Source organism: Nonomuraea guangzhouensis, from assembly GCF_019396345.1.
GTDB lineage: Bacteria > Actinomycetota > Actinomycetes > Streptosporangiales > Streptosporangiaceae > Nonomuraea > Nonomuraea guangzhouensis.
This window is the reverse complement of the sequence record NZ_JAHKRM010000004.1, coordinates 393,378-507,549: the sequence shown is the minus strand read 5'-3', so window position 1 is coordinate 507,549 and position 114,172 is coordinate 393,378. Positions and strand designations below refer to the sequence as shown.

General features: G+C 70.6%; 110 protein-coding genes and 1 pseudogene. 83 read left to right on the top strand and 28 right to left on the bottom strand.

Features of this window, described 5'->3' with window-relative positions; translation table 11 throughout:
- Window positions 1-202 precede the first annotated feature (202 nt).
- On the bottom strand, window positions 203-550 hold the full coding sequence (locus tag KME78_RS10620) for an SCP2 sterol-binding domain-containing protein (RefSeq protein ID WP_219528607.1): 348 nt from the start codon (window positions 548-550) through the stop codon (window positions 203-205).
- A gap of 124 nt (window positions 551-674) precedes the next feature.
- On the opposite strand from KME78_RS10620, the gene KME78_RS10615 reads away from it, so the two are divergent.
- The 13 genes from KME78_RS10615 (at window position 675) to KME78_RS10550 (ending at window position 13,435) form a co-directional block, all read left to right on the top strand.
- Window positions 675-845 (top strand): hypothetical protein, encoded by a 171-nt coding sequence (locus KME78_RS10615; RefSeq protein WP_219528606.1) that lies wholly within the window; start codon window positions 675-677, stop codon window positions 843-845.
- Window positions 842-1,654: a TlyA family RNA methyltransferase gene (locus KME78_RS10610; RefSeq protein WP_219528605.1), complete on the top strand. Its 813-nt coding sequence runs from the start codon at window positions 842-844 to the stop codon at window positions 1,652-1,654. Before KME78_RS10615 ends, KME78_RS10610 begins: the two co-directional genes overlap by 4 nt.
- Window positions 1,651-2,550 (top strand): NAD kinase, encoded by a 900-nt coding sequence (locus tag KME78_RS10605; protein WP_219528604.1) that lies wholly within the window; start codon window positions 1,651-1,653, stop codon window positions 2,548-2,550. The genes KME78_RS10610 and KME78_RS10605 overlap by 4 nt, the downstream gene beginning before the upstream one ends.
- A gap of 64 nt (window positions 2,551-2,614) precedes the next feature.
- On the top strand, window positions 2,615-4,324 hold the full coding sequence (gene recN, locus KME78_RS10600; RefSeq protein ID WP_219528603.1) for a DNA repair protein RecN: 1,710 nt from the start codon (window positions 2,615-2,617) through the stop codon (window positions 4,322-4,324).
- A 73-nt stretch (window positions 4,325-4,397) separates the two neighbouring features.
- Window positions 4,398-5,594, top strand: coding sequence for a putative cytokinetic ring protein SteA (steA, locus tag KME78_RS10595; protein WP_219528602.1), 1,197 nt, complete (start codon window positions 4,398-4,400; stop codon window positions 5,592-5,594).
- A complete protein-coding gene (locus KME78_RS10590) occupies window positions 5,591-6,565 on the top strand; it encodes a copper transporter (protein WP_219528601.1) in 975 nt (324 codons plus the stop codon). The genes steA and KME78_RS10590 overlap by 4 nt, the downstream gene beginning before the upstream one ends.
- Window position 6,566: 1 nt before the next feature.
- Complete coding sequence (locus KME78_RS10585; RefSeq protein WP_219528600.1) at window positions 6,567-7,430, top strand: hypothetical protein; 864 nt, start codon at window positions 6,567-6,569, stop codon at window positions 7,428-7,430.
- A gap of 80 nt (window positions 7,431-7,510) precedes the next feature.
- Window positions 7,511-9,271 (top strand): murein biosynthesis integral membrane protein MurJ, encoded by a 1,761-nt coding sequence (gene murJ / locus KME78_RS10575; RefSeq protein ID WP_372454895.1) that lies wholly within the window; start codon window positions 7,511-7,513, stop codon window positions 9,269-9,271.
- A 9-nt stretch (window positions 9,272-9,280) separates the two neighbouring features.
- Entirely contained in the window at window positions 9,281-10,396 is a 1,116-nt protein-coding gene (locus KME78_RS10570; protein WP_219528599.1) for a glycosyltransferase family 4 protein, read from the top strand.
- A gap of 194 nt (window positions 10,397-10,590) precedes the next feature.
- A complete protein-coding gene (locus tag KME78_RS10565) occupies window positions 10,591-11,571 on the top strand; it encodes a TerC family protein (RefSeq protein WP_219528598.1) in 981 nt (326 codons plus the stop codon).
- A gap of 104 nt (window positions 11,572-11,675) precedes the next feature.
- Window positions 11,676-12,317 carry a phosphatidylserine decarboxylase gene (locus KME78_RS10560; protein WP_219528597.1) on the top strand — a complete coding sequence of 214 codons (642 nt, stop codon included), beginning with the start codon at window positions 11,676-11,678 and terminating at the stop codon, window positions 12,315-12,317.
- The gene (pssA, locus tag KME78_RS10555) at window positions 12,304-13,125 is read left to right on the top strand and encodes a CDP-diacylglycerol--serine O-phosphatidyltransferase (RefSeq protein ID WP_219528596.1); all 822 of its coding nucleotides are present in this window, start codon (window positions 12,304-12,306) and stop codon (window positions 13,123-13,125) included. Before KME78_RS10560 ends, pssA begins: the two co-directional genes overlap by 14 nt.
- A gap of 37 nt (window positions 13,126-13,162) precedes the next feature.
- Window positions 13,163-13,435, top strand: a complete 273-nt coding sequence (locus tag KME78_RS10550; RefSeq protein ID WP_219528595.1) for a hypothetical protein — start codon at window positions 13,163-13,165, stop codon at window positions 13,433-13,435.
- Window positions 13,436-13,455: 20 nt separating this feature from the next.
- On the opposite strand, the gene KME78_RS10545 is transcribed toward KME78_RS10550, so the two are convergent.
- Window positions 13,456-14,112, bottom strand: coding sequence for an MBL fold metallo-hydrolase (locus KME78_RS10545; RefSeq protein ID WP_219528594.1), 657 nt, complete (start codon window positions 14,110-14,112; stop codon window positions 13,456-13,458).
- Window positions 14,109-14,876 (bottom strand): maleylpyruvate isomerase family mycothiol-dependent enzyme, encoded by a 768-nt coding sequence (locus KME78_RS10540; protein ID WP_219528593.1) that lies wholly within the window; start codon window positions 14,874-14,876, stop codon window positions 14,109-14,111. The genes KME78_RS10545 and KME78_RS10540 overlap by 4 nt, the downstream gene beginning before the upstream one ends.
- A gap of 217 nt (window positions 14,877-15,093) precedes the next feature.
- Between KME78_RS10540 and uvrA the strand changes: the two genes are divergently transcribed.
- The 8 genes from uvrA (at window position 15,094) to whiA (ending at window position 24,845) form a co-directional block, all read left to right on the top strand.
- Window positions 15,094-17,934, top strand: a complete 2,841-nt coding sequence (uvrA, locus tag KME78_RS10535) for an excinuclease ABC subunit UvrA (RefSeq protein WP_219528592.1) — start codon at window positions 15,094-15,096, stop codon at window positions 17,932-17,934.
- A 460-nt stretch (window positions 17,935-18,394) separates the two neighbouring features.
- Window positions 18,395-18,823, top strand: coding sequence for a Rieske (2Fe-2S) protein (locus KME78_RS10530; protein ID WP_219528591.1), 429 nt, complete (start codon window positions 18,395-18,397; stop codon window positions 18,821-18,823).
- 104 nt (window positions 18,824-18,927) lie between these two features.
- The gene (locus KME78_RS10525; protein WP_219528590.1) at window positions 18,928-19,383 is read left to right on the top strand and encodes a Rieske (2Fe-2S) protein; all 456 of its coding nucleotides are present in this window, start codon (window positions 18,928-18,930) and stop codon (window positions 19,381-19,383) included.
- A 45-nt stretch (window positions 19,384-19,428) separates the two neighbouring features.
- The gene (locus KME78_RS10520; RefSeq protein WP_219528589.1) at window positions 19,429-19,869 is read left to right on the top strand and encodes a Rieske (2Fe-2S) protein; all 441 of its coding nucleotides are present in this window, start codon (window positions 19,429-19,431) and stop codon (window positions 19,867-19,869) included.
- Window positions 19,870-19,965: 96 nt separating this feature from the next.
- Window positions 19,966-21,876: an excinuclease ABC subunit UvrC gene (gene uvrC, locus KME78_RS10515; protein WP_246650896.1), complete on the top strand. Its 1,911-nt coding sequence runs from the start codon at window positions 19,966-19,968 to the stop codon at window positions 21,874-21,876.
- Between the two features lie 22 nt (window positions 21,877-21,898).
- On the top strand, window positions 21,899-22,765 hold the full coding sequence (rapZ, locus tag KME78_RS10510; RefSeq protein ID WP_219528587.1) for an RNase adapter RapZ: 867 nt from the start codon (window positions 21,899-21,901) through the stop codon (window positions 22,763-22,765).
- 110 nt (window positions 22,766-22,875) lie between these two features.
- Complete coding sequence (locus KME78_RS10505) at window positions 22,876-23,793, top strand: gluconeogenesis factor YvcK family protein (RefSeq protein ID WP_219528670.1); 918 nt, start codon at window positions 22,876-22,878, stop codon at window positions 23,791-23,793.
- Window positions 23,794-23,864: 71 nt separating this feature from the next.
- Entirely contained in the window at window positions 23,865-24,845 is a 981-nt protein-coding gene (gene whiA, locus KME78_RS10500; RefSeq protein WP_219528586.1) for a DNA-binding protein WhiA, read from the top strand.
- A gap of 492 nt (window positions 24,846-25,337) precedes the next feature.
- On the opposite strand, the gene KME78_RS10495 is transcribed toward whiA, so the two are convergent.
- A complete protein-coding gene (locus tag KME78_RS10495) occupies window positions 25,338-25,949 on the bottom strand; it encodes a hypothetical protein (RefSeq protein ID WP_219528585.1) in 612 nt (203 codons plus the stop codon).
- Window positions 25,950-26,135: 186 nt separating this feature from the next.
- Between KME78_RS10495 and gap the strand changes: the two genes are divergently transcribed.
- The 5 genes from gap (at window position 26,136) to KME78_RS10470 (ending at window position 29,849) form a co-directional block, all read left to right on the top strand.
- Window positions 26,136-27,140, top strand: a complete 1,005-nt coding sequence (gene gap / locus KME78_RS10490) for a type I glyceraldehyde-3-phosphate dehydrogenase (protein ID WP_219528584.1) — start codon at window positions 26,136-26,138, stop codon at window positions 27,138-27,140.
- Complete coding sequence (locus KME78_RS10485; protein WP_219528583.1) at window positions 27,140-28,327, top strand: phosphoglycerate kinase; 1,188 nt, start codon at window positions 27,140-27,142, stop codon at window positions 28,325-28,327. Before gap ends, KME78_RS10485 begins: the two co-directional genes overlap by 1 nt.
- Window positions 28,324-29,106 carry a triose-phosphate isomerase gene (tpiA, locus tag KME78_RS10480; RefSeq protein WP_246650894.1) on the top strand — a complete coding sequence of 261 codons (783 nt, stop codon included), beginning with the start codon at window positions 28,324-28,326 and terminating at the stop codon, window positions 29,104-29,106. The genes KME78_RS10485 and tpiA overlap by 4 nt, the downstream gene beginning before the upstream one ends.
- Before the next feature lie 99 nt (window positions 29,107-29,205).
- Complete coding sequence (secG, locus tag KME78_RS10475) at window positions 29,206-29,436, top strand: preprotein translocase subunit SecG (protein WP_214636246.1); 231 nt, start codon at window positions 29,206-29,208, stop codon at window positions 29,434-29,436.
- A 68-nt stretch (window positions 29,437-29,504) separates the two neighbouring features.
- On the top strand, window positions 29,505-29,849 hold the full coding sequence (locus tag KME78_RS10470) for an RNA polymerase-binding protein RbpA (RefSeq protein ID WP_214636247.1): 345 nt from the start codon (window positions 29,505-29,507) through the stop codon (window positions 29,847-29,849).
- A 76-nt stretch (window positions 29,850-29,925) separates the two neighbouring features.
- Here the strand turns inward: KME78_RS10470 and KME78_RS10465 are convergent, their stop codons facing one another.
- The 5 genes from KME78_RS10465 to KME78_RS10445 all read right to left on the bottom strand — a co-directional run bounded on the left by KME78_RS10465 (window position 29,926) and on the right by KME78_RS10445 (window position 35,969).
- On the bottom strand, window positions 29,926-31,629 hold the full coding sequence (locus KME78_RS10465) for a hypothetical protein (protein ID WP_219528582.1): 1,704 nt from the start codon (window positions 31,627-31,629) through the stop codon (window positions 29,926-29,928).
- Window positions 31,622-32,392 carry a hypothetical protein gene (locus KME78_RS10460; protein WP_219528581.1) on the bottom strand — a complete coding sequence of 257 codons (771 nt, stop codon included), beginning with the start codon at window positions 32,390-32,392 and terminating at the stop codon, window positions 31,622-31,624. The genes KME78_RS10465 and KME78_RS10460 overlap by 8 nt, the downstream gene beginning before the upstream one ends.
- Before the next feature lie 27 nt (window positions 32,393-32,419).
- Window positions 32,420-32,875 (bottom strand): hypothetical protein, encoded by a 456-nt coding sequence (locus tag KME78_RS10455; protein ID WP_219528580.1) that lies wholly within the window; start codon window positions 32,873-32,875, stop codon window positions 32,420-32,422.
- A gap of 72 nt (window positions 32,876-32,947) precedes the next feature.
- On the bottom strand, window positions 32,948-34,552 hold the full coding sequence (locus tag KME78_RS10450; protein WP_219528579.1) for an amidohydrolase: 1,605 nt from the start codon (window positions 34,550-34,552) through the stop codon (window positions 32,948-32,950).
- 25 nt (window positions 34,553-34,577) lie between these two features.
- Window positions 34,578-35,969, bottom strand: coding sequence for an NAD(P)/FAD-dependent oxidoreductase (locus KME78_RS10445; RefSeq protein ID WP_219528578.1), 1,392 nt, complete (start codon window positions 35,967-35,969; stop codon window positions 34,578-34,580).
- Between the two features lie 96 nt (window positions 35,970-36,065).
- Here KME78_RS10445 and KME78_RS10440 point away from each other — a divergent pair, with 96 nt between their 5' ends.
- Window positions 36,066-37,088, top strand: coding sequence for a GNAT family N-acetyltransferase (locus KME78_RS10440; RefSeq protein ID WP_219528577.1), 1,023 nt, complete (start codon window positions 36,066-36,068; stop codon window positions 37,086-37,088).
- A 117-nt stretch (window positions 37,089-37,205) separates the two neighbouring features.
- Here KME78_RS10440 and KME78_RS64090 read toward each other — a convergent pair.
- A pseudogene (locus KME78_RS64090) lies at window positions 37,206-37,706 on the bottom strand (Clp protease N-terminal domain-containing protein); the annotation flags it as partial.
- A gap of 73 nt (window positions 37,707-37,779) precedes the next feature.
- Between KME78_RS64090 and KME78_RS10430 the strand changes: the two are divergent.
- The 4 genes from KME78_RS10430 (at window position 37,780) to add (ending at window position 41,118) form a co-directional block, all read left to right on the top strand.
- Window positions 37,780-38,532: a hypothetical protein gene (locus KME78_RS10430; RefSeq protein ID WP_219528575.1), complete on the top strand. Its 753-nt coding sequence runs from the start codon at window positions 37,780-37,782 to the stop codon at window positions 38,530-38,532.
- Between the two features lie 35 nt (window positions 38,533-38,567).
- Window positions 38,568-39,434 carry an oxidoreductase gene (locus tag KME78_RS10425; RefSeq protein WP_219528574.1) on the top strand — a complete coding sequence of 289 codons (867 nt, stop codon included), beginning with the start codon at window positions 38,568-38,570 and terminating at the stop codon, window positions 39,432-39,434.
- An 11-nt stretch (window positions 39,435-39,445) separates the two neighbouring features.
- Window positions 39,446-40,018 (top strand): TetR/AcrR family transcriptional regulator, encoded by a 573-nt coding sequence (locus KME78_RS10420; protein WP_219528573.1) that lies wholly within the window; start codon window positions 39,446-39,448, stop codon window positions 40,016-40,018.
- Between the two features lie 80 nt (window positions 40,019-40,098).
- Entirely contained in the window at window positions 40,099-41,118 is a 1,020-nt protein-coding gene (gene add / locus KME78_RS10415; protein ID WP_219528572.1) for an adenosine deaminase, read from the top strand.
- Between the two features lie 6 nt (window positions 41,119-41,124).
- On the opposite strand, the gene pgl is transcribed toward add, so the two are convergent.
- From pgl to tkt, 6 genes are all read right to left on the bottom strand, one after another.
- On the bottom strand, window positions 41,125-41,898 hold the full coding sequence (gene pgl, locus KME78_RS10410; protein WP_219528571.1) for a 6-phosphogluconolactonase: 774 nt from the start codon (window positions 41,896-41,898) through the stop codon (window positions 41,125-41,127).
- An 81-nt stretch (window positions 41,899-41,979) separates the two neighbouring features.
- A complete protein-coding gene (locus KME78_RS10405) occupies window positions 41,980-42,894 on the bottom strand; it encodes a glucose-6-phosphate dehydrogenase assembly protein OpcA (RefSeq protein WP_219528570.1) in 915 nt (304 codons plus the stop codon).
- Window positions 42,894-44,516 (bottom strand): glucose-6-phosphate dehydrogenase, encoded by a 1,623-nt coding sequence (gene zwf, locus KME78_RS10400; RefSeq protein WP_246650778.1) that lies wholly within the window; start codon window positions 44,514-44,516, stop codon window positions 42,894-42,896. Before zwf ends, KME78_RS10405 begins: the two co-directional genes overlap by 1 nt.
- Before the next feature lies 1 nt (window position 44,517).
- Window positions 44,518-46,131: a phosphoglucose isomerase-related protein gene (locus KME78_RS10395; RefSeq protein ID WP_219528569.1), complete on the bottom strand. Its 1,614-nt coding sequence runs from the start codon at window positions 46,129-46,131 to the stop codon at window positions 44,518-44,520.
- The gene (gene tal, locus KME78_RS10390) at window positions 46,131-47,222 is read right to left on the bottom strand and encodes a transaldolase (protein WP_219528568.1); all 1,092 of its coding nucleotides are present in this window, start codon (window positions 47,220-47,222) and stop codon (window positions 46,131-46,133) included. Before tal ends, KME78_RS10395 begins: the two co-directional genes overlap by 1 nt.
- A gap of 6 nt (window positions 47,223-47,228) precedes the next feature.
- On the bottom strand, window positions 47,229-49,259 hold the full coding sequence (tkt, locus tag KME78_RS10385) for a transketolase (RefSeq protein WP_246650777.1): 2,031 nt from the start codon (window positions 49,257-49,259) through the stop codon (window positions 47,229-47,231).
- A gap of 332 nt (window positions 49,260-49,591) precedes the next feature.
- On the opposite strand from tkt, the gene KME78_RS10380 reads away from it, so the two are divergent.
- Both KME78_RS10380 and KME78_RS10375 read left to right on the top strand, forming a co-directional pair.
- Complete coding sequence (locus KME78_RS10380; protein ID WP_246650776.1) at window positions 49,592-50,536, top strand: heme o synthase; 945 nt, start codon at window positions 49,592-49,594, stop codon at window positions 50,534-50,536.
- Between the two features lie 55 nt (window positions 50,537-50,591).
- Window positions 50,592-51,785, top strand: a complete 1,194-nt coding sequence (locus tag KME78_RS10375) for a PrsW family intramembrane metalloprotease (RefSeq protein ID WP_219528565.1) — start codon at window positions 50,592-50,594, stop codon at window positions 51,783-51,785.
- On the opposite strand, the gene KME78_RS10370 is transcribed toward KME78_RS10375, so the two are convergent.
- Together KME78_RS10370 and KME78_RS10365 are read right to left on the bottom strand one after the other, a co-directional pair.
- Complete coding sequence (locus KME78_RS10370; protein WP_308126884.1) at window positions 51,761-52,465, bottom strand: SanA/YdcF family protein; 705 nt, start codon at window positions 52,463-52,465, stop codon at window positions 51,761-51,763. The two genes, KME78_RS10375 and KME78_RS10370, sit on opposite strands and share 25 nt — an antisense overlap.
- 40 nt (window positions 52,466-52,505) lie before the next feature.
- Window positions 52,506-53,507, bottom strand: coding sequence for a COX15/CtaA family protein (locus tag KME78_RS10365; RefSeq protein WP_308126883.1), 1,002 nt, complete (start codon window positions 53,505-53,507; stop codon window positions 52,506-52,508).
- A gap of 97 nt (window positions 53,508-53,604) precedes the next feature.
- On the opposite strand from KME78_RS10365, the gene KME78_RS10360 reads away from it, so the two are divergent.
- From KME78_RS10360 to KME78_RS10325, 8 genes are read left to right on the top strand one after another with little or no spacing between them, the layout of a single operon-like run.
- A complete protein-coding gene (locus tag KME78_RS10360; protein WP_219528563.1) occupies window positions 53,605-54,762 on the top strand; it encodes an NAD(P)/FAD-dependent oxidoreductase in 1,158 nt (385 codons plus the stop codon).
- The gene (locus KME78_RS10355; RefSeq protein ID WP_214636266.1) at window positions 54,759-55,001 is read left to right on the top strand and encodes a (2Fe-2S)-binding protein; all 243 of its coding nucleotides are present in this window, start codon (window positions 54,759-54,761) and stop codon (window positions 54,999-55,001) included. Before KME78_RS10360 ends, KME78_RS10355 begins: the two co-directional genes overlap by 4 nt.
- Complete coding sequence (locus KME78_RS10350) at window positions 54,998-56,344, top strand: FAD/NAD(P)-dependent oxidoreductase (protein ID WP_308126882.1); 1,347 nt, start codon at window positions 54,998-55,000, stop codon at window positions 56,342-56,344. Before KME78_RS10355 ends, KME78_RS10350 begins: the two co-directional genes overlap by 4 nt.
- A gap of 17 nt (window positions 56,345-56,361) precedes the next feature.
- Window positions 56,362-57,255, top strand: a complete 894-nt coding sequence (locus KME78_RS10345; protein ID WP_219528562.1) for a dihydrodipicolinate synthase family protein — start codon at window positions 56,362-56,364, stop codon at window positions 57,253-57,255.
- On the top strand, window positions 57,252-58,262 hold the full coding sequence (locus tag KME78_RS10340) for a proline racemase family protein (RefSeq protein WP_219528561.1): 1,011 nt from the start codon (window positions 57,252-57,254) through the stop codon (window positions 58,260-58,262). The genes KME78_RS10345 and KME78_RS10340 overlap by 4 nt, the downstream gene beginning before the upstream one ends.
- Window positions 58,259-59,224, top strand: coding sequence for a proline racemase family protein (locus KME78_RS10335; protein ID WP_219528560.1), 966 nt, complete (start codon window positions 58,259-58,261; stop codon window positions 59,222-59,224). The genes KME78_RS10340 and KME78_RS10335 overlap by 4 nt, the downstream gene beginning before the upstream one ends.
- A complete protein-coding gene (locus KME78_RS10330; RefSeq protein WP_219528559.1) occupies window positions 59,221-60,159 on the top strand; it encodes an ornithine cyclodeaminase family protein in 939 nt (312 codons plus the stop codon). The genes KME78_RS10335 and KME78_RS10330 overlap by 4 nt, the downstream gene beginning before the upstream one ends.
- 47 nt (window positions 60,160-60,206) lie before the next feature.
- Window positions 60,207-60,878 carry a GntR family transcriptional regulator gene (locus KME78_RS10325; RefSeq protein WP_219528558.1) on the top strand — a complete coding sequence of 224 codons (672 nt, stop codon included), beginning with the start codon at window positions 60,207-60,209 and terminating at the stop codon, window positions 60,876-60,878.
- Window positions 60,879-60,903: 25 nt separating this feature from the next.
- Here the strand turns inward: KME78_RS10325 and KME78_RS10320 are convergent, their stop codons facing one another.
- Window positions 60,904-61,815 (bottom strand): EamA family transporter, encoded by a 912-nt coding sequence (locus KME78_RS10320; RefSeq protein WP_219528557.1) that lies wholly within the window; start codon window positions 61,813-61,815, stop codon window positions 60,904-60,906.
- A gap of 119 nt (window positions 61,816-61,934) precedes the next feature.
- Here KME78_RS10320 and KME78_RS10315 point away from each other — a divergent pair, with 119 nt between their 5' ends.
- Window positions 61,935-63,104 (top strand): MFS transporter, encoded by a 1,170-nt coding sequence (locus tag KME78_RS10315; protein ID WP_219528556.1) that lies wholly within the window; start codon window positions 61,935-61,937, stop codon window positions 63,102-63,104.
- 13 nt (window positions 63,105-63,117) lie between these two features.
- Here the strand turns inward: KME78_RS10315 and KME78_RS10310 are convergent, their stop codons facing one another.
- Both KME78_RS10310 and KME78_RS10305 read right to left on the bottom strand, forming a co-directional pair.
- Window positions 63,118-63,885 (bottom strand): ABC transporter permease, encoded by a 768-nt coding sequence (locus KME78_RS10310; RefSeq protein WP_219528555.1) that lies wholly within the window; start codon window positions 63,883-63,885, stop codon window positions 63,118-63,120.
- Window positions 63,882-64,790 carry an ABC transporter ATP-binding protein gene (locus KME78_RS10305; RefSeq protein ID WP_219528554.1) on the bottom strand — a complete coding sequence of 303 codons (909 nt, stop codon included), beginning with the start codon at window positions 64,788-64,790 and terminating at the stop codon, window positions 63,882-63,884. Before KME78_RS10305 ends, KME78_RS10310 begins: the two co-directional genes overlap by 4 nt.
- 168 nt (window positions 64,791-64,958) lie before the next feature.
- Between KME78_RS10305 and KME78_RS10300 the strand changes: the two genes are divergently transcribed.
- The 18 genes from KME78_RS10300 to KME78_RS10215 all read left to right on the top strand — a co-directional run bounded on the left by KME78_RS10300 (window position 64,959) and on the right by KME78_RS10215 (window position 81,223).
- Complete coding sequence (locus KME78_RS10300; protein WP_219528553.1) at window positions 64,959-65,735, top strand: VOC family protein; 777 nt, start codon at window positions 64,959-64,961, stop codon at window positions 65,733-65,735.
- A gap of 92 nt (window positions 65,736-65,827) precedes the next feature.
- Window positions 65,828-67,051: a multidrug effflux MFS transporter gene (locus tag KME78_RS10295; RefSeq protein ID WP_219528552.1), complete on the top strand. Its 1,224-nt coding sequence runs from the start codon at window positions 65,828-65,830 to the stop codon at window positions 67,049-67,051.
- A gap of 91 nt (window positions 67,052-67,142) precedes the next feature.
- Complete coding sequence (locus tag KME78_RS10290) at window positions 67,143-67,856, top strand: helix-turn-helix transcriptional regulator (RefSeq protein WP_219528665.1); 714 nt, start codon at window positions 67,143-67,145, stop codon at window positions 67,854-67,856.
- Window positions 67,853-69,265 (top strand): Fe-S cluster assembly protein SufB, encoded by a 1,413-nt coding sequence (gene sufB / locus KME78_RS10285; protein ID WP_219528551.1) that lies wholly within the window; start codon window positions 67,853-67,855, stop codon window positions 69,263-69,265. The genes KME78_RS10290 and sufB overlap by 4 nt, the downstream gene beginning before the upstream one ends.
- Complete coding sequence (gene sufD / locus KME78_RS10280) at window positions 69,265-70,389, top strand: Fe-S cluster assembly protein SufD (RefSeq protein WP_219528550.1); 1,125 nt, start codon at window positions 69,265-69,267, stop codon at window positions 70,387-70,389. Before sufB ends, sufD begins: the two co-directional genes overlap by 1 nt.
- Window positions 70,386-70,703: a non-heme iron oxygenase ferredoxin subunit gene (locus KME78_RS10275; protein WP_214636280.1), complete on the top strand. Its 318-nt coding sequence runs from the start codon at window positions 70,386-70,388 to the stop codon at window positions 70,701-70,703. Before sufD ends, KME78_RS10275 begins: the two co-directional genes overlap by 4 nt.
- 5 nt (window positions 70,704-70,708) lie before the next feature.
- The gene (gene sufC, locus KME78_RS10270) at window positions 70,709-71,455 is read left to right on the top strand and encodes a Fe-S cluster assembly ATPase SufC (RefSeq protein ID WP_219528549.1); all 747 of its coding nucleotides are present in this window, start codon (window positions 70,709-70,711) and stop codon (window positions 71,453-71,455) included.
- A complete protein-coding gene (locus tag KME78_RS10265) occupies window positions 71,452-72,714 on the top strand; it encodes a cysteine desulfurase (protein WP_281428662.1) in 1,263 nt (420 codons plus the stop codon). The genes sufC and KME78_RS10265 overlap by 4 nt, the downstream gene beginning before the upstream one ends.
- A gap of 2 nt (window positions 72,715-72,716) precedes the next feature.
- Window positions 72,717-73,157 (top strand): Fe-S cluster assembly sulfur transfer protein SufU, encoded by a 441-nt coding sequence (gene sufU, locus KME78_RS10260; RefSeq protein WP_219528548.1) that lies wholly within the window; start codon window positions 72,717-72,719, stop codon window positions 73,155-73,157.
- Entirely contained in the window at window positions 73,154-73,513 is a 360-nt protein-coding gene (locus KME78_RS10255) for a metal-sulfur cluster assembly factor (RefSeq protein WP_214636283.1), read from the top strand. Before sufU ends, KME78_RS10255 begins: the two co-directional genes overlap by 4 nt.
- Before the next feature lie 315 nt (window positions 73,514-73,828).
- A complete protein-coding gene (locus KME78_RS10250) occupies window positions 73,829-75,715 on the top strand; it encodes a DEAD/DEAH box helicase (protein ID WP_219528547.1) in 1,887 nt (628 codons plus the stop codon).
- Window positions 75,716-75,976: 261 nt separating this feature from the next.
- A complete protein-coding gene (locus KME78_RS10245) occupies window positions 75,977-76,240 on the top strand; it encodes a phosphoribosyl-ATP diphosphatase (protein WP_214636287.1) in 264 nt (87 codons plus the stop codon).
- A 62-nt stretch (window positions 76,241-76,302) separates the two neighbouring features.
- Window positions 76,303-77,154: an ATP phosphoribosyltransferase gene (hisG, locus tag KME78_RS10240; protein ID WP_219528546.1), complete on the top strand. Its 852-nt coding sequence runs from the start codon at window positions 76,303-76,305 to the stop codon at window positions 77,152-77,154.
- A 103-nt stretch (window positions 77,155-77,257) separates the two neighbouring features.
- Window positions 77,258-77,803 (top strand): carbonic anhydrase, encoded by a 546-nt coding sequence (locus KME78_RS10235; RefSeq protein ID WP_219528545.1) that lies wholly within the window; start codon window positions 77,258-77,260, stop codon window positions 77,801-77,803.
- Between the two features lie 69 nt (window positions 77,804-77,872).
- On the top strand, window positions 77,873-78,757 hold the full coding sequence (locus tag KME78_RS10230; RefSeq protein ID WP_219528544.1) for an ABC transporter ATP-binding protein: 885 nt from the start codon (window positions 77,873-77,875) through the stop codon (window positions 78,755-78,757).
- Window positions 78,757-79,491 carry an ABC transporter permease gene (locus tag KME78_RS10225; RefSeq protein ID WP_219528543.1) on the top strand — a complete coding sequence of 245 codons (735 nt, stop codon included), beginning with the start codon at window positions 78,757-78,759 and terminating at the stop codon, window positions 79,489-79,491. Before KME78_RS10230 ends, KME78_RS10225 begins: the two co-directional genes overlap by 1 nt.
- Window positions 79,488-80,621 carry a sensor histidine kinase gene (locus KME78_RS10220; protein WP_219528542.1) on the top strand — a complete coding sequence of 378 codons (1,134 nt, stop codon included), beginning with the start codon at window positions 79,488-79,490 and terminating at the stop codon, window positions 80,619-80,621. Before KME78_RS10225 ends, KME78_RS10220 begins: the two co-directional genes overlap by 4 nt.
- Complete coding sequence (locus KME78_RS10215; protein ID WP_219528541.1) at window positions 80,618-81,223, top strand: response regulator transcription factor; 606 nt, start codon at window positions 80,618-80,620, stop codon at window positions 81,221-81,223. Before KME78_RS10220 ends, KME78_RS10215 begins: the two co-directional genes overlap by 4 nt.
- A gap of 16 nt (window positions 81,224-81,239) precedes the next feature.
- Here the strand turns inward: KME78_RS10215 and KME78_RS10210 are convergent, their stop codons facing one another.
- Window positions 81,240-82,262: an EAL domain-containing protein gene (locus tag KME78_RS10210; protein ID WP_308126881.1), complete on the bottom strand. Its 1,023-nt coding sequence runs from the start codon at window positions 82,260-82,262 to the stop codon at window positions 81,240-81,242.
- Between the two features lie 107 nt (window positions 82,263-82,369).
- Here KME78_RS10210 and KME78_RS10205 point away from each other — a divergent pair, with 107 nt between their 5' ends.
- From KME78_RS10205 to KME78_RS10120, 17 genes are all read left to right on the top strand, one after another.
- The gene (locus KME78_RS10205; RefSeq protein WP_219528540.1) at window positions 82,370-83,041 is read left to right on the top strand and encodes an acVLRF1 family peptidyl-tRNA hydrolase; all 672 of its coding nucleotides are present in this window, start codon (window positions 82,370-82,372) and stop codon (window positions 83,039-83,041) included.
- A gap of 82 nt (window positions 83,042-83,123) precedes the next feature.
- Window positions 83,124-84,041, top strand: a complete 918-nt coding sequence (locus KME78_RS10200) for an ABC transporter ATP-binding protein (RefSeq protein WP_219528539.1) — start codon at window positions 83,124-83,126, stop codon at window positions 84,039-84,041.
- Window positions 84,038-84,808, top strand: coding sequence for a hypothetical protein (locus tag KME78_RS10195; RefSeq protein WP_219528538.1), 771 nt, complete (start codon window positions 84,038-84,040; stop codon window positions 84,806-84,808). The genes KME78_RS10200 and KME78_RS10195 overlap by 4 nt, the downstream gene beginning before the upstream one ends.
- Window positions 84,805-87,051, top strand: a complete 2,247-nt coding sequence (locus KME78_RS67095) for a histidine kinase (protein ID WP_443687371.1) — start codon at window positions 84,805-84,807, stop codon at window positions 87,049-87,051. Before KME78_RS10195 ends, KME78_RS67095 begins: the two co-directional genes overlap by 4 nt.
- Complete coding sequence (locus tag KME78_RS10180; protein ID WP_219528537.1) at window positions 87,048-87,722, top strand: response regulator; 675 nt, start codon at window positions 87,048-87,050, stop codon at window positions 87,720-87,722. The genes KME78_RS67095 and KME78_RS10180 overlap by 4 nt, the downstream gene beginning before the upstream one ends.
- 133 nt (window positions 87,723-87,855) lie before the next feature.
- The gene (locus tag KME78_RS10175; protein WP_219528536.1) at window positions 87,856-88,929 is read left to right on the top strand and encodes a LacI family DNA-binding transcriptional regulator; all 1,074 of its coding nucleotides are present in this window, start codon (window positions 87,856-87,858) and stop codon (window positions 88,927-88,929) included.
- Window positions 88,926-89,582 (top strand): DUF1961 family protein, encoded by a 657-nt coding sequence (locus KME78_RS10170; RefSeq protein ID WP_219528535.1) that lies wholly within the window; start codon window positions 88,926-88,928, stop codon window positions 89,580-89,582. Before KME78_RS10175 ends, KME78_RS10170 begins: the two co-directional genes overlap by 4 nt.
- A 123-nt stretch (window positions 89,583-89,705) precedes the next feature.
- Window positions 89,706-90,335 (top strand): YesL family protein, encoded by a 630-nt coding sequence (locus KME78_RS10165; RefSeq protein WP_246650775.1) that lies wholly within the window; start codon window positions 89,706-89,708, stop codon window positions 90,333-90,335.
- A gap of 116 nt (window positions 90,336-90,451) precedes the next feature.
- Window positions 90,452-91,882: an extracellular solute-binding protein gene (locus KME78_RS10160; protein ID WP_246650881.1), complete on the top strand. Its 1,431-nt coding sequence runs from the start codon at window positions 90,452-90,454 to the stop codon at window positions 91,880-91,882.
- A gap of 55 nt (window positions 91,883-91,937) precedes the next feature.
- Complete coding sequence (locus KME78_RS10155; protein ID WP_308126879.1) at window positions 91,938-92,909, top strand: ABC transporter permease; 972 nt, start codon at window positions 91,938-91,940, stop codon at window positions 92,907-92,909.
- An 11-nt stretch (window positions 92,910-92,920) separates the two neighbouring features.
- Window positions 92,921-93,805 carry a carbohydrate ABC transporter permease gene (locus tag KME78_RS10150; RefSeq protein ID WP_219528534.1) on the top strand — a complete coding sequence of 295 codons (885 nt, stop codon included), beginning with the start codon at window positions 92,921-92,923 and terminating at the stop codon, window positions 93,803-93,805.
- Window positions 93,802-94,422 (top strand): rhamnogalacturonan acetylesterase, encoded by a 621-nt coding sequence (locus tag KME78_RS10145; protein WP_219528533.1) that lies wholly within the window; start codon window positions 93,802-93,804, stop codon window positions 94,420-94,422. Before KME78_RS10150 ends, KME78_RS10145 begins: the two co-directional genes overlap by 4 nt.
- Window positions 94,419-97,007, top strand: a complete 2,589-nt coding sequence (locus KME78_RS10140) for an exo-rhamnogalacturonan lyase family protein (RefSeq protein ID WP_219528532.1) — start codon at window positions 94,419-94,421, stop codon at window positions 97,005-97,007. The genes KME78_RS10145 and KME78_RS10140 overlap by 4 nt, the downstream gene beginning before the upstream one ends.
- A gap of 115 nt (window positions 97,008-97,122) precedes the next feature.
- A complete protein-coding gene (locus KME78_RS10135; RefSeq protein ID WP_219528531.1) occupies window positions 97,123-98,721 on the top strand; it encodes an ABC-F family ATP-binding cassette domain-containing protein in 1,599 nt (532 codons plus the stop codon).
- Window positions 98,722-98,834: 113 nt separating this feature from the next.
- Window positions 98,835-99,050 carry a helix-turn-helix domain-containing protein gene (locus tag KME78_RS10130; RefSeq protein WP_020547488.1) on the top strand — a complete coding sequence of 72 codons (216 nt, stop codon included), beginning with the start codon at window positions 98,835-98,837 and terminating at the stop codon, window positions 99,048-99,050.
- Window positions 99,051-99,170: 120 nt separating this feature from the next.
- Window positions 99,171-99,992: an enoyl-CoA hydratase/isomerase family protein gene (locus KME78_RS10125; protein WP_219528530.1), complete on the top strand. Its 822-nt coding sequence runs from the start codon at window positions 99,171-99,173 to the stop codon at window positions 99,990-99,992.
- Window positions 99,993-100,075: 83 nt separating this feature from the next.
- Window positions 100,076-101,962: an ABC transporter ATP-binding protein gene (locus KME78_RS10120; RefSeq protein ID WP_219528529.1), complete on the top strand. Its 1,887-nt coding sequence runs from the start codon at window positions 100,076-100,078 to the stop codon at window positions 101,960-101,962.
- On the opposite strand, the gene KME78_RS10115 is transcribed toward KME78_RS10120, so the two are convergent.
- Window positions 101,934-102,818 (bottom strand): sulfotransferase family protein, encoded by an 885-nt coding sequence (locus tag KME78_RS10115; protein ID WP_219528528.1) that lies wholly within the window; start codon window positions 102,816-102,818, stop codon window positions 101,934-101,936. The genes KME78_RS10120 and KME78_RS10115 overlap by 29 nt on opposite strands.
- Window positions 102,819-102,911: 93 nt before the next feature.
- On the opposite strand from KME78_RS10115, the gene KME78_RS10110 reads away from it, so the two are divergent.
- Window positions 102,912-103,805, top strand: coding sequence for a S66 peptidase family protein (locus KME78_RS10110; RefSeq protein ID WP_219528527.1), 894 nt, complete (start codon window positions 102,912-102,914; stop codon window positions 103,803-103,805).
- 43 nt (window positions 103,806-103,848) lie between these two features.
- Window positions 103,849-104,718 carry a hypothetical protein gene (locus KME78_RS10105; protein WP_219528526.1) on the top strand — a complete coding sequence of 290 codons (870 nt, stop codon included), beginning with the start codon at window positions 103,849-103,851 and terminating at the stop codon, window positions 104,716-104,718.
- Window positions 104,719-104,728: 10 nt separating this feature from the next.
- Here KME78_RS10105 and KME78_RS10100 read toward each other — a convergent pair whose 3' ends face one another.
- Entirely contained in the window at window positions 104,729-106,492 is a 1,764-nt protein-coding gene (locus KME78_RS10100; protein ID WP_219528525.1) for a glycoside hydrolase family 15 protein, read from the bottom strand.
- Between the two features lie 78 nt (window positions 106,493-106,570).
- Window positions 106,571-107,173, bottom strand: a complete 603-nt coding sequence (gene yczE, locus KME78_RS10095; protein ID WP_219528524.1) for a membrane protein YczE — start codon at window positions 107,171-107,173, stop codon at window positions 106,571-106,573.
- A gap of 64 nt (window positions 107,174-107,237) precedes the next feature.
- Here yczE and yczR point away from each other — a divergent pair, with 64 nt between their 5' ends.
- A complete protein-coding gene (gene yczR / locus KME78_RS10090) occupies window positions 107,238-108,671 on the top strand; it encodes a MocR-like transcription factor YczR (protein ID WP_219528523.1) in 1,434 nt (477 codons plus the stop codon).
- A gap of 10 nt (window positions 108,672-108,681) precedes the next feature.
- On the opposite strand, the gene KME78_RS10085 is transcribed toward yczR, so the two are convergent.
- Both KME78_RS10085 and KME78_RS10080 read right to left on the bottom strand, forming a co-directional pair.
- Entirely contained in the window at window positions 108,682-109,296 is a 615-nt protein-coding gene (locus KME78_RS10085) for a trimeric intracellular cation channel family protein (protein ID WP_219528522.1), read from the bottom strand.
- Between the two features lie 11 nt (window positions 109,297-109,307).
- The gene (locus KME78_RS10080) at window positions 109,308-109,682 is read right to left on the bottom strand and encodes a hypothetical protein (protein WP_246650774.1); all 375 of its coding nucleotides are present in this window, start codon (window positions 109,680-109,682) and stop codon (window positions 109,308-109,310) included.
- Window positions 109,683-109,810: 128 nt separating this feature from the next.
- Between KME78_RS10080 and KME78_RS10075 the strand changes: the two genes are divergently transcribed.
- The 3 genes from KME78_RS10075 to KME78_RS10065 all read left to right on the top strand — a co-directional run bounded on the left by KME78_RS10075 (window position 109,811) and on the right by KME78_RS10065 (window position 113,722).
- Window positions 109,811-111,649, top strand: coding sequence for an AMP-dependent synthetase/ligase (locus KME78_RS10075; protein ID WP_219528521.1), 1,839 nt, complete (start codon window positions 109,811-109,813; stop codon window positions 111,647-111,649).
- Window positions 111,650-111,715: 66 nt separating this feature from the next.
- Window positions 111,716-113,077, top strand: coding sequence for a hypothetical protein (locus KME78_RS10070; protein ID WP_219528520.1), 1,362 nt, complete (start codon window positions 111,716-111,718; stop codon window positions 113,075-113,077).
- 162 nt (window positions 113,078-113,239) lie between these two features.
- Complete coding sequence (locus tag KME78_RS10065; protein ID WP_219528519.1) at window positions 113,240-113,722, top strand: hypothetical protein; 483 nt, start codon at window positions 113,240-113,242, stop codon at window positions 113,720-113,722.
- 92 nt (window positions 113,723-113,814) lie between these two features.
- Here KME78_RS10065 and KME78_RS10060 read toward each other — a convergent pair whose 3' ends face one another.
- Window positions 113,815-114,081 carry an Atu4866 domain-containing protein gene (locus KME78_RS10060; RefSeq protein WP_246650773.1) on the bottom strand — a complete coding sequence of 89 codons (267 nt, stop codon included), beginning with the start codon at window positions 114,079-114,081 and terminating at the stop codon, window positions 113,815-113,817.
- Window positions 114,082-114,172 lie beyond the last annotated feature (91 nt).

Here is a 114,172-nt window from a genome sequence, read left to right as displayed (position 1 = left end):
ATCGGATGCGTTGCGGGGCCAATCGGGTGAGTAGGCGTGTCAGGGAGGTCGGACCGGCTGGCCGGACGCGTCGCGGGGCCGATGCGTGCGAGTGGACGCCTCGACGAAGAGGCGGCTCGCGCGGGATGTCCCGTGCGAGGGTTGGCGGATCGTCGCGCGTCCGGTCCGGTTGTTCGGTCTCGATGGTGTGTCGAGGGGAAGGTCAGAGCAGGCGGCGCAGGCGCAACAGGTCGCCGAAGCTGGCGTCGATGCGTACCCGGCCGCCGAGCAGGGCGCGTGCCAGGTCGAGTTCCCCGTCGACCAGCGCGATCAGGTCGTCGCTGACGATCGTCAGCTTGACGTCGGCCGACTTGCCGTTCGCGGGTGGGTCTTCCAGGAACGGGTCCAGCCCCTCAGGATGCAGCCGGCCATAGAAGATCACGTCGAGGTCGGAGACCCGGCAGCTCACCGTACGCTCGACCACGTGCTTGGCCCGGTCCTCCTCGCCGATCTCGTCGAAATGGGCGACGAGCTTGGCCAGTGCCGTCCGGCACTCCTCGACGCTTGCCATGGTGGGATCCTTTCTTCCATTCCGGACGGTAGCGTTCCACATCAGTGGCCCCCCGTGTGAACCTTCAACGTGTGACATGCCTGCCAAGGTGCCGGGTGCTCGCGTGAGGCGTTACGGTCGTGTCATGAGTGAGCTACCGGAGGAGACCGGCGACGAGCGGGTCGACGCGGTCCTCGCCCGTCTCGGCGACCTGGCCGAGCGGCCGGTGGGCGAGCACGTCGCGGTGTTCGAGCAGGCGTTCTCCGGGCTCGAGGCCGCGCTGGGGAGCGTGGACGGCCAGATGGGCGACCAGTGAGCCGACGTATCCGGCTGGACAGCGAGCTGGTACGGCGCGGCCTGGCGAGGTCGCGGGAGCAGGCGGGCCAGCTCATCGAGGCCGGCCGGGTCACGGTCGGCGGCCGGCGGGCGGGCAAGGCGGCGACCCAGGTCGACACCGCCTCGGCCATCGTCGTGGCCGAGTCCGCGGACGGCCCCGACTATGTCTCGCGCGGCGCGCACAAGCTGCTCGGCGCGATCGAGGCGTTCGGCGCGCTGGAGATCCGGGGGCGCCGGTGCCTCGACGCGGGCGCGTCCACAGGCGGGTTCACCGACGTGCTGCTGCGCCACGGCGCCGAACGCGTGCTCGCCGTCGACGTGGGTTACGGACAGCTCGCCTGGTCGTTGCGGACCGACGACCGGGTGACGGTGATGGAGCGCGTCAACGTACGTGATCTGACCCCGGAGATGGTCGGCGAGCCGCCTTCGCTGATCGTCGGCGACCTGTCGTTCATCTCGCTGCGGCTCGTGCTGCCCGCGCTGGCCTCGGTGGCCGCGCCTCGGGCGGACTTCGTGCTGCTGGTCAAGCCGCAGTTCGAGGTGGGCAAGGATCTGGTGGGTGCCGGTGGAGTGGTACGCGATCCGGTGTTGCGGGCGGGTGCGGTGCGTGCGGCCGCGGCCAAGGCGCGTGAGCTGGGCCTGGTGGTACGCGGCGTGACCGCGAGCCCGCTGCCCGGTCCGTCGGGAAATGTGGAGTATCTGCTCTGGCTGGGCAAGGGGGAGGGCGAGCCGCCGGTCGCCGACCTCGAGGCCGAGATCGAGCGGGCCGTCGCGGAAGGGCCGCAATGAACCGAACTGTGCTGGTCACCGTGCACACCGGACGGGAGGCCGCGGTCGACAGCGCCCGTCTGGTCATCGACCGCCTCGTCGCCGCCGGGATCCAGGTCAGGGTGCTCGATGTGGAGGCCGGTGAGATCGGCTGTCACGGCATCGACGTGGTGCCCTGCGATCCCCTCGCCGCCAAGGACGCCGAGATGTTGATCGTGCTCGGCGGTGACGGCTCGCTGCTGCGTTCGGCCGACCTGGCCAGGCCCACCGGCACCCCGCTGCTCGGCGTCAACCTCGGGCACGTCGGCTTCCTGGCCGAAGCCGAGGTCGCCGATCTGAAGTCGGCGGTCGACAGCGTGGTCGCGGGCCGCTACGACGTCGAGGAACGCATGACGATCGACATCCTGGCCAGGCAGAACGGCCAGGTGCTCGCCGACACGTGGGCGCTCAACGAGGCCAGCGTGGAAAAGGGCGAGCGCATGCTGGAGGTGGTCGCCGAGATCGACGGGCGGCCGCTGTCCCGCTGGGGCTGCGACGGTGTGATCTGCGCGACCCCGACCGGCTCGACCGCCTACGCCTTCTCGGCGGGCGGTCCCGTCGTGTGGCCGGAGGTCGAGGCGCTGCTCATGGTGCCGATCAGCGCGCACGCGCTGTTCGCCAGGCCGCTCGTGGTCTCGCCGCGCTCGACGCTCGCCGTCGAGATCCTGCCCGACACCCCGGGCGGCGTACTCTGGTGCGACGGCCGGCGCCGCTTCGACCTGCCGTCCGGCAGCCGGGTGGAGGTACGCCGCGGCTCCGAGCCGGTACGGTTGGCCCGCCTGCACGGGGTGGAGAGCACCGGCGCTCCCTTCACCGACAGGTTGGTCGCCAAGTTCGAACTACCCGTTCAGGGCTGGCGCGGACGGGTGCGTCCCTGAGTCAATTACAGGTGCAGCGCGTAGAGTTAGTTCGCACAAGCGTTCGGAGCGACGGGAGTGGGCAGTGCGACCAAGGGTCGAGGAGGTCCGCATCCAGGGGCTCGGCGTCATCGATGAGGCCGTTCTGGAGCTTTCGCCAGGCTTCAACGTGGTCACCGGTGAGACCGGTGCCGGCAAGACGATGGTCGTCACCGGGCTCGGATTGCTGTTCGGAGGCCGGGCCGACCCTTCCCGCATCCGGCCGGGCGCCGACAAGGCCACCATCGAGGGCACGCTGGTCATCGAGGCCAGCGGCCGCGTCTCCCAGCAGGTCGAGGACATCGGCGGCGAGATCGAGGACGGCGAGCTCATCATCTCGCGCACCGTCTCGGCCGAGGGCCGGTCGCGGGCCTGGCTCGGCGGCCGTACGGTGCCTGTCGGCACGCTGACCTACCTGGCCGACGACCTGGTCGCCGTGCACGGGCAGATGGACCAGCAGCGGCTCCTGCAGCCGGCCAAGCAGCGGGCCGCCCTCGACCGCTATGCCGGTGACGATCTGGTCAAGCCGCTGCGCGCCTACACCCAGGCGTACAAACGGCACAAGCAGGTGGGGGCGCTGCTCGACGAGCTCACCACCCGGGCGCGCGAGCGCGCTCAGGAGGCCGACCGGCTGCGGTTCGGCCTGGAGGAGATCGAGAAGGTCGAGCCGAAGGCCGGTGAGGACCTCGACCTGCGCGGCGAGGAGGAGCGGCTCTCGCACGCCGACGCGCTGCGCGGAGCGGCGACGAGCGCGCACACGGCGCTGCTCGGCGACCCGATGGAGGCCTCGAGCGGCGCGCACGACGTGATCTCCCTGCTGGGCGAGGCCCGCGCGGCCGTCGAGGCGGTGCGCGACTACGACACGCAGCTCGCCGGGGTGGCCGACCGGCTGGCCGAGGCGGGTTACCTCATCTCCGACGTCGCCACCGACCTGGCCGCGTACGCCGAGTCGATCGAGGCCGACCCAGCGCGGCTCGCGGCTGTGCAGGACCGCCGGGCCCTGCTGTCCGGGCTGATCCGGAAATATGCCGAAGACAGCGCCGGTGTCCTGCGGTGGGCTCAGGAAGCGTCCACCCGGCTGATCGAGCTGGAAGGCGACGACGAACGGATCGACGAGCTGACCCGCGAGCACGACGAGCTGACCGCCAGGCTCACCGAGCTGGCCGCTGAGCTGACCCGGGTGCGTGAGTCCGCCGCCGAGCGGTTCGGCCAGGCCGTCACCGACGAGCTGACCGCGCTGGCCATGCCGCACGCCAGGGTCACCGTCGAGCTCACCCAGGTTGCGGACTTCGGCCCCGAAGGCGTTGACGAGGTCGAGCTGCGTATGGCCGCCCACCCGGCCGCGCCGCCGCTCCCGCTGAACAAGGGCGCCTCCGGCGGTGAGCTGAGCCGCGTCATGCTGGCGATCGAGGTGGTGTTCGCGGGCGCCGACCCGGTGCCGACGTTCGTGTTCGACGAGGTCGACGCGGGGGTGGGTGGCAAGGCCGCGGTCGAGATCGGGCGCCGGCTCGCCCGGCTGGCGCGTACCGCCCAGGTCATCGTCGTCACCCACCTGCCGCAGGTGGCCGCGTTCGCCGACCAGCATCTGGTGGTCGAGAAGGCCAGTGACGGCAGTGTCGTGCGCAGCGGTGTCCTCACCCTCAACCATGAGGGTCGAGTCCGCGAGCTGTCCCGCATGCTGGCCGGGTTGGAAGACTCTGAGCTGGGCAGAGCCCACGCCGAAGAACTACTCGGGCTGGCGGCCGCCGATCGGTGATTCTGAGTGACATAGCGGACACGCCGCGCTGTGCGTGGCCTCTGCGCTGCTTCACTCTGGCAGGATGGTCTTGATGAAGGTTCCGGGGAGCAGGATGCCGGGCCTCCGCGCTAGGAAGGTCACGGACCTTCCCGGTGTCACGGCAGTGGCGAGAGTCGATCGGCGGACGAAGAGGCTGACTAAGCGCCTCCAGCCCGGTGAAATAGCGATCATCGATCACGTGGACGTGGACCGGGTCAGCGGGGAGGCGCTTGTCGCGTGCGGGGTGTCGGCGGTGGTCAACGTGGCCGCCGGCATCAGTGGCCGCTACCCCAACCTCGGTCCGCAGATCATCATCGAGTCCGGGGTGCCGTTCGTCGACAACGCCACCCAGGACCTGTTCGAGCGGGTCAAGGACGGTGACGTCGTACGGCTCCACGAAGGGGTCGTCTACCTCGACGGCGATGTGGTCGGCAAAGGCGAGGAGCAGACCCCCGAGGCGGTCGACGCCGCCATGGCCGAGGCTCGCGCCGGACTCGCGGTGCAGATCGAGGCTTTCGCCGTCAACACGATGGAGTACGTTCGGGGTGAGGGCAAGCTCCTCATCGACGGAGTCGGCGTGCCGGACATCCGCACCCCCATGGAGGGCAGGCATGTCCTCATCGTGGTGCGCGGCTACCACTACAAGGACGACATCGCCACCTTGCGCCCCTACATCAGGGAATACCGCCCGGTGCTCATCGGGGTCGACGGCGGCGCCGACGCGCTGCTGGAGGCCGGCTACCTGCCCGACGTGATCGTCGGCGACTTCGACTCGGTCTCCACCAAGGCGCTGAGCTGCGGTGCCGAGCTCGTCGTGCACGCCTACCGCGACGGCCGGGCGCCCGGCCTGGAACGGGTCCACCAGCTCGGCCGCGAAGCGGTGATCTTCCCGTCCACCGGCACCAGCGAGGACATCGCGATGCTGCTGGCCGACGACAAGGGCGCCGAGCTGATCGTGGCGGTCGGCACGCACGGCACGCTGGAGGAGTTCCTCGACAAGGGGCGCTCAGGGATGGCCAGCACCTTCCTCACCCGGCTGCGGGTCGGCAGCAAGCTCATCGACGCCAAGGGCGTGAGCAGGCTCTACCGCAGCCGCATCTCGACGCCGCAACTGCTGCTGCTCGTGATCACCGCGTTGATCACCATGGGCGTCGCGCTCTTCCTGTCACCGATCGGCCAGACCTGGCTGAACGGCGTGCAGGACTTCTGGAACGCCTTCATCTTCTGGCTGGTCGGACTCTTCTCGTGATCGATTTCCGTTATCACCTCGTCTCCATCGTCGCGATCTTCCTCGCGCTGGCCGTGGGCATCGTCATGGGCACCACGCTGCTGCAGTCGCCTGCCATCGAGTCGGCCAGGCGGACGAGTGACCAGATGACCAAGGACAACAGCAGCCTCCGGGCCGAGATCGACGCGCTGCGCGGCAGGGAGGCGGGCAACGACTCCTTCGTCACCGCGCTCACCGCGCAACGCGTCGCGGGCGAGCTGACCGGCCAGCACGTCGTGCTGATCGAGGCGCCCGGCTCCAGCACCACCTACCGCGAGGCCGCGCAGCAGGTGCTCACCCAGGCGGGCGCCCTGGTCACAGGGCGGGTGGCGCTGAGCGAGAAGTTCGTCGACCCCAAGCAGAGCGGCGTGGTCGATGGCCTGGCCAACACCCTCAAACCGGCCGACATGACCTTCCCCACGGCGGCCACCGCCTACCAGAAGGCCGGCGCCGTGCTCGCCGCCGCCGTCATGACGAATGACCCGGCCCAGGCCAGCACCGCCAACCCGGCCACCGCGGCCGTCCTCAGCGGCTTCGAGGAGGGCGGGTTCCTCAGCGTCGAGGGCGACCCGAACAAGCGGGCCACGCTCGCCGTGATGTTCGCCCCGGAGAAGCCGTTCGAGGGCGAGAACGCCGAGACCCAGGCCGACGCCCTCGTCTCGCTCGTGGGCGGCCTGGACGCCGGTGGCAAGGGCTCGGTGCTGACGGCCTCCGCCCCCACCGCCGCCGTCTCCGGAGGCGTGATCAACGCGCTGCGCGACGACGGCGAGGTCAACAAGCGCGTCTCCACCGTCGACACACCCGACATGCCCGCGGGCCGGATCGTGATCGTCGACGCGCTCCGCGAGCAGCTGAGCGGCCGCTACGGCCACTACGGCATCGGCACGGGAGCCTCCTCCTTCCAGCCCACGGCACCGACCGCGACCCCGTCCCCCACCCAGTCAGGGAGCTGACATGGCTCGTGGCCTCCGCTACGCCCTCGTCGGTGCCGCGATCGGCGCCGTCGCCGCCCGTGCCGCCTACACCGCCTTCACCCGCCTGGCGCCGCGCGCCGGCGAGGAGAAGGAGCCGGGCCGCTGGACCCGCACCAACCACCGCGGCGAGCCGATCACGCTGCTGGAGGGCCCTGCGTTCGTGGCCGGCTCCGGCGTGGCGGCCGCGCTGGCGCCGGGTCTCCCTCCCCGGGTACGCCTGGCGGCGCTGCTGGCCGGCGTCGGCAGCGGAGCGCTCGGCGCCTACGACGACCTTTACGGCACGACCAAGTCCAAGGGCTTCAAGGGGCACCTGACCGCGCTCGGCCGCGGCGAGGTGACCAGCGGGGCGGTCAAGATCCTCGGCATCGGGGCCACCGGGCTGGGCGCGGCGGTGCTCGTCTCGAAGGGGCCGGTCGACACGCTGGTCAACGGGGCGGCCATCGCGGGCACGGCCAACCTGGCCAACCTCTTCGACCTGCGGCCCGGGCGGGCGATCAAGGTGGGCCTGCTCACGGGCGGGCCGCTGCTGGCGGCGTCGCTCTTCCGCGACGCGCCGCTGACCGCCGCGCTGACCGCCGTGCCGCTGGGCGCGGCCGCCGCGCTGCTGCCCGACGACCTCGGAGAGCGGGCGATGCTCGGGGATGCCGGGGCCAACGCGCTGGGCGCGCTGCTCGGGCTGGCCGCGGTGACCAAACTGGGGCGGCGGGGTCGGTTCGTGCTGCTCGGTACGGTGGCGGCGCTGACGGCCGCGTCGGAGAAGGTCAGCTTCACCAAGGTCATCGCCGGCAATCCCGTGCTCAACCGGCTCGACATGCTCGGCCGCCGTCCCGTCGACCCCGTGTGAGGTGATGGGACGCGCTGCGCGAATGTCGGTGCGGCCTGCCAGGATGTTGCCGTGATCGGGTGCGGGGCGGGGCGGGCGTGGTGAGGGAGCGGCTCGTCCGTGGCGTCGCCGGTGGTGCGCTGCTCATCGGCGCGATCACCGTGCTGGCGCGGGTCGCGGGTTTCGCCAAGCAGTACGCGTTCGCCCAGACCGTGGGCACCAACTGCCTGGCCACCGCCTACGGCACGGCCAACCAGATCCCCAACATCGTCTTCGAGGTCGTCGTCGGCGGTGCGCTTGCCGGGATGGTGGTCCCGGTGCTCGCGGGAGCCGGGCGCGAGGCGGGCGTCCGGCGGGAGCCTGGGGGCGGGCGTGAGCCGGACATCGGGGGCGAACCTGGCGTCGGCCAGGGGCCGGATATGGAGCCCGAGGCGGGCGTCGGACGCGAGGCCGACGTCGGGCCGGGTCATGTTCTGGGCGGTGGGGCGGCGCGGGAGCGGGCCGGGTGGATCAGCTCGGCGCTGCTGAGCTGGGTGGTCGTGGTGCTGGTGCCGCTCGGCGTGCTGACCGCGGTGCTCGCCGGGCCGATCGTCGGGCTGTTCTTCGGCGGCGACGTGCCCGGCTGCGACGTGGGCGCGGTGACCGCGGTCGCCACCCGCATGCTGGTCGTCTTCGCCCCCCAGATCCCGTTGTACGGCGTCGCGGTCGTCCTGTACGGCCTGCTCCAGGCCCACCACCGCTTCGCCGGGCCAGCGGTCGCCCCGCTGGTGTCCAGTGTCGTGGTCATCGTCGCCTACCTGCTGTTCGTGCCGCTCAGCGGGGGGATCGTCGATCCTGCCCGGGTGCCGGGGGCCGCCGAGCTCGCGCTGTCCGTGGGGACCAGCCTCGGGGTGCTGGCCCTGGTGCTGACCGTGATCGGCCCGGCCGCCGGGCTCGGGTTGCGGTGGCGGTGGCGGCCCACGCTGCGCTTTCCCGACGGCGTGGCCGTACAGGTGCGCGGGCTCGCGCTGGCCGGGGTCGCCGCGCTGCTCGCCCAGCAGGCCGCCATGGTCGTGGTGCTCGTGCTGGCCAACAAGCAGGTCGGCAACGGGGCCATCATGATCTACAACTACGCCTGGGCGATCTACCTGGTGCCGTACGCGGTGCTGGCCGTACCCATTGCCACCAGTGCTTTTCCGCGGCTGTCCGCCCAGGCGGGCAACGGCGACGCGGAGGGGTTCGCGACGCTGGCGGCGCGGACCACGCGGGCGGTGGTGCTGGTGTCGGGGCTGGCCGCCGGGGTGCTCGCCGCGGTCGCCGAGCCGGGGGCGGTGGTGTTCCTCGGCTTCAAGAGCGAGGTGCCCGCGCCGGTGTTCGCGCACGCGATCGCGTTGTTCGCGCCCGGGCTGATCGGCTACGGGCTCATCGCGCAGCTGAGCCGCGTCCTGTACGCGGCCGGGCGCGGGCGGGCCGCGGCGACGGGCACCGTGGTCGGGTGGGGCGTCGTCATGGTGGCGCAGACCGTGTTCGCGCTGACGTTTCCCGGTGAATGGAAGATCGGGGGGATGGCGCTCGGCATGACCGTCGGGATGACGGCGGGGGGTGCGCTACTGCTCGCCTCGGTGGTGCTGGCGCGGGGCCGGGCCGCGGTGGCCGGGCTGGGCCGGGCCGCGCTGGCCTCGGTCGCCGGGGGCGGGGCGGGCTACCTGGCCGGGGCGGCGGTCGTGGGGGTGCTGGGGGCGCGGGGCATCTGGCCCAATGCCGGGGCGGCCGTGCTGGCGGCGCTCGTGGCGTTCGTCGCCGGTGGCGTGGTCGTGGCGCTGGTGGATCGGCCGACGGCTCGGGCGGTGGCCGGTTCGTTCAGACGTGGATCTGGGAAGTGAGGAGCGGTCGTGCGGGTGGCTTTCGTGCTGGGCACCACGTCCGGTGGCACGGGACGACATGTCCGGATGCTGGTCGAGGGGCTCGTGCGGCGTGGCCATCACGTGGTGGTCCTGGGGCCGGGGAGTGTCGGGGAGCGGTTCTCCTTCGGCGATGCCGGGGCCCGGTTCGTGGAGGTGCCGATGTCGGATCGGCCGCATCCGGTCAACGACCTGCGGGCCGTGCTCGCGATCAGGCGGATGACCAAGGACGCCGACGTGGTGCACGCCCATGGGCTCCGGGCCGGGGCCCTGGCCGGGCTGGGGCTGTGGGGCCGGGCGGCAGGACGAACGCGGGTGGATGAGCGGTCTGGCGCGACGGGGCGGGTGCCGTTGGTGGTGACGCTGCACAACGCGCTCACCGCCGGAGGGCTGATCGGGGTCGTCTACGGCGGGCTCGAACGGATCGTGGCCAGGAGGGCGGACCAGGTGCTGGTCGTCTCGCCCGACCTGGGGGAGCGGATGCGGGCGCTGGGGGCGCGGGACGTACGGCCGGCCGTGGTGCCCGCGCCCGTGCCGCGGGCCGCCCGGCGGTCGCCGCAGGCGGTCAGGGCCGAGCTGGGGAGCGGGGGGCGGCCGATCGTGCTGGCCGTCGGCAGGCTGGCGCAGCAGAAGGGTTACGAGACGCTCCTCGACGCCGCTCGCGGGCCCTGGCCGGGTGAGACGCCGCTGTTCGTGGTGGCGGGGGAGGGGCCGCTGCTCGGGGAGCTGGGGCGCAGGATCGAGGCCGAGGCGCTGCCCGTGATGCTGCTGGGCAACCGGGACGACGTGCCCGACCTGCTCGCCGCCGCGACCGTCGCGGTGTGGGCGAGCCGGTGGGAGGGCCAGCCGCTGAGCGTGAGCGAGGCGCTCATGGTCGGGCGGCCGGTCATCGCGACCGCCGTGGGCGGGATTCCCGATCTGGTCGCCGGGGCGGGGATCCTGGTGCCGTACGGGGACGCGGCGGCGTTGCGCGCCGCCGTACAGGATGTGGTCGGGGATGGTGCCGAGGCGGCGCGGCTGGCGGCGGCGGCGGCACGGCGGGGGGCCGAGCTGCCCGATGCCGAGGACGCGGTGGAAAGTGTGCTGAATGTTTACGCACGGTCATGATCGCATGCATGATTAGGCGAGACTTACACGTTCTCATATACTGCGTGCGTTAGGGAGGGGAGTATCCCTTCGCGGTAGCCTCGTCATCACGGTGCAGCCCCGCTCCACGGGGCCCCCGGGGCTGCCGGTCCGCGCTCTTGGCGGGCGGGAGAGACCTCCGGCAGTCGTATTTTGCATGCCGGAGGTAGTGGAACGTGACCGTACCCGTCTGGGCCTGGATCGCCGTCATCGGTGGCCTGCTGGTCGTCCTCGCCATCGACCTCTGGATCGTCGACCGGGGCGAAGCCCGCGAATTCTCGATGCGGCAGGCCGGATACTGGGTCACGTTCTATGTCCTGCTCGCGGTGGTGTTCGGCGGGGTGCTGTGGGCCACGATCGGCGGCCCCAGGGCGGGGGAGTTCTTCGCCGGCTACATCACCGAATACAGCCTGAGCGTCGACAACCTGTTCATCTTCTTCATCATCATGAGCAGGTTCGCGGTGCCCAGGGCGTACCAGCACAAGGTGCTGCTCGTCGGGATCCTGCTGGCGCTGGTCATGCGCGGCGTCTTCATCGCGCTCGGCGCGGCCGCGCTGGAGCGGTTCAGCTGGTTGTTCTACGTTTTCGGGGCTTTCCTCGTCTACACCGCGATCAACCTGATCCGGCAGCACCTCAAGGACGAGGAAGAGGAGTTCAACGAGAACATCCTGCTCAGGTGGGTGCGCAAGGCCTTCCCCACCACCGAGGGGTACGTCGGGTCGAAGGTCACCGTCAAGATCGACGGACGGCGGATGGTCACCCCGATGCTGATCGTCATGGTCGCCATCGGCAGCACCGACCTGCTGTTCGCGCTCGACTCGATTCCGGCCATCTTCGGGCTCACCAAGGACCCGTTCATCGTCTTCGCGGCCAACGCGTTCGCGCTGATGGGACTACGTCAGCTCTACTTCCTGCTGGGTGGCCTGCTTCAGCGGCTGGTCTACATCAGCTATGGACTTGCGTTCATACTGGGCTTCATCGGGGTTAAGCTGATATTGGAGGCACTGCACGCCAGCGAGGTCTCCTGGGCGCCCGAAATCCCCATCTGGGTGTCGCTCACGGTCATCGGCGCCACCATGGTCATCACCACCGCGGCCAGCCTGATCAAGGCCCGCGTCGATGCGCGCAAGGGCGAGGAAACCAGCAGGGCTAGCTAAATGGCTTTCGAGGCGCTTTGCTTGAGAAGTTGCGCCGTGTAATAGTTGCTGACTCTGTAACATCACGGCAAAGCGCCCAGTCCAGTCACCATCGAAGGTTGTACGTGTCAGACGATTCTGCCAAGACGCGCCGCGTGCGGCTCGCGCGCGGGGTGTCCCCGTGGCTCTTCCCAACGGTGGCCGCCGCGGCCACTTCCGCGCTGCTGACGCGCCGGGACCGTCGATGGGCGCTGGCGGCCGTGCCGCTGGGCGCCCTCACCGGTGCCATGCTCTGGTTCTTCCGCGACCCCGACCGCACGCCAGGTGACGGGCGGATCCTGTCACCGGCCGACGGCGTCGTGCAGAGCATCGACCCGTGGGCCGACGGACGCACCCGCGTCGCGATCTTCATGAGCCCGCTGAACGTCCATGTCAACAGAGCCCCCCTTGCGGGAAATGTCACCTCCGTGCAGCATGTGGCGGGTGGGTTCCTGCCGGCTTTCAACAAGGACAGCGACCAGAACGAACGCGTGGTGTGGCATTTCGAGACGGCGCTCGGCGACGTCGAGATGGTGCAGATCGCGGGCGCGGTGGCGCGCCGGATCGTGCCGTACCTGAGCGCCGGGGCCAAGGTCTCGCAGACCGAGCGGATCGGGCTCATCAGGTTCGGTTCGCGGGTCGACATCTACCTTCCCGAAGGGATCTCGCCGGCGGTTTCCGTGGGCGAGAAGACGGTTGCGGGGGTGACCAGAATTGACCGCGGCTGATGCCGGCAGCTGGCAGGCGGAAGACGAAGAACCTCGAGGACCCGTCGGCAAGGCGTTCCGCCTGTCCGCGGCTGACTCGCTCTCGCTGGGCAACGCCATCTGCGGGTTCCTCGCGGTGTGCGTCCTGGCCTCATCGGCCATCCAGTCGCTCAAGGCCGGCGGCGACTTCACACCCGCGCCCAGCTACTTCGCGACCGCCGTGGTGCTGCTGCTCATCGGCGCCACGTGCGACCTGTTCGACGGCCTGGTCGCGCGGCGCTTCCGCGCCTCCGCCATGGGTGCCGAGCTCGACAACCTCGCCGACGTGATCAGCTTCGGGTTCGCGCCCGCGTTCATGGTCGTGATCTGGGGTGGTTTCACGGACAAGGTGCCGTTCGCCGCGGTGGTGGCCGCCGCCGCGGCGGTGCTGGTCGCCGGTGTCGTACGGCTGGCGCGGTTCGCCTGCGTCAAGACCAAGAGCGGCGACTTCATGGGCCTGCCCATTCCCATGGGTGCCATGACCGTCATCTCGATCGTGATGCTGTTCCAGCCGAGCCCCTACTCGTTGCTCGCGGTGCTGGGCGTGGCCTGGCTGATGGTGAGCCGGATCGAGTACCCCAAGCCCAAGGGGCAGCTCGCCGCGGTGGTGCTCGGGTGGATCATGATCAACGTGGCCTTCCTGACCTTCTGGGTGGCCTGGCCCGAGGGTGGCGACCTGCCCATCAAGATCGGCGCCACCATGCAGATCGCGCTCGTGGCGGCGATCCCCCTGCGGGTGCTGTTCTACAAGCGTGAGCAGCGCAGGGAAGCCGAGCGCATCGGCAGCTGAGCGGATACGTCCGCCGTCATCGGATGGTGATGGAGCCATGTCGGCCACGCCGCGCGAGCACACGCGAACGTACTTCCTCGCGAAGCTGGCCAGGGAGCTGGAGCTGCACGGCCTGATCACCACGCTGCGTGCCTATCCGCCCGCGCTGCGGGTCAGCGACCCTGACACCGCGATGCTCGCCGAGACGGTCGACTGCGTACCACTGCCGGAAGGATGGTTCTACCGCTGGTCGTGGGGCGAGATCGTGGGCCTGGCCGACGATCCCGCCCTGGCGGCCGAGCGGATCGCCAGGGTGCTGGCGAACCGCTGACCGGGGCCGCGCGAGGGTGTTTACCAGCCTCTGGCCTGCCATTCCTGGAGCGACGGGCGCTCGGCGCCGAGCGTGGTGTCCTTGCCGTGGCCCGGGTAGACCCACGTGTCGTCGGGCAGCCGGTTGAAGATCCGCTCGACGACGTCGTTGTAGAGCTGGGCGAAGCGCTCCGGGTCCTTCTGGGTGTTGCCCACCCCGCCGGGGAAGAGCGAGTCGCCGGTGAACAGGTGTGTCTCCCCCTTGCCGCCTTCGTACAGCAGGGCGATCGAGCCCGGCGTGTGTCCGCGCAGGTGGATCACCTCGAGGTCGACCACGCCGACCGCGATCGTGTCACCGTGCTCGACCGTGCGGTCCACCGGGACCGGCAGCGCGGGCGCGTCGAGCGGATGCGCGATCACCTGGGCGCCCGTCACCTTGACCACCTGCTCCAGCGCCTGCCAGTGGTCGCCGTGCTGGTGGGTCGTGACGATCTCGCTGATCGGCTGGTCGGAGAAGAGCGCGAGCAGCCGGTCGGCCTCCGCCGCGGCGTCGATCAGCAATCCGTCGCCGGTCTCGGTGCAGCGCAGCAGGTAGGCGTTGTTGTCGAACGGCCCGACTGCCAGCTTCCAGATCGACAGCTTCGGGAGCTCGCGTACGTCGGCGGGACCGCCGACCTGGACGTCACCTGTATAGGTCATGGATAGTCCTTCGGGGGCGTCGCGGGCAGATCAGCGGGGGCGGGCATCGTCAACCAAGGCGGCGCCAAGGGAACCGGCATGGACGGTCGCCCCACTGTCACCACCCTAACGCCCTCACCATCGGATCTCCCGATGAGCCATGCCAGGACGTCGGCCGCGCCGCCCTCGACCGCGGGGCCGGAGCCCAGGCCGCGCCACGTCCGCCCGCCGCGCACGCTGATCTCGCTGACCGTGCTCTGGGCGTGCGGCCAGGTCCGCAGGCTGTCGTGGAGTTCGCGGTGGACGAACGTCCGCGGCCAGTCCGCCGGGCCGTACCCCGCGCCGAGGTCCACGTGGTGCACTTCGACCTCGCGCAGCCGCCGTACGAGGATGTACCAGGCGGGGTGCGGCGGCGGGCGCATGCCCGCGACGGTCGCGCGCCACGCCGCCTCCGGCAGGTCACGGATCGCGGCGGCCAGCCGGGCGGTGCCGGCCTCCAGTTCGGCCACGTGCTCGGCGGCGGTACGGCCCGCGCCCGCCTCGATCCCCGCCGTCCTGGCCTCGGGGGTCGGGTACTGCGGTGTCTCGATGCCGGTCCTGGCCCAGGTCAGCAGGTTGATGTGGCTGCCGGCGTTCCCCGCCATGTGGGAGAGCACGTGACCCCTGGACCAGCCCGGAAGGAGCGAGGGCGCGGCGAGGTCGTCGTCGGTAAGGGACCCTGCCGTGGCCAGGAAACGGTCGGTCGCCGCGGCCAGCTCGGCCTGGAGCGCCAGCAGAACGGTCATGCCGGATATTTCATCATTTGGTGGGTGCGGGGAGGTCCCTGGGCATAAAATCGCAGGTCATGCGGTTGCGAGCTAAAGGCCTCCTGTAGGGGTGGGAGTAGGCCGTAACCTGGTAGCGACGGATTTTCGGGGTTCGGACTGCGGGCCGCCGAAATTGTCGGAGCCCCCGTCTACCATCCCCCGTGGACCTATCCGCCTTTCGACATCCGGGATCGCCGTGGCAGACCGCCTGATCGTGCGTGGTGCACGAGAACACAACCTCAAAGACGTCTCGCTGGACCTGCCGCGAGACTCTCTGATCGTTTTCACCGGCCTGTCCGGCTCGGGCAAGTCGAGCCTGGCCTTCGACACGATCTTCGCTGAGGGTCAGCGGCGCTACGTCGAGTCGTTGTCGGCTTACGCCCGCCAGTTCCTCGGCCAGATGGACAAGCCCGACGTCGACTTCATCGAGGGCCTGTCGCCCGCGGTGTCGATCGACCAGAAGGCCACCAGCAAAAACCCCCGCTCGACCGTCGGCACGATCACCGAGGTCTACGACTACCTGAGGCTGCTGTGGGCGCGCATCGGTATGCCCCACTGCCCGGTGTGCGCGCGGCCGATCGCCAGGCAGATGCCGGAGCAGATCGTCGACCGCGTGATGGACTTCGAGGAGGGCACCCGTTTCCAGGTGCTGGCCCCGGTTGTCAGGGGCCGCAAGGGCGAATACGCCGAGCTGTTCCGCGAACTGCAGACCAAGGGCTTCGCCCGCGCCCGGGTCGACGGCGTCGTCGTACGGCTGGAAGAGCCACCCACGCTGAAAAAGCAGGAGAAGCACGACATCGAGGTCATCGTCGACCGGCTGTCGGTGAAGGAGTCGTCGCGCCGGCGGCTCACCGACTCGGTCGAGACCGCGCTGCAGCTGTCCGGCGGCACGATCACGCTGGAGTTCGTGGACCTGCCCGAAGACGATCCCAACCGGGAGCGCTTCTTCTCCGAGCACCTCTACTGCCCCTACGACGACGTGTCGTTCGAGGAGCTGGAGCCCCGCTCGTTCTCCTTCAACTCGCCCTTCGGCGCCTGCCCCGAGTGCACGGGGCTCGGCACCAAGATGGAGGTCGACCCCGACCTGGTCGTACCCGATCCGGAGCGCACGCTCCGAGACGGCGCGCTCCACCCGTGGTCCGGCGGCCACACCAGCGAATACTTCGTCAGGCTGGTCGAGGCGCTCGGCCACACCATGGGCTTCACCCTCGACACACCCTGGGAGAAGCTGCCCAAGGCGGCGCAGAAGTCCCTGCTGTTCGGCCACGACGAGCAGGTGCACGTCCGCTACAGCAACCGCTACGGCAGGCAGCGTTCCTACTACACGACCTACGAGGGCGTCATCCCGTGGGTCCAGCGCAGGCACGTCGAAGCGGAGAGCGACTCGACCCGCGAGCGGTTCGAGGGCTACATGCGGGAGATCCCCTGCCCGGCCTGCAAGGGCGCCAGGCTCAAGCCGGTCACGCTGGCCGTCACGGTCGCGGACCGGTCGATCGCCGACGTGGCGGCCATGTCGATCGGTGAGTGCGCGGAGTTCCTCGCCGAGCTCAAGCTGTCCGACCGCGACATGCAGATCGCCGAGCGGGTCGTCAAGGAGATCAACGCCCGCATGGGCTTCCTGCTCGACGTCGGCCTCGACTACCTGACCATGGACCGCGCCGCCGCCACCCTGGCGGGCGGCGAGGCACAGCGCATCCGGCTGGCCACGCAGATCGGCTCCGGCCTGGTCGGCGTCCTGTACGTCCTCGACGAGCCGTCGATCGGCCTGCACCAGCGTGACAACATGCGGCTGCTCGACACGCTGATCAGGCTGCGCGACATGGGCAACACGCTGATCGTCGTCGAGCACGACGAGGACACGATCGCCGCCGCCGACTGGGTGGTCGACATCGGCCCGGGCGCGGGCGAGCACGGCGGCCAGGTCGTCGTGTCCGGCACCGTCCAGGAGCTGCTGACCAGCGAAGAGTCGATGACCGGTCAATACCTGTCCGGCCGCAAGAGCATCCCGATCCCCGCCAAGCGCCGCAAGCGCGACAAGAAGCGACAGATCACGGTGAAGGGCGCGCGCGAGCACAACCTCAAGGGCGTCGACATCGAGTTCCCGCTCGGCCTGTTCACCGCGGTCACCGGCGTGTCGGGGTCCGGCAAGTCGACCCTGGTCAACGACATCCTCTACAACGCGCTGGCCAAGGAGCTCAACGGCGCCCGCACGGTGCCGGGACGCCACTCGCGGATCAACGGCATGGATCAGGTCGACAAGGTCGTACACGTCGACCAGTCACCGATCGGGCGCACCCCGCGCTCCAACCCGGCCACCTACACCGGCGTGTTCGACCACGTACGCAAGCTGTTCGCGGCCACCACCGAGGCGAAGGTCCGCGGCTACCAGCCGGGACGGTTCAGCTTCAACGTCAAGGGCGGTCGCTGCGAGGCGTGCGCGGGCGACGGCACCATCAAGATCGAGATGAACTTCCTGCCCGACGTGTACGTCCCGTGCGAGGTGTGCCACGGCGCCCGCTACAACCGGGAGACGCTGGAGGTGCACTACAAGGGCAAGACGATCTCCGAGGTGCTCGACATGCCGATCGAGGAGGCGCTCGGCTTCTTCGACGCCATTCCGGCGATCAAGCGGCACCTGCAGACGCTCAACGACGTCGGCCTCGGCTACGTGCGGCTCGGCCAGCCGGCGACCACGCTCTCCGGTGGCGAGGCGCAGCGCGTCAAGCTCGCCTCCGAGCTGCAGCGCCGGCAGACGGGGCGGACGATCTACGTGCTCGACGAGCCGACCACCGGACTGCACTTCGAGGACATCCGGCGGCTGCTCGGTGTGCTCGGGCGGTTGGTCGACGGCGGTAACACGGTGATCGTCATCGAGCACAACCTGGACGTCATCAAGACGGCCGACTGGGTGATCGACATGGGGCCTGAGGGTGGGTCGCGGGGCGGCACGCTGGTTGCCACGGGTACACCGGAGGAGGTGGCGCTGGTGGATGAGAGTCACACGGGGCGCTTCCTTCGTAAGATCCTTTCGCTCTGAGGGGTGGGGTTCTGTGCGGCGGGGGTCCACTGCACAGAACTACGCACCTTCCGGGCCTCGGGGTTCGCACGCCATGTGACCCCGCTCCTCGGACCTGACCGTGTCCAGGGGCGGGGTCGGGTGCTGCCTGGTGATGGCTGTGGTGTTGAGGCGGGCGGCCGTGCGGGCCGCATCGGTTGTGCGGGTCCCGGCGGAGACATCTGGTGGTGCGGTCAGCCGCTGAACGAACGGTCCCTGGCGCGGGAGGCGGCCGTTCGGGTGTTCGGGGCAGGCGGCCGTTCGGCGCTGCGGGACGATCCCGGGTCCCCGGGTGGCCCGGCCGAGGCCCGCTGGAGTGGGTGGCCGCTCGGTCCGTGGGCCTGACCCGGGCGGGGGACCGAGGGGGGTCGGCAATAAAGTTGACCCGACGACAGCGGCCTGGCCTGCAGGGGGTCAGTGGCCACGGGGAAGGGTCGGCACCATGGGGATGACGGAGCTGGGCAGCGCCATGCCTGAAATCGGGCGTCGCGAGGCGCTGGGAGCGGCCGGATTGGCGGCGTGCGGGCTCGCGGTCGCGGGCTGCGGCAGCGGTGCCAAGGCGGAGCCGGTGGCCGGGATCAAGGGGAAGGTGCTCGCCAAGGTCGCGGACGTGCCCGTGGGCGGTGGCATCGTCGTGCAGGAGTACAAGATCGTGGTCACCCAGCCGGCGAAGGGCGTCTTCAAGGCGTTCAGCGCGGTCTGCACGCACAAGGGGTGTGTCGTTAGCGCGCCCGAGAAGAACGTCATGACGTGCGGGTGCCACGGCAGCGAGTTCGCTGCCGACAGCGGCAAGGCGCTGCAGGGGCCCGCGACCGCGCCGCTGGTGGTCTATCGGGTCAAAGTCGAGGGTGACGGCGTCGTGGTGGTTTGAACAGGTAATTCTGCGTGGTTTCCGGGATTGGCGTACGGCACGCTGAACCGGCGCGAGGGCGCTGGCCGTACCTAAAGAGAGAACTAGACCTGGGAGGACGCACGATGACCGAAACGACGCGCCGGGCGGTGGTGCTTGGAGCCGGAGGCGCCGGGCTCGCAGTGGTGATGACCGCTTGCGCGAGCTACGGCTCGCCCACGACTCAGGCGAGTGAGGCACCCCCGGCCGACGAACCGTCGTCCGAGGCTCCGAAGAAGAAGAAGTCAACCGGCGCCAAGGCGCTCGCCGACACCGGCGACATCCCCAGCGGGGGCGGGAAGGTCTTCGAGAGCCAGAAGATCGTGGTCACCCAGCCGACGGAGGGTGAGTTCAAGGCGTTCACGGCGGTCTGCACCCATCAGGGGTGCACGGTCGACGAGGTGGCCGACGGCACCATCAATTGCCCGTGCCACGGGAGCAAGTTCAAGATCTCGGATGGTTCTGTCGCAGGTGGGCCGGCTTCCGAGCCGCTGGCGGAGAAGAAGATCAAGGTGAGCGACGGCAAGATCACGCTCGCGTAGCGAGTCCTCATGAATTTCTCACCTGTGTGCGGTTGGGTGGGCGACATGGGAGAAGACCTTCAGAGTCGCAGGGCGGTGATCGCCGGTGTGGGTGTGGGTGGCCTGGCACTGGCGCTGACCGCGTGCGGTAGTAATGACGCCACGTCCGGCACGCAGGCCTCGGCGGCCACGACGGAGTCCAGCGCTCCGGCTGCCGCGGGTGGCGCGCTGGCGAAGACCTCCGAGATCCCCGTCGGTGGGGGGACGGTCTTCAAGGAGCAGAAGGTGGTGGTAGTGCAGCCCAAGTCGGGCGAGTTCAAGGCGTTCAGCGCGATCTGCACCCACCAGGGGTGTTCGGTGGCCAGCGTCGCGAACGGCACGATCGACTGCCCGTGCCATGGCAGCAAGTTCAAGATCGAGGATGGCTCCGTCACCGCCGGACCGGCCAAGAAGCCGCTTCCGGAGCAGCAGATCAAGGTGGACGGAGATCAGATCACGCTCGCCTAGGCGCACGCCCGCCGTACCAGGATGACTGGTACGGCGGGCTGCCTTGTCGGTGCGGCCCGTTAGTCTTTGAACGTGGCGAGATCAACGCGCAGCCCCCTGAGCTTCCGGCCCCGGTCGGGCTCCATTCCCGACTCTCCGGGGGTCTACCGGTTCAGGGACACGCATGGCCGAGTGATCTACGTCGGCAAGGCCAAGAGCCTGCGGCAGCGGCTCAACTCCTACTTCGCCGACTTCTCCGCGCTGCACCCGCGCACGCAGTCGATGCTCACCACCGCCGCCGACGTCGACTGGACGGTGGTCGGCACCGAGGTCGAGGCGCTGCAGCTCGAATACTCCTGGATCAAGGAGTTCGACCCGCGCTTCAACGTCAAATACCGCGACGACAAGTCCTACCCCTACCTCGCCGTCACCATGGCCGAGGACTTCCCGCGCGTGCAGGTGATGCGGGGCGCCAAGCGCAAGGGCACCCGCTACTTCGGCCCCTACTCGCACGCCTGGGCCATCCGCGAGACCGTCGACCTGCTGCTGCGCGTCTTCCCCGTCCGCACGTGCAGCGCGGGCGTGTTCAAGCGGGCCGGGCAGATCGGCAGGCCGTGCCTGCTCGGCTACATCGACAAGTGCTCGGCGCCGTGCGTCGGCCGGGTCACGCCGGAGGAGCACCGCGACCTGGCCGAAGACTTCTGCGACTTCATGGCGGGCAACACCGGCCGCTTCATCAAGCGGCTGGAGCGCGACATGCGCGAGGCCGCCGCGGAGCAGGAATACGAGCGGGCCGCCAGGCTCCGCGACGACATCCAGGCCCTGCAGCGCGCTCTGGAGAAGCAGGCCGTCGTCCTCGGCGAGGGCACCGACGCGGATGTGATCGCGCTGGCCGAAGACCCGCTCGAAGCCGCCGTCCAGGTCTTCTACGTGCGTGGCGGGCGCATCCGCGGCCAGCGCGGCTGGGTGGTCGACAAGGTCGAGGAGGCCTCGCCCGGCGAGCTGGTCGAGCAGTTCCTGCTGCAGATGTACGGCGACGCGGGCGCCGAGTCGATGCCCCGCGAGGTCCTCGTGCCCGTGCTGCCGCCTGACGCCGAGGCGCTCACCGAGCTGCTGTCGGAGCAGCGCCGCGCCCGGGTCGAGGTCCGGGTGCCGCAGCGCGGCGACAAGAAGTCGCTGATGGAGACCGTCGAGCGCAACGCGAAGGAGTCGCTCGCCCAGCACAAGATCCGCCGGGCCGGCGACCTGACCACCCGCAGCAAGGCGCTGCAGGAGATCGCCGACGCGCTCGACCTCGACCAGGTGCCGCTGCGCGTCGAGTGCTACGACGTCTCCCACCTGCAGGGCGAGAACGTCGTGGCGTCGATGGTGGTGTTCGAGGACGGCCTGCCGCGCAAGAGCGAATACCGCCGGTTCGCCGTCCGGACCAAGGAAGGCGACGTCGCCTCCATCTACGAGGTCATCCAGCGGCGGTTCCGGCGCTATCTGGAGGAGCGCTCGGCCACCGGCGAGCTGGCGGCCGACGACGACCCCGAGGGACCCAACGGGCCCATCGATCCGGAGACCGGAAAGCCGCGCAAGTTCGCCTACCCGCCCAATCTGGTCGTGGTCGACGGCGCGGGCCCCCAGGCGGCCGCCGCCCAGCGGGCGCTCGACGAGCTCGGCATCGACGACGTCGCCGTGTGCGGTCTGGCCAAACGGCTCGAAGAGGTGTGGCTGCCCGGCGACGATCAGCCGGTGATCATGCCACGCTCAAGTGAGGGTCTCTACCTGCTGCAACGCGTGCGGGACGAAGCACACCGGTTCGCCATCACCTACCATCGTGCTAAGAGGTCCAAGACCGTGAAGGAGAGCGCGCTGGACACCGTGCCCGGCTTGGGGCCGGCGCGCAGGCAGGCGCTTCTCAAACACTTCGGCTCCGTGAAGAAGCTGCGCGAGGCCACTGCCGCCGAGATCTGCCAGGTCCCCGGCATCGGTCCGGCCATCGCCGAGGTGATCGCGTCGACGCTGAAGGGGGAGGGACAGTGAGCCCGCCGAACGGAGTGAGGCAATGAACACCGAGCCGGCGTTCGTCATCGTCACCGGCATGTCAGGGGCGGGGCGCAGCACCGCGGCCAAGGCGTTGGAAGATCTGGGCTGGTTCGTCATCGACAACCTGCCGCCGGGTCTGCTGTTCGCCATGGCGGAGGAGGCGGGCAAGGTCAAGCTGGCCGCCGACAAGGTGGCCGCCGTCGTCGACGTGCGCAGCCTGGCCTTCACCACCGACCTCAACGCCGCCATCGAAGAGCTCGAAGGCCGGGGCGTACGCGTGCGCGTGGTGTTCCTGGAAGCCAGCGACGAGGGGCTGGTGCGCAGGTTCGAGAACGTCCGCAGACCGCACCCGCTCCAGGGCGAGGGCCGCCTGGTCGACGGCATCGCCCGTGAGCGGGGCATCCTGCGCGAGGTGCGGGCCAACGCCGACCTGGTGATCGACACCTCCTCGCTCAACGTGCACGAGCTGCGCAGCAAGATCGTCAACTTCTTCGGCGGTGAGGACCGGCCGGGGCTGCGGCTCAACGTGGTCTCGTTCGGCTTCAAGTACGGGCTGCCGGTCGACGCCGACCTCGTGGTCGACTGCCGGTTCCTGCCCAATCCGCACTGGGTGCCGGACCTGCGGCCGATGAACGGGCTGGACGCGCCGGTGCGCGACTATGTGCTGGGCCAGCCCGGCGCGAAGGAGTTCCTCGACGCGTACGAGGAGGTTCTGCAGGTGATCGCCGCCGGATACGCGCGCGAGGGCAAGAGCTACGCGACGCTGGCGGTGGGCTGCACGGGCGGCAAGCACCGCAGCGTGGCCATGGCCGAGCAGGTCGCCGGCCGCCTGCGTGACCGCGGCATGGAAGTACAGGTCAGCCACCGGGATGTGGGGCGGGAGTGACCGATGAGGGCGACGCCCCAGGTGACGCGGTCGTAGCGGGGCCGGTGTCCGGTGATCTGGCGGGCCTGGCCGGTGATCTAGCGGGCACGGTGTCCGAGGATAGGCCGCGGGTGGTGGCGCTGGGCGGTGGTCACGGGCTCTACGCTTCGCTCTCCGCGCTGCGCGGCGTGGCCGGTGACCTCACCGCGGTGGTGACGGTCGCCGACGACGGCGGCTCCAGCGGGCGGCTCAGGCGCGAGCTCGGCGTACTGCCTCCCGGCGACCTGCGCATGGCGCTGGCCGCGCTCTGCGGCGACGACGAGTGGGGGAGCACCTGGAGCGAGGTCGTCCAGCACCGCTTCCGGAGCGAGGGCGATCTGCACGGCCACGCCGTGGGCAACCTGCTCATCGTGGCGCTGTGGGAGCTGCTCGGCGACCCCGTGGCGGGCCTCGACTGGGTGGGCCGGCTGCTCGGCGCGCACGGCCGGGTGCTGCCGATGGCGTCGGTGCCGCTCGACATCGTGGCCGAGGTGGAGCTCGACGGCGTCATCTCGACCGTACGCGGGCAGGTGGCCTGCGCGCTGACCCCCGGCCGGGTGCAGGCCATCTCGCTGGTGCCGGAGGACCCGCCCGCGCGGCCCGAGGCCGTGCGGGCCGTGCTGGAGGCCGACTGGCTGGTGTTCGGGCCGGGGTCCTGGTTCACCAGCGTGTTACCGCATCTCAAGGTGCCCGCGCTGGCCAGGGCGCTGCACGAGTCGAAGGCCAAGCGGCTGGTCACGCTCAACCTGGCGCCGCAGCCCGGCGAGACCGACGACTTCTCACCCCAGCAGCACCTGGAGGTGCTCCGGCAGCACGCGCGCGATCTGCGGGTCGACGTCGTGCTCGCCGACACCGGCGTGGTCGATGACCCCGACGCCCTGGAGAAGGCCGCCGCCGCGCTCGGCGGGCGGCTCGTCATGGCCGACGTCGCCGCCGCCGACGGCTCTCCCCGACATGACGCACGACGTCTTGCCTCCGTCCTGGACGAGATTTTCCTCCAGAAGCGTTGATCCTGGTCGGCGCGGCGCAAAGGTGCGAGAGACTGCTGAGAGTCGGTCTGAATGGGGGAGGACTAACGCTTATGGCGATGACGGGTGTGGTGAAGGACGAGCTGAGCCGCCTGCCAGTGCTGAAGCCCTGCTGCCGGAAGGCGGAGGTGTCCACGCTGTTGCGGTTCGCCAGTGGGCTGCACCTGGTGGGCGGGCGCATCGTGATCGAGGCGGAGCTCGACACCAACGCCACCGCGCGGCGGCTGATCAAGGACATCGGGGAGGTGTTCGGTCACAAGGCCGAGGTGCTCGTGCTGGCACCCGCCGGGCTGCGCAAGGGATCGCGCTATGTCGTGCGCGTCTACCGCGACGGTGAGGCGCTGGCCCGGCAGACGGGTCTGATCGACAATCACGGGCGCCCGGTGCGCGGCCTGCCTCGTCAGGTGGTGGCGGGGGCCGCCTGCGACGCCGAGGCCGCGTGGCGCGGGGCGTTCCTGGCGCACGGCTCGCTGACCGAGCCCGGGCGTTCCATGTCGCTGGAGGTGACCTGCCCGGGGCCCGAGGCGGCGCTGGCGCTGGTGGGCTCGGCGCGCCGGCTCAAGATCCACGCCAAGGCGCGGGAGGTGCGCGGCGTCGACCGGGTGGTGGTGCGTGACGGCGACGCCATCAGCGCGCTGCTCACGCGGCTCGGGGCGCACGACAGCGTGCTGGCCTGGGAGGAACGGCGGATGCGCCGCGAGGTGCGGGCCACGGCCAACCGGCTGGCCAACTTCGACGACGCCAACCTGCGCCGCTCGGCGCGGGCGGCGGTGGCGGCGGGGGCGCGGGTGCAGCGGGCGCTGGAGATCCTGGGCGACGAGGCGCCCGACCATCTGGTGATCGCGGGGCGGCTGCGGGTGGAGCACAAGCAGGCGTCGCTGGAGGAGCTGGGGCAGATCGCGGATCCGCCGCTGACCAAGGACGCGATCGCCGGACGTATCCGGCGGTTGCTGGCGATGGCCGACAAACGCGCGACCGACCTGGGCATCCCCAACACCGAGGCCAACCTCACCGTGGACATGCTCGCCCAGTGAAACCGTTCTCTGTTCGGTTCTGTGCGGCTTGGTGGCGTGCGCGGGCCTGGTAAGGCCGTTTTCTGTGCTGCTCGGTTCGGCTTCGTGGCGTGTGCGGGCCCGGTACAGCCGTTCTCTGTGCGGGTCGGTGATTGTCGTGCGGTCTTCCTGTGCCGGTCGGTGGTTGCCTGTCTGTGCGGGTTGGTGATCGTGGTGCGGGTCTTTCTGCGCGGGTGCTCTCCGTGCGCGGCCTGTCGTCAAGGCGGTCCATGCTGTACGGCAGGCACGGTGGGCGCCAACCGCCGTCGTGAGCTGGGCCCTGTCCAGGGGAACGCTCCTCCGGCGAGGGGGCTTCTCGCCGTGACGTGCGGGATCGCCGGCCGATTCCGTGGATCGGCCTTGCGCGCCGATTCCGTGGGCCAGCTCGTGCGCTGATTCTGTGGGTCAGCTCGTGTGCCGAGTCCATGGATCGGGCTTGTATGCCGATTGCGTGGATCGGGCTGGTGTGCCTTTTCAGGCGGGGCCCGGGTCCCTTGGGGCGAAGAGGTCGCCGGTGGGGCGGGAGGGGCTGGTGGGGCTCTGGAGGGGCTCGAAGGGGGCCCGGTACTCCGGTTCGGCGGGGGTCGGGTCCTCGGGTGGGGTGACGGACGTCTGGCGGGCTCGGACGCGGCCCACCCGGATGCGTACGACCACATAGGCCGTCAGCGCCGCCGCGGCCAGGGGCAGCCAAGGCTCCCAGGAGTCCTTCAGCGAGGACCAGAGGTTCGTCAGCTCGCTCGGGAAGGTGGTTCTGAGCCGGTCGAGGCTCAGGTCCGGCTGGCCGCCGGTGCTCGTCGCGCGGGCGGTGGTCCCGCCCAGGGCCACCGCCGCGATCGCGCAGAGGGCTGACCACCAGGGCAGCACCCGGCTGCTCGATCTGGCCAGGAACACCAGGAGAGACAGGAGGAGAGCGATGGCGAAGGCGATCGCTGCCAGCGCCCAGAGACCGTCGCCGGCGGCCAGGAAGGCAGCCGGAAGGAAGCGGGCTCCGTAGTGGAGTGCCGCCGCGTGTGCGATGGTGCAGATGAGCATGGCCATGAAGCCCACGACCAGGCCAGAGAGCAGCCTGGACCTAGGTTGTGACATCTCAGCCCCCAGAGAATGCCCGAATTTACTCCGATGAGTCGGGCACTTTACTCGAAGCTCACAAATCGCGCGGCCGGATCGCGGATTCGCGGTAAGGGGAGTCCAGTGGTCTAAACCAATTTGGGTCCGATAGGGTTTGTCATCGAGGTATTCAGCTCGCCATCACGTACGAGGAGATCGGTTCCCGTGAGCATCCGCGTAGGCGTCAACGGCTTCGGCCGCATTGGCCGCAACTTCTGGCGTGCGGTGGCCGCCAGTGGCAAGGACATCGAGATCGTTGCGGTCAACGACCTGACCGACAATGCGACGCTCGCCCACCTGCTGAAGTACGACAGCATCCTCGGCCGCCTGCCCTACGAGGTGAAGGCATCCGGCGACGAGATCATCGTCGACGGCAAGGCGATCAAGGTCTTCGAGGAGCGCGACCCGGCCAAGCTGCCGTGGGCCGACCTCGGCGTCGACGTGGTGCTGGAGTCGACCGGCCTGTTCACCGACGCGGCCAAGGCCAAGGTGCACGCCGACAACGGCGCCAAGAAGGTCATCATCTCCGCTCCGGCGAAGAACGAGGACGTCACGATCGTGGTGGGTGTCAACGACAACACCTATGACGCCGCCAAGCACACGATCATCTCCAACGCCTCCTGCACCACCAACTGCCTGGCTCCGCTGGCGAAGGTCCTCAACGACGCCTTCGGCATCGAGAAGGGCCTGATGACCACGATCCACGCCTACACGCAGGACCAGAACCTGCAGGACGGCCCGCACAAGGACCTGCGCCGCGCCCGCGCCGCCGCCGTCAACGTGGTGCCCACCTCGACCGGTGCGGCCAAGGCCATCGGCCTGGTGCTGCCCGAGCTCAAGGGCAAGCTCGACGGGTTCGCGATGCGCGTGCCGATCCCCACGGGCTCGGCCACCGACCTGACCGTCGAGGTCTCCCGTGACGTGACCGTCGAAGAGGTCAACGCCGCGTACAAGGCCGCCGCCGAGGGGCCGCTCAAGGGCGTGCTCAGCTACACCGAGGACGAGATCGTCTCCAGCGACATCGTCACCGACCCGCACTCCTGCATCTTCGACGCCGGCCTGACCAAGGTCATCGGCAACCAGGTCAAGGTCGTCGGCTGGTACGACAACGAGTGGGGCTTCTCCAACCGCCTCGTCGACCTCATCCAGCTGGTGGGCGCGGACCTCTGATGCGTACGCTCGACGATCTTGATGTGAAGGGTCGGCGCGTGCTCGTACGCGCCGACCTCAACGTCCCACTCGACGGTGAGACGATCACCGACGACGGCCGCATCCGTGCCTCGGTGCCGACGATCAAGGCTCTGACCGGCGCGGGCGCGAAGGTCGTCGTCTGCGCTCACCTGGGCCGCCCCAAGGGCCGCCCGAACCCCGCCTTCTCCCTGAAGCCGGTCGCCGAACGCCTCGCCGAGCTGCTCGGCGAGGACGTGGCCTTCGCCACCGACGTGGTCGGCGACAGCGCGCGCGGCGTCGTCGACGCGCTGGGCGAGGGCCAGGTCGCCCTGCTGGAAAACCTGCGGTTCGAGCCGGGCGAGGAGTCCAAGGACGACGCCGAGCGGGGCGCGTTCGCCGAGAAGCTGGCCGGACTCGCCGAGCTCTACGTGGGCGACGGCTTCGGCGCGGTGCACCGCAAGCACGCCAGCGTCTACGACGTGCCCCGGCTGCTGCCGCACGCGGCGGGCGGGCTCATCGTGGCCGAGGTCGAGGTGCTCAGAAGGCTCACCGAGGACACCGAGCGCCCCTACGTGGTGGTGCTGGGCGGCGCCAAGGTCTCCGACAAGCTCGGCGTCATCGCCAACCTGCTGGCCAAGGTCGACCGGCTGCTGATCGGCGGCGGCATGGCCTACACCTTCCTCAAGGCGCAGGGTTACGAGGTCGGCAAGTCGCTGCTCCAGGAGGACCAGCTCGACCAGGTGCGCGGCTTCCTCAACGAGGCCGCCGAGCGTGGCGTCGACCTCGTGCTGCCCGTCGACGTGCTGGCCGCGACCGGCTTCGCCGAGGACGCGCCGCACGACGTGGTCGAGGCCACCGCCATCCCGGCCGACCGCGAGGGGCTCGACATCGGGCCCAGGACCCGTGAGCTGTTCGCGGCCAAGCTGGCCGATGCCAAAACCGTCTTCTGGAACGGCCCCATGGGCGTCTTCGAGTTCGACGCCTTCTCCGGGGGCACCCGGGCCGTGGCCGAGGCGCTGATCAGGGCCGAGGCCCTGACGGTGGTCGGTGGCGGTGACTCGGCGGCGGCCGTGCGCAAGTTCGGCCTGCCCGAAGACGGCTTCTCGCACATTTCCACCGGTGGCGGAGCGAGCCTCGAATATCTCGAAGGCAAGACCCTCCCCGGACTCGCCGCCCTGGAGGACTGACCGTGAGAAAGCCGCTCTTCGCCGGCAACTGGAAGATGAACCTCAATCACCTTGAGGCCATCTCGCTGGTCCAGAAGCTCGCCTTCGCCTTGACCGACAAGGACTTCGACAAGGTGGAGGTGGCCGTCCTGCCGCCTTTCACCGACCTGCGCAGCGTCCAGACGCTCGTCGACGGCGACAAGCTGCGCATCGTCTACGGCGCGCAGGACCTGTCCCAGCACGACGCGGGCGCCTACACCGGCGAGATATCGGGCGCGATGCTGGCCAAGCTGAGCTGCACGTTCGTCCTGGCCGGCCACTCGGAGCGGCGCCAGTACCACCACGAGGACGACGACCTGGTCAACGCCAAGGTGCAGGCGGCGTTCCGTCACTCGCTCACGCCGATCCTGTGCGTGGGCGAGGGTCTGCCCGTGCGCCAGGCGGGCGAACACGTGTCACATTGCCTGAACCAGCTTGACGGTGGACTGCGCAAGATCTCCGCTGAGCAGGCACAATCGATAGTGGTGGCCTACGAGCCGGTGTGGGCGATCGGCACCGGCGAGGTGGCCACTCCCGAGGACGCCCAAGAGGTCTGTGGAGCGCTGCGAGGCAGACTCGCTGAGCTGTACAACCCCGAAGTGGCCTCAGCAGTACGTATCCTCTACGGAGGGTCAGTGAAGTCGGGCAACATCGCTGGGATCATGGCTCAACCCGATATCGACGGCGCCCTCGTGGGCGGTGCCAGCATCGATGCCGGGGAGTTCGTAAAGATCTGCCGTTTCTCCGATATGTCCGGCTAACTGAGTCGTTCCGGGGGTGCGACTTGACAACAAGCCGTACCCTCTAGAGGCAAGTTTGAATCGTCACGCGTGACAGAGCATTGAAGGACTAGGCATACCGTGGAAATCGGAATCTCCATCGCCCTCATCTTGGCGAGCTGTCTCATGATCCTGCTCGTCCTGCTCCACAAGGGCAAGGGTGGCGGCTTGTCTGACATGTTCGGCGGCGGTTTCTCGTCGAACTTCGGTGGTTCCTCGGTGGTGGAGCGTAACCTCGACCGGCTGACCGTCATCACGGGCACCGTCTGGTTCGTCTGCATCATCGCTCTGGGCCTGCTCCTGCGGCCCTGAGTCAGGTTGACGCGTGACAGTGATTCTCCCCCCGTGTGTCACGGGGCGATCGAGCGAGGAGTTCATCCGTGGGTAGTGGCAACGCGATCCGTGGCAGCCGTGTCGGCGCCGGCCCGATGGGGGAGGCCGAGCGCGGCGAGGCAGCTCCGAGAGTGCGGGTCTCGTTCTGGTGCGCCAACATGCATGAGACGCGTCCCAGCTTCGCCAGCGATGCGGCGGTGCCCGAAATGTGGGACTGCCCACGCTGCGGTCTCCCGGCCGGCCAGGACGAGCAGGCCCCGCCTGCCCCGCCCCGGAACGAGCCGTACAAGACGCACCTCGCTTATGTGAAGGAGCGCAGGAGCGACAAGGACGGCAAGGCGATCCTCGAGGAAGCGCTGGAGCGTCTCCGCAACAACAAGTCTCCCTGGTAGGAATAGCAGGATCTTGTTAGCTCAGAAGTACGTATGTCAGTAGGGCCCCGGCACCGCGCCGGGGCCCTACTGATGTTCAGGAGCCTGGTTGGCGTCGTAAGGCCGAGACGCGTTCGCGGACCTGGTCCAGGCGGCGTTCGAGCTCCGGGAGGAAGCGCGGGTCGAGCGAGTCCCGGTCCGTGGTCAGGCGGTGGGCGGCTTCCTCCGTGACCTGTTCCACCAGCCGCAGTACGTCGGCTCGGCCGCTGAGGTAGCCCTCGCGTACGGCGGCGGCCTGCTCGGCGGCCAGTTCGTGGTCCACCCCCGTGGTGTCCAGGTCCAGCAGGTCGCGCACTCCCGAGGCGCCGATGGTGAACGCCAGCGGCCACACCAGCCCCGCCAGGTCGGTCCAGTGCAGCGGTACGGGCAGCAGCCACCCGCACACCGCGAGGATCGACGCCAGCCAGGCCACGGCCGCGATCCGTCGTCCCAGCCCCAGGTCGCGCCAGTACACGACCGTCAGCGGGACGGCGAAGAGCATCGAGTGCAGGAACGGCATCCGGGTGAGCCCCCCGGCGGCCATCGTGCGCATGAGCGACGTCGAGACCAGCGCGTCCACCGCGCCGAAGCAGAGCCCCGCGGCCAGCACCCGCGCGTGCGCCGCCGTGCCCCGGACGACGATGCTCCGGTGCGCCCAGAGCGCGACCAGCAGCCCGGTCAGCGTGAGGGCCGCGCCGGCCGGGAGCGGCACGCCGTCCATGTCGCGCCACGAGTGGCTGAGTGAACCGATGGCGCCCAGCGCGATGGCGATCGGTCCCGCGTCGAACGGTGGAGTGTTCGGGCGGGCATCCTCGGGCAGCACCACCCTTCTGGAGCCGATGCGCAGCTCCTGCCGTCGTCCGAGTGGCCGCGGCTGGTCCGCGGTGACGCTGAGCACGCCCGTGGGGGCCAGGCGAGCCAGGGTGTCGTGCAGCGCGGCGGTCTGCGCGGGGGAGAGCAGCAGCGAGCCGCTCCCGGCCGAGGGGCGGAACTCCACGTCGCGGGAGAGGTCCGGATCGGCCAGGTTGTGGCGCTGTTCCCAGCGCAGCAACGCGACCGCCAGGTACTCGGCGTGGTCGGCCGTCTCCTCCGCCAGCCGTTGCCGCCAGGCCGACAGAGGTGACGCCACCGGGCGGCCCGGCCCCGCCAGCAGCGGCCAGGTGCGGGTCAGCAGGTCCACCACGGTGTCGGCGCCCATGGCCACGCTGTGCCGGCCGGCCAGTTCGGCCTGGCTCCTGGCGGCCTGCCGCTCCGCCGCGGCCACGCGGAGCCGCTGCCGCAGGCGCCCGCGCAGGTAGCGGCCGATGAACACGCCGCCCGCCACGCCGCCGGCGGGCCAGAGGAAGGGCGCGAGACTGTACGGCCAGCCCGCCACGGTCAGCGCCACGTTGGTCACCGCCCCAGAGGCGAGGGGAACGGCCAGTGCCGCCCAGCCGCGCTCCAGGGCCAGCTCGTACGCCAGGGGCGCGGCCAGCAGGGCGGGGGCGTCGATCGGGTCACCGGCGAGTGCGGACCAGACGGCCACGTCGGCGACGTCCAGCGCCAGCCGTACCGGGGCGGGGATCCTGTGGCGTCTGAGAGCGAGGAACACCAGCACGTCGTACAGGCACGAGGCGAGCAGGGTGAGGGCCGCCACGGGCGGCGTGAGGGTCTTCCAGAGGGTCACGCAGATCGTCACCCGCGAGGCCAGCCGCAGGTTGAGGAACAGGCGGATCGCGGTGAAGGAGGTGGACCGCGCGGTTCCGCTGAGCGGTTCACTCATCCGATGGCGACGGAGGTGGCGGTGGCGATGGTGAGGGCGGGGGCAGGGGTTGCAGCGGAGGTGACGGGGGCGGGGGCGTTTTCACTCTTGTCGCCCACGTCAGGAACCGGGCGATCTGCGGCAGTGACGGCAGCGACTGGGCGCGGTCCGGAACCCGGCCGTCGGCGGTCATCGCCGCGAGCCGGGCCTGCCGGTTGAACCGCTCGCGTAATCGGAGCCAGGCCCGCGACCGGGGGCCGGCCCGTTCGCCCAGCCGTTCCGGCAGGTGTTCCGCCAGGGCGTGCGCCACGGCCGCGTTGACCCGGCTGGCGGCCGAGACGCCGAGCCTGATCTCCTCCTCGGGGTCGGCGGGTCCGGGCACGGCTCCCGAGGGGGCGAGGACGGCGGCGCGCAGGCGGGCCGCGTCGCCGAGCTGGCTGCGGTGGTAGAAGTAGTCGGCCCTGGCCTCCCGCATGCGCCGCCGGACCGCGCCGTCGAGGAAGTGGCCGGTGAGCACGATGACCGTGGTCTGGCGGCGGCTCCGGACCCGGCGGACGGCCTCGACGACCGCCACACCGGGGAAGTGGTCGTCGGGGCACCGCTCGTCGGCGGCGTCCACCAGCACGACGTCGACGCCCTCGTACGACCAGCCGGCCGCCGCCCGGTGGCCGAGTCCCGCGACCACCTCCACACCCGGTGTCTCCGACAGGATGGCGACGATGCCGGTGCGGCTGATGTCGTCGTCGTCCACGACGACCACGCGCTTGCCGTGTGTCCCCGTCACACGGTCATTAGACTCCGGCCCCGCCGGCTAGTGCCAGATCCTGATGACCAGCGCGCCCGCGTTGTCGCCGAGGCAGCGGTCCTGATCGTTGATCCTCATGAGCAGCCGGCCGCTGGTCGTGGCCCGCCAGCTCCGGCGCGCGCCCAGGGCCCGCGAGCCGCTCTTGACCCGGGACAGGAGCCGGGCGTACGGGGAGTCGTCGCGGATCTTGCAGCCCTGGTAGATATGGGAGTCGGTGTCCCAGTCGTACCCGCTGGCTCCCACCCACGGGAAGGAGTTGTGGTCGACCGTCCAGCTCCCGCCCACCTGCTGGACCCGGACGAGGTCGCCGCCGAACACGTAGATCCCGGTGTCCTGCCAGCCGCGCCTGGACGTGATGACCACGTCCTGGCTTCGCCGGCTCGTCGCCTGGGCGACTCCGGGAATGGTCACCGTCATCGCGCAGGCGAGCGCCGCGACGGCCCACGTTCGCCGCATCACCATGTCAGCCTCCGTTCGAGTCGGAGGCGACCGTACCCGGGAAGGGTGCGCGTTCTGGAGGACCGGATCGCGCGGTCATCCCTCGTGTACGGCGACGCCGTCCACGAACGTCATGCGCGCCCGAGTCGTCCAGATGTCGCGCTCCGGCAGCTCGAACGGGTCGCGGTCCAGGACGACCAGGTCCGCCGGGCGGCCCGGCTCGATCACGCCGGCGGGTGAGCGATTGATCCAGGCCGAGCCCGCCGTGTACGCCGTCAGCGCGGTCGCCAGGTCGAGGCGCTGGCCGGGCAGGAACGGGGTCTGCGCCGTCGGGTAGCCGGCGTGCACCGAGCCGCCGGGCTCGGTGCGGTTGACGGCCACGTGCACGCCCTGCAGCGGATCGGCGCTCGAGACCGGCCAGTCGCTGCCCGCGCAGAACCTCGTGCCGTGGGCGAGCAGGTCGGCGAAGGGGTACTGCCACGACGAGCGGGGCTCGCCCAGGAACGGCAGCGTCAGCTCGTCCATCTGCGCATGGTGGGTCGCCCAGAGCGGCTGCAGGTTGGCCGTCACGCCGAGCGCGGCGAAGCGCGGCACGTCCGACGGCTCGATGATCTGCAGGTGGGCGATGTGGTGCCGGTTGGCGGGGGAGGTGCCTTCCAAGCTGTCGAGCGCCTCGCGGACGGCCCGCTCACCGATCGCGTGGACGTGCACCTGGAAGCCGAGCCGGTCCAGCTCCGCCACGTACGTCCTCAGCTTGGCCGGGTCGACGTAGGACAGGCCCGTGCCGCCGCAGAGGCAGTAGGGCTCCAGCGTCGCGGCCGTGAAGTTCTCCGTGATGCCGTCCTGCATGATCTTCACCGAGGTCGCGCGGAACCGGTCCAGCCCCTCCGCCGAGGCGCGCCGCGCGGCCAGGTCGTCGAGCTGCTCGAGACCACGGGTCCGGTCCCACCACAGCGCGCCCACCACGCGGGCCCGCAGCCTGCCGGAGCCGGCCGCCGACACGTACGTGGGCAGCTGGTCCACCGAGCCCGCGTACGAGCCGACGATGGCGTCCTGCCAGCCGGTGATGCCGAGCGAGAACAGGTGGCGCTCCGCCTCCGCCAGCGCCCGGTCCAGCTCCTGGGCGGCGGGGCGGGGGGTGAGCAGGCCGACGAGGTCCATCGCGCCTTCGTGCAGGACGCCGCTGGGCGTGCCGTCGGCGTCGCGCTCGATCCGGCCGTCGGCGGGGTCGGGGGTGGCGGCGGTGACGCCGGCCAGCTCCAGGGCGCGGGCGTTGACCCAGGCGGCATGGTGGTCACGCTGGATGAGGTAGACGGGCCGGTCGGCGAAGGCGAGCTGGTCGCGGTGCGGCAACCCACCCGGGAAGGCCGACATGTCCCACCCGCCGCCGTCGATCCACTCTTTTTCCAGATTTTTCGCCGCATAGTCGGCGATCTTCGCCAAGTAGGCATCGAGTCCGTAAATTTCGGATAGATCGCACTTGGCGCGCTCCAGGCCCGCCTGCACCGGATGTATATGAGCATCGGTGAACCCGGGCACCAGCAGGCCGCCCTCCAGGTCCACGGTCTCGTGGCCCGGCGCCAGCCGTACCAGCTCCCGCTCGTCGCCCACGGCGGCGATCACGCCATCGCGGACCAGCACGGCCTCGGCGAAACCGGTCTTCGCGGTGAAGACGCGTCCCCCTCGGAAGAGCGTGTGCATGGTGCTCCCAGATCTCGATGAAAGGTCAGTGACCGGTGATGAGGTCGGCCACGCGGGCCAGCACGGACGTGCCCGGCATCGACCGCTCCCGATGATCGGCCATCCGGTACAACCGGTACATCGTGTGCACCCCCAGCCAGCGCAGCGGCTCCGGCTCCCAGGCCCGCACCCGGCGCCCCACCCACGGCAGCGCGGTCAGCGCCGTCCGCTCGCCCAGGACGAGGTCCCGCAGCGTACGGCCGGCCAGGTTGGCCGTCGTCACCCCGTGCCCGGTGTAGCCGCCCGCCCAGCCGAGGCCGGTGGCCGGGTCCACGTGCACGGTGGAGCACCAGTCGCGCGGCACCCCCAGCACCCCCGACCACGCGTGCGCCACCGAGGAGGAGGCCGCGGCGGGGAAGAAGTCGATCAGCAGTTTCCAGAGCGCCTCGACGGTCCGCTCGTGCGTGTGCCCCCTGGCGTCCACCCGCGAACCGTACAGGTACGGCCGGCCGCGCCCGCCGAAGCCGATGCGGTCGTCGGCGGTCCGCTGCGCGTACATGTAGTAGTGGGCCATGTCCCCGAGCAGCTCCGACCCCTGCCAGCCGACCGTCTCCCAGAAGGAGGCCGGCAGCGGCTCGGTGACGATCAGCGAGCTGTTCATCGGCAGCCACTGCCGCCGCAGCCCCTTCAGCCGCGAGGTGAACCCCTCGGTCGCGCGGAGCACGTGACGCGCCCGGACCGTCCCGAACGGCGTCACGGCCCGCCCCGGGGCGATCTCCGTGACCGGCGTCCGCTCGTAGACGGTCACCCCGAGCTCGCGTACGGCCCGCGCCAGCCCCTGTACCAGCTTGGCGGGCTGGACCCGCGCGCAGTGCGGGCTCCAGGAGGCGGCCACGGCCCCCGCCACCCGCAGCCGCTCCGCGGGATCGACCAGCCGCAGGTCGCTCTCCTCGATGCCCCAGGCGCGGGCGGCCGACACCGAGGCCCGCAGCCGCGCCGCCTGGGCGGGAGTGCGGGCCACGTTGACCACGCCGCCCTTGACGACGTCGGCGTCGATGGCCTCCTTCTCGCAGACCCCGATCACCTCGTCGATCGAGGCGTACATCTCGCGCTGCAGCCGCCGCGCCGCCTCCGCCCCGTGCGTCGCGGCATAGCGCTGGTGCGATCCGGCCAGGTCACCGGTCAGCCAGCCGCCGTTGCGCCCCGAGGCCCCGAACCCGGCGAAGTCCTTCTCCAGCACCACCACGTTCAGTGACGGCCGCGCCTGCTTGAGGTAGTAGGCGGTCCACAGTCCCGTGTAGCCCGCACCGACGATCACGACGTCCGCCTGGAGGTCGCCGTCGAGGCGTGGACCAGGGGACGGCACGCCGGAAGAGCGGTACCAGAAGGAGACGTCGCCGTTCACGAATCCGGACGACAAGGAGACTTGCCCGTTCATGGCCGTTATCCTCCTATACGCCGCAACTCCCTACGAAACTCGCATTCGAAACACGGCGGTAGCGGACAGGTAACACCTCCCCGGCATCCTCTTCGTATGGGATTCTTGCGCATTCGCACGACGGTGGACGAGCGTCCGGGACGGCTGGCCTCCCTGGCCGCGGCCCTGGCCGACAAGGGCGGCAACATCCTCGGCCTGAGCGTCCAGTCGGATGCGGATGGCACCGTCGACGAGTTCGTCGCCGACATCCCGGCCGGCCCGGAGGCGGTGCGCGAGGCCCTGGAGGCGGCGGGTGGACGCCGGGTCCAGGTGGTCCCCGCCACGGCGCACGAGCTGACCGACGAGCCCACCCGCGCGCTGCTGCTCGCCTCCCGGTTGCGGACCATGCCGTGGCGGCTGCCGGAGTTCCTGGCCGAGCTGCTGCGCGCCGACGATGCCCGGTGGATCTATGGTGAAGCCGTGAGTGATCTTCCCGACCCGACCCTGCTCGTGGTGCCCGTAGCGGCCAAGCGGGCCGTCCGTCTGCGCCGCGCCGAGCTGCCCTTCACGCTGACCGAGGCGGCCAGGGCGGCCTCCTTCGTCCGGCTCGCGCAGCCGCCGGTGGAGCAGAGCGCCGGCGAGCCCGTGATCAGGCTGAGCGACGGTGAAGAGGTCACGGTCCGGCCGCTCACCTCGATCTACCGCGAGGCCGTACGCGACCTGCACGACAGGTGCTCTCCCGAGGCCCGCAGGTTCCGCTACTTCACCTCGATGCCCGCGCTGCCGGCGCGGATGTTCGACCGGCTCTGCGACCGCAGCCGCGGCCACTCGATCGTCGGCGGGCACGACGGCCAGGTGGTGGCCATGGCCTCCTTGATGTTCACTCCCGATCCCGGCATCGCCGAGATGGCCTTCCTGGTCGAGGACCGCTGGCAGGGGCGCGGTCTGGGCACGGCTCTGGCCCGATCGCTGGTGCGCGAGGCGCGTGATCTCGGCTACGCCGAGGTCAGGGCCACGATGCTGTCCGACAACGTACGGATGCGGCGGCTCCTGCTGTCGCTGGGCGCCACGCTCGGCTACACCGAGGACCCGGGCGTGATCGAGGCCAGGCTGCCGGTCGGCGCCCTGGCGTCAGCCTGACTCCCGCTCGCCTTCGTCCGGCCCGGATTCCCGCTCTGCGGATTCCGGGGCGGGCGGCGCCTGGTCGGGCCGCTGGATGCCCAGGTGGCGCTCGATCCGGTCGAGGCTCTCCTGGATCTGGGTGAGCCGCTCGCCGAGCATCGAGCCGGCGGCGAAGAACATCTCACTCGGCCGCTCCTTCGGCCCCTGGCCGAGCCGGGTGAGCACGCGGTGCCGCAGGTCGCCCAGCTCCACGCCGCGATCCACGATCGCGCGGACGGCGAGCCCCTCGCCCTCCCTGATCACCCCGAGCAGGATGTGCTCGGTGCCGATGTAGTTGTGGCGCAGCTGCAGGGCCTCGCGCAGCGAGAGCTCCAGGACCTTCTTGGCGCGCGGGGTGAACGGGATGTGCCCGCTCGGCGCCGTGTCGCCCTGGCCGACTTCGCGCTCGACGTACGCGCGCACGGTCCCCAGCTCGACGCCGAGGCTGTCGAGCGTCAGCGCCGCCACGCCCTCGCCCTCGTGGATGAGGCCGAGCAGGATGTGTTCCGTGCCGATGTAGTCGTGGCTCAGCATCCGCGCCTCTTCCTGGGCGAGGACGACGACCCTTCGGGCACGGTCGGTGAAGCGCTCGAACACCGGTGGTCCTCCGTTCGAGTGGCGTGCCTCCACTATGCGCTACAAACCAGCCGATGTGGGGTATTTGACCAGTGTGGATCTTGACGAGGTGGCCGGTCGCCTGTATGCGCTCCCGCCGTCCGAGTTCACCGCCGCACGCGCGGCCGAGGCCCGTACCGCCAAGGACGCGGGCGACGTACGGCTGGCCCGCGACATCGCCGGGCTGCGTAAGCCCACGGTGTCCGCCGCGGCCGTGAACCGGCTGGTCCGCGAGCATCCGGACGACCTCGGTGAGCTGCTGGCGCTCGGGGCGCGGTTGCGCGAGGCGTGGGAGGCGCACGACGCCGAGGCGCTGGCGGAGCTGACCCGGCGGCGCGGCGAGCTGGCGGGGGCCCTGTCCCGGCTGATCAGGCGGGACGCCGCTCTGTCGGCCGCCGCGGCGGCCGAGGCCGAGCAGACGCTCGACGCCGCCGTCGTGGACGCGGGCGCGGCCGAGGAGGTACGGCGGGGCCGGCTGGCCAAGCCGCTCAGCTACAGCGGCTTCGCCCCGGCCCCGGTGCCGCGCGGCAGACCTGCCAAAAGGCCGGTGGACTCGGCCGCCGAGGCGAACCGGCGGGAAGAGGCCGAGGCCAGGAAGGCCGCCGAACGTCAGGAGGCGCGCAACGCCCACCAGGAGTGGGTCGCCGCCCTGGAGCAGGCCGGGAAGGAGCACGACGAGCGCGCCGAGCGGGTCGCCGGGCTGGAGCGGAAGCTGGCCAAGGCCCGCAAGAGGCTCGCCGAGAGCACCCAGCGGCTGGAGGTCGCCCAACGGGAGGAGCGGCACGCGCGGCAGCGGGCGGAGCGTTAGAGTGTACGAAACGGTTCCGTACACCTGGAGTGGTGATGACCTGGACCCCCGCCGACATGCCCGGCCTGAGCGGCAAGACGGCCATCGTGACCGGCGCCAACAGCGGCATCGGCCTGCCCACCGCGCTCGAGCTCGCCAGACACGGCGCCCGCGTCGTCGTGGCCACCCGCTCGGCCGCGAAGGGCGGCGCGGCCGTGGCGGAGATCCGCCGGGCCGTCCCCGGCGCCGAGGTCGAGCACGGCACGCTGGACCTGGCCGACCTCGCATCGGTCAGGAGCTTCGCGGCCGGCGTCGACCGGGTGGACCTGCTGGTCAACAACGCGGGCGTCGGCATGATCCCGCGACAGCTGACCCGTGACGGCTTCGAGATGCAGTTCGGCACCAATCACCTGGGCCACTTCGCGCTCACCGGCCTGCTGCTGCCCCTGCTGCTGTCGCGGCCCGGCGCGCGGGTGGTCAACGTCTCCAGCGACGCGCACAAAATGGGCAGGCTGGACTTCGACGACCTGGGCCTGGAGCGTGGCTACAAGAAGATGAGCTCCTACGGCCGCTCCAAGCTGGCCAATCTGCTCTTCACCCTGGAGCTCCAGCGACGCGCTCAGCGGTCCCAGGTGGACCTGGTCAGCGTCGCCACCCACCCTGGTGCCACGGCCACCAACTTCTTCACGCTGGGGCCGCTACAGCCCCTCGTGGGGGTGTTCCTGAAGGGCGCGGCGGCCGGTGCGGTGTCCTCCCTGTACGCGGCCACCTCGCCGGAGATCCACGGCGGGGAGTTCGTCGGTCCCAAGACCCAGCTGCTCACGCCGTCGAAGGCGGCCCGCTCCGAGCAGCTCGCCGCCGAGCTGTGGGACGTGTCCACGCGGCTGACCGGCGTACGATTCGACGAGATCACCTACAGCTGAAGGACGGGCACGTGGCACCACTCGACCCCGAGCGGGAGCGGGCCATCCTCGACGCGACGCTGGCGCTGCTGTCGGAGATGGGCTACGACCGCATGTCGGTCGATCAGATCGCCAGGCGGGCCAAGGCCAGCAAGGCCACCATCTACCGCCGGTGGGCGGGCAAGCCGGAGCTGGTGGTCGACGTCATCTGCCGCCGGTTCGACATGGACACGCCGGCCGCCGACGACACCGGTTCGCTGCGCGGCGATCTCGCCTCGGTGTTCGGCGGCCTGTGCGGGTCCGTCGAACGCAAGCACGGCCTCATCATGGGGCTGTCGTCGACGCTGGTCTCCCACCAGGAGCTGGCCAGGACGCTGCGCGAGCACATGCCGGCCAAGGATCTGGGCGGGGTGGCGGCGCTGCTGGAGCGGGCCAGGGAGCGCGGCGACCTGCCGGGGCCGGTGGATCCGGGCCGGCTGTTCGGGGTGGCGGAGGCGCTGGTCTGGCACCGCATGATCTTCCTCGGGCCGCTGTTCGACGACTCCTTCGTCGCGGACTCGGTGGACACGGTCCTGCTGCCACTGGTCCACGCCTGGTCGCAATGAGCGCGGAACCTCACATTTTTGTGTGAAATTTCGCCTCAAACTCTGTTTTGGGGTGAAATAGCGGGCTTATGGTCGTCGCCATGACGACCCCCACCGACGCCTTCATCGACGCCCTGCCCAAGGTAGAGCTGCACGTACACCTGGTCGGCTCCGCCTCCGTGGCCACCGTCCTGGAGCTCGCCCGCCGCCACCCGGGCGGCCCGGTCCCCACGACGGAGGAGGAACTGCGCGCCTTCTACGCCTTCCGCGACTTCCCCCACTTCGCGCAGGTGTACGGAGCCGTCAACGCGCTGGTCCGCGAGCCGGAGGACGTCGCCACCCTCGTGCTCGGCCTGGCCCGCGACCTGTCCTCCCAGGGCGCCCGCTACGCCGAGCTGCAGGTCACCCCGTACGCCCACAGCATCGTCGGGATGCCCATGCGCGAGGTCACCGAGGCGCTCGACCTGGCCGCCCGCCGGTCCGCGACCGACCACGGCGTGGAGATGGCCTACATCTTCGACATCCCCGGCGAGTTCGGCGAGGAGGCGGCCAAGATCACGGTCATGCACGCCTTGGAGGAACCTCCCGCCGCATTGGTAGGTTTCGGCCTGGGCGGGATCGAGCAGAGCCGCCCGCGGTACCGTGACGCCTACCGGGACGCCTTCGCGGCGGCGCGCGCGGCGGGCCTGCACAGCGTGCCGCACGGCGGCGAGATGACCGGTCCCGAGAGCGTCTGGGAGGTCATCGAAGGGCTGGGCGCCGAGCGCATCGGCCACGGCATCTCCTGCCTCCAGGACCCGCGCCTGGTGGCCTACCTGCGCGAGAGGCAGCTCCCGCTGGACGTCTGCCCGACGTCGAACGTCTGCACCGGGCAGGTGGCCCGCATCGAGGACCACCCGCTGCCCAGGCTGCTGGAGGAGGGGCTGTTCGTCACGCTGAACAGCGACGACCCGCCCATGTTCGCCACCACCCTGGCCGGGGAGTACCGCGTCGCCGCGCGCGTGTTCGGCCTCGGCGAGCCGGAACTGGCCCGGCTCGCCCGCAACGGCGTGCACGCGTCCTTCCTGGCGCCGGAGCGCAAGCAGGCGCTCCTGGCCGAGATCGACGCGCTGACCGGCTGATACGGCTCAGGGGGAGGCGATGCGGCCCAGGCCCGGCGGGAGCTTGGCGGCGGCGGTCCTGTCGAGCAGGAACAGCGTCCGCCCCCGCCCCCTGGCCCCGGCCGCGGGCACCTGGACGGGCCCGGAGTCGGACAGCGCCAGTCGTACGGCGCCTGACTTCTCCTCGCCCGCCGCCACCACCCACACCTCGCGCGAGGCCTGGATCGTCGGCAGCGTCAGCGAGATGCGCGTGGGCGGCGGCTTGGGAGCGCCGTGGACGGCCACCACGGGCCGCGTGTCGTACAGCGCCGGCATCCCGGGGAACAGGGACGCCACGTGCGCGTCGGGCCCGATGCCGAGCAGCATCACGTCGAAGTTGGGCACCGGTCCGTGATCCTCCGGCCGGGCCGCCTTGCGCAGCTCGGCCGCGTAGGACTCGGCCGACTCCTCCGCCGACATCCCCGAGTCGGGCCCGCGCATGACGTGCACCCGCTCGGGGTCGAGCTCGACGTGGTCGAGGAGCGCCTTGCGGGCGCCCGTCTCGTTGCGCTCGGGGTCACCGGCCGGCAGGAAGCGCTCGTCGCCCCACCAGATGTCGAGGCGGTGCCAGTCGACCGCGTCGCGCGCCGGCGTGGCGGCGATCGCGGCCAGCGTCGCGTGGCCGACCGTGCCGCCGGTCAGGACCAGGGACGCCGACCCCTTGGCCGACTGCACGTCGACCAGCCGGGTGATGATCCGCGCCGCCACGGCCTTGGCGAGGACGTCGCCGTCACGATGGACGACCACATTGGGAACGCTCACGAACTCACTCTTTCACGATCGGCACCCACCGGCCGGGCGCGACCCCCGGGACAGGGCCCGCGCCGGCCGGTGGGAGAGGGGTCAGGACTTGTGCGTGCGGGCCAGCCGCTTGACCGCCACCCCGTAGATCTCGTCGGAGTCGAGCCGCCGCAGCTCCTCCGCCAGCAGCTCGGAGGTCTGCCGCCGGGCCAGGGCCACGATCCGGTCCGGCTGGCCGGGCCGCGTCAGCGTCGCCAGCCTGGCGTCGCTCCTGGACACCGTCAGCTCGCCGTCGGTCATCGTGAGCCGTACGGCGGTGATGCCGGGCCCGCTGGACTCGCCCACCTTGACCGGCGCGCCGAGGCGTTCCGACAGCCACGCGGCCAGCAGCGGCGCGCTCGGGTTGCCCTCGGAAGCCTCGACGGAACCCTTGTGCAACTGGCCCGCGGGCTGGTCGAACGCCGCCGCCAGCAGGCTGCGCCACGGCGTCAGCCGGGCCCAGGACAGGTCCGTGTCGCCGGGGGCGTAGCCCTTGGCCCTGGTCATCAGCGACTTGAGCCCGCCGTCGTGCGCGGACCTGGCGTCGGAGATGCGCCGCTGGGCGAGCATCCCGATCGGGTCCTTGGACATCACGTCGGGCGCCAGGCCCGGCCACCAGGCCACGACCGGCGTGTCGGGCAGCAGCAGCGGGCTGACCACCGAGTCGGCGTGCTCGGTCAGCTCGCCGTACAGCCGCAGCACGACCACCTCGCCCGGCGTGGACTCGCCGATGCGCAGCTCCGCGTCGAGCCGGTTGGTCTCGTCGGACTCGCGGTTGATCACCACGATGATGCGCGAGGGGTGCTCGCGGGCCGCCTCGCTGGCCGCGCGGAGCGAGTCGTACTGGTCGCGCTCCTCGCAGACCACGACCAGCGTCAGCACCATCCCTATCGCCGGCGCGCCCATCTGGTGGCGCAGGTGCGTGAACTGCGCGGAGATCTTCCCCGCCGTCGTGTCGGTGAGCATAAAGGTGGTCATCAGAGTCTCCTCCACACACGACCGTCACGGGCCATCATCGCGTCGGCGGACTCCGGCCCCCACGCGCCGGACGGGTAACCCTCGGGCTGGCCCTGCGTGGCCCAGAACTCCTCGATCGGGTCGAGGATCTTCCACGACAGCTCGACCTCCCGCTGGTGCGGGAAGAGCGGCGGGTCGCCGATCATCACGTCGAGCAGCAGCCGCTCGTACGCCTCGGGGGACGACTCCAGGAAGGACTCGCCGTAGGCGAAGTCCATCGAGACGTCGCGCACCTCCATGGCCGTGCCCGGCACCTTGGAGCCGAACCGCACGGTGATGCCCTCGTCCGGCTGCACCCTGATGACCAGCGCGTTCTGGCCGAGGATCTCGGTGTCGTCCTTGCTGAACGGCAGGTGCGGCGCCCGCTGGAACACCACGGCCACCTCGGTGACCCGGCGGCCCAGGCGCTTGCCGGCACGCAGGTAGAACGGCACGCCCGCCCAGCGCCGGTTGGCGATCTCCAGCTTGATGGCCGCGTACGTCTCGGTGATGGAGTCGGCGGAGATGCCGTCCTCCTGCAGGTAGCCGACCACCTTCTCGCCGCCCTGCCAGCCCGCGTCGTATTGTCCGCGGGCGGTGTTGAGCCCGAGGTCGGACGGCAGCCGCACGGCCTTGAGCACCTTCTCCTTCTCCCGGCGCAGCGCGGAGGCGTCGAAGGACGTCGGGTCCTCCATCGCCACCAGGGCGAGCAGCTGGAGCAGGTGGTTCTGGATCACGTCGCGGGCCGCGCCGATGCCGTCGTAGTAGCCGGCCCGGCCGCCGATGCCGATGTCCTCGGCCATGGTGATCTGCACGTGGTCGACGTAGCTACGGTTCCAGATGGGCTCGTAGAGGTTGTTGGCGAACCTCAGGGCCATGATGTTCTGGACGGTCTCCTTGCCCAGGTAGTGGTCGATCCTGAAGATCGAGCTCTCCGGGAAGGCCGAGGTGGTGATCTCGTTCAGCTCGTGCGCCGACTTCAGGTCGTGCCCGAACGGCTTCTCGATCACCACGCGCCGCCACGACCCGTCGGGCGCGTCGGACAGCCCGGTCCGCTTGAGCTGCTCCACCACCACGGGGAAGAACTTCGGCGGCACGGACAGGTAGAACGCATAGTTGCCGCCGGTGCCCCGGGTCTCGTCGATCTCCTTCAGCGCCATCGCCAGCGCGTCGAACGCGCCGTCGTCGGAGAACTCGCCGGGCACGAAGTGGATGCCCTCGCGCAGCTGCTTCCAGACCTCCTCGCGGAAGGGCGTCCTGGCATGCGCCTTGACGGCGTCATGGGTCACCTGGGCGAAGTCCTGGTCCTTCCAGTCCCGCCTGGCGAACCCGACCAGCGAGAAACCGGGCGGCAGCAGCCCCCGGTTGCCCAGGTCGTAGATCGCCGGCAGCAGCTTGCGCTTGGCCAGGTCTCCCGTCACGCCGAACAGCACCATGACACAAGGTCCCGCCACCCGGGGCAGCCGCTTGTCGCGCGGATCGCGCAGCGGATTGGCGGCCGCCACTTCGATGGTGGTGGAGGTGCCCGCGGCTGAGGTGGCTATCGTGGCCGCCGCCGTGCTGTCAAGGGCGGCCTCCTCCGGAGGTGCTTCGGGCTCTGTCATCTCAAGCCTCCTGTGCGGCTTCGAGCAGGTACGCGACTCCAGCCGCGCGATCGGTCAAATGCAGGCGTACGGTCGGCCGCCCGCGCTGCAGCAGTGCCCCGAGGTCGCCGAGCGCCTGCGCGAGCTGAAGCTCACCCAGCGTGTACGGCCTGCCGGGCACCGGCACGTCGTCGGCCACGGCGCCGGTGATCAGCAGGAACACCCCGTTCTGCGGGCCGCCCTTGTGATATTGGCCGGTGGAGTGCAGGAAGCGCGGCCCCCACCCGAAGGTGACCGGCCGGTCGGTGCGCAGGGCAAGCAGCGCCCGGAGCGTGGCCGGGTCGGCCGCCATCCACGCGTCGGTCATCTGCTCGAAGTCCGCGCCGTCAGGGACGAACACATCGAAGGCCGACAGCCGGTCCAGGTACGCCATCACGGCCAGGTAGCCGTCATCGGGCACCGCGTGGAGCAGCTCGCTCAGCACGCCGGGCAGATCCTTGGCGCTGGTCGAGCCGTAGACCTCCACGGGCCCGTCGACCAGCACCGGCTCACCCAGCGGCAACGCCTCCATGTCGAGCAGCGCGGCCGTACTGGCCTTGGACTCGGCCACGTTCGGCTGGTCGAACGGGTCGATCTCCAGCAGCAGCCCGGCCACGGCCGTGGCGTACTCCCAGATGAGGAACTGCGCGCCGAGCGGCCCCTCGACGCGCACGTCGCCGTCGTCGGAGTCGATCCCGACGACCAGCTCGTCACGGGCGCCGTTCGGCTCGGCGCCGACCACCGGCAGGATGCCCACGCCGTCCTTGCCCGTGGACTCGGCGACGAGCTGCTCGATCCACTCGGGCAGCCCGCTGATCGAGGACAGCCGGTCGTCGAGTATCAGCTTGTCGCGTCCGGCGAGCGCCGCTCCGCCGAGCGCCGCGCCCAGGTCGAGCCCGGGGTTGCCGGTGTCGAGCGAGAGCAGGGGCAGGACCTCCTCGGCGTCGTCGAGCAGCCGTTTCACATCGGCTCCGGCCAGCGCGCTCGGCACCAGGCCGAACGCCGACAGCGCCGAGTAGCGGCCGCCCACGTCGGGCGCGGCCAGCACCACGGGGTAGCCGGCGTCCACGGCCGTCCGCTCCAGCGGCGAGCCCGGGTCGGTGACGACCACGATCCGGCCGGCCGGGTCGATGCCCGCCTCGCGGAAGAGCTCCTCGTAGACGCGCAGGTGGCTGTCGGTCTCGACCGTCGAGCCGCTCTTGCTGGCCACGACCAGGATCGTGGTGTCGAGCGGCTCCTCCAGCGCCCGTCGCACCTGGCCCGGGTCGGTGGTGTCCAGGACGGTCAGCGGTACGTCGGCGGTCGCGCAGATCACCTCGGGCGCCAGCGACGAGCCGCCCATGCCGGCCAGCACCACGTTGGTCAGGCCCTCGGCGCGCGCCCGCTCGGCCAGCTTGCCGAGCTCGGGCAGCAGCTCGCGCGAGGTGCGTGGCAGGGTCAGCCAGCCCAGCCGGACGGCCGCCACCGCCTCCGCGTCCGCGCCCCACAGCGTGGGATCGCCGGCGGCGAGCCGCGCGGGCACGCCATCGGCGACGAGCCGCCCCGCGGCGGAGGAGGCGGCCTCGGCCACCCCCTCCTCGCGGTACGAGACGGTCATCAGGGGACCAGGTTCTTGCTGACGCTCTCGAGGAGTTCGTTCCAGGAGGTCTCGAACTTCTCCACGCCCTCGTCCTCCAGCACCTTGACCACGTCGTCGTAGTCGACGCCCGCCTCCTTGAGCCCGGCCATGGTGTTCCACGCGTCCTCGTAGAAGGGGCGCACGGTGTCGCCGGTGATGACGGCGCCGGCGGCGGTCGCGTCGAGCGTCTTCTCCGGCATCGTGTTGACCGTGCCGGGGGCGACGAGCTGGTCAACGTACATCGTGGGCGAGTAGTCGGGGTTCTTGACGCCGGTCGAGGCCCACAGCGGGCGCTGCGGGCGGGCACCGGCGGCGCGCAGCCGCTGCCAGCGCTCGGAGTTCATCACTTCCTCGAAGGCGGCGTAGGCCAGGCGCGCGTTGGCGATGCCGGCCTTGCCCTTGAGCTCCGGCCGGCCGAGCTGGTCGAGCCGCTTGTCGATCTCGGTGTCGACCCGGCTGACGAAGAACGAGGCCACCGACTCGATCGTGCCCAGGTTGAGGCCCTTGGCCTGGGCGGCCTCCAGACCGGCCAGCCAGGCGTCCATGACCGCGCGGTAGCGCTCCAGCGAGAAGATCAGCGTGACGTTGACGCTGATTCCCTCGGAGATCGCCTGCGTGATCGCGGGCAGCCCCTCGAGCGTCGCCGGGATCTTGATGAACAGGTTGGGCCGGTCGACCAGCCACCACAGCGCCCGGGCCTCGGCCACGGTCTTCTCGCTCTCGCGGGCCAGCCGGGGGTCGACCTCCAGCGAGACGCGGCCGTCGACGCCGGCGGTGGCGTCGTAGACCGGGCGCAGCACGTCGGCGGCCCAGCGGATGTCATAGGCGGTGATGGCGCGTACGGCCTCGCCGATCTCGACGCCACGCACGGCCAGGTCGTGCAGCTGGGCGTCGTAGGCGTCGCCCTTGCTGAGCGCGCCAGCGAAGATGGTCGGGTTGGAGGTGACGCCCACCACGTTCTTCTCGCGGATCAGCTGCTCCAGGTTGCCCGTGCGCAGCCGCTCCCGGCTGATGTCGTCCAGCCAGATGGACACGCCCTGGCCGGAGAGCTTGTTGAGGATCTCACTCATTTTCGTTCAGTTTCCCGTCGTCTCGCCCTTGTCGTGACCCAGCTTGGCGAGGCTCGCCTTGGCCGCCGCGGCCACGCGCTCCGCCGTCAGCCCGAATTGCTCGTACAGCGTCTTATACGGTGCCGACGCGCCGAAGTGTTCAAGGCTGACGACCTCACCCTTCTCGCCGACGAACTCTCGCCAGCCGAGAGCGACGCCCGCCTCGACCGCGACCCGGGCCTTGATCGCTGACGGCAGAACAGTCTGCCGATACGCAATGTCCTGCCCGTTGAACCACTCGACACACGGCATCGAGACGACCCGCGTCGGGATGCCCTGCGCTTCGAGCAGTTCGCGGCCGTTGACGGCCAGCTCCAGCTCGCTGCCCGTGCCGATGAGGATCACCTGCGGCTGCCCGTCGGACGCCTCGTGCAGGATGTAGCCGCCCTTGGCCACGCCCTCGGCGCTGGTGCCCTCGAAGATCGGCAGGTTCTGCCGGGTCAGGGCGAGCGCGGCGGGCCGGTCGACGTGCTGGAGCACGCTCTGCCAGGCGTAGGCCGTCTCGTTGGCGTCGCCGGGGCGCACCACGTCGAGTCCGGGGATCGCGCGCAGCGCCCACAGGTGCTCGATCGGCTGGTGGGTCGGTCCGTCCTCGCCCAGCCCGATGGAGTCGTGCGTCCACACGTAGGTGACCGGCAGCTTCATCAGCGCCGCCAGGCGCACCGAGGGGCGCATGTAGTCGGAGAAGACCAGGAAGGTGCCGCCGTACGGCCGGGTGCCGCCGTGCAGGGCGATGCCGTTGAGAATGGCGCCCATGCCGTGCTCGCGGATGCCGAAGTGCAGCGTGCGGCCGTAGCGGTTACCGGGGAAGTCCTTGGTCTGGTATTCCTCCGGGATGAAGGACGGCTCGCCCTTCATCGTGGTGAGGTTGGAGTCGGCCAGGTCGGCCGAGCCGCCCCACAGCTCGGGCAGCACCGGCGCGAGCGCGGTGAGCACATCGCCGGACGCCTTGCGGGTGGACACCGAGCCGCCCTTGTCGAACGTGGGCAGCGCCCCGGTCCAGCCGGCGGGCAGTTCGTGGTGGGAGATCCGGTCCAGCTCGGCGGCGCGCTCGGGGTTGGCCGCGCGCCAGGCCTCATAGCCCTTCTGCCAGGCGGCGTGCGCCTCGTGGCCCCTGTGCGCCACCTCGCGCGCGTGCTTTAGCACGTCGGCGGGCACGTCGAAGCTCTTCTCGGTGTCCATGCCGAGGACCCGCTTGGTGGCGGCCACCTCGTCGGCGCCGAGGGCGGAGCCGTGGATCTTGCCGGTGTTCTGCTTGTTCGGGGCGGGCCAGCCGATGATCGTGCGCAGGCGGATGAACGACGGCCGGTCGGTCTCGGCGCGCGCCGACTCCAGCGCCGCGTGCAGCGCCTGGACGTCCTCGACGTAGTCGCCGGTCTCGGTCCAGTCGACGCTGAGGGTGTGCCAGCCGTAGGCCTCGTAGCGCTTGACCACGTCCTCGGACTTCGCGATCAGCGTGTCGTCCTCGATGGAGATGTGGTTGTCGTCGTAGATGACGATGAGGTTGCCCAGCTTCTGGTGGCCGGCGATCGCGCTGACCTCGTGGCTGATGCCCTCTTCGATGTCACCGTCGCTGACCATGCACCAGATGTGGTGGTCGAACGGCGAGGTGCCCACCTCGGCGTCGGGGTCGAACAGGCCGCGCTCGCGGCGGGCCGCCATGGCCATGCCGACGGCGTTGCCCAGGCCCTGGCCGAGCGGGCCCGTGGTGGTCTCCACACCGGCCGTGTGCCCGTGCTCGGGGTGGCCGGGGGTCAGGCTGTCCCACTGGCGCAAGCGCTTCAGGTCGTCCAGGTCGAGCCCGTAGCCGGACAGGAACAGCTGGATGTACAGGGTCAGGCTGGAGTGTCCGCACGACAGGACGAAACGGTCACGCCCGATCCACGTGGGATCCGTGGGGTCGTGGCGCATCGCGCGCTGGAACAGCAGGTAGGCGGCGGGAGCCAGGCTCATGGCGGTGCCCGGGTGACCCGAACCCGCCTGTTCGACTGCGTCCATGGCCAGGGCTCGAACGACGTCGACCGCTTGCTTGTCTAGGTCTGTCCATTCGAGGGCTGGCACGAGTTCGGTGCTCAAGTGCTCGGTCTCCGGAATCTAGTTGTCTTGTGGTGGTACCGGTTGGCATATCCCGCCCACACCGGACCCTAACTGAGTGGAGTCGGCGATAGATTCCCTCCTCCACCCCGTGCGTGTCCCCCCATTGGCCGGACCGGGCGACCCTGCTACTACAGTTTGGTTGTTCTCGTTGTCACAGGGACGCCTGGCGTCCGTCCATGAGATTCCGCTCCAATCAGAGGTTACGCGTTGACTCCGCACGTGCTGGAAGCGCCTTGACGGTGCTGACGAACAGGCAGACGACGGCCCCCGCTCCCGCGGCCGAGCCGCCGAGGACGATCGGCATGCTCGTCAAGGCCTACATCGCTCTCACCAAGCCGCGGATCATCGAGCTCCTGCTGATCACGACGCTCCCCGTGATGTTCCTGGCGGCCGGCGGGCTGCCGCCGCTGTGGACGTCGGTGTCGGTCATGGTGTTCGGCACCCTGTCGGCGGGCAGCGCCAACGCGCTCAACTGCTACGTGGACCGCGACATCGACCAGAAGATGCGCCGCACCAGGCGGCGCCCGCTGGCCAGGCACCAGGTCTCGCCGACCGGCGCGCTCGTCTTCGGCATCGTGCTCGGCGTGCTGTCCCTGGTCGGCCTCTGGCTGACCACCAACTGGCTGGCCGCCATGCTCTCCACCGGCGCCATCCTGTTCTACGTCATCGTCTACTCGATGATCCTCAAGCGGCGCACCGCCCAGAACATCGTCTGGGGCGGCATCGCGGGCTGCATGCCGGTGATGATCGGCTGGGCGGGCATCACCGGGCGGCTCGACTGGGCGCCGCTGGTGCTGTTCGGGGTGGTGTTCTTCTGGACGCCGCCGCACACCTGGACGCTGGCCATGCGCTACAAGGAGGACTACGCGGCGGCCGAGGTGCCGATGCTGCCCGTGGTGGCCACCGAGCGCCGGGTGATCCTGGAGTCGATCGCCTACACCTGGGCCACCGTGCTCTGCTCGCTGGCCCTGTGGCCAGTGGCGGGCACCACGCTGTTCTACCCGATCGCGGCCGGCGTCCTGGGCGCCATGTGCCTGTGGGAGGTGCACCGTCTGCTGGCCCGGCTCAACTCCGGCAAGAGCGGTGTCGACCTGCGGCCGATGCGCTTCTTCCACTGGTCCAACGCCTATCTGGCGCTGCTGTTCCTCGCCGTGGCGATCGACCCGCTGCTGAGCTGAGCAGGCCACCTCACCTGGGCGGGACAGCGTCATTTTGATCGGTTACAGTCACCGTATGGCGTCCCGTGATCCACGCTGGGTGTTGAAGGACCGCCCGTCGTTCGCGTTGATCATCGGGCTGATCGTGACCGGCCTGTGCGCGCTCGTCTCCTTCGCTTTCGACGTGTTCAACGGCGCGCCGGTGCAGTTCTTCATCTCGCTCCTGCTCGCGCTGGCGCCGGTGCCGCTGCTGCTGGCCGCCGTGCTCGCGCTCGACCGCATGGAGCCGGAGCCGCGCAGCAACCTCATCTTCGCCTTCGCCTGGGGGGCGGGGGTGGCGGTGCTGGTCGCGGGCCTGATCAACTCGCTCAACCTGCACTACATCATCGACACGGCCAACCTGAGCGCGGCCAACGCGCGCAACGTCGCCGCCACGTTCGGGGCGCCGGTGGTCGAGGAGTCGATGAAGGGGCTGGTGCTGCTCGGGCTGCTCAGGTTCCGCCGGGCCGAGTTCGACGGGCCGACCGACGGTGTCATCTACGCCAGCATGGTCGGCCTCGGCTTCGCGATGAGCGAGAACGTCAGCTACTACGTCGCCGCGCTCAACTCCGACCAGGGCGGCATGGGGCTGGCCGTCACCGTGGTGCTGCGCGGTGTGCTGTCGCCGTTCGCGCACCCGCTGTTCACCTCGATGATCGGCGTCGCGGTCGCCTACGCCGCCCAGCGCAACGGGTCCGACCGGGTGTTCATCATCATGGCCGGCTGGGTCGGGGCGATGCTCCTGCACGGGCTTTGGAACGGTCTCACGTCCTACGGCGGCTTCCCCGGCCTGGTCATCGCCTACCTGGTGCTGCTGGTCGTGCTGGTGGTGCTCATCGCGCTGGTGCTCAGGGACCGGCGGCGCATCGTGGCGCTGATCCAGCGCTACCTGCCGCCGTACGAGCCGACCAAGCTGGTCAACCGGGCCGACATCTACATGCTGTCCGCCCTGTCGCGGCGCCGGCAGGCCAGGCAGTGGGCCAAGGTCCACGGCGGCAAGCGGGGGCTGCGCGCGATGCGCGACTACCAGCTCGCCGCGACCGAGCTGGGCCTGCTGCACGAGCGGGCCGCCAAGCGGATGGTCGACGAGCAGACCTTCCACGAGGAGCAGCGCGCCCTGCTCGAATGCATGAGCGCCGCCAGGGCCGGCTTCCCGATGACGCCCGCCCACTTCAGGGCCGCGGCGCGGGGCACCCCGCCACCGGGCTACGCGCCCGGCGCCCCCGGCTGAGCCAGGATCGCGCGCAGCGACGTCTCGCGCGGACCGGGATAGACCGGCTCGGAGTGCAGCAGCAGCGCGTCGGCGAACGCCTTGCCGGTGGCGAACAGCTCACGGGTGGCCGAGGCGTAGGTGGTCACGGCCCACTGCCTGGCGGAGTCGTCGCCCACGCCGAAGGTCGTCAGCCCCGCCGTACGGCAGAGCGTGACCGCTCTCGGCAGGTGGAACACCTGCGTGACCACGGTCAGCCGCTCGGCGCCGAAGACCTGGCGGGCCCGCACGCACGAGTCCCAGGTGTCGAACCCGGCGTAGTCGAGCACCATCACCGCGTCGGGCACGCCTCTGGCCCGCAGGTAGTCGCGCATGGCCGTCGGCTCGTCGTACTCCTTGCGGCTGTTGTCGCCCGACAGCAGCAGCGCCCTGACCTTGCCCGCCCGATAGAGCTCGGCCGCGATGTCCAGCCGCCGGGCCAGAAAGGGGGAGGGGTGGCCGCTGAACAGGCCCGCGCCCAGCACGAGCGCCACCTGCGAGGCCGGCACCCGGGCCAGCCAGCCGCCGGTGTCGGCCACCACGCGGCTGTCCGAGCTGTCGAGCCACGCCCACGTCATCGGCGCCAGGGCGAGCACGCTGAGCAGCACCAGTCCTTGGTACAGCCGGCGCACGGTCTTACGAGCGGGGCGGGCGAAAGCCACTCGAGGACCTCACAGGTAGGGGGAGATGGTCCCTCACACCTTAGACTTTGGCCGGTGTTTCCGTGGGGGAAGCGACGGCCGGGGCTGTCAGCGGATCGCGGGTGCGCAGCGAGGTGACCACTCTGAGCGTGGCGATCCAGACCAGGGTCGAGCCGAGCACGTGCACGCCGACCAGGAAGGCGGGCACCGCCAGGAAATACTGCGTGTAGCCGATCACGCCCTGGGCCAGCTCCACCAGGATCAGCACCAGCGCGGCCCGGCGGGCCGGTCGGGGCGAGTCGGTCACGTGCAGCGCGAACATCAGCGCGAACGACAGCCCGACCACGAGGTAGACGATGTCGGCGTGCAGCCGCGCCACGCTCTCGATGTCGAGGTCGAAGCGGGAGGCCAGCGCGTCGCCGGAATGCGGGCCCGTGCCGGTCACCAGCACCCCGGCCAGCAGCAGCACGACCACCGCCGCGACCAGCACGTGGCCGAGGCGCCGGATGTCGCGGTGCGTCACCCGGCGGACCGGCCCGTCGCCTTCGCCCGAGCGCGCGTAGAGCGCCCAGCAGGCGGCGATCAGCGCGATGGAGACCAGGAAGTGCACGCTGACCGTGAACGGGTTGAGCAGGCTCCTGACCACCAGCCCGCCCCACAGCGCCTGGAAGACGATGCCCGCGGGCTGCAGCAGGGCCAGCCGGAGCAGCGGACGGCGCCGCGGGGCCAGCCGCATCGCCGACACCACGCAGGCGAACCCCACCGCCAGCACCAGGAACGTCAGCAGCCGGTTGCCGAACTCGACGGCCATGGTGACGGGCGAGATCTCCGGATGCGCGATCGGCACGAAGCTGTCGGGCGTGCATCTGGGCCAGGTCGGGCAGCCGAGCCCCGAGCCGGTGACCCGCACCGCCGCGCCCGTCACCGTGATGCCCGCGTTGACCACCACGGCGGCCAGTGCCCAGCCGCGCATCGACTCGGTGGTCGGCGCCCAGAAGGAGAACAGGCGCCGGACCAGAGCGTTGGAGTGGTTCGTGGGTAGTTTCACGTCGTCGAGCTTCACGTCAACGATGGTAAGCGCCTGGTAGTCCGGTCCTCCCATCGGAACCTGTCTTCTCAATGGGCATGGGTATGTGACATATTACAGAGCGGGAGGTGAAATGTCCGATGTGATCGTCGTCGGCGCCGGAGTGGTGGGCGCCGCGTGCGCTTATTACGCCGCCCGGGCCGGACTGGACGTGACCGTGGTGGACCGCGGCCCGGTGGCGGGCGGCACCACGGGCGCGGGCGAGGGCAACGTGCTGGTCTCGGACAAGGAGCCGGGCCCGGAGCTGGACCTGGCGTTGCTGTCCAACCGCCTCTGGGGAGAGCTGGCCGCGCTGGGCGGGTTCGAGTACGAACCCAAGGGCGGACTGGTCGTCGCCGAGACGGACGAGGTCCAGAAGCAGCTCGCCGAGCTGGCCGCGGAGCAGGGCGTCGAGTACGCCGTCGTGCCCGCCGCCGACCTGCGCGGCTACGAACCGCACCTGGCCGAGGGGCTCGCGGGCGGCGTGTACTACCCGCAGGACGCCCAGGTGCAGCCCATGCTGGCGGCCGCGCACCTGCTCAGGCACGGCGCGGAGAGCTACGGCCACGGGACGCTGCACCTGCGCACCGGGGTCACCGTGACCGGATTCACGCGGTCCGGCGACCGGGTGACGGGCGTACGCACCGACCGGGGCGACATCCTCGGCGGCGCGGTGATCAACGCGGCCGGCACCTGGGGCGGCGAGATCGCCCGGCTCGCGGGCGTGGACCTGCCGGTCCTGCCCAGGCGCGGCTTCATCCTGGTCACCGAGCCGCTGCGCGAACCGCTGATCCGGCACAAGGTCTACACCGCCGCCTACGTCACCAACGTGGCCAGCGACTCGGCCGATCTGGAGACCTCGGCCGTCGTCGAGGGCACCCCGGCGGGGACCGTGCTCATCGGGGCGAGCAGGGAGCGGGTCGGGTTCGACCGGACGACCTCGCCCCGGGTGCTGGCGCGGCTGGCGGCCCAGGCCGTCGCCCTGTTCCCGGTGCTCCGGGACGTGCGGGTGATCAGGTCGTACTGCGGTTTCCGGCCGTACTGTCCCGACCACCTGCCGGTGATCGGCGCGGATCCGCGCGTGCCCGGGCTCTATCACGCGTGCGGGCACGAAGGGGCGGGGATCGGTCTCGCGCCCGCGACCGGGCTCCTGCTGTCCCAGCTGCTGACCGGCGCCCGCCCCGACCTCGACCCGCACCCCTTCCGCCCGGACCGCTTCGAGTCCACTCACGCCGGCGAGGAGTCCGAGTGACCTTCCAGATCACGATCGACGGCCGGGCCGTGCCGGTCGAGCCGGGGCAGACGATCGGCGCGGCCCTGCACGCCGCCGGGGTCCGCGCGTGGCGCACCACCCGCTTCGGTGGGCGGCCGCGCGGGCTGTTCTGCGGCATCGGCGTCTGCTTCGACTGCCTGATCACGGTGAACGGCCGCCCACCAGAACGCGCCTGCCTGCTGGAGGCCCGGCCCGGAGACGAGGTGACGACCTCGTGAGCACGTCCGACGACCGCATGAGCGCGGCCTGTGATCTTGTCGTGGTCGGTGGCGGGCCCGCCGGGGTGGCGGGGGCTCTGACGGCGGCGTCGCGCGGCCTGAACGTGGTCCTCGTCGACTCGGGAGCCCGCCTCGGCGGCCAGTACTTCCGTCACCAGGCCGGCGAGGCAGGCGCCGGCACACCGGGTCTGGACCGGTTCCTGCGGCAGGCCCGCGCGCTGGACGAGCGGGCCGAGGTGCTGCTCGGGCACCAGGTGTGGACCGTGACGCGCGACGGCGACCGGCTGACCGTCCACTGCGGAACCCCGGACGGCCGTGCGGTGGAGATCCACTGCCGCGACCTCCTGATCGCCACCGGCGCGCATGACCGGCCGCTGCCGTTCCCCGGCTGGGACCTGCCCGGTGTCCTGACGGCGGGCGGCGCCCAGGCGCTGCTCAAGGGCAACGGCGTCGTCGCCGGCGGCCGGGTGGTCGTCGGCGGCACCGGACCGTTCCTGCTGCCCGTGGCCGCGGGCCTGGCCGCGGCGGGGGCCGAGGTGCTGGGCGTGTTCGAGGCCAACGGCGGCCTGGCCCTGGCCCGGCATCCGCTGCTGGCCCTGGGCAAGGCGGGGGAGGCCGCGGGCTACGGGCTGGCCATGGCCAGGCACCGCGTGCCGTACCGGACGCACCAGGCGGTGATCGCCGCGCACGGCGAGCGCGAGCTGGAGGCGGTCACCGTGGCGCGGCTCGACGGCGACTGGAACGTGCTCGCCACCAGGGAACTGGCCTGCGACACCCTGGCCGTCGGCTACGGCTTCGTCCCCCAGATCGAGCTCGGCGTCGAGCTGGGCTGCCAGACCCGCCAGGACGCGGACGGCATGCCCGTGCTCGCGGTGGACGGCCGCCAGCGCACCACGGTGGACGGCGTCTGGGCGGCGGGCGAGCCGACCGGCGTGGGCGGCAGGCACCTGGCCGAGCTGGAGGGCCGCATCGCGGGCCTGGCCGTCGCCGGAGCGCCGATCCCCGGCGCATTGGCCAGGCGGCGCCGGCGGATGCGCGCGTTCGGGGAGGCGCTGCACCACGCCTATCCGGTCAAGCCGGGCTGGCAGAGCTGGCTGCGCGACGACACGCTGGTGTGCCGGTGCGAGGAGGTGCCGGTCGCCCGCGTACGCGCGGCGCTGGCGCTCGGCGCCACCGACGCGCGCTCCGTCAAGCTGCTGGCCAGGCCTGGCATGGGCTGGTGCCAGGGCCGCGTCTGCGGCTACGCGGTCGCCTGCCTGGCCGGGGAGCAGCCCCGGCCACCTCGCCGCCCCATCGCGCAACCTCTTTCTCTCGGCGCCCTCGCCGACCTCGATACCCACTGATTTTGGAGGAAACTTTAATGACAAATCGCGCTAAGTCCTGGCACGGTGTCATGGTGGCCACGGCGCTCCCGCTGCACGCTGATCTGTCCGTCGACTTCGACGGCTATGCCGACCACTGCCGCTGGCTGGTCGAGAACGGCTGCGACGGCGTGGTCCCCAACGGTTCGCTGGGCGAGTACCAGACGCTCACCCCCGAGGAGCGGGCCCGGGTCGTGGAGACGGCCGTCGAAGCGGTCGGCGGGTACAACGTGATGGCGGGCGCCGCCGCGTACGGCGCGGCGGAGTCGCGGCGCTGGGCCGAGCAGGCGGGCGCGGCCGGCTGCGGCTCGGTGCTGCTGCTGCCGCCGAACGCCTACCGGGCCGACGAGCGGTCCGTGATCGCGCACTACCGTGAGGTGGCCAAGGCCGGAGTGCCGATCGTGGCCTACAACAACCCGCACGACACCAAGGTGGACCTGACGCCCGCGCTGCTCGCGACCCTGCACGGTGAGGGTCTGATCGTGGCCGTGAAGGAGTTCAGCGGCGATCCGCGCCGGCCCTACGAGCTCGCCGAGCTGGCCCCCGGCCTCGACGTGCTGATCGGGTCCGACGACGTGCTGCTGGAGCTGGCGGTGGCCGGAGCCGTCGGCTGGGTCGCCGGCTACCCCAACGCGCTGCCCGCCTCCAGCGTCGCCCTCTACCGGGCAGCGCTGGCCGGTGACCTCGAGACCGCGCTGCCGCTCTACCGCAAGCTCCACCCGCTGCTTCGCTGGGACTCCAAGACGGAGTTCGTGCAGGCCATCAAGCTGTCGATGGACCTCGCCGGCCGTCATGGCGGGCCCTGCCGCCTGCCGCGGGTGCCGCTGACGGAGGAGCAGGCGGCGGCCGTACGCGGGGCGACGGAGAAGGCGCTCGCGGAGGGCCTGCGATGAGGACGAAGCGGGTCTTCCACGCCGTCGACTCGCACACCGAGGGCATGCCCACCCGCGTGATCACCGGCGGCGTGGGCGTGATCCCCGGCGCCAGTATGGCCGAGCGGCGCGTCTACTTCCGCGACCACCTCGACCACATCCGCCGGCTGCTGATGAACGAGCCGCGCGGCCACGCCGCCATGAGCGGCGCCATCCTGCAGCCGCCGACCAGGCCCGACGCCGACTGGGGCGTGCTGTTCATCGAGGTGTCCGGGCTGCTGCCGATGTGCGGCCACGGCACCATCGGCGTGGCGACGGTGCTGGTGGAGACCGGCATGGTGGAGGTCGTCGAGCCGGTCACCACCGTGCGCCTGGAGGTGCCCGCCGGGCTCGTCGAGGTGGACGTGGCCGTCGAGGACGGCATGGCCATGTCGGTGACGCTGCGCAACGTGCCCGCCTACTGCGACAGGCTCGACGCCGTCGTCACCGTGCCGGGCTTCGGCGACATCCGGTACGACCTGGCCTACGGCGGCAACTTCTACGCGATCGTCGACCTCGACGACTACGGCCTGCCCTTCGACCGCAAGGCCAAGAACGAGATCCTCGCCGCCGGACTGGCCACGATGGCGGCCATCGACGCCGCCGACGAGCCCGTGCACCCCGAGGACGAGCGCATCCGCGGCTGCCACCACGTCTACTTCGCCGCGCCGGGCTCCAACGCGCACCACTCGCGGCACGCGATGGCCATCTACCCGGGCTGGTTCGACCGCTCGCCCTGCGGCACCGGCACCAGCGCCCGCATGGCCCAGCTGCACGCCCGCGGCGAGCTGCCGGTGGGTCCGGCCGGCTGGGACTTCGTCAACGAGTCGTTCATCGGCACCCGGTTCGTCGGCCGGCTGCTGGGGGAGACCACCGTCGGCGGGCGGCCCGCGGTCGTGCCCGCCATCACCGGCCGCGCCTGGGTCACCGGCACCGCCCAGTACTTCCTCGACCCGCGCGATCCGTTCCCCGAGGGGTTCGAGCTATGAGCGTCACCACGGTCGACTACCACACCGCGGGCGAGCCGTTCAGGATCGTCACCGGTGGCGCCCCCGACCTCCCGGGCGCCACCGTGCTCGAACGCCGCGCCGCCGCACCCGGCGGACCGGCCGAGCGGGTGCGGCGGCTGCTCTGCCACGAGCCGCGCGGCCACGCCGACATGTACGGCTGCTTCCTGGTCCCGCCCGACGACCCCGGCGCCCACTTCGGCGCGCTGTTCTGGCACAAGGACGGCTACTCCACCGCCTGCGGCCACGGCACGATCGCCCTCGGCGTGCACGCCGTCCGCGAGGGGCTGGTCGAGGCGGACCCCGGCGGCGAGACGGACGTGGTCATCGACGTGCCGTCCGGCCGCGTCACGGCCCGCGTCCGCGGCACGCGCGAGCGCGTCGAGTCGGTCACCTTCGTCAACGTCCCGTCGTACGTCATCGCCCGCGCCGTCCCCGCCGCCGGCGTCAAGGTCGACCTCTCCTACGGCGGCGCCATCTACGCCGCCCTGCCCGTCTCGGCCGTCGGCCTGTCCGTCGAGCCCGCGAACCTGCCCGAGCTCATCGGCCACGCCCGCCGGATCAAGGCCGCCCTGGCGGACCACCCGGCCACGCGGCACCCGGCGGACGACCGGCTGTCCGGCGTCTATGGGGTGATCTTCTACGAGGACGTCGCGGGGGAAGGACTGCGCCAGCGCAACGTGACCGTGTTCGCCGACGGCGAGGTGGACCGGTCGCCGTGCGGCTCCGGCACGGCCGCGCGGCTCGCCCTGCTGTACGACGAGGGCCACCAGGGTCCGCTGATCCACACCGGCATCGCGGGCGGCACGTTCGTCGCCACCGCGGGGAAGGTCACGGACCAGGGCGTCGTCGCCGAGATCGAGGGCATGGCCTACCGCACCGGCCGGCACACCTTCGAGCTCGACCCCGCGGACCCCCTCGGCACCGGGTTCGTGCTCCGGTGAGCCCGCTGCCCTACCTCGACGCCGCCACCATCGAGCGGCTGGTGCCCGTGGCGCGGGCCGTACGGATCCTGGAGGAAGCCCTGCGGGCCGGGCTCGATCCGGAGGAGACGCCGCTGCGGCCGGTCGTCGAGCTGCCCGCCGGGCAGCTCCTGCTGATGCCCGCCGCCGCGGGACGCTACGCGGGCGTGAAGGCCGTCACCGTCGCGCCCGGCAACGCCGCGCGCGGGCTGCCCCGCATCCAGGGCACGTACCTGCTGCTCGACGGCGACACCCTGGCCCCGCTGGCCGCCATGGACGGCGTCGCGCTCACCTCGCTGCGCACCCCGGCGGTCTCCGCGCTGGCCGTCACGCACCTGGCCGAGCCGGACGCCCGCACCCTGGTGGTGTTCGGCACCGGCCCGCAGGCGTGGGGGCACATCCTCGCGCTGAGCGCGGTCCGGCCCGTCGAGCGGGTCACGGTCGTCGGCCGCGACCGCGACCGCGCCGAGGAGCTCGCCGCCCGCTGCCGCGAGCACGGCCTGCCCGCCCTGGCCGGGCACGGCCCGGAGCCCGACCTGCGCGCCGTGGCCGAGGCGGACCTGATCGCCTGCTGCACCACGGCCAGGGAGCCGCTCTTCCCCGGCGAGCTGGTCCGCGACGGCGCCACGGTCGTCGCGGTCGGCTCGCACGAGCCCGACGCCCGTGAGCTGGACGGCGACCTCCTCGCCCGCGCCACCGTCGTGGTCGAGGCCAGGTCGGCGGCGCTGGCCGAGGCGGGCGATGTGGTCATCCCGGTGCGCCAAGGTACGATCACCACCGGTCACCTCGCCGGTAACCTCGCCGACCTGATCGCCGGCCGGGTGCCCACGGGTGCCGGTCCCCGCGTGTTCAAGAGCACCGGGATGGCGTGGGAGGACCTGGTGGTCGCCGCCGCCGCGTACGAGGCGTGGGCCTAGCGGGGCGTTCCCCAGCGGGCGTGTACTGAGAGTGAGGGGATGGCCGGATGACTGCCGAGAACCGGCTCGACCTGCCGATGGTGGGCGAGCGGCAGAGCCTGCGTGAGCAGGTCGCGCACGCGCTCCGCGCGGCGCTGGTCACCGGCGAGATGCGCCCGGGGGTGGTCTACTCCGCGCCGGTGCTGGCCGCGCAGTTCGGCGTCTCCGCGACGCCCGTCCGTGAGGCCATGCTCGACCTGGCCAAGGAGGGGCTGGTCGAGGCGGTGCGCAACAAGGGCTTCCGGGTCACCGAGCTGTCCGACCGCGATCTCGACGAGCTGACCGAGATCCGGGAGCTCATCGAGGTGCCCACCATAACCCGGCTGGCCGACGCCTCGCGCGCCGAGGAGTTCGACCGGCTCAGGCCCGTCGCCGAGGAGATCGTCGCCGCGGCCGAGCGGGGCGACCTGCTCGGCTACGTGGACGCCGACCTGCGCTTCCACGTGGAGCTGCTGACCCTGTCGGGCAACGCCCACCTGGTCGAGGTGGTCAAGGACCTGCGCAACCGGGCCCGGCTCTACGGCCTGTCGCAGCTGCGGGAGCGCGGCACGCTGGCGGAGTCGGCCCGCGAGCACGTCGCGCTGCTCGACGCGCTCAAGGCCGGCGACACCACGGCGGCCCGCACCATCATGTCCGAGCACATCCACCACGTCCGTGACATCTGGGCCGACCCGCACTGATCACGCGCGGGGTCATGACGGGGGGCTATTTCGTGGCGCGGGTGGTCCCCAGGCTGGCGGCCACGATGCAGATGATCGCCGCCCACTGCTGCGTGTGCAGCACCTCGCCCAGCACCACCACGCCGACCAGCGCGGCCATCGCGGGCTCCAGGCTCATCAGGATGCCGAACACGTGCTTCGGCATCCGGCGCAGCGCGTTCAGCTCCAGCGAGTACGGGATCACCGACGACAGCAGTCCCACTCCCAGCCCGATCAGCAGCAACTGCGGCTGGAGCAGGTCGCCGCCGCCCGAGGTGATGCCCACCGGCGCGACCACGACGGCCGACACGATCATCGCGAACGACAGCCCGGTCGTGCCGGGGAAGCGCCGCCCGACCGAGGCCGACAGCAGGATGTAGCCGGCCCAGCACGCGCCGGCCGCCATCGCGAGCCCGATGCCGACCCAGCTGATCGACGCCGACTGGCCCCACGGCGCGAGCAGTGCCACACCCGCCGCCGCCAGGCCGATCCAGAGCAGGTCGAGCCGGCGCCTGGACGCCGCGACCGCCACGCCCAGCGGCCCGAGGAACTCGATCGCCACCGCGATGCCCAGCGGCAGCCGCGCGATCGCCTCGTAGAACACGAGGTTCATGACCGCCAGCGTCACGCCGAAGGCGACCCCGACCCCGAGGTCACGCCACGACATCCCCTTCAGCTTGGGCCTGGCCAGCGCGCCCATGATCAGCGCGCCCGCCCCGATGCGCAGGAACACCACCGCGCTCGGCGGCAGCGCCGCGAACAGCTCCTTGGCGAAACCCGCCCCGAGCTGCACCGAGAAGATCGCCAGCAGCACCAGCCCGGAAGGCGGGATGGAGTCGGCGGCGGCACGCAGCACGCTGCCGGGTTTGGGGAGCCCCGATCCACGGTCGAAAGGATCATCCAGGGCGAACGCGGTCACGGCACTCCTCGGTAGGTCGGCTGGCGGGTAGAACGGTACCGAGGCAGCCCGACATTCCCCTACTAAGGTGGTACTAATCCGCACTTGATCATTGAAACCGACAAATCGACCATGGAGTCATGACCGCGCCCCCCGCCTCCCTCGTCCGTCCCCCGCTCGTGCTGTCCGCGGCCACGTTCATCAGCAGCTTCGACCGGTTCGCCGTGAACCCCATGCTCGTCCTGATCGCCGCCGACCTGGGCGTCCCGCTGGCCGCGGCGGTCGCGGTCGCCAGCGGCTACTACCTCTCCTACGGCCTGACGCAGCCACTGTGGGGCGTGCTGTCCGACCGGTTCGGGCGGGTGCGGGTGATGCGGGTGGCGCTGCTCGGCGCCGCGCTGGCCGGGGTGGCCTCCGCGCTGATGCCGGTGCTGGGCGCGCTGGTGGTGTCGCGGATCGTGGCGGGCGCCTGCTTCGGCGCGGTGATCCCCACCTCGCTCACGTACGTCGGCGACACCGTCGAGCCCGTCGTACGCCAGCGCGCCCTGTCGGACCTGATGGGCGCGGGGGCACTGGGCATCGCCATGGCCACCGGGCTCGGCGGCGTGCTCGCCGACCTGGTCGACTGGCACGTGGCGTTCACCGTGCCCGCGGCCTGCGCGCTGGCCTGCGCGCTCGCGCTGCGCTCACTGCCCGAGCCGCCCCGGGCCGAGGTCGGCGGGCTGGGCAGGCACGTGGGCACCGTGCTGCGCGAGCCGTGGGCGCTGCTGGTGTTCGGGCTGGCCTTCGTGGAGGGCGCGGTGCTGCTCGGCACGATGGCCTTCCTCGCCACCGCCCTGGAGCACGACGGGGTGCGGGCGGCGGTCGCGGGCCTCGCCACCGCCACCTACGGGGTGGGCCTGTGGCTGTTCACCCGGCTGGTCAAACGCCTGTCGCGGACATGGCCGCCGCCCGTGCTCATCGCCGTCGGAGGAGCGCATCTCTGCGCCGGGTACGCGCTGGTGGCGGTACACGTCAGCCTGCCGACCGTCGGCGTCAGCGCGCTGCTGCTGGGCGCCGGATGGTCGTTCATGCACTCCTCGTTGCAGACCTGGATCACCTCCGTCGTGCCCAACGCCAGGGGGACCAGCGTGGCCTTCTTCGCCGCGGCGCTGTTCATCGGGAGCGCGGTGTCGGCGTGGGCGGGCGGACCGGCGGCCCAGGACGGCAGGTACCCGCTGCTGTTCGGCGTCGCGGCGGCCGTGGCGGTGCCGCTCACCGTGGTCGCCGTCATCGGCCGCCGCCGCTACGCTGCGGCCGGCCGCGCCTGACAACTCGCCGCACTCACTCCCAGCGGAACGTACGCGAGGCCAGACCCAGCGACAGCACCGCCCAGGCGGCCAGCACCGCCAGCGCCCCCAGCGGCAGTGCCGCGCCCCCGGCGAGCACGGAACGCAGCCCGCGGGTCAGCGCCGAGATCGGCAGCAACTCCAGGACCGGCCGCACCCCGGCGGGGAACTTGTCCAAGGGGAAGATCACCCCACCCGCGCCCAGCAGCACCAGGTAGACCAGGTTGGCCGCGGCCAGCGTCGCCTCGGCCCGCAGCACGCCCGCCATGAGCAGCCCCAGCCCGCTGAAGGCCGCCGTGCCCAGCAGCACGAGCAGCAGCGCGGCCACCGGCGAACCCTGGGGCCGCCAGCCGAGCGCCAGCGCGACCGCCACGATCACTACGACCTGGACGCCCTCCACCGCGAGCACGGCCGAAGTCTTGGCCAGCAGCAGCCCGGCCCTGGACAGCGGGGTCGCGCCGAGCCGCTTCAGTACGCCGTAGCGGCGCTCGAAGCCCGTCGCGATCGCCTGCCCGGTGAACGCCGTCGACATGATCGCCAGCGCGAGCACGCCCGGCGCGAGGAAGTCGATCCGCCGGCCCCCGCCGATGTCGATCAGCGGGGCCAGGGAGAACCCGACGAGCAGCAGCACCGGGATGATCAACGTCAGCAGCAGCTGCTCGCCGTTGCGCAGCGTCTGGCGCGTCTCGGCCGCCGCCTGCGCCAGCACCATGCGCGCGAACGGCGCCGCCGCCGGGGCGGGAGTGAAGTCGAGCGTGGTCATCGCAGCTCCCTGCCGGTCAGCTCCAGGAAGACGTCTTCGAGCGTACGGCGCTCGATGCTCAGGTCGGCGGCCATGACGCCCTCGGCGGCGCACCAGGTCGTCACGGTCGCCAGCAGCTCCGGGCCCACCTGGCCCTCGATGATGTAGTGGCCCGCCGGCGACTCCTTGGCCGCGCTGCCGCCGGGCAGCGCGTTGAGCAGCTCGTCCAGCGAGAGTCCAGGCCGGGCCCTGAAGCGCAGCTGGCGCTCGGCCCCGGTCAGCGACGCCGGGCTGCCCTCGGCCACCACCCGGCCCCGATCGATGATGACCACCTGGTCGGCCAGGCGTTCGGCCTCGTCCATGTGGTGGGTGGTGAGCACCACCGAGACCCCGGCGGCCCGCAGCTCGCCCACCAGGTCCCAGCAGGCGTGCCTGGCCTGCGGGTCGAGCCCGGCCGTCGGCTCGTCGAGGAAGACCAGCTCCGGCCGGCCGATGACCGCCGCGGCCAGGGAGAGCCGCTGCTGCTGGCCTCCCGACAGGCGGCGGTAAGGGGTGCGGGCATGGTCGGCCAGGCCGAGGCGTACCAGAAGCGCGGGGGCGTCGAGCGGATGGGCGTAGAAGCGCGAGACCAGGCGGAGGAACTCCCCGCAGCGCATCGCGGGCGGCACGCCGCCCGCCTGGAGCATGACGCCCACCCGAGGCCGCAGCTCGGGCCGATCGGGCGGCTGGCCCAGCACCCGCACCGTGCCGGCGTCGGCCTTCCGGAACCCCTCGCAGATCTCGACCGTGGACGTCTTGCCGGCACCGTTGGGCCCGAGCACGGCGGTGACCGCGCCACGCTCGGCGCGCAGCGACAGGCCGTCGACGGCGGTGTTGCCGCCGTAACGCTTGACCAGGTCGATGAGCTCGACGGCTGGGGATTCCATGGCCACGAGTTTAGGGACTGTCCGTGACGGTCCGCCTGGCAACCCACCCGGTCCTCCGCCAGGCCGGGTCGTGGCCGGATATGGACAGCTGTTGACCCGGCCATTTCTCGGAAAGTCCCCACCAGGAGTGAAAGTCTGAGAGTGACGTCCACATCACAGGAGGTTGCCATGTCACAACGCAGTGGCTATGCGCCCGGCGTCCCATGCTGGGTGGATCTGTCGAGCACCGACGTCGAGGCGTCCGTCCGCTTCTACGACGAGGTCTTCGGCTGGCGGGCGGAGATGATCGACGATCCGGCGGCCGGCGGCTACGGCCAGTTCACCTGCGACGGCAGGAAGGTCGCCGGAGTGGGCCCCGTCTTCGGCGAGGGCCTGCCCGCGACCTGGAACACCTACATCACCACCGAAGACGCCGCCGCCACCGCCGACCGGGTCAGGAACGCGGGCGGGACCGTCGTCATGGAGCCCATGCAGGTGTTCGAGGAAGGCGCCATGGCCGTCTTCCAGTCGCCCGACGGGTCGTTCGTCTCGATCTGGGAGGCCGGCCGGCACCAGGGCGCCGAGCTGGTCAACGAGCCGACCTCGTTCTGCTGGAACGAGCTCGTCACCCGTGACGTCGCCGCCGCGGAGCGCTTCTACTCGGCCGTCTTCGGCTGGACCCCCCACCTCCAGGAGATGGAGGGCGTCAAGTACACCGAATGGCACGCCGGGGACGCGAGCATCGCCGGCATGATCGAGATGGCGCCGCAGTACCCGCCGGAGACGCCCTCCCACTGGATGACCTACTTCGCCGTCGCCGACCTCGACGCCACCGTCGGCGCGGCCGAGCGGGCGGGGGCCACGATCCTCGTCAGCGCCATGGACGCGCCTCCTGGACGGTTCGCCATGCTCACCGACCCGCAGGGAGCGGCACTCTCCGTGATCCAACTCCGCGAAATCAGCTAAACATCCCATAATCGGGAATCTGGCCGACCGGATCTTGGTTGAACCCCTCGGCCCTCGTGGGTCACACGCCTGCGAGGGAGAGGGGTTCACGCATGTCCGTGGCAGAAGCCACGCCAGTCATCACGTCACCTGTCGTCAAGGAGAAGCGCCGCGGACTTCTCCTGCTCGTCCTGGGAGCGCTGTCGGCCATCGGCCCGCTCTCGATCGACATGTACCTGCCCGCGCTGCCCGCCATCACCGGCGAACTGCTCAGCACCCCCGCGCAGGTACAGCTCACGCTCACCGCCTGCCTCATCGGCGTCTCCGTCGGCCAGGTGGTCGCCGGACCGGTGAGCGATGTGCGTGGCCGGCGGCTGCCGCTGATGGTGGGCGTGGCCGGGTACGCGCTCGCCTCGCTGCTGTGCGCCTTCGCCCCCTCGGTGCCCGTGCTCATCGTGTTCCGCCTGCTGCAGGGCATCCTCGGCGGCGCGGCCCTGGTCATCGTCCGGGCCGTCGTCCGCGACCTCTACGACGGCGCCGCCATCGCGCGCATCTTCGCCACGCTCATGCTCGTCAGCGGCCTCGCGCCGATCCTGGCTCCGATCATGGGCGCGCAACTGCTCGCCTTCACCTCCTGGCGCGGCGTGTTCGTCGCGCTGAGCATCGCCGGGATCGTGCTGCTCGTGGCCATGCTCGGCGGGGTCCGCGAGACGCTGCCCGTCCACCAGCGGGAGAGCGGCGGCCTCAAGCACACCGTGCGCACCTTCTGGCGGCTGCTGCGCGACCGCTCGTTCATGGGCGGCGCGCTGACCGCCGGGCTGGCCTTCGCCGCCATGTTCGGCTACATCTCCGGCTCGCCGTTCGTGCTGCAGGAGGTGTACCACGCCACCCCGCAGCAGTATTCGCTCATCTTCGGGCTCAACGCGCTCGGCCTGACCCTCATGGCCCAGGTCGGCGGGCGGCTCTCGGGACGGGTGGCGCCGGCCCGCCTGGTGGTCGCCGGCCTGTGCGTGGCTCTGGCCGGGGCGGCGCTGCTGCTGGCCGCCGCCGTACTCGGGCTGGGCCTTCCGGGCATCGTCGCCGCGCTGTTCGTTATCATGTGCGGCCAGGGCCTGGTGCTTCCGGGCACCGGCGCGCTGGCCCTGGCCAGCCAGCCGCAGCAGATCGCGGGCAGTGCCTCGGCGCTGCTCGGCGTGCTCCAGTTCGCGCTGGGCGCCTTGGCCGCGCCGCTGGTCGGCCTGGTGGGCGCGGCCACGGCAGTGCCGATGGCCTCGGTGATGCTCGGGCTCATCGTCTGCTCGGCGGTGACGTTCCTGGTCATCGGCCGAGTTAGGTAAGCCTACCCTGCGTGAGAAATTCCATTCCTCGTCTTCTTGGATCCATTTGTGAAGCGGGAAGGAATTACGGCACACTGATGTTGTGAAAAACGTGCCCACGTCGATCGAGCCAGGACACGAGCGCGGCACCCGCGCCCGGGTCGCTCGGCTGATCCTTGAGCACGGTCCCGTCGCGGCGGTCGCGCTGGGCGAGCGGCTCGGGCTCACGCCCGCCGCCGTCCGCCGTCACCTCGACGCGCTGCTGGCCGACGGGATGATCGAGCCTCGTACAGTACGGCCGCGCGGACAGCGCGGACGAGGGCGACCGGCCAAGCTGTTCGCCATCACCGACGCGGGGCGCAGTGCTTTCGAGCACGCCTATGACGACCTGGCCAACAGCGTGTTGCGCTTCCTGGCCGAGCGGGTGGGCGAGAAAGCAGTGACCGACTTCGCCCGCTCGCAGGTGTCCAGCCTGATGCGACGGCTGGAGCCGGTCATGCTGACGGTGCCGGCCGACCAGCGCGTACAAGTGCTGGCGCAGGCGCTGTCGGCGGAGGGGTATGCCGCCTCGGCCACCAAGGCCAAGTCCGGCGGCGACCAGCTCTGCCAGCACCACTGCCCGGTGGCGCACGTGGCGGCGGAGTTCCCGCAGCTGTGTGAGGCCGAGACGGAGGCGTTCGCGCAGCTGCTCGGCACCCCGGTGCAGCGCCTGGCCACGATCGCGCACGGCGACGGGGTCTGCACCACCCATGTGAGCCCGCACGCGCTGGGCCTTGCAACGAGCAGGGCCACCCATAGCGACAAAAGCAAGGAGACCGGAAGGTGACTGTCACCGACCGCCCGGAGCTGGAAGGCCTCGGGAATTACAAGTTCGGCTGGTCCGACTCGGATGCCGCAGGAGCGGTGGCCAAGCGCGGCCTGTCCGAGGAGGTCGTGCGCAACATCTCCGCGCTCAAGAACGAGCCGGAGTGGATGCTCGACCTTCGCCTGAAGGGCCTCCGCCTGTTCGGCAAGAAGCCCCTGCCCACCTGGGGTTCCGACCTCACGGGCATCGACTTCGACAACATCAAATACTTCGTGCGCTCGACCGAGAAGCAGGCCGCTTCCTGGGACGAGCTGCCCGACGACATCAAGAACACCTATGACAAGCTCGGTATCCCCGAGGCGGAGAAGCAGCGCCTCATCGCCGGTGTCGCCGCCCAGTACGAATCCGAGGTCGTCTACCACAAGATCCGTGAGGACCTCGAGGAGAAGGGCGTCATCTTCGTCGACACCGACACGGGCCTGAGGGAGCACGAGGAGCTCTTCAAGGAGTACTTCGGCTCGGTCATCCCGGTCGGCGACAACAAGTTCGCCGCGCTCAACACCTCCGTGTGGTCCGGTGGCTCGTTCATCTACGTGCCGCCGAACGTCGAGGTCGAGATCCCGCTGCAGGCCTACTTCCGGATCAACACCGAGAACATGGGCCAGTTCGAGCGGACGCTGATCATCGTCGACGAGGGCAGCTACGTCCACTACGTCGAGGGCTGCACCGCGCCGATCTACTCCTCCGACTCGCTGCACTCCGCGGTCGTCGAGATCGTCGTGAAGAAGAACGCCCGCTGCCGTTACACGACCATCCAGAACTGGTCCAACAACGTCTACAACCTGGTCACCAAGCGCGCCGTCGCCTACGAGGGCGCGACCATGGAGTGGATCGACGGCAACATCGGCTCCAAGGTCACCATGAAGTACCCGGCCGTCTACCTGATGGGCGAGCACGCCAAGGGTGAGACGCTGAGCGTCGCCTTCGCGGGCGAGGGCCAGCACCAGGACGCCGGTTCCAAGATGGTGCACCTGGCGCCGCACACGAGCTCCACCGTCATCTCCAAGTCGGTGGCGCGCGGCGGCGGCCGCACCTCCTACCGCGGTCTCGTCCAGATCGAGGAAGGTGCCCACGGCAGCGCCAGCACGGTCAAGTGCGACGCGCTCCTGGTCGACCAGATCAGCCGCTCCGACACCTACCCCTACGTCGACGTCCGCGAGGACGACGTCTCGATGGGGCACGAGGCCACGGTCTCCAAGGTGAGCGAGGACCAGCTGTTCTATCTCATGAGCCGCGGTCTGGGCGAGGACGAGGCGATGGCGATGATCGTGCGCGGCTTCGTCGAGCCGATCGCGCGCGAGCTCCCCATGGAGTACGCCCTCGAGCTCAACCGCCTCATCGAGCTGCAGATGGAAGGAGCCGTCGGCTGATGGGCCTGACCGAGAAGCCCTTGTCGACCCTGCACGAGAAGGCGTCCTACGACCTGGACGACTTCGAGGTCCCGACGGGGCGCGAAGAGGCGTGGCGTTTCACGCCGCTGTCCCGCCTGAAGGGCCTGCACAGCGGCAAGGCGGAGATCACCGGGCGGGTGCTCACCCAGGCCTACGCCCCGGCGGGCGTCACCGCCGAGTGGGTCGGTCGCGAGGACGCGCGCATCGGCAAGGCGTACGTGCCGGCCGACCGCGTCAGCGCGCAGGCCTACAACGCCTTCGAGAAGGCGCTGGTCGTGACCGTGCCCAAGGAGTCGGTGCCCGCCGAGGAGATCCGCATCGAGGTGCGCGGCGGCGGTAGCGACGGGGTCACCTACGGCCACATCGTGGTCGTGGTGGAGCCGCTGGCCGAGGCCGTGGTCGTCATCGAGCACCAGGGCAGCGCGGTCTACGCCGACAACGTCGAGTTCGTCGTCGGCGACGGCGCCACGCTCAAGGTCGTCAGCCTCCAGGACTGGGACGACGACGCCGTACACGTCTCCCACCACCACGCCCAGCTCGCCAAGGACGCCACGTTCAAGGGCTTCGTGGTGACCCTGGGCGGCGACCTGGTGCGCCTGTCGCCGAGCGTGTCCTACACCGGCCCGGGCGGCGACGCCGACCTGTCCGGCGTCTACTTCGTCGACGCGGGTCAGCACCTGGAGCACCGCCTCCTGGTCGACCACTCGCAGCCCCACTGCAAGAGCAACGTCGACTACCGCGGCGCCCTGCAGGGCGAGGACGCGCACGCCGTATGGATCGGCGATGTGATCATCAGGGTCGAGGCCGAGGGCACCGACACCTATGAGCTCAACCGCAACCTGATCCTCACCGACGGCGCCCGCGCCGACTCGGTGCCCAACCTGGAGATCCTCACCGGCGAGGTGGCCGGCGCCGGCCACGCCAGCGCCTCCGGGCGCCTCGACGACGAGCACATCTTCTACCTGCAGGCCCGCGGCATCCCCTTCGACGAGGCCCGGCGCCTGGTCATCAAGGGCTTCCTCGGCCAGCTCATCGAGAAGATCCAGGTGGCGGAGATCCGCGATCGCGTGCTGAACGCGGTGGAGGCGGAGCTCGCGCGATGAGTCTTGAGAAGGTGTGCAAGGTCGAGGACATCCCCGACGGCGGCGTGATCGGCGTGGAGGTGGGGGAGACCCCGGTAGCGCTGGTCCGCAAGGGCGGCGAGGTGTTCGCCCTGCACGACGTCTGCTCCCACGCCGAGGTGAAGCTCAGCGAGGGGGAGGTCTACGACGGCACGCTCGAATGCTGGTTGCACGGCTCGTGCTTCGACGTCCGCTCCGGCAAACCCACCGGGCCGCCCGCCACCAGACCCGTGAACGTCTACACAGTCCAGATCGACGGCGACGACGTCCTCGTCTCGCTCTCGAAGGAGTCATAAAACACATGTCCACCCTTGAGATCCGTGACCTGAAGGTCGCCGTCGAGGACAAGGAAATCCTGCGCGGCGTCAACCTCACCGTGCAGTCGGGCAAGACCCACGCCATCATGGGCCCCAACGGCTCCGGCAAGTCCACCCTCGCCTACGCCATCGCCGGCCACCCGAAATACACCATCACCAGCGGCCAGGTGCTGCTCGACGGCGTCGATCTGCTGGAGCTGACCGTCGACGAGCGGGCCCGCGCCGGCCTGTTCCTCGCCATGCAGTACCCGGTCGAGGTCCCCGGCGTGTCGGTCTCCAACTTCCTGCGCACCGCGGTGACCTCGGTCCGCGGCGAGGCCCCCAAGCTGCGTCAGTTCGCCAAGGACCTCAAGGGCGGCATGGACGCGCTGCAGATCGACGGCGCGTTCGCCCAGCGCAACCTCAACGAGGGCTTCTCCGGCGGTGAGAAGAAGCGCCACGAGATCCTCCAGCTGGAGCTGCTCAAGCCGAAGATCGCGGTGCTCGACGAGACCGACTCCGGGCTCGACGTCGACGCGCTGCGCGTGGTGTCCGAGGGCATCAACCGCTTCCGCGCCTCGGGTGACACCGGCGTCCTGCTGATCACGCACTACACCCGCATCCTGCGGTACGTGAAGCCCGACTTCGTGCACGTCTTCGCCGGTGGCAAGATCGTGGAGGAGGGCGGGCCGGAGCTGGCCGACAAGCTCGAGGCCGAGGGCTACGAGCAGTACACGAAGGCATCTGTATGACTTCCACCAGCTTGGACGTGGAGAGGATCAGGAAGGACTTCCCGGTTCTCTCCCGCGAGCTGCCCGGCGGGCGTCCGCTCGTCTACCTCGACTCGGGCAACTCCTCCCAGAAGCCCACCGCGGTCGTCGAGACCATACGCGAGCATCTGGCGATGCACTACAGCAACGTCGGGCGCGCCATGCACGCGCTCGGCGCGGAGTCGACCGAGGCCTTCGAGAACGCGCGCGACAAGGTGGCCGACTTCATCGGCGCCCCGTCGCGCGACGAGGTGATCTTCACCAAGAACGCCTCCGAGGCGCTCAACCTGGTCGCCTACTCCTTCGGCAACCCGGCCAACACCGACCCCCGCTTCACCCTCGGCCCCGGCGACGAGGTCGTCATCTCCGAGATGGAGCACCACTCCAACATCGTGCCGTGGCAGTTCCTGGTGCAGCGCACCGGCGCGACGCTCAAGTGGTTCGGTGTCACGGACGATGGCCGCCTCGATATTTCGGATATTTCAGGACTGATCACTGAGCGTACGAAGATCGTGTCGATCGCGCATCAGTCCAACGTGCTCGGCACCATCAACCCGGTCGCCGACGTGCTGCGCCGGGCCCGTGAGGTGGGCGCGCTGGTGATGCTCGACGCCTCCCAGTCGGTCCCGCACCACGCCGTGAACATGGCCGAGCTGGGCGTCGACTTCGTCGCCTTCACCGGTCACAAGATGGTCGGTCCCTCGGGCATCGGTGTGCTCTGGGGCCGGGCCGAGCTGCTCGACGCCATGCCCCCGTTCATGGGCGGCGGCGAGATGATCGAGGCGGTCTGGATGGACCACTCGACGTACGCGCCGGTGCCGCACAAGTTCGAGGCGGGCACCCCGCCGATCGTCGAGGCCATCGGTCTCGGCGCGGCCGTCGACTACCTGACCGGCATCGGCATGGAGGCCATCGAGGCGCACGAGCGCGGCCTGACGGCCTACGCGCTCGACGCGCTGCGCGAGGTGCCCACGCTGCGCCTGATCGGGCCCGACTCGCTCGACCAGCGGGGCGCCACCCTGTCGTTCACGCTGGACGGGATCCACCCGCACGACGTCGGCCAGCTGCTCGACGACGACTTCGGCATCGCCGTACGGGTCGGGCACCACTGCGCCCGGCCGCTCCACCTGCGGTTCGGAATACCGGCGACCACTCGGGCGTCGTTCTACCTGTACAACACCACGGGCGAGATCGACGCCCTGGTCCGCGGCCTCCATCATGTTCAGAAGGTGTTCGCATAGCCATGATCGGCGAGTCGATGTACCAGGAACTGATCCTGGAACACTACAAGCACCCGCAGGGGCGGGGGCTGCGTGACCCGTACGACGCCGAGGTTCACCACGTGAACCCCACGTGCGGCGACGAGATCACGCTCCGGGTCAAGCTGGGCGACGCCGGCAAGATCGAGGACGTCTCCTACGACGGGCAGGGCTGTTCGATCAGCCAGGCCGCCGCCTCGGTGTTGCACGAGCTGACCACCGGCTCGACGGTCGAGGACACGCTGTCCGTGGTCGACGAGTTCACCCGCCTCATGCAGGGCAGGGGCAAGGTGGAGGCCGACGAGGACGTGCTCGGCGACGCGGTGGCGTTCGCGGGCGTGGCCAAGTTCCCAGCCCGCGTCAAGTGCGCGCTGCTGTCGTGGATGGCCTACAAGGACGCTGTTGTGAGGAGTGCTGCGCGATGAGCAAGCCGGTGGAGACGCCGACCGGGTTCGATGGTGAGGCCACCGTCGACGAGGTCATGGAGGCGCTCAAGGACGTCGTCGACCCCGAGCTCGGCATCAACGTCGTCGACCTGGGCCTGATCTACGGGCTCAACCTCGACCCCGCCGAGGGCGGCCGGCCGGTGGCCACCATCGACATGACGCTGACCAGCGCGGCCTGCCCGCTGACCGATGTCATCGAGGATCAGGCGCATTCCGCGCTCGAGGGCATGGTTTCCGATGTTAAGATCAATTGGGTCTGGCTCCCGCCGTGGGGACCGGACAAGATCACTGACGAAGGGCGCGAGCAGCTTCGTATGCTAGGCTTCAACGTCTGATCATTGCTGTACGGCTGACATCTTGGTGTCAGCCGCTTCAGCCTGCCGAAGTCTGATCACTCAGACTACGCGGGGAATACATGGTGTCTTCCCCGTGTTGGCAACACGTGCACCTAGCGCACCAATGTGCGTTTCACGCCGCCTGCGGCCGGCAAATGGGTGCGCGTAGACGGCCCGTCCTCCGGGCCAGTCCCCACCCAGCGGATGCCGACCATCCGCGCCTCGCAATGAACTACGGCTCCGCCGTACGTCCCGGCTCGTCCTTTTCGCAGAAGTGACGCGCCACTCTGACTGAAAGGCACGAAGTTCGTGACCATGCTTGACGCTGTCCTGCCCGAGATCGACGAGAGCACCCCCGAGCCGGGTCCGTCCGCATTCGAGCTGCTCGGCCTGCCGAAGCCGCTCGTCACCGGGCTGGCCAAGCAGGGCATCGACAGCCCGTTCCCCATCCAGAGCGCGACCATCCCCGACGTCCTGACCGGCGCCAACGTGCTCGGCCGCGGCCAGACCGGCTCCGGCAAGACCCTCGCCTTCGGTCTGCCCCTCATGGCCCGCATCTCCGGCGTCCGGCCCACCCCGGGCCGCCCCCGCGCGATGATCCTCGTCCCCACCCGTGAGCTCGCCCTCCAGGTGCACGACGCCCTTGAGCCGCTCGGCCGGGGCCTCGGCCTGCGCATGAAGGTCATCGTCGGCGGCATGTCGATGGGCAAGCAGATCGAGGCGCTGCGCCGCGGCGTCGACGTCGTCATCGCCACCCCCGGCCGCCTGGGCGACCTCATCCGGCAGGGCGAGTGCTCGCTGGGCGACATCGAGGTCAGCGTCCTGGACGAGGCCGACCACATGTGCGACCTCGGCTTCTTCCCCGTCGTCACCGAACTGCTCGCGCAGACCCCGGCCGACGGGCAGCGGCTGCTGTTCTCCGCCACGCTCGACGGCGACGTCGACAAGCTGGTGCGGCGCTTCCTCAAGGACCCGATCACGCACTCCGTGGCGCCCGCGACCTCCCCGGTCGAGCTCATGGAGCACCACGTGATCCAGGTGTCGCGCGACGACAAGTTCGACGTCACCGCGGAGATCGCCAACCGCGAGGGCCGTACGATCATCTTCGTCCGCACCCAGCACGGCGTCGACCGGCTGTGCAAGCAGCTGGCCCGCGTCGGCATCAAGTCGGGCGGCCTGCACGGCGGCAAGCGTCAAAACCAGCGCACCCGCATCCTGGCCGAGTTCCGTGAGGGCTCCGTCAACGTGCTGGTCTGCACCGACGTGGCGGCGCGCGGCATCCACGTCGACAACATCAGCCTCGTGCTGCACGTCGACCCGCCGCAGGACCACAAGAGCTACCTGCACCGCGGTGGCCGCACCGCCCGCGCGGGCGAGAAGGGCACCGTCGTCACGCTGGTGCTGCCGAGCGAGCGCCGCTCGACCGACCAGCTCACCCGCAGGGCCGGGATCCACCCGTTCCGCCTCAAGGCCGAGCCGGGTAACGCGCGCCTGTCCGAGGTGACCGGCGCCCGCGTCCCGAGCGGCGAGCCCATCCCCGTCTGGGAGCCCGACGTCCGCAAGCCGCTGCGCCCCCGCCGCGAAGGCGGCCACAGCGGCTCTGACCGTCGCGGCCGCCGTCCGCGCCGCGAGTTCGACGGCGAGCGCCGTCCGCGCCGCCACGAGGACGGCCAGCGCCCCTACGCCGCGGGCGACGACCGGCGTCCCCGTCGTCACGACGGTGACGACCGCTACCCGCGCCGGCACGCCGAGGGCGGCTCGCCGGAGCCCCGCACGACCGGCGACGACCGTAACGACCGCGGCTACCGCGGCGGTGACCGTGGCCCGCGTGGCGGCGGCTTCCGCTCGGACGACCGCGCCCCCCGCTCGGACGCCCCGCGTGGCGGCTACCGTTCCGACGACCGGCAGAGCGGCCCCCGCTCCGACGACCGCTACCGTTCGAACGACCGTCAGGGCGGCTACCGCTCGGACGACCGTGGTCAGGGTGGCTTCCGTTCCGATGACCGTGGTCAGGGCGGCGGCTTCCGCTCCGATGACCGCGGCACCCGCGCCCCCGGCGGCGACCGTGGCCGCCCGTTCTCGGCCGACCGCGACCGCCCCGTCCGTTCCGACGACCGTGGCGCTTCGCGGGGCGGCTACCGCTCCGACGACCGTGGCAACGGCGGTTTCCGCAGCGGCACCGGCCGCCGCTTCGACCGCTGACACCGGCGGGTCACCGGTGACCCACCGCTGACCAACACACGGCGCTGCCCGCCGTATCCCTTTTGCTGGGGGTACGGCGGGCAGCGCCATTTTCGCGTGCTGCGGAGGGTATGGCGGTAGCGCCGTTTTCGCGTGCTCGCAAGAGCGGGGTCAACAGCGCGCCGCAGCCACCCGGTCGTCTCGCGTGGCGGACGGCGGGGCGGTGACCCGTGCGCGCAGACTAGGCTTGTCACGCACGCCTGCCGACCGACGAGAGAGATCATGAAGACCTTCGAAGAGCTGTTCGCCGAGCTGTCAGAGAAGGCACGCACCCGGCCCGCGGGCTCGGGCACCGTGGCCGCGCTCGACGCCGGCGTCCATGCCATCGGCAAGAAGGTCGTCGAGGAGGCCGCCGAGAGCTGGATGGCCGCCGAGCACGAGTCGAGTGACCGAGCCGCCGAGGAGATCTCCCAGCTGCTCTACCACGTTCAGGTGCTCATGCTCGCCAAGGGCATCGGGCTGGACGAGGTGTACAAGCATCTTTAGGGCGCCCCGCGCCCGTCAGCCCGTACACCTACCAGCCCGCGAGACATCAAGGACACACAGCCATGTTGCGTCTGGCCGTACCCAACAAGGGCGCGCTCAGTGAGGCCGCCCAGACCATGCTCAAAGAGGCCGGTTACCGGTCCCGCAGAGACAGCAAGGAGCTCGTTGTCGTCGACGAGGACAACGGTTGCGAGCTGTTCTTCCTGCGACCCCGCGACATCGCGGTCTACGTCGGCGAGGGCATGCTCGACGCCGGCATCACCGGCCGCGACATGCGCGTCGACTCCGGCGCCCCCGTCGAGGAGATCATGCCGCTCGGCTTCGGCGGCTCCACCTTCCGGCTGGCCGCCAAGGCGGGTGCCATGACGTCGGTCAAGGACCTCGACGGCCTGCGCATCGCCACCTCCTATGCCGGGGTGCTCGGCAAATACCTGTCCGAGTCCGGTGTCGACGCCCGCGTCATCAAGCTAGACGGCGCGGTCGAGACCGCCATCAGGCTGGGCGTCGCCGACGCGGTCGCCGACGTCGTGGAGACCGGCACCACGCTGCGCAACGTCGGCCTGGAGGTGTTCGGCGAGCCGATCATGCGCTCCGAGGCCGTGCTGATCAAGCAGCAGGGCAATGGCAACGGGGCGGACGCCGGCATCGAGCAGCTCGTCCGCCGCCTGCAGGGCGTCGTGCACGCCCGCGACTTCGTGATGATGGACTACGACATCCGCGCCGAGCGGATCGAGGAGGCCATCGCGCTCACGCCCGGCATGGAGGGGCCCACGGTCTCGCCGCTACACCGCGAGGGCTGGGTCGCCGTCCGCGTGATGGTCCGGCGGCGCGGGCACCAGCAGGTGATGGACCAGCTCTGGGAGATCGGGGCAAGGGCCATCCTGGCCACCGACATCTACGCCTGCCGCCTGTGAGGTCTGCCCGCTAGGTGATGTCCCGTCCGGGAATCACCTAGCTGTGCGTGACGAATCGCTTGCCCCCCGTTATCTCCCCTTCTGTGATGCCGCGGCGTCGCAGGTGTGGGCTTCGTTGCAGCGCGGCAACCGGCGCTGGGCGGCGGGCGCGTCCCGCCGTCCGCGCCAGGACCCCGACCGCAGAAGGCAGGTGGCGGCGGGCCAGTCCCCGTACGCGGTGGTGCTGTCGTGCATCGACTCGCGGGTGCCGCCCGAAGTCGTCTTCGACGCCGGGCTAGGCGATCTGCTCGTCGTGCGTACGGCGGCGCACACCGTCGACCCGCTGGTCACCGCGGCGGTCCAGTTCGGCCCGCAGGCCTTGCAGGCCAGGCTCGTCGTCGTCCTGGGGCACCAGCGCTGTGGCGCCGTCTCCGCCGCGGCCCAGGCGCTGCGCGAGCAGGAGACGCTGCCCGGCGAGCTGCCCAGCATCGTCGCCGCCCTCGAACCCGTCTACACCGGCTCCGGGGGCGAGGTGGACGTGATGGTCCGTGCGCACATCGTCCGTACGGTAGCGAGCCTGAGAGCCGACGCCCTGTTATCCGGCCAGGCCGCCACCGTGGTCGGCGCTTACTACAGCCTCGACACGGGACTGGTACGGCGCGTCGCCTGACAAATGTCACCGTCAACCCCGGAGGTAACGCACTAACCAGGCAAGATCCACGATCCTACCGTTGACCTCATGAACGCCATCGTGTTCGACCACGTCAGCAAGGACTACGGGAACGTCCTCGCCGTCGACGATGTCTCCCTCTCCATAGAGCCCGGCAAGACCGTGGCCCTGCTCGGCCCCAACGGCGCCGGCAAGTCGACCTCCATCAACATGCTGCTCGGCCTGCTGCGACCGTCCAGGGGGACGGTCAGCGTGTTCGGCCGCACGCCCCGCCAGGCCGTCGCGGCCGGCCAGATGGGCGCCATGCTGCAGAGCGGCCAGCTCATCCCCGAGCTTTCGGTCAAGGAGCTCATCGACCTGGTCCGCAACCCGTACCCCGAGCCGCTGGACCTGGAGGAGATCCTCAAGCTGGCCGACCTCACCGACCTGGTGAAGCGGCGCGCGAACAAGCTGTCCGGCGGCCAGTCCCAGCGGGTCAGGTTCGCCCTGGCGATCGCGGGCGCGCCCAAGGCGCTGCTGCTGGACGAGCCGACCGCGGCCATGGACGTGGAGTCGCGGCTGCGGTTCTGGGAGAGCATGCGCGGCTACGCGGCGGGCGGCAGGACCGTGCTGTTCGCCACGCACTACCTGGAGGAGGCCGACGAGCACTCCGACCGGGTGATCGTCATCGCCAAGGGCAGGGTGGTGGCCGACGGCACCGCCGCGCGGATCAAGGCGGACGTCGGCGGTCAGGCCGTCCGCTTCACCCTCGGCGAGCAGCCCGCGGCCGGGCTCGACCTGTTGCCGGGTGTCACCGCGGTCGAGGTCGCGGCCGGCACGGCCACGCTGCGTACCTCCGACACCGACGCGACCCTCGCCGGGCTCTACCGGGGCACCACGCTCGACGTGCGCGACCTGCAGCTGTCCGGCGCCGACCTAGAGGATGCCTTCCTCGCCCTCACCAGGGAGTCCTGATGCTCTACTACGCCAAGATCGAGGCGCTGCGGATGCTGCGCAACCGGCGCTACATCATCTTCGTGGTGCTGTTCCCCGTCGTGTTCTACCTGATCAACGCCAACATCTACGGCAACCAGCAGGACGACAACGGCGTGCGGATGAGCACCTACCTGCTGGTGTCGATGGCCGCCTACGGCGCGCTCGCCTCGTCCATGATGAGCTCGGCCGTGCCCTGGGCGCAGGAGCGTCAGTCCGGCTGGCTGCGCCAGCTGCAGATCACCCCGCTGCCGAGCTGGGCGATCATCGTCACCAAGCTCGGCGCCGCGATGCTCCTCGTGCTGCCGTCGCTGCTGCTGGTCAGCGCGGCCGCCGTGCTGCAGCAGGGCGTGTCGATGCCGGCCGGCCAGTGGGTGCCGCTGCTGCTGTCGCTGTGGATCGGCACGGTGCCGTTCATCGCGCTCGGGCTGTTCATCGGCTCGCTGCTGAGCGCCGACGCCGCCCAGCCGGCCGCGATGATCTGTATGTTCGCCCTGTCGTTGCTCGGCGGGCTCTGGTTCCCCGTGGACGCCATCGGCGGCACGATGCGGACCCTCGCCCACTTCATGCCTTCCTACCATTACGCCAATCTCGGCTGGAACGTCATCGCGGGCAACGGCGTGCCGATGTCCGACGTGCTCATCGTGGTGGCGTGGGCGGCCGTGCTCGGGGGCGCCGCCGCGTACGCCTACCGGCGGGCTACTGTTCGGGCATGAGCTGGACCCACTGGCTGACCTTCAGCGAGTCGAGCGACTACCCGTCCCGCTCCCGGCGGTTCTTCGGGGTCTCCTTCGGGTTGATCTACCTGATCTTCCCGGTGGCGGAGATCGTGAACGGTGAGGTCACCGGTGCCAAGGCCGTCTGGGCGGGGGCGTCGCTGATCGCGTTCGTGGTCTCGTACCTGGCGGCCGTCCTGAGCCCGCCCAGCTACAAGGAGCGGTCGCCGGCGACGTACCCGCTGCTCGTCCTCACCGTCACGCTGGCCGTGGGCTCGGCGCTGATCTTCGGCTCCGGCTGGCTGAGCCTGCCCGTCTACACCACGGTGCTCTTGTCCATGGCCTTGCCGCCTCGGCGGGCGGTCCTCGGCATCGTCGCCATGCTGGCGGTGGTCGTCGGCTGCGGGCTGCTGCACGAGGCGGAGGGCACCTCCATCGCGGTGCTGGGGCTCCAGGTGGTCACGCTGGGGGTGCTGTTCATCGGCGTACGCAACACCCGGCTCCTGGCCCAGCAGCTACGCGACGCGCAGGGCGAGGTGGCCCGGCTGGCCGCCGCGGACGAGCGGCTGCGCATCGCCCGCGACCTGCACGACCTGCTCGGCCACAGCCTCTCGCTGATCGTGCTCAAGAGCGAGCTGGCCGGGCGGCTGGCCGAGGACTCCCCACGGGTGTCCAAGGAGATCCAGGACATCGAGTCGGTGGCCAGGCAGGCGCTGACGGAGGTACGCGAGGCCGTGACCGGCTACCGCCAGCGCGGCCTGCCGGAAGAACTGGACAACGCCAGGTCCGTGCTGCGGGCGGCGGGCGTGGAGCCGCAGGTGCGGATCTCGGGCACGCCGCTGCCCGGTCTGCTCGACGGCCTGTTCGGGTGGGCGGTGCGCGAGGGCACCACCAACGTCGTACGGCACGCGCGGGCGCGTCGCTGCGAGATCGAGGTGACGTACGACGGCGAACACGCCATCCTGGAGATCATGGACGACGGGCAGGGCAAGGAGCCGTTCCGGCTCGGCAGCGGTCTACAGGGCCTGACCGAGCGGGTGCGCGGAGCGGGCGGGACCGTCGAGGTGGGTCCGGGAGCCAGGGCGGGCTTCCGGCTACGGGTGCTGGTCCCCGCGGGAGCGGCGGCGTGATCCGGGTGATCCTGGCCGAGGACCAGGGCATGGTACGCGGCGCGCTGGCGTCGCTGCTCGGCCTGGAGCCCGACATCGAGGTCGTCGGCGAGGCGGCCGACGGCGAGGCGGCGGTGGCCGTCGCGATCGAGGAACGCCCGGACATCGCCCTGCTCGACATCGAGATGCCCGTCATGGACGGCCTGAGCGCGGGCGCCCGGATCACCGAACAGGTGCCCGGCTGCCGGGTGATGATCCTGACCACGTTCGGCCGCCCCGGCTACCTGCGTACCGCCATGGAGGCGGGCGCGGTGGCCTTCCTGGTCAAGGACAGCCCGGCCCGCGAGCTGGCGGCGGCGATCAGGCGCGTACACGCGGGGGAGCGGGTCATCGACCCGGGGCTGGCGGCGGCGGCGCTCAGCGCGGGGCCCAACCCGCTGTCGGCCCGCGAACGCGACGTGCTGGCCGCCGCGGTCGACGGCTCGACCATCGGCGACATCGCCCGGCACCTGCACCTGTCGGAGGGCACCGTACGCAACTACCTGTCGTCGGCCATCCAGAAGACGCACGCCCGCAACCGCATCGAGGCCGTCCAGCGCGCCAGGACCCAGGGCTGGCTCTAGGAATACGGTTCGGCGATCACCCTGCCCAGGCCACCTGCCGGATGAGGTCGGACACCCGTACGATGCCCAGGCAGCGGTTCAGCTCGTCGGTCACCACCAGGTCGTCGTAGACGCGGCTCGAGTCCCGGCCCGCCGCCTGCATGGCCGCCACGGCGGGGGTGCTCTTCGGCACCGTACGCGGCGGGTCGGCCAGCCGCTGGGCGGGCTTCGAGCCGTGCAGCGCATGCCCGTAGCGGGCCGCGAACGACAGCAGGAACCGGCTGCGATCCAGGCTGCCCCTGGGCCGCTGGTACTCGTCCACCAGGATCACGCTGGTGATCGACGGCTCCTGCCCGAAGGCCTCCATCACCTCCTCCGCCTTCGCCCCGACGGGCAGCGTCACGGCGGGCAGCAGGAGCTCCTGCACGCGTGGCCCGAGCCGTACGGCGACGGACGGCTCCCCGGCGGCCGGGAGCGGCACCCGTACCTTCCCGTCGGGCCCTGGGCTCAGCAGCGGCCCGCAGGCCAGCCGCACCTCCCAGCCGCGCACCGCGGCGAGCTGCGCCTCGTGCTCGACCCCCGCGACCAGCGCGTGCGCGCCGAGACCGCGCGCCAGCGCCACCACCGCCCGTGCCACCGCCGCCGGACGGCGGTCGCCCGGCAGCCCCCCGGCCGGCTCGGGGGCCAGGGCCAGCAGGTACGGGGAGGCGTCCGCGATGATGTCGAGCGGCACGCTCTCCGTGCCCACGTCACTGAAGCCCAGCAGATAGCCGAGGTTGCGCAGCCCGTCGAGCGCCACCTTCAGCACCGGCCGGTCGGCGGTCCCGCACGGGCCCGTGAGCAGCACGATGGCCTCGCGCGGGTGCCTGCCCGACCGCCGCATCGCCTCGTGCAGCGGAGCCAGCGCGCCGGCGCCCGCCAGCACGATCCGCATGGGCAGCTCCAGCACCATGGGCAGGGGGTCGGCCCTGAGGTAGCCCGCCGGGTCGATGACCGCCGGGCGTGCGATGACGGCTCCCGTGTCGAGATCCACCACGGGGCTGGTGAGCAGGGAGGACACGTAGCGATGATGGTGGTGCGGCACGTCGGGCAGAAGTGCCTTGAAGCGGAATTCACCGATATTTCCCACGGAGTTGGGCGTGGTCGCCGCTCCGATAGCCTTCCGGCATGAGTGCGCGACCGGCGAAGGGTGGCGGGCGGTGGGTGTCCGTGGTGCCCGAACGCGTGCACCCGTGGATCGACGGCTTCGCCGACCGGCATGGCCCGTTCGAGGCCACCGGTGACGAGCGGGTCGTGCGCCTGGTGGCCGCCGACGGGGCGTTGGCGGAGCTGTACGTACCCTTTCCGCCTATGCAGGCCGGAAGGCCGTACGTGAGCAGGCTCGTCGCCCACGCGCGGACAGAGCGGCACATAGGGGTCATCTTGGTACGCATGGGCGGTTACGCGGCGGGCGTGTTCCACGGGTCGCGGCTGGTGACGTCCAAGGTCGGGTCGCGGCTGGTCCAAGGGCGTACGGCGGCGGGCGGATGGTCGCAGCAGCGCTTCGCCAGACGCAGGCAGAACCAGGCGGGCCAGGCCTTCGAAGCGGCGGCCGAGACCGTGCTGCGCGTCCTGTCACCGTGCCAGGACGAACTGGACGCGGTCGTGCTCGGCGGCGACCGCAGGGCCGTGGACGCGCTGCGCGCCGACCGGCGCCTGGCCGGCCTGCTGGCGCTGGAGACCGAACCGTTCCTCGTCGTCCCCGACCCGAAGCTCGCCGTACTCAAGGACACGCCCACCCTGTTCCGCGCGGTACGCGTCCGCGTGGTGGACCCACCCACCACAGGTGGGGCCTCGTAAGACCTGAGGCTGACCCGCCGAGCCGCCAAGACCAGACCCAGGGTGGTCGTGCGCCGGAGCGCCCGTCCCTAGCGTTGACCACGTGATCGAGATACGGGAGCTGACCAAACGCTACGGCGGCGTCACCGCCGTCGACCACCTGTCCTTCTCCGTACGGCCGGGGCAGGTCACCGGCTTTCTGGGGCCCAACGGCGCCGGCAAGTCCACGACGATGCGCGCGATCGTGGGCCTCGACCGTCCGAGCGCCGGGACGGCCACCGTCAACGGCCGCCCCTACGCCGACCACCCTGACCCGCTGCGGCAGGTCGGCGCGGTGCTGGAGGCGACCCCGGCGCACCGGGGCCGCACGGCCTACCACCACCTGCTGGCGCTGGCGCGCACGCACGGGATCGCCGCGTCCCGGGTGGACGAGGTGCTCGAGCTGACGGGCCTGGCGCCGGTGGCCAGGCGCCGGGCGGGCGGCTTCTCCCTGGGTATGCGGCAGCGGCTGGGCATCGCGGCGGCGCTGCTCGGCGACCCCGCCGTGCTGATGTTGGACGAACCGGTCAACGGGCTCGACCCCGACGGTGTGCTGTGGCTGCGCACCCTGCTCAAGCACCTGGCCGCCGACGGCCGCACCGTGCTGGTCTCCAGCCACCTGATGAGCGAGATGGCCATGACCGCGCAGCATCTGGTGATCATCGGCCGGGGCCGGTTACTGGCCGACATCTCCACCGCCGAGCTGATCGCCCGCTCCGGCGTGGATCGCGTGCGGGTCCGCAGCCCGCAGGCCACCGAGCTACGCGACCTGCTCGTCCGTCAGGGAGCCGCGGTGACGACCGACGAACCGGGCACCCTGCTGGTCGGCGGCCTGCCGGTCGAGACGATCAGCACCCTGGCGAGGGGGCACGACCTGGCCCTGCACGAGCTCAGCCCGCGCCGCGCGTCGCTGGAGCAGGCCTATATGCGGCTCACCCGCGACGCCATGGAGTTCTCCGCGATGGAAGGGAGCCTGCCGTGACCGCGACCCAGATCACCTTCGGCCGGGTCCTGCGGTCGGAATGGACCAAGCTGTACACACTGCGCGTCACATGGTTCGTTTTCGGCATGGTCCCGCAACTCCTGATCGGCCTGTCCGCGATCATCGGCTGGAACGCGGCCCGCGAGCCGGCGCCCGCGACACCCGTCGCGGATCAGGTGGTGGGCGGCGGGTTTCTGCTGTTCGCCCTGGCGGTCGGCGTGTTCGGGGTGCTGATGATGACCAGCGAGTACGGCGGCGGCCTGATCCGGGTCACGCTGACCGCGGTGCCGCGCCGGTTGCCGGTGCTGTGGGCCAAGGCGCTGGTCCTGGTCGCCATCACGGCCCCCATCATGGTCGCCGCCTACTTACTGGCGTTCCTGGCCAACCAGGCGTTCGTCGACGAGGCCGCCCGCCTCACGCTCGGCGACCCGCACATCGTCCGGGCGATCCTCGGGGTGGCGGCCGCCACGGTCGCGGTCGGCCTGCTCGGGCTGGGCATCGGCACGATGGTGCGGCACACCGCCGGTGCGATCGCCGTGTTCGTGGCCGTCGTCGTGCTCCTTCCTCCGGTGCTGTCGGGCGCGCTGCCCGCCCCGGTGCGTGAGACCGTCCTGCCCTACCTGCCCACGGTTGCCCTGCAGGCCATGTACGAGATCGACGGCGCCGGTGGCGTGCTGGAGCCCTTACCGGGGACGGTCGTGGTGCTCGGGTGGATCGTCTTGGTGCTGTGCGGTGCCGCGGTGATGCTGCGCGGGCGGGACGCATGAACGCCGCCTCCGGCCGTCGTGGGCTGCGTGCCTGGGCCGCGTCTGTCGGCCGGGTGCGTGTCTGGCTCGCCTCTGCCCGTCGGACGCATGCTGGGGCTGCTTCCGCCGGTCGGGCGCATGCTGGGGCTGCTTCCGCCGGTCGGGCGCATGCTGGAGCTGTTTCCGCCGGTCGGGTGCGTCCCGGGGCCGCGCCTGTTCGTCGGCTGCGTGCCTGGGCCGTCCGGCATCCGGAGATGGCGGACGCCGGGCTGGCCTGCCTGGTCGCGGCGCTGGCCGTACCGGTGACGGCGGGGGGTGCGGCTGCCCGCGGTGTGCTCGAACCGGGGACAGGCGTCACAGGGGCCGCCTGGCTGTGGTTCGCCGCCGTTCACGTCCCGCTGGTGTGGCGGCGGCGGGCGCCGGCCGTCGTGTTCTGGATCGTGCTGGCGCTGGTGGGGGTCAGCGGTCTGATCGGGGTCACCGGCGTGTTCCTGGTCTTCGTGCCGTTGCTGGCGGTGTACACGGTGGCCCGGCACCGTCCGCAGCGCCACCTGTGGCCGGCGGTGGGGGCGGTCGCGGGCGCCGTGTGGCTGAGCGGGCTGCGGGACGACCCCGGCTGGCCGACACTGATCGGGACGTCCTCGGTCCTGGGGGTCGTCGCGCTGCTGGGGGTCACCCTGCGGATGCGGCAGGGCTACCTGGCCGAGCGCGCCCGGCACCTGGCGGAGCAGCGCGATCAACAGGCCCGGCTGGCGGTGGCCGCCGAGCGCGCCAGGATCGCCAGGGAGGTGCACGATATCGTGGCGCACAGCCTGGCCGTCATGGTCGCGCTCGCTGACGGCGCCTCGTACACCGCCAGAGCTTCGCTCGCCTACAGGGTCCCGTACGGCGGCGGCGTACAGCACGCCGCTGGTGGCGTGTCTGCGGATGGTGGCGTGGCTTCGGGCGGTGGCGTGCCTTCGGATGGTGCCGCGCCTGGGGATCGGGCCTCACTTGCCGAGGGCGGCTCATGCTCCGGTGGTGCCTCGCCTACGGACGGTGCCTCGCCTACGGACGGTGCCTCGCCTACGGACGGTGCCTCGCCTACCGATGGCGCGTCGTATGCCGCCAGAGACTCGCTCGCCGACGACGCTTCGCACCCCGACGGGGGCTCGCCCATCGTCAGGGCCACTCCCATCGCCGACGGAGCTCTTTTCACCGCTGGGGCCGTGCACGCTGACGGGGCCGCGCATGCCGACAGGACCACGCACGCTGACGGGGCCGCGCATGCCGACAGGACCACGCACGCTGACGGGACCACGCACGCTGACAGGACCGCGCTCTTCGCCGGAGGCGGTCACGAGCGGGTGGCGGTCATGATGGAGAAGGTCTCGGAGACCGGGCGGCAGGCGTTGTCGGAGATGCGGCGGCTGGTCGGTCTGCTGCGCGATGGTGGCGGTGAGTCGCAGTTGGGCGGAGGTCCGGAAAGAGCGCCGCAGCCGGGGTTGGACGATCTCGACCGGTTGGTGGATCAGGTGCGGGAGGCGGGTGTACGGGTCGAGGTGCTCCGTGAGGGTGTGGCAGGCAGTTGGGGCCCGGGGGCGGAGCTGGCCGTCTATCGGATTGTGCAGGAGGCGCTGACCAACGCCCTCAAGCACGCGGGACGGCGGGTCAGCGTGCGCGTCCGGCTCAGTTACACGACGTACGGCGCTGATCTGGAGATCACCGACGACGGCGCCGGCCGCCCCGCACGTCCGGCGTCCACTCAGCCGGACGGTGGCCGTGGATTGGTGGGGCCGGACGGTGCCCACGGGTTAGTGGGGCCGGATGGCGCGCACGGGTTGGCGGGGCTGGGGGGCAGAGACAGCCTGGCGTGCCTGGATGGTGGAGGCGGTCTGGCGGGGCCGGGCGGTGTTCATGGGTTGGCGGGTCCGGATGGTGGAGACGGCCTGGCGGGGCCGGATGATGTTCACAGGTTGGTGGGGGCGGATGGCTGCCAAGGTCGGGCAGGGGTGGATGACGGCCTGGGTCTGGCGGGGTTGGATGGTGGCCGCAGTTGGACAGGGGCGGATGGTGGCCGCAGCTGGGCAGGGTTGGATGGGGGTTATGGGGCGGCAGGGTCGGATGGCGGCTTTGGGCTGGTGGGGTCGGAGGGTGGTCATGGGCTGGCGGGGATGGTCGAGCGGGCCGCGTCGTACGGTGGCTGGGTCGAGGCGGGACCCGTCCCCGGCGGCGGGTGGCGGGTGCGCGCTCGCCTGCGCTTCGATGACACTATGCTCGCATGAGCATCCGGTTACTGCTCGTCGACGATCAGCCCCTGCAGCGGCTCGGGTTCCGGGCGGTGATCGAGACCCAGCCCGACCTGGAAGTGGTGGGCGAGGCGGGCGACGGTGCGCAGGCCGTGGCGATGACCCGGGCGCTGCGGCCCGACGTGGTGTTGATGGACGTACGGATGCCCGTGCTGGACGGCATCGAGGCGACCCGGCGGATCGTCGAGTTGGGGGCAGAGGCGAGGGTGCTGGTGGTGACCACGTTCGATCTCGACGAGTACGTCTACGCCGCGCTGCGGGCCGGAGCCAGCGGGTTCCTGCTCAAGGACGTGCCGCCGCCCGACCTGCTGACGGGTGTGCGGGCCGTGGCGGCCGGTGACGCGATGGTGTCGCCCGGCGTGACCCGCCGGCTCATCGACGCGTTCGCCGCTCACCTGCCCGACCTGGCGACCGGGCAGTCTCCGGCCGACCAGCTGCTCGACCGGCTCACCGAGCGGGAGCGGGACGTGTTCAGGCAGGTGGCCCGGGGCTGGTCCAACGCCGAGATCGCCGGGTCGTTGACGATCTCTGAGGCGACGGTCAAGTCGCATATCGGGCGGATCCTTACCAAGCTTCACCTGCGTGATCGAGTACAGCTCGTGGTCCTCGCGTACGAGAGCGGTATCGTACGCCGTGGGGAGCGGTGATGGCCTCGTGATCAGCGATCTGATGCGCGACGGCAAGCGAATTGGTACCTCATCGCCTTGAGTCGATTCAAATCGATCATGTGTACGGCTATGATGAGGCCCGTTCAACACCGGAGCGGCCACGTGAGGATCAATGGCGACCACGAACATCAAGGAGGTCGCGCAGCGGGCACGCGTCTCCGTGGGCACCGTGAGCAACGTGCTCAACCGCCCCGAGATCGTCTCCCCCGCCACGCGTGAACGCGTCTTCAGCGCGATCCGCGAGCTGGGCTTCGTCCGCAACGAAGTGGCTCGCCACCTGCGGGTCGGCCGCAGCCGCACGGTCGGCCTGATCGTGCTGGACGTGGCCAACCCGTTCTTCGCCGACGTCGCGCAGGGCGCCGACACCCTGGCCGACGAGCACGACACCATGGTGGTGCTGTGCAACAGCGCCGCCGACCCGGCCCGTGAGCTGCGCTACCTCTACCAGCTCGAACAGCAGCGGGTGATGGGCATCCTCATCACGCCGGTCGACGCGGGCAACCCGCGGCTGGCGGAGCTCGCCGCCAGGGGCACGCCCGTGGTGCTCGTCGACAGCGCCGCCACCGGGCTGCAGTGCTCGGTGGCGGTCGACGACCGGCTCGGCGGCCACATCGCCGGAGCGCACCTGATCGAGCGGGGACACCGCAAGATCCTGTTCGTGGGCGGACCGCAGTCGATCAAGCAGGTGGCCGACCGGCACGCGGGCTTCACCAGCGCGGTCACCGAGGCCGGCGACACCGAGCCGGGCGGGGGAGTCGACCCGGGCGGCGGAATGGGACCGGGTGGCGGCGTCGAGCTGGTCGCCTGGTTCATGCCCGCGCTGAGCGTCGCCAACGGGCGCAGCGCGGGAGAGCGGGTGGCGGCGCTGCCATCCGGGGAGCGGCCGACGGCCGTCTTCTGCGCCAACGACCTGCTCGCCCTGGGATTCCTGCAGGCCATGGCCGCGCGTGGGCTGCGCGTGCCGGACGACATGGCGATCGTCGGCTACGACGACATAGATTTCGCCGCCGCGGCGACCGTGCCGCTGTCGTCGGTCCGCCAGCCGCGTGAGCTGCTCGGGCGTACGGCCATCGACCTGCTGCTGGAGGAGGTCGCCGAGCCGGAGCTGCACCGGCACCGGCAGGTCATCTTCCAGCCGGACCTGGTGGTCCGGCAGTCCAGCGACCTGCACAGGAGTCCACATTGACGGAGATCTACCGCAATCCGCTCGCCGGCCCCGACGACCTGGCCGGGTTCCGGCTGGAAGGGGACGGGGCGACGACGTTCCCCATGGGACGGATGCGGCTGGAGAGTCTCAGGCCGCCGGCCGACGGGCAGGCGGCGAACGTCGTGCTCTGGTGCCCCGAGGACCTGCCCGCCGACGTGCGGATCGAATGGGACTTCTGGCCGGTCAGGGAGCCGGGGCTGTGCATCATGTTCTTCCATGCCCGCGGCCGGGGTGGCGAGGATCTGTTCGACCCGGGTCTCGCGCCGCGCAGCGGGCCGTACGAGCAGTACCACCACGGCGACATCGACGCCTACCATGTGTCCTACTTCCGCCGGATGTGGGCGTCCGAACGCGCCCTGCACACCTGCAACCTGCGCAAGAGCCATGGGTTCCACCTGGTCGCGCAGGGTGCCGACCCGCTACCCGCGGTGCTCGACGCCGACGGTCCGTACGCCATGCGCCTGGACGTCGAGGGCGGCGTGATCACGTTCTCGGTTAACGATGTCGTCTCGTTCCGCTGGACGGACGACGGGAGCACCGGTGGCCCCGCGCTGGTGGGCGGCAAGATCGGGTTCCGGCAGATGGCCCCGATGATCGGGGAATATGCGAATCTGCGGGTTTCTCGTCATTGACTTTGAGTCGATTCAACACTAATTTCGCACCAACCGCCGTTCACTCGTGCGAAACGGGCAAGGAACGGCGGCGCAACACTCCACCCCCGTGTCCGCGCACACGCCACGAGAAGGTGGTGCCGGATGAACCATCCCGCCACGTCGATCAGGATTCAAGCTGCCTGCTCAGAGCTCATCTGGGCGGCTCGCCTGAACCTCCTGTGGATCCTGTTCACCCTCGCGGGTGGCGTGATCCTGGGCCTAGGGCCCGCCACCGTAGCCGCCTACACGCTGGCTCGGCGGCATGCTCGCGGTGAATCGATTCAGGCCTGGACCGAATTCTGGACCGTCTACCGACGGGAGTTCGTCCGCGCCTCGCTGCTGATCCTTCCGGTGGCGGTGCTCGCCACCGTCCTCGTGGGCAACTACCTGTACTTCTCCGCTCTCGGGCCCGGCTCGGGAGCGTTGCGGATCGCGACCTTCCTGGCGCTGGTGGTGCTGGCCGGGGTGGGGGCCTATCTCGGGCCGCTCTACGCGCACTACGACCTGCCGCTCTGGGCCTATATTCCCAAAGCCTCGCTGTTAGCGCTAACTCGACCCGCCTCCTCAGTGCTGCTGCTGTTCGCGCTCGCGGCCATCGCCTTCGTGACCTCGGTGGCGCCCGTCCTCGCAGCGGTGATCAGCATCGGTGCGTGGATCTATCTCAACACGTGGCTCTGCCTGCGTTTCTTCGAGGAGAACGAGGCTCGCCTGCATTCGAAAGGGAACTCATGAGCGCATCTCGTCGACGCCGGCTGACCGCCGGTGTGTTGACGCTAACGGCTGCTCTTCTCGCGTCGGCATGCTCCAGCGGCGGCGGGGGGAGTGAGACCGACAGCAGCACGGTGACCATGATGGTCCCGCTGTTCGGTACGGCCCCCGACCCCAAGGGCGAGATGCAGCAGGCGGTCGAGAAGCTGGTCGGCAAGAAGCTCCAGATCACCTGGGTGCCCAACGCCGACTACAACGACAAGACCAACGTCACGCTGGCCTCGGACAAGATGCCGCAGATCATGGTCATCCAGGGCGACAAGACCTCGTCGTTCGTCCGCGCCGCCCAGGCCGGGGCGTTCTGGGACCTGACTGACAAGCTGGACAAGTATCCGAACCTGAAGAACCGGGACGCGCGGACGGTCCGGAACTCCTCCACCAACGGCAAGATCTACGGCCTCTACCGGATCCGTCCCCTGCTCCGTTCGGCCGTCGTGATCAACAAGCAGTGGATGGACAAGCTCAAGCTGAAGACGCCTGAGACCGTCGATGACCTCTACGACATCGCCAAGGCGTTCACCGAGAAGGACCCTGACGGCAACGGCAAGAAGGACACCTACGGCCTGATCATCCCCAAGTGGCCGTCTCCCCAGTACGGCAGCGCCAGCCCGTACGACGTGATCGAGACCTGGTTCGGCGCCCCGAACATCTGGGGTGAGCGGGACGGCAAGCTCGTCCCCGGCTTCGACACCCCTGAGTTCGTCGAGGCGAACAAGTTCGTCAAGAAGATGGTCGATGAGGGCCTGGTCAACCCCGACTACGCCACCCTCGACTCGGCCAAGTGGAACGACCCGTTCGTCCAGGGCAAGGGCGGCATGATCATCGACGTCAACGTCCGCGGCACCAACCTCCTCGACCTGCTCAAGGAGAAGGACCCCAACGACTTCGACAAGGTCCTCACGGTCGGCAACCTCAAGCGCTCCGACGGCAAGAAGTTCTCCTACCCCTTCACCGGCTACAACGGCGTCATCGCCGTCCCGAGGCAGAGCGTGCAGACCGAGCAGCAGCTCGACGAGGTGCTGACGGTCCTGGACAAGATGGCCTCCAAGGAGGGCGGGGTCCTGCTGAGCAACGGGCTCGAGGGCCGCAACTTCAAGGTCCAGGACGGCGGCGCCGTCCGCATCAGCCAGGACGACCCCAAGGTCAAGCAGATCCAGCAGGACGTGGACAAGGCGTTCATCCAGCTCGGCACCACCGCCAGCGTCGGCCTCGGCGCCTACCCGGACATCTACCCGGACAAGCCGCACCAGGACCAGGTCACGCTGCGCAACAAGCTGGCCGAGGAGGACCTGAAGACCGCCGTGCACAACCCGGCGCTCGCGGTCATGGCGCCCACCACCATCGCCAAGGGCCAGACCCTCGACCCGATCATCACCGACGCCCGGATCAAGTTCATCTCCGGCGCGATCGACGAGGCGGGGCTGAAGGCCGAGATCAAGCGCTGGTACGACAACGGCGGCACACAGATCGCCGCTGAGACCAACGACCTGGTCTCCAAGCTCGGCAACTGACCTCGCCCGAGGGGCCCGGGACATTCCCGGGCCCCTTCTGTGAAAGGAGGTGGCTGTGGCCACCGACCTGGCGCCGCCTCCCACGAAGGCGGCCACCAAACCCGGGCGCCGCCGCGAGAGGCTGACGTTCCGCACCGCCGTGCTGCGTTACCGCTGGCTGTACCTGATGCTGCTGCCCGGTCTCGCGTACTTCATCGTCTTCAAGTACCTGCCGATGTACGGCGTGACCATCGCCTTCCAGGACTTCCTGCCGTTCCTCGGCTACTCCGGCAGCCCGTGGGTCGGCTTCAAGCACTTCGAGGAGCTGTTCAACGGGCCGGACTTCGGCCGCCTGATGTTCAACACGCTCATGCTGGCGCTGCTGACGGCGGTCTTCGTCTTCCCCGCGCCGATCATCGTCGCGCTCATGCTGAACGAGCTGCGGCACAGCGTGCTCAAGCGGTCGATCCAGTCGCTGGTCTACATCCCGCACTTCCTCTCCTGGACGATCGTCGCCTCGCTGACGTACCTGCTGTTCTCCGTGGACTTCGGGGTGATCGCCACCTTCTTCCACGAGATGCTCGGCGGCAAGAAGATCGACTACGTGGCCCAGCCCGACTGGTTCCGGCCGATCATCGTCTTCCAGCTGCTGTGGAAGCAGACCGGCTGGGGCACGATCATCTACCTGGCCGCGCTGGCGGGTGTGAACACCGACCTGTACGAGGCGGCCCGCATGGACGGCGCCGGGCGCTTCCGGCAGTTCTGGCACGTCACGCTGCCCGCCATCCGGCCCACGATCGTGGTGATGGCCGTCCTGACGTCGGGTCACCTGCTCGACACCGGTTTCGAGCAGATCTGGCTGATGACCGGCGCGCTGAACCGCTCGGCGGCGGACGTGTTCGACACCTTCGTCTACTACATGGGCATCACCCAGGGCGCCTTCAGCTACTCCACGGCCGTCGGCCTGTTCAAGGGTCTGGTGGGCGTCCTCCTGATCTTCGGCTCCAACTGGCTGGCCAAGCGCCTCGGCCAGCGTGGACTGTTCTAAGGAGCGCTTGAATGCCCAACCAGTCGCCCACACACCAGCACACGCTCGGCAGCCGCGTGTTCGACGTGCTCAACATCGCCGTGCTGCTGTTCCTGGCGCTGATCACGATCCTGCCCCTGCTGTACGTGCTGGCCGGGTCGTTCGCCTCGGAGGCGGAGATCGCCTCACGGCCGTTCTTCCTGTGGCCGGAGAAGTTCGTCACCACCACCTATGAGTACATCTTCGACTCGGGCACGTTCGTCCGGGCGCTGCTCACCACGATCTGCGTGACGGCGGTGGGCACGGTGGTGCAGGTGCTGCTGACGTTCACGATGGCCTACCCCCTGGCCAAGCGGTACCTGCCGGGACGGACGCTGGTCCTGAACCTGGTCATCTTCACGCTCGTCTTCACCGGCGGCATGATCCCCACCTACCTGGTGGTGCGGGACCTGGGGATGCTCGACAGCTACTGGGCGCTGATCCTGCCGCTGGCGATCAACCCCTTCTACCTGATCATCGTGAAGAGCTTCTTCCAGGAGCTGCCGCAGGCGCTGGAGGAGGCGGCGCGCATCGACGGCTGCAACGAGATGGGCGTCTTCTTCAAGATCGTGCTGCCGCTCTCGAAGCCGATCATCGCGACGTTCTCCCTGTTCTACGCGGTGGGCATCTGGAACGACTACATGTCGCCGCTGCTGTACATCGACGACTCCAAGAAGTGGACGCTCCAGGTGCTCGTCAGGCAGCTGACCAGCCCCGACGCCCAGAACGCGATGGCCATGCTGGAGTCGGTGTTCTTCCCCACCCAGGGACTGAAGTTCGCGGTGGTCGTCATCGCGACGCTGCCGATCCTGCTGTTCTACCCGTTCCTGCAGAAGCACTTCTCCAAGGGTGTGCTGCTCGGGTCGGTCAAGGAGTGACCCGTACGGTCCTGCTGGCGGGTGACTCGACCGTCGCCTCCTGCCCGGCGGCCGAGGCGCCCATGTCGGGGTGGGGCGCGCAGCTCGCGGCCCACACCGGCGGCCCGGTGCGCAACTTCGCCAAGGGCGGCGCGACCACCGCCAGCCACCGGGCCGAGGGGCTGTGGGCGGCGCTGCTGCTGGAGATCACACCTGGTGACGTGGTGGTCCTGCAGTTCGGGCACAACGACCAGAAGGAACCCGGCCTGCCGTACCAGGAGAATCTCCGCCTCTTCGCCGAGGAGGCGCGGCAGGCGGGCGCGCTGCCGGTGCTGTGCACGCCGGTGCAGCGGCGCAGGTTCGACGGCGACCGGCTGGTGCCGACCCATGGCGGCCATCCCGGCCAGGTGCGCGAGCTGGCGGCGGCCGAGGGTCTGCCGCTGATCGACCTGACCGCCGCGACCACCGAGCTGTACGAGCGCCTCGGACCCGAGGGCTCCAAGGCCCTGTTCACCCATTTCGCGCCCGGCGAGCACCCGCTGTACCCCGAGGGCGTGGCCGACGACACCCACTTCTGCTTCCGCGGCGCCGACGCGGTGGCGGTGCTGGTCGCCGGGCGACTCAAGGAGATCTTTTGACGACGCTGAACTGGCTGGACCGGCCCGCGGACCAGGGCGTGACCTGGGGGGTGCCGTGGCGGCGCGGCGCGGTGGAGGGCGCGGCCGGGTTCGCGCTGGCCGATCTCGAGGGGCGCGCGGTGCCGGTGCAGAGCTGGGTGACCGCCACCTGGCCGGACGGGTCGGTCAAGTGGTCGGCGCACGCGATCGGACCGCAGGCCGACCCCGCCGCGTCGTACGAACTCACCACGGGACAGCAGCCTGCCGTGCCGGAGCGGCCCGTCACCGTCGTCCGCGAGGACGGCGTGCTGCGGGTGAGCACGGGCCCCGTCACCTGGACGATCGAGGAGACGGGCGACACGCTGGCCCGCTCCGTCTCCCACGGCTCCCGCGAGATCGCCAGGAACGTCCGCCTGATCAGCCTCCACCAGGACGGCCCCACCCCCGACGACGCCGGCACCGTCACCCGCGAGCAGGCCACGGGCATCGTCCGCGAGGTCACCGTCGAGCAGGACGGCCCCGTCCGGGCCGTGATCCGCCTGGCGGGCGACCACGGCGGCCGGCTGCCGTTCACCGTCCGCCTGTACTTCTACGCGGGCGCCGAGGACGTGCGCGTCATGCACACGTTCGTCTGGGACGGCGACCCCGAGCGGGACTTCCTGGCCGGGCTCGGCCTGCGCGCCGACGTGGTCATGCGCGACGAGCTCCACGACCGCCACGTGCGGCTGGCCGGGCAGGACGGCTTCCTCACCGAGGCGGTCCGCGGGCTGACCGGGCTGCGCCGCGACCCGGGGGAGGCCGTACGGCGGGCCCAGGTCGAGGGCCGGCCGTGCGGCCCGATCGGCAACCCCGAGGTGGCGGGCCGCCTGCACCTCATCCCCGCCTGGAACGACTACACCCTCGACCAGACCTCGGCCGACGGCTTCACCCTGCGCAAACGCGCCGCCGACGGCCACGCCTGGGTGACCGTCCCGTCGGGCACCCGCTCGGCCGGGTACGGCTACCTCGGCGGCGCGAGCGGCGGTCTCGGCTTCGGCCTGCGCGACTTCTGGCGGCTGCACCCGACCCGGCTCGACGTCAGGGGCGCCGCCACCGCCCTGGCCACCGCGACCGTCTGGCTCTGGTCGCCCTCCGCGCCCGCCATGGACCTGCGCTTCTACCACGACGGCATGGGCCAGGACACCTTCGCCGAGCAGCTGGAGGGCCTGGAGATCACCTACGAGGACTACGAGCCGGGCTTCGGCGACGCCCACGGCATCGCCCGTACCCACGAACTCACGCTGCGCGTCCACGACGCCACGCCGTCGTCGGCGGCCCTGGCCGGGCACGCGGCCGCGATGAACGAGCCGGCGCTGCTGACCGCCGCCCCGGAACGCCTCCGCGAGGCGGGCGTGTTCGGCGACTGGGCGCTGCCCGACCGCTCCACGCCCGCCCATGCGGCGATCGAGGACCGGCTGGACCTGCTGTTCGACTTCTACCGGCGTGAGCGGGAGCAGCGCAGGTGGTACGGGTTCTGGGACTACGGCGACGTGATGCACACCTACGACGCCGACCGGCACACCTGGCGCTACGACGTCGGCGGCTACGCGTGGGACAACTCCGAGCTCTCGCCCGACCTGTGGCTCTGGTACCAGTATCTGCGCACGGGACGGGCCGACGTCTTCCGCTTCGCCGAGGCCATGACCCGCCACACCGGCGAGGTCGACGTCTATCACCTCGGCCGCTGGAAGGGCCTGGGCACCAGGCACAACGTGCAGCACTGGGGATGCAGCGCCAAGCAGTTGCGCATCTCCAACGCCGCCTACCGGCGCTTCTTCTACTACCTGACCGCCGACGAGCGCACCGGCGACCTGCTCGACGAGCTGGCCAGGCCCGAGGAGACGTTCCTGGCGATCGACCCCACGCGCAAGGTGCGCCAGGACGTCTACACCCCGGACCCGTCCGCGCTGGCGGTCGGGCTCGGCACCGACTGGGGTTCGCTCGTGGCGGCCTGGCTCACCCGGTGGGAGCGCCACGGCGACGAGCACGCCAAGGACAGGCTGCTGGGCACGATGGCCGGCATCGGCGCGCTGCCCCAGGGGTTCCTGACCGGCGAGGCCCGCCTCGACCTGGCCACAGGCCGGTTCGACACCTCCCGCGACCAGATCTCCGTCTCCCACCTGTCGTCGGTCTTCGGGCTGCCCGAGATGTGTTCCGAGCTCATCTCGCTCGGCCTGGACGTGCCCGGGTTCGAGCGGGCCTGGCTGGACTACTGCCGGCTCTACCTCGCCCCCGCCGAGCGGCAGGCCGCCGAGGTGGGCCGGCCGCTGAGCGGCATCTCGCTGGTGCAGGCGCACAGCCGCCTCACCGCGTACGCCGCCGCCCGCTCGGGCGACGCCGGGCTGGCCGCTCTGGCCTGGCGCAAGTTCTTCCTCGACGAGGGCGACCAGCTCAACAGCAACCCCCTGCAGCGCGAGCCGGACTGGCGCCTCACCCGCGTCGAGGGGCCGCACGTCCTGGCGCACGTCCTGGAGGCGCCGTTCGTCTCCACCAACGACGCCGCCCAGTACGGCCTGGCCGCGATCCAGAACCTGGCGCTGATCGGCGGCCACTTGGCGACGGATTGAGCAGAGGTGGGGCTCCCGGCGGGGGCCCTACACTGATCTGTATGCACACTCCCGATTGACCGGCGTCGCCACGCCCAACTCTTCTTACCCCTAGCTCGGGAGTGTTCCGTCAACCATGATCATCGCCAGTGACATCGAGCTGCGCGCGGGCGCGCGCCTGCTCATAGAGAACGCCTCCTTCCGGGTCAACCCCGGCGACAAGATCGGCCTCGTCGGCCGCAACGGCGCGGGCAAGACCACGCTGACCAAGGTGCTGGCCGGTGAGGGGCTGCCCGCCGGCGGCACCGTCACCACCAGCGGCGCCGTCGGCTATCTGCCGCAGGACCCGCGCACCGGCGACCTGGAGGTGCTCGCCCGCGACCGCATCCTGTCGGCGCGCGGGCTCGACGAGGTGCTGCGCAAACTGCGCGCGGCCGAGCTCGGCATGTCCTCCGCCGACGTGCGCACCCGCGACAAGGCCGTGCGGCAGTACGGCAAGCTCGAAGACCAGATGCACGTGCTCGGCGGTTACGCGGCCGAGTCCGAGGCCGCATCCATCGCCTCCAGTCTCGGCCTGCCCGACCGGGTGCTCGGGCAGCCACTGAAAACGCTTTCAGGCGGTCAGCGAAGACGCGTGGAATTGGCGCGCATTCTTTTCAGTGGAGCGGAAACTCTCCTTCTCGACGAGCCGACAAACCACCTAGATGCGGACTCAATCGGGTGGCTTCGTGATTTTTTGCGATCCCATCAGGGCGGCTTGGTGATCATCAGTCACGACGTGGGCCTTCTTGAAGCGACGGTCAACAAGGTGCTGCACCTCGACGCCAACCGCAGTGTGATCGACCACTACAACGTCGGCTGGAAGGCCTATCTGGCGCAGCGCGAGACCGACGAGAAGCGCAGGAAGCGCGAGCGGGCCAACGCCGAGAAGCAGGCGGGCGCGCTGCTCTCGCAGGCCGACAAGATGCGGGCCAAGGCCACCAAGGCCAAGGCCGCCCAGGACATGATGCGCCGAGCGCACCGGTTGCTGGCCGGCACGGAGGAGGAGCGCCAGAGCGACAAGGTCGCCAAGCTGCGCTTCCCCGACCCGCTGCCCTGCGGGCGCACGCCGCTGACGGGTGCGGGCCTGTCCAAGACGTACGGCTCGCTCGAGGTCTTCACCGACGTCGACGTGGCCATCGACCGAGGTCACCGAGTCGTGATCCTCGGGCTCAACGGCGCGGGCAAGACCACGCTGCTGCGGCTGCTGGGCGGGGTCGAACAGCCCGACAGCGGCGAGATCAGGCCCGGCCACGGCCTCAAGGTCGGCTATTACGCCCAGGAGCACGAGACCCTCGACAGCGACAGGACCCTCCTGGAGAACATGCGCTCGGCCGGTGGCGAGTTCACCGACACCGATCTGCGCAAGGTGCTCGGCTCGTTCCTGTTCTCCGGCGACGACGCCGACAAGCCGGCGGGCGTGCTGTCCGGCGGCGAGAAGACCCGGCTGGCACTGGCCATGCTGGTCCTCTCGAGTGCGAACGTACTTCTGCTCGATGAGCCCACGAACAACCTAGATCCAGTCAGCCGCGAGCAAGTTCTGAACGCTCTGAGGTCGTATTCAGGAGCAATCGTCCTGGTCACCCATGACGAGGGTGCCGTTGACGCCTTGTCACCGGATAGGGTGATCTTGCTACCAGACGGAACTGAAGACGCATGGAGCGAAGAATTTTCCGATCTTGTGGCACTTGCCTGATCTTAATTTGGGTGGGTACGGATCTTTTCCCGTGGAGTAGGTAGCCGATCCCGCTGAAATGACTGATCATGGCGGAGTAACGCTGCGGAAGTCCGGCACTACAGGAGGTACTCGTGGCCGAGACACTGAAGAAGGGCACCCGGGTCACCGGGGCCGATCGTGAGAAACTGGCCGGCGATCTTAAGAAGCGCTACGCCGCGGGCGAGAGCATCCGCGCCCTGGCCGCTTCGACCGGTCGGTCATACGGGTTCATCCACCGCATCCTGAGCGAGTCCGGCGTGACTCTGCGCGGGCGCGGAGGAGCGACTCGAGGCAAGTCCAAGCGCTGACGGTTGCCTCGGAACGTGCGACCGCAGCCGCTCGTCCCAAGTCAGCCGCCGTCGCGCCCGAGCCAGAATCATATTCTATAGGCTCGGGCGCGACGGCTAAGGCGAATGAGGGAGCGGGCGATGGCGGAAGCGAAGGCGCCACAGCGCGGGGGGTACGCGGAGGAAGTCTCTGCTGAGAGGCTGGCAGAGATCGGACTCCGTTTCGAGGTGGACGGTGAGATCGCGACGATCGCGCTGGATCGGCCCAGCAAGCGCAACGCACAGACGTTCGCGACCTGGGCGGCACTGGCTGACATCGGGGGCAACCTGCCTGAGCAGGTGCGCATCGTCGTCGTGAAAGGTGAGGGACCGTCCTTCTCGGCAGGTATCGACCTGCAAATGTTCACGCCTGAGGGAGTGCCCGGACAGGGCTCGTTCAGCTCGGCGGCACGACTCGACACCACAGCGTTCGAGCAGCGCATCAGGACATTCCAACAGGGATTCCTTTGGCTTCGCCGACCAGAGATCGTCTCCATCGCGGCTGTGCACGGGCACGCGATCGGCGCGGGATTCCAGCTCGCGCTCGCCTGCGACCTGCGCATCGTGGCCGACGACGTCAAGTTCTGCATGAAAGAGCCCGCCATGGGGCTGGTGCCCGATCTGACCGGCACCAAGCCACTGGTCGAGCTGGTGGGCCTGGCCAAGGCGATCGACATCTGCCTGACCGCCAGGACCGTCCTGGCCGACGAGGCCATGCGCATCGGCCTCGCCGAACGCGTGGTCGCACCGGGCGACCTGGCGGGCGCCGTACAAGACAAGATCGCGGAGCTGCTGTCGACCAACCGGGACGCGGCGGCGGCGACGAAGCGACTCCTCCAGGGGGCGCGGGCGCGCACCCTGGAGGAGCAGAGCGCGGCGGAAGGGGCCGAGCAGGCCCAGCGCCTCAAGGCGCTGTTCGGCTGAGCCGCGCTGGGTTTTACGCGCTGAGCTGACCCGGGAATCGCCCGGCCTCCTCCAACGCTGAGGCGGGGGAGGAGGATCCCCCAATGGCGATGATGGGAGGGGGCTTCGGCCCCCAGGTGTGGTCGTCGCTGCGGCGCGACGGCTCCGTGACCAAGCAGCGGCTCACACCCGGCACGGTCCGGCGCATCGCGCGCTACGCACGGCCATATACCGGGCAGATCACCGCGTTCCTGCTGCTGGTGATAGCGGGCGCGGTCATCGTGATCGCCAACCCGCTGCTGATGAAGGCGATCATCGACGACGGCATCCTGCCCAGGAAGAGCGGCGTCGTGGTCGGCCTGGCCGTGGCGATCGCCGCGCTCGCGCTGGTCGACGCGGGTCTCACGCTCGTGCAGCGCTGGTTCTCCGCGCGCATCGGCGAAGGGCTGATCTACGACCTGCGCACCGAGGTGTTCGACCACGTGCAGCGCATGCCGGTCGCCTTCTTCATGCGCGCGCAGACCGGCGCGCTGGTCAGCCGGCTCAACAGCGACGTGATCGGCGCCCAGCGGGCCGTGACCAGCACGCTGTCGTCGGTCGTCAGCAACGTGATCAGCCTGATCCTGGTGCTGGGCGCGATGCTGGCGCTGTCGTGGCAGGTGACGCTGGTCGCGCTGGTGCTGCTGCCGATCTTCATCGTGCCCGCCAAGTGGGTCGGGCGGCGCATGTCCGCGCTGACCCGCGAGCAGATGCAGCTCGACGCCGAGATGAGCTCGGTCACGACCGAGCGCTTCAACGTGGCGGGCGCGATGGTGGCCAAGCTGTACGGCCGGCCCGAGGACGACGCCGCCGTCTATGGCGCCCGCGCCGCCCGGGTGCGCGACGTGGGCGTGACGGTCGGGATGTACGGCACGGTGTTCCGGGTGGCGCTCGGCCTGGTCGCGGCGCTGGCCACCGCGCTGGTCTACGGCATCGGCGGCGTGCTGGCCGTCGGCGGCGCCTTCGAGCTGGGCACGCTGGTGGCCCTGGCCGCGCTGCTGATGCGGCTGTACGGCCCCCTCACCTCGCTGTCCAACGTGCAGGTGGACGTGATGACCGCGCTCGTCAGCTTCGACCGGGTCTTCGAGATCCTCGACCTCAAGCCCATGGTGGCGGAGAAACCCGAGGCGAAGCCGCTGCCGGACGGGCCGGTGACGATCGACTTCGACGGCGTCCACTTCCGCTACCCGGCGGCCGAGGAGGTGTCGCTGGCCTCGCTGGAGTCGGTGGCCAGGCAGGACACGGGCCCGTCCCAGCCGGTGCTGCGCGGCGTGTCGTTCACGGCCGGCCCCGGCCGGCTCATCGCCCTGGTCGGCCCCTCGGGGGCGGGCAAGACCACGATCACCTCACTGGTCTCGCGGCTCTACGACGTCAACGAGGGCGCGGTCCGGATCAACGGGCTCGACGTGCGCGACGCCACGCTCGCCTCGCTGCGTGACACCGTGGGAGTGGTCATGCAGGACGCTCATCTCTTCCATGACACGATCGGGGCCAACCTCCGTTACGCCAGGCCAGAGGCGAGTGACGAGGAGATCTGGGACGCTCTCAGGGCCGCGCAGATAGGCGAGCTCATCGAGGCGCTGCCCGACGGGCTGGACACCGTCGTGGGCGACCGCGGCTACCGGCTGTCCGGCGGCGAGAAGCAGCGGCTGGCGCTGGCCAGGCTGCTGCTGAAGGCGCCGCGCGTGGTGGTGCTCGACGAGGCCACCGCGCACCTCGACTCGGAGTCGGAGGCGGCCGTGCAGCAGGCGCTGAAGACCGCGCTGGCCGGCCGCACCTCACTGGTGATCGCGCACCGGCTGTCGACGATCAGGGAGGCCGACGAGATCCTCGTCGTGCAGGACGGCCGCATCGCCGAGCGGGGCGGCCATGAGGAGCTGCTGGCGCGCGGCGGGCTCTACGCCGAGCTCTACCGCACCCAGTTCAGCGCTTCAGGTAGCCCAGTCGCGTGAGCTCCTGCCTGGCGACCTTCTCCACCAGCGTGAGGTCGCCGGGCCGCAGGCGGGTGCGCCACGAGCCGACCTCGGAGACGCGCGGGGCGTACAAGCCGATCTTGGACACGCGCGTCTCCAGGAACTCCGTCAGCGCCGCCACCGGCTCCGCCGGCTTCCGCACGAGGTCCTCGTAGCGCAGCGTGAGCAGTTGACCGGCGGGCAGTTCCTGGCGCAGCGTGGCGCTGAGGCGTACGGCGCTGCGCCAGCGCAGGGCGCTCTTGCCCGCGGCGGGCATGCCCTTCCACCGGTCGCGGTGCTCGTCGCGGTTGACACCGAGGAAGGGGTTGGGGAACTCGGTCTCCTCCGACAGCATCACCGGCTTGAACCAGGCCAGGCAGGCCGGATCGTCGAGCATGTCGGCGACCACGTCGCGGCCGTCGCGGATGAGCTGCACGAACCGGGCGTCGGGGAAGGCCTGGAGCAGCACGGGAGCGCTGTAGATCAGGTCAGGGCTGCCGTCGCCGAACCTGGTCACCTCGCTCGTCGCCACGCACGGGCCCATGCTCGTGACGCCGCCGGCCTCCCGGCACGGCTCGGAGCACTGGCCGCACGATCGGGGCAGCACCTGCCACGACTCGGCGAGCGCGTCGCGCAGCACGCGTACGGCCCCCGACGTCTGGCCGATCGACGGCTTGCGGGCGAAGGCGTAGAGCACGTGCGCGACGGACGCCCGGCCCATCGTCACGTGGAAGCCGGGGGACCGTTTCAGGGCGCGGGCGAGCAGGTCCGCGCCGGAGTGCGGAGCACCGAGCAGGAAGACCGGCCTGCGGACCTTGATGCCGTTGACCACGAGGATGTGGGGCGGAAGTCGCATACGAGAGGTAAGTGTGACACCGTTTGGCGGGTGAAAAAGCCAACGTCGGTGTCGGTCCTCGTCAAGAAGAGTTGATCGATAAGGAGTTGATCGATGAGGCAGGGTGACACCGTCGCCGTCGTCTCGCCGTCGGGCCCGCCGAACGCCATCCTGCTCAGACGGGGGGTCGAGCGCCTGGAGGGGCTCGGGCTGAAGGTCGTGGTCGGCGAGCACGTGCTCGGCCGCCAGGAGCTCCCCTACCTCGCCGGAGCCGACGCCGCGCGCGCCGCCGACCTGCAGGCCGCCTGGTGCGACCCGGCCGTCTCCACGGTGTTCTGCGCCAGGGGCGGCTACGGCGCGGCCAGGCTGCTCGGCCTGCTCGACTGGGCCGCCATGCGTGCGGCGGGACCCAAGACGCTCATCGGGTCCAGCGACATCACGGCGCTGCACCACGCGTTCGCGGTGGAGCTGGGGGTGCCCACGCTGCACGGTCCGATGCCGGCCTGCGACGTGATCGCCGACGAGAAGCGGCCCGAGCCGCGCACGTGGGAGCACCTGCGGGCCGCCCTGGACCGCCAGGCGCCGCCCGTCATCGGCGATCTCGTGCTGTCCCCCGGCCGGGCCGAGGGGGTGCTGACGGGCGGTAATCTGTCGCTGCTCGCCTCTATGTGCGGCACGCGCTACCACCCGTCGTTCGCCGGGAAGATCGTGCTGCTGGAGGACATCGGTGAGGAGCCGTACCGGATCGACCGGATGCTCACCCAGTTACTTCAGGCGGGCGCCTTCAACGGCGTGCGCGGGATCGCCCTCGGCTCGTGGGTGGGCTGCGAAGATCCCTACCCCGTCCTTAAAGACCGGCTCCTGCCGCTCGGAGTGCCGATCCTGGCGGGGTTGCCGGTGGGGCACGGCACACCACAAATGAGTGTGTGGCTTGGGGCTCTTGGGGCTATCGATACCGAATCGTGCTCGCTGGCTGGTCTGTTCCGCAACGAGGAGCAGGCAAGGTAGGAATACACGCATAGGGATAAAACGGACAGAGGGGACGCGGCGCGTGAACTTGTTCAAGCGTGACCGGGAGCCCTCTCGGCGGTCAATCGAGGACGTCGATCTCGATTCGCTGCTCGGGCTCGTCGCCGAGTCCCTCGGGTACTCTTGCGTCTTCGCCGCCGACGGCTCCTCGCTGACGCTGAGCGGCGACAGGGAGATCCTGGTCAGGCTCACCGGGTTGCGCCGCGAGGTGGGCCGCCGGCCCAGGGACGACTGGCCCATGCTGGTCTCCGAGCACCTCGCGAACGCGCTCGCGGCCGCCGACGAACGGCTCGACGTGTGCGACCTCGACCAGGTCAAGCCGCTGCTGCGGACCCGCGTCGAGGCGGTCGACGAGGTCGCCGACCTGACCAGGGTGGTGGGCCGCCATCTCAACGGCGACCTGGTCGAGCTGCTCACGGTGGGCTCCAGGCCGGTACGCCCCGAGGAGGCCGGCTGCTGGCCCGTACCGTCGGGCCGGGCGCTCGAACTGGCCGTCACGAACGTCGGGCGCGACGAGCGGCTGGAGCTCGAGGCCATCGAGCTGTCGGGCACGCCGGTGTGGCGCCTGACCGGCCGCACCCCGGCCGCGGCCACCCACCTGCGCTGGCTCGGCGACTACCTGCCGATACCCGCCGACGGGGTGCTCGTGGTGCTCCCGGATCCGTACACCCTGATCGTGCACCCGGTCGACGGGATCGGCGTGGTGCGGGCGCTGGAGCGCCTGCGCGTGCACGCCGTACGCACCGACGGCCTCAGCCCGCAGGTCTACTGGTGGCACGAGGGGCGGCTGACGCTCATCAGGGCGGACATCGTCCTGCAGGACGGCCTGGCCCGCCTCGTGGTGGCGCCGCCGCCGGAGTTCGCCAAGGTGCTGGCCCGGCTCGCCGTCTGACCGGTGGCGCTCAGCCGGGCTCGGAGAGCGCGCGGGCGGCGTGTACGAGGGGGACGTGGCTGAACGCCTGGGGGAAATTTCCCACCATCCGGGCGTATCGCGGGTCGTACTCCTCGGCCAGCAGGCCCACGTCGTTGCGCAGCGCCAGCAGCCGCTCGAACAGTTGCCTGGCCTCCTCCTTGCGCCCCTGCATGGCCATCACCTCGACCAGCCAGAAGCTGCACGCCAGGAACGCGCCCTCGCCGCCGGGCAGCCCGTCGACGTCGTTGTCCTCGGCCACCGGGTAGCGCAGCACGAAACCGTCGGACATCAGCTCCTTCTCGACGGCCGCCACCGTGCCGGTCACGCGCGGGTCGTCGATCGGCAGGAAGCCCACCAGAGGCATGAGCAGCAGCGCGGCGTCGACGTCCGGTGAGCCGTAGGACTGGGTGAAGGTGTTGCGCCTGGCGTCGAAGCCCTTCTCGCAGATCTCGGCGTGGACGGCGTCGCGCAGCTCACGCCATCGCTCGACGGGACCGGTCCTGCCGAACCGCTCCACGTACTGGACGGCCCGGTCGAGCGCCACCCAGCACATCACCTTGGAGTGGGTGAAGTGCCGGCGCGGGCCGCGTACCTCCCACAGCCCCTCGTCGGGCTCGTCCCAGTGCTCGGCCACGTAGTCGAGCAGCTGGCGCTGGATCGCCCAGGCGCGGTCGTCGGCGGCCAGGCCGGAGGTCCTGGAGACGAACAGACAGCTCATCACCTCGCCGTAGACGTCCAGCTGGAGCTGCTTGACGGCCTGGTTGCCGATCCTGACCGGGCGGGAGTCCTCGTAGCCGTCGAGCCAGTCGAGCTGCATCTCCGGCAGCCGGCGTTCGCCCGCGACGCCGTACATGATCTGCAGGTCCTGCGGGCGGCCGGCGATCGCGCGCAGCAGCCACGACCGCCAGGCGGCGGCCTCGTCCAGATAGCCGGAGTTGATCAGCGCGTCGAGCGTCATCGTCGCGTCGCGCAGCCAGCAGTAGCGGTAGTCCCAGTTGCGCACGCCGCCCAGGTCCTCGGGGATGGAGGTGGTGGGGGCGGCCACGATGCCGCCGGTGGGGTCGTAGATGAGGCCCTTGAGGGTGATCAGCGAGCGGACGACGGCCTCGCGGTAGGGGCCTTCATAGGTGCATTTGGCCACCCATTCGGCCCACATCGCCTCGGTCTCGGCGAGCTGGGTCTCGGCGTGGATCCGTGGCGGCATCGGCTGGTGCGACGGGTGCCAGGTGAACACGAACGGCAGCCGCTCGCCCTCCTTGACGGTGAAGGTGGCGCGGTGCGCGTAGTCGCCGCCCTTGAGCGGGACGGGGGAGTGCAGCCAGATCGAGTCCGGGCCGCCGATCGCCTGGAGATGGCCGTTGGTGCGGCGCACCCACGGCACGATCCTGCCGTAGTCGAAGCGGACCCTGAGCTGGGTGGACATCTGGACCGTGCCCGAGACGCCCTCGACGATGCGGACCACGTCGGGGTTGCGGTCACGGGGCGGCATGAAGTCGATCACGCGGACCGTGCCCGTGGGGGTGTCCCACTCGCTCTCCAGGATCAGCGTGTCGGGCCGGTAGCGCCGCCGGGTTGCGGCCCGCCTGCCGGTGGGGCCGAGCCACCAGTGGCCGTTGCGCTCGCTGCCGAGCAGCGCCGTGAAACAGGAGGGGGAGTCGAACCTGGGCAGGCAGAGCCAGTCGATGGAACCGTCTCTGCCGACCAGGGCCGCCGACTGCATGTCGCCGATGAGCGCGTAATCCTCGATCCGCATGTACCGACGCTACCGGCGGGAAGGCGATCTCGCGGCCGCTCCGTGCACGTCGCGTCGTGAGCGGGCACGGCCGCGAGATCACGTCGTGGGGAACCGGCGGGCGAACAGCTGGGTCACCGGGCCGATGGCCAGCGCGTAGACCAGGGTCGCGACGCCGACCGTGCCGCCGAGCAGCCAGCCGAGGGCCAGCACCGTGACCTCGATGAGCAGACGGCTGAGCCGCAGCGACAGGCCGAGCTTGGTCAGGCCGGTCATGATGCCGTCCCGCGGTCCCGCGCCCAGCCCCGCGCCGATGTACAGGACGGTGGCCAGCGCGATCGACACCACGCTGAGCGCGAGGTACAGCCAGCTCGCCGCCCATTGCGTGGCGGTGGGCAGCAGATAGACGGTGGCGTCGGCGAACAGGCCCACGAAGACGACGTTGCTGATCGTGCCGATTCCGGGCTTCTCCTTCAGCGGGATCCACAGCAGCATCACCAGAGCGCCGACCACGATGATGACCGTCCCGATCGACAGGCCCGTCCGCATGGCCAGGCCCTGGTGGAGGGCGTTCCACGGGGCGTTGCCGAGCCCGGAGTCGACCTGGAAGCCGATGCCCCCGCCGTACAGTGCCAAGCCGCCGTAGAGGCGCAGGAGGCGGATGGGCAGGGTGTTCGGGCGTGGGACGGATGCTTCGCTCATAGTGGTCACAGAGTGGCAGGGCCACCACTTGCCAAACCAGGGCCAATCCCGGAAAGTGGCCTTTATGAGGTTTTTGTCGGCGACGCAGGTGGCCAGGCTGGTGGACATCCCGGCGGGCGCCAGGCCGTACTACCGCGCGCTCGCCGACGCCGTGCGCGAGCTCATCATGGACGGCCGGCTACCGGTGCGGGTGCGCCTGCCCGCAGAGCGGGACCTGGCCCAGACGCTGGCGGTCAGCCGCACCACCGTAACGGCCGCCTACGACCTGCTGCGCGAGCGGGGCTACCTGGAGAGCAGGCAGGGCTCGGGAAGCTGGACCGTCCTGCCGGACCCGGCCGTGTCGGCGGAGAACCCGTGGCTGTCCCAGGACGGCGACGGGCTCATCCCGCTCCACTGCGCCGCGCCGCCCGCCCCGTCGGCGCTGACCGAGGTGATGGCCGAGGCCGTGGCGGACCTGCCCAGGTACGGCATGGGCCACGGCTACGACCCGACGGGCCTGCCCGTGCTCCGGGAGCGGATCGCCGCCCACTACACCGCCCGCGGGCTGGCCACCAGGCCGGAGCAGATCCTCGTCACCACCGGCTCCCAGCACGCGATCCAGCTCGTGCTCGGCCTGCTCGTCGGCCCGGGTGACCCGGTGCTCGTCGAGTCGCCCACCTACCCGCACGCCATGGACGTGGCCCGCCACCGCGGCGCCCGGATGGTGCCTGTCGGCATCTCGCACGAGGGCTGGCAGGCCGACCTGGTCTCCTGCGCCATGCGCCAGTCCGCGGCCCGGCTGGCCTACCTGATGCCCGACTTCCAGAACCCGACCGGCGCGCTCATGGACGACGCCACCAGGGCCGCGATCGCCGGGGCGGCCAGGCGTACGGACACCATGCTGGTCATCGACGAGACCTGGTCGGAGCTGGCCCTGGACGAGGTGCCGCGCACGGCGCCCATGGCCGCCTTCGACACCGACAGCAGGATGATCAGCATCGGCTCGGCCTCCAAGCTGTGGTGGGGCGGGCTGCGCATCGGCTGGGTGCGCACCACGGCCGCGCTGGCCCGCCGCCTGGCGGTGTACCGCGGGGCCGTGGACATCGCCAGCCCGGTCCTGGAGCAGCTCGTGGTGGCGGGGCTGTTCGACCGGATGGAGCAGACCAGGGCCGAGCGCCGCCGCACGCTGCGGGCCTCCCGTGACACGCTCGTCGCCGGGCTCCGCGAACGGCTGCCCGGGTGGAGCTTCACCGTGCCGAAGGGCGGCGGCACGCTGTGGGTGCGGCTCGACGGGGGCTCGTCCGTCGCCCTGGCCGACGCCGCGGCCCATCATGGGGTACGGCTCGCGCCGGGGCCCTGGTTCGGGCTGGAGGGCACGCTGGAGGGCTACCTGCGCCTGCCGTACACGCAGCCGCCCCAGGTGCTCACCGACGCCGTCACCCGCATCGCGGCGGCCCACGAGCGGGGGCCGGTCGGGGTCCGGCCGCGGCTGCCCGACTCGCTCATGCCGATGGTCTGACCGGCCCGGCTCACTCCGTGGATTTGACGCCCCTGGCCAGCGGCGCGCGCCAGTTGTAGCGCATCGCGGCGATGCGCAGGCCGAAGGCCAGGACGGCGGCGGCCAGCGTGGCGTGCCAGCCGTGCAGGTCGTGGGTGTAGAGCGCCGCCATGGCCGCCGAGCCGAGCATCGCGGGCACCGCGTAGAGCTGGCGGTCGTACAGCAGTGTCGGGATCTCCCCGGCCAGCACGTCGCGCAGCATGCCGCCGCCGATGGCGGTCGTGACGCCGAGCAGGGCCGCGTGCAGGGGGCTGAGCCCGTAGTCGAGCGCCTTCTCGGTGCCCACCGCGCAGAACAGGCCGAGGCCCGCCGCGTCGAGCACCAGGATGGCGGGCATCACCCTGGCCACGTGCGGATGCCAGAAGAACACGATGGCCGTGGCCAGCACCGGCACGAGCACGTAACCGGAGCTCTGGAAGGCGGTGGGCCGGACGTTCAGGATCAGATCCCGCACGACGCCGCCGCCCAGGGCGGTCATCTCGGCGATCACCGCCATGCCGACCACGTCGAGCCGCTTGCGTACGCCCATCAGCGCACCCGACAGGGCGAAGACGAAGATACCTACGAGATCGAGAATTTCCGACACAAGACTGATTTCTACCTGAAAGTGGTCGGATGGTGCTCGGCCATCAACGCCCGCGGCGCCAGCTTGGCGGTGACCGAGAGCCCCACCGGGCTGAGCGACAGCTCGCCGACGCCGCTCCAGAAGACCGACCTGCGCGGGCCCAGTATCCGGTCGGCGATCCAGCCGCCGGGCAGCGCCACCAGGTAGATCAGCGCGCCGTAGACGCCGACCACCGCCTGCGCGGTCTGCTCGGTCATGCCGAGGCCGTGCTGGGCGGGCGAGGCCGCCATGAAGGTGGCGAGGATGGCGCGCAGGCCGTACCAGCTGAAACGCTCCCACATCTCGGTGCAGAACAGCGTCGCAAGGGCCCACGGATGCCCGAAGAACGTCCGTTCACCCGTGCTCATGCGCCGCCTCCCTCCGCGTGCGACTCATCACTCTACGTGACGACGCCGCCCAGGCCTTGCCGGTACCCCGGTGGTGTGGTGCGATGCATGCCAGCTCAGCAAGTGACCACTGACTGGAGGCGGGTGCCATGGCGGATGTCCTCGAGGTCCGGGCGGAGATCGAGCGGTCGATCGCCGGACGCACCGTATGCGGGCAGCTCAGCGAGCTCGCCGAGCGATACCCGGACGCGCCCGCCTACTCCGACCCCGTCGACGGCGGCTGGAGCACGCTGAGTTACGTCCAGGCCAGGCAGCGGGTGCTGGAGATAGCCGCCGGATTCACCGCACTCGGCCTGGAACCCGGCGAGTCGGTCGCCCTGATGATGGTCAACAGGAGCGAGCACGTGCTGGCCGACCTCGGCGCCGTGCACGCGGGCGGCGTCGGCTGCACCGTCTACTCGACGTTCGCGCCCGACCAGGTCGCGTTCGTCGCCGCCGACGTGGGCGCCCGGATCGTGGTGCTCGGCGGACCCGCCGAACTGGCCCGCTGGCGGCCGGTGCTCGGCGAGCTGGCCGGACTACGCAAGATCATCATGCTGGAGGGTGTGCCGGACGACGACGACCGGTTCATGTCCTGGCCGGACTTATTGGAGCTGGGTCGCTCCGCGCTGGCCGCGCACCCGGAAGAGGTCGAGGCCCGATGGCGCGCCGTGACGGCGGACGACGTGGCCACCGTGCTCTACACCTCGGGCACCACCGGCCGGCCCAAAGGCGTCCCCCTCACCCACGCGAACGTCTTCTACGAGGTCGAATCGACCGACCGCATCACCTCGCTGCCCGTCCAGGGCACGCAGATCTCCTACCTCACCTACGCCCACATCGCCGAGCGGGTCCTGAGCCTCTACCTGCCGCTGGTCAAGGTCTCCCACGTGCACTTCTGTACCGACCTGGCCAACCTCGGCACCACGCTCGGGCAGGTCAAGCCGATGATGTTCTTCGGCGTGCCGCGTGTGTGGGAGAAGATGATGGCCCGCCTTCTGGCGGTCCTGGCTACCCAGCCGGAAGAGCAGCAGGCCGCCGTACGCCAGGCGATGGCGGCGGGCGTCGCCTACGTCGAGGCCGGACAGTACGGCGGCACGATCACCCCCGAGATCAGGGCCGCCTACGAGCAGGCCGACTCCTCGCTGCTGTCCATCATCCGCGGCATGATCGGCTTCGACCGCGCCGAATGGACCGCCACCGGCGCCGCGCCGCTCCCCGTCGAGGTGCAGCGCTTCTACGCCGGTCTCGGGCTGAAGGTCATCGACGTGTACGGCATGACGGAGACGACCGGCGCCTTCACCGGCAACGGCCCCTCCTGCTACCGCCTCGGCACCGTCGGCCGGGCCGAGGCGGGCGTCGAAGTCCGCATCGCCGCCGACGGCGAACTCCTCACCCGCAGCCCGCTGAACACCCGCGGCTACCTCAACCGCCCCGAGGAGACCGCCCAGCTCATCGACGAGGAGGGCTGGCTGCACACCGGCGACATCGGCACGGTCGACGACGACGGCTTCTACCGCGTCGTCGACCGCAAGAAGGAGCTGATCATCACCGCCGGCGGCGAGAACATCTCCCCGGCCGAGATCGAGAACCACCTCAAGGAACACCCCCTCGTCGGACAGGCCCTCGCCTACGGCGACAACCGGGCCTACCCGGTGGCCGTGCTGACGCTCGACGGCGAGGTGGCGCCCGGCTGGGCCCAGGCGCGCGGCATCGCGTTCGGCTCGCTCGCCGAGCTGGCGGAGCACTCCGACGTGCTCAAGGAGGTGGAGGCCGCCGTCGCGGTGGCCAACGCCAAGCTGGCCAGGGTGCAGCAGGTCAAGCGGTGGGCGCTGCTCGGCACCGAGTGGACGGCCGAGACCGAGGAACTGACGCCCAGCCTGAAGCTCAAGCGGCGGGTCATCCACGCCAAGTACGCCGACGTCATCGAGGGGCTGTACGCGGGCTGATCCTTTGCCGTTGGTGGCGTGAGTCGTGGTCGTGGTCATTACCGGGTGGTTCCTACCGTCACGATCATGACCAGAAGTCTTCTTCTCGTCTCGCTCGCGGCGGGGGCGCTCACGGTGCCCGTACCGGCGTCCTCTGCCGCGACCGAGCTCGCGATTCGCGAGATCAACATACGACCGGCGAGCCCTGTGGTCGGGGCCGGGAACTCCGTCCGGCTGGTGATCGACGTGATCGCCAAGGGGGTGAAGGGGAAGGACGGGGTGACCATCCAGGTGGAGCCCGGGTCCGCCCCCACGGGCTCTGTCGCCGGCGCGTCCCCCGCCACCTCCAAGTCCTCCCCGCCCGGCACCGGGGTGCTCGCGCCCGGTCCTGCAGGGTCCGCCACAGTGGGAAAGTCTGACGCTGCTCGCGTCCAGAGGCTTCCCGCCGCTCTCCGGCGCAATGCTGGGCACGCCCGTCTGGCCGTACGGTCCGCCTGGGACGGCGGATCGGCCGCCTACGACGCGAGGCCGACCCAGGGCGTACGACTTTCCACGACCCCCGCTACTCAGGGCACGGTCACGACGCCCGCCCAGGGCGCGAACGCTACGCCCGTCCAGGGCACGGTCACGACGCCCGCCCAGGGCGCGAACGCTACGCCCGTCCAGGGCACGGTCACGACGCCCGCCCAGGGCGCGAACGCTACGCCCGTCCAGGGCGCGGACACGACTCCTGCCCAGGGCGCGAAGACGGCGATCAACCCCGTCTCAGACGCCAAGACGGCCGTCAACCCCGTCCCGGGCGGAGAGGTCGCCGTGGACCCTGCTGTCGGGGGCGTCAACCCGGCTACGGAGTCCGGCAGGGCCGGGTGGCCGGCATGGTTCGGGCCGGGTGCCTGGGCGGCGGCCAGGGAGCCACAGCCCCGCCCCGTCAACGTCGAACCCGCCCTGGCGCTCATGCCGGTCTGGCGTACGACGCCGGGCGGGATGCGGATGAGGGACAACTGGCAGACCTGGCGGTTCCTCCCCGACAAGGTGCTCAACCGCTTCTACCCGTCGGGAACATGGACGATCACCGCCACCGCGACCGGCGACGACGGAACGAGCGTGACGCGGAATCAGACATTCCAGCTCAAGCGCGAGACCAAGATGTCGTCCGTACGGGCGGAAAAGGCGAGCGCTACCGATTCCGTACGGCTGCACGGCTCCCTGACCAGGGTGGACCCGCGCGGATACGCGGAATACGCGCCGTTCGCGGACCAGTCGGTGGAGATCCTGTGGCGCGCGGAGGCCGACGACGAGTGGGAGCGGGTGGCGGTCACGACCACCGGCGAGACGGGCGACTTCGCCAAGACGGTGCAGGGACGCGCCGGCGGCTTCTGGCGGGCCCGCTACCTGGGCACCGACCACTACGCCCCAAAGGTCTCCCGCATCCACGAGAGCTCCGAATAACCGGATAAAAGCATAAAAATCGTGCGATAAAGCCCGTCGGGCGAATTGTCGTTGCACGATTGTGATCGAGTACTTCGCAACTTTTCCTTTCCTTTGGGCGTCATTGGCGTTGACGTGCTCTGTCCATGGGGCGCGTTCTCCAACGGGGAAGGAAGTTCATTCATGATGCGACGTCTCGCCGCCGGACTGGCAGCGGCTGCTCTGGGCGCCACGGTCCTGGCGACCGCCGCCACGCCGGCGCTGGCCGATCCCGGGTTCGACGGTGGTCACACCCGCCTGCAGTTCGACGCCAACCCCGAGCCGGCCTGGCGCGGCAAGCCGCTGACGCTCGAAGGCAAGCTGTCGGTGGAGTGTGAAGAGGACTACATCAGCGGCTTCGTGTCCGTCCACAACGCCGACTACTGCAAGGAGTCGGAGTCGTGGCACCGCCTGGGCTGGAAGCGGATCGCGATCCTCTTCCAGGCGGACGGCAGCGGTCGCTGGGAGTACGTGGAGTCGGTCAGGACCAGCGGTGACGGCTACTTCTCCACCCGCGTCCCCGCGTACACCTCGGGCACCTGGAAGGCCGTCTTCGAGGGCTCCAGGTGGCTCGACGGCACGCAGGCCACCGACTGGGTGAAGGTCGTCGGCGGCCGCCGCCACTGACCACGCACCCGGCTCGTCGAACGCGCCCGGTCCCCGCGAGGGGGCCGGGCGTTTTCGCGTCTTTCACCAGATCGGATCCGGAAGCGGCCGGTTCACGCTCCGGGGCGCGACTCCTCCCGGTAGAGCACCAGGTGCTCGTGGTAAAGGACGCCGTCGCGGATGTCGCCCGTCGCGGTGAACCCGGTGTCGTCCACGTAGTCCAGGTGGGCGCCCGTCACCGTGTAGCGGCCGGTGTAGGCGCTGCGCCGATCGCCGCGAGCTTCGTCGTAGCGGCCGTCCGCCAGCAGTTCCTGCCGGATGTAGCCGTCGGCCGTCACCCACATGCCAGCCACGTTCATGTCGGCTGTCTCGCCGGACATCGCATCCCCCTCATCGGTTGCCTGTATCGGCGTCAGTCTTCCGCCCGCCCGTAGCCGGTGACAGGCTCCGCTTTTCCTGGGTGCGCGACAC

Coding starts and splice junctions, on each gene's coding strand:
- steA (WP_219528602.1), top strand. CDS start 4,398: ATGAAGGTTCCGGGGAGCAGGATGCCGGGCCTCCGCGCTAGGAAGGTC.
- KME78_RS10275 (WP_214636280.1), top strand. CDS start 70,386: ATGAGTCTTGAGAAGGTGTGCAAGGTCGAGGACATCCCCGACGGCGGC.
- KME78_RS10080 (WP_246650774.1), bottom strand. CDS start 109,682: ATGAGCACGGGTGAACGGACGTTCTTCGGGCATCCGTGGGCCCTTGCG.
- KME78_RS67095 (WP_443687371.1), top strand. CDS start 84,805: ATGAACGCCGCCTCCGGCCGTCGTGGGCTGCGTGCCTGGGCCGCGTCT.
- KME78_RS10265 (WP_281428662.1), top strand. CDS start 71,452: ATGACTTCCACCAGCTTGGACGTGGAGAGGATCAGGAAGGACTTCCCG.
- KME78_RS10230 (WP_219528544.1), top strand. CDS start 77,873: ATGAACGCCATCGTGTTCGACCACGTCAGCAAGGACTACGGGAACGTC.
- KME78_RS10135 (WP_219528531.1), top strand. CDS start 97,123: ATGATCATCGCCAGTGACATCGAGCTGCGCGCGGGCGCGCGCCTGCTC.
- KME78_RS10175 (WP_219528536.1), top strand. CDS start 87,856: ATGGCGACCACGAACATCAAGGAGGTCGCGCAGCGGGCACGCGTCTCC.
- KME78_RS10530 (WP_219528591.1), top strand. CDS start 18,395: ATGGGGATGACGGAGCTGGGCAGCGCCATGCCTGAAATCGGGCGTCGC.
- KME78_RS10250 (WP_219528547.1), top strand. CDS start 73,829: ATGCTTGACGCTGTCCTGCCCGAGATCGACGAGAGCACCCCCGAGCCG.
- KME78_RS10425 (WP_219528574.1), top strand. CDS start 38,568: ATGACCTGGACCCCCGCCGACATGCCCGGCCTGAGCGGCAAGACGGCC.
- KME78_RS10070 (WP_219528520.1), top strand. CDS start 111,716: ATGACCAGAAGTCTTCTTCTCGTCTCGCTCGCGGCGGGGGCGCTCACG.
- KME78_RS10225 (WP_219528543.1), top strand. CDS start 78,757: ATGCTCTACTACGCCAAGATCGAGGCGCTGCGGATGCTGCGCAACCGG.
- KME78_RS10305 (WP_219528554.1), bottom strand. CDS start 64,790: ATGGAATCCCCAGCCGTCGAGCTCATCGACCTGGTCAAGCGTTACGGC.
- KME78_RS10585 (WP_219528600.1), top strand. CDS start 6,567: ATGGCTCGTGGCCTCCGCTACGCCCTCGTCGGTGCCGCGATCGGCGCC.
- KME78_RS10485 (WP_219528583.1), top strand. CDS start 27,140: ATGCGTACGCTCGACGATCTTGATGTGAAGGGTCGGCGCGTGCTCGTA.
- KME78_RS10340 (WP_219528561.1), top strand. CDS start 57,252: ATGAGGACGAAGCGGGTCTTCCACGCCGTCGACTCGCACACCGAGGGC.
- KME78_RS10245 (WP_214636287.1), top strand. CDS start 75,977: ATGAAGACCTTCGAAGAGCTGTTCGCCGAGCTGTCAGAGAAGGCACGC.
- KME78_RS10455 (WP_219528580.1), bottom strand. CDS start 32,875: ATGGTGATGCGGCGAACGTGGGCCGTCGCGGCGCTCGCCTGCGCGATG.
- KME78_RS10395 (WP_219528569.1), bottom strand. CDS start 46,131: ATGACCGTCTCGTACCGCGAGGAGGGGGTGGCCGAGGCCGCCTCCTCC.
- hisG (WP_219528546.1), top strand. CDS start 76,303: ATGTTGCGTCTGGCCGTACCCAACAAGGGCGCGCTCAGTGAGGCCGCC.
- KME78_RS10150 (WP_219528534.1), top strand. CDS start 92,921: ATGCCCAACCAGTCGCCCACACACCAGCACACGCTCGGCAGCCGCGTG.
- yczE (WP_219528524.1), bottom strand. CDS start 107,173: ATGAGCGAAGCATCCGTCCCACGCCCGAACACCCTGCCCATCCGCCTC.
- sufC (WP_219528549.1), top strand. CDS start 70,709: ATGTCCACCCTTGAGATCCGTGACCTGAAGGTCGCCGTCGAGGACAAG.
- tkt (WP_246650777.1), bottom strand. CDS start 49,259: ATGGACGCAGTCGAACAGGCGGGTTCGGGTCACCCGGGCACCGCCATG.
- KME78_RS10065 (WP_219528519.1), top strand. CDS start 113,240: ATGATGCGACGTCTCGCCGCCGGACTGGCAGCGGCTGCTCTGGGCGCC.
- KME78_RS10255 (WP_214636283.1), top strand. CDS start 73,154: ATGAGCAAGCCGGTGGAGACGCCGACCGGGTTCGATGGTGAGGCCACC.
- KME78_RS10345 (WP_219528562.1), top strand. CDS start 56,362: ATGACAAATCGCGCTAAGTCCTGGCACGGTGTCATGGTGGCCACGGCG.
- KME78_RS10165 (WP_246650775.1), top strand. CDS start 89,706: ATGAACCATCCCGCCACGTCGATCAGGATTCAAGCTGCCTGCTCAGAG.
- KME78_RS10310 (WP_219528555.1), bottom strand. CDS start 63,885: ATGACCACGCTCGACTTCACTCCCGCCCCGGCGGCGGCGCCGTTCGCG.
- KME78_RS10375 (WP_219528565.1), top strand. CDS start 50,592: ATGGCGTCCCGTGATCCACGCTGGGTGTTGAAGGACCGCCCGTCGTTC.
- KME78_RS10405 (WP_219528570.1), bottom strand. CDS start 42,894: ATGACCACCTTTATGCTCACCGACACGACGGCGGGGAAGATCTCCGCG.
- KME78_RS10360 (WP_219528563.1), top strand. CDS start 53,605: ATGTCCGATGTGATCGTCGTCGGCGCCGGAGTGGTGGGCGCCGCGTGC.
- rapZ (WP_219528587.1), top strand. CDS start 21,899: ATGAACACCGAGCCGGCGTTCGTCATCGTCACCGGCATGTCAGGGGCG.
- KME78_RS10120 (WP_219528529.1), top strand. CDS start 100,076: ATGGCGATGATGGGAGGGGGCTTCGGCCCCCAGGTGTGGTCGTCGCTG.
- KME78_RS10125 (WP_219528530.1), top strand. CDS start 99,171: ATGGCGGAAGCGAAGGCGCCACAGCGCGGGGGGTACGCGGAGGAAGTC.
- KME78_RS10520 (WP_219528589.1), top strand. CDS start 19,429: ATGGGAGAAGACCTTCAGAGTCGCAGGGCGGTGATCGCCGGTGTGGGT.
- whiA (WP_219528586.1), top strand. CDS start 23,865: ATGGCGATGACGGGTGTGGTGAAGGACGAGCTGAGCCGCCTGCCAGTG.
- KME78_RS10440 (WP_219528577.1), top strand. CDS start 36,066: ATGGGATTCTTGCGCATTCGCACGACGGTGGACGAGCGTCCGGGACGG.
- KME78_RS10495 (WP_219528585.1), bottom strand. CDS start 25,949: ATGTCACAACCTAGGTCCAGGCTGCTCTCTGGCCTGGTCGTGGGCTTC.
- KME78_RS10545 (WP_219528594.1), bottom strand. CDS start 14,112: ATGACCTATACAGGTGACGTCCAGGTCGGCGGTCCCGCCGACGTACGC.
- sufU (WP_219528548.1), top strand. CDS start 72,717: ATGATCGGCGAGTCGATGTACCAGGAACTGATCCTGGAACACTACAAG.
- KME78_RS10180 (WP_219528537.1), top strand. CDS start 87,048: ATGAGCATCCGGTTACTGCTCGTCGACGATCAGCCCCTGCAGCGGCTC.
- KME78_RS10160 (WP_246650881.1), top strand. CDS start 90,452: ATGATGGTCCCGCTGTTCGGTACGGCCCCCGACCCCAAGGGCGAGATG.
- KME78_RS10060 (WP_246650773.1), bottom strand. CDS start 114,081: ATGTCCGGCGAGACAGCCGACATGAACGTGGCTGGCATGTGGGTGACG.
- KME78_RS10605 (WP_219528604.1), top strand. CDS start 1,651: ATGAACCGAACTGTGCTGGTCACCGTGCACACCGGACGGGAGGCCGCG.
- KME78_RS10550 (WP_219528595.1), top strand. CDS start 13,163: ATGTCGGCCACGCCGCGCGAGCACACGCGAACGTACTTCCTCGCGAAG.
- zwf (WP_246650778.1), bottom strand. CDS start 44,516: ATGACAGAGCCCGAAGCACCTCCGGAGGAGGCCGCCCTTGACAGCACG.
- KME78_RS10075 (WP_219528521.1), top strand. CDS start 109,811: ATGGCGGATGTCCTCGAGGTCCGGGCGGAGATCGAGCGGTCGATCGCC.
- yczR (WP_219528523.1), top strand. CDS start 107,238: ATGAGGTTTTTGTCGGCGACGCAGGTGGCCAGGCTGGTGGACATCCCG.
- sufD (WP_219528550.1), top strand. CDS start 69,265: ATGGGCCTGACCGAGAAGCCCTTGTCGACCCTGCACGAGAAGGCGTCC.
- KME78_RS10615 (WP_219528606.1), top strand. CDS start 675: ATGAGTGAGCTACCGGAGGAGACCGGCGACGAGCGGGTCGACGCGGTC.
- KME78_RS10465 (WP_219528582.1), bottom strand. CDS start 31,629: ATGAGTGAACCGCTCAGCGGAACCGCGCGGTCCACCTCCTTCACCGCG.
- KME78_RS10295 (WP_219528552.1), top strand. CDS start 65,828: ATGTCCGTGGCAGAAGCCACGCCAGTCATCACGTCACCTGTCGTCAAG.
- KME78_RS10525 (WP_219528590.1), top strand. CDS start 18,928: ATGACCGAAACGACGCGCCGGGCGGTGGTGCTTGGAGCCGGAGGCGCC.
- KME78_RS10115 (WP_219528528.1), bottom strand. CDS start 102,818: ATGCGACTTCCGCCCCACATCCTCGTGGTCAACGGCATCAAGGTCCGC.
- KME78_RS10325 (WP_219528558.1), top strand. CDS start 60,207: ATGACTGCCGAGAACCGGCTCGACCTGCCGATGGTGGGCGAGCGGCAG.
- KME78_RS10450 (WP_219528579.1), bottom strand. CDS start 34,552: ATGCACACGCTCTTCCGAGGGGGACGCGTCTTCACCGCGAAGACCGGT.
- KME78_RS10315 (WP_219528556.1), top strand. CDS start 61,935: ATGACCGCGCCCCCCGCCTCCCTCGTCCGTCCCCCGCTCGTGCTGTCC.
- KME78_RS10335 (WP_219528560.1), top strand. CDS start 58,259: ATGAGCGTCACCACGGTCGACTACCACACCGCGGGCGAGCCGTTCAGG.
- KME78_RS10540 (WP_219528593.1), bottom strand. CDS start 14,876: ATGACCGTTCTGCTGGCGCTCCAGGCCGAGCTGGCCGCGGCGACCGAC.
- KME78_RS10620 (WP_219528607.1), bottom strand. CDS start 550: ATGGCAAGCGTCGAGGAGTGCCGGACGGCACTGGCCAAGCTCGTCGCC.
- add (WP_219528572.1), top strand. CDS start 40,099: ATGACGACCCCCACCGACGCCTTCATCGACGCCCTGCCCAAGGTAGAG.
- tal (WP_219528568.1), bottom strand. CDS start 47,222: ATGAGTGAGATCCTCAACAAGCTCTCCGGCCAGGGCGTGTCCATCTGG.
- KME78_RS10110 (WP_219528527.1), top strand. CDS start 102,912: ATGAGGCAGGGTGACACCGTCGCCGTCGTCTCGCCGTCGGGCCCGCCG.
- KME78_RS10220 (WP_219528542.1), top strand. CDS start 79,488: ATGAGCTGGACCCACTGGCTGACCTTCAGCGAGTCGAGCGACTACCCG.
- KME78_RS10100 (WP_219528525.1), bottom strand. CDS start 106,492: ATGCGGATCGAGGATTACGCGCTCATCGGCGACATGCAGTCGGCGGCC.
- KME78_RS10445 (WP_219528578.1), bottom strand. CDS start 35,969: ATGAACGGGCAAGTCTCCTTGTCGTCCGGATTCGTGAACGGCGACGTC.
- KME78_RS10300 (WP_219528553.1), top strand. CDS start 64,959: ATGTCACAACGCAGTGGCTATGCGCCCGGCGTCCCATGCTGGGTGGAT.
- KME78_RS10205 (WP_219528540.1), top strand. CDS start 82,370: ATGAGTGCGCGACCGGCGAAGGGTGGCGGGCGGTGGGTGTCCGTGGTG.